Origin of the sequence: Gardnerella washingtoni, assembly GCF_049262705.1 — a bacterium.
Classification (GTDB): Bacteria; Actinomycetota; Actinomycetes; order Actinomycetales; family Bifidobacteriaceae; genus Bifidobacterium; species Bifidobacterium vaginale_D.
Window position 1 is genome coordinate 1,382,522 of the sequence record NZ_CP058398.1, and the last position, 115,343, is coordinate 1,497,864.

The window sequence follows — 115,343 nt, forward strand, 5'->3', positions numbered from 1 at the left end:
GAATTCGTTTTGCTGTCGGCACAATACGCGGATCTGCTGTAAAAACGCCATCAACATCTGTATAAATTTCACATATATCAGCATGCAGCGCCACCGCAAGCGCCACTGCAGAAGTGTCTGAACCACCACGACCAAGCGTAGTGTCGTCACCAATTTCACTAATCCCCTGAAAACCTGCCACAATTGCCACGCTACCCTTATTGAGCGCACGACGAACACGATCTGGCTTAACTGCACGAATGTGCGCTGCACCAAACTGTGTATCTGTCATAAAACCGGCTTGAGAACCGGTAAAAGAGTAAGCGTGAGAGCCTTGAGCATGAATTGCCATTGCAAGTAAACTCATGGAGATACGCTCACCTGCAGTCATGAGCATGTCCATTTCACGAGCAGGAGGATGAGCATTGACACTCATCGCTTGATCGATCAAATCGTCGGTAGTGTCTCCCATTGCGGAAACAACCACTGCTACATCATGACCAGCTGCTTTTGTAGCAAGAATACGTTTAGCAACTCGCTGTATGGAATCGGTATCAGCTACAGAAGAGCCACCGTATTTCTGTACGATAAGCGCCAATTTTTACCCCTTGCTTATGTGATACAGATAAACGTATATATATCTGATTGAAGCCAAGATTACCAGTTATACTCTATTTTTTGTATTTTATATTTTGTATTCTCTATTTCACGATTTTTTATTAATACCACTGCACAAGATTTACACAGCTTGACGACCAGTAAAAGCACGCCCAAGTGTAATTTCATCAGCGTATTCCAGATCACCACCAACAGGTAAACCACTTGCCAAACGTGTAACTTTAATACCAAGAGGATCCAATAAGCGAGCTAAATACGTAACTGTTGCTTCACCCTCAATATTAGGATCAAGTGCAAGAATAATCTCTTTTACTTGAGGATCTTTAAGACGTTCAAGTAATTGCGTAATCGCTAAATCCCCTGGCCCTACGTTTGCCATTGGATTAATTGCTCCACCAAGCACATGATAAACACCCGTATACTCGTGAGTTCGTTCAATACTCATAATATCTTTAGGTTCTTCAACTACACAAATTTTGCTATGATCACGACGCGGATCAGCACAAACAGCACAAGGAGTTTGCTCACAAACATTGCCGCAAATATCACAGAAACGCACATTCGCTTTCATATCGCTAATAGCATCTATTAAGGATTGCGCTTCTAATTCAGGCGCCGAAAGTATGTAAAAAGCAATTCGTTGAGCACCTTTAGGCCCAATACCCGGAAGCTTTGAAAACGCCTCAATTAAGCGACCAATAGCGCCATCGTATGACGATGTATTATGCACGGTTTATTACTCCTCTTGCTTCCTTTTTGCACTAGCAGCTACATTCTTAGGATTTTTAGGATCAGTAGCTGCAAATTCTTCGACTACTTTAACTTCAAATATTTGCTTAAGCTCATCCATGTTCACTGAAGTAGTAGCTTCCAGCGAATCGTCATCCATCGAACATTCATCAACACAAGCTCCACTAGTTGGCGTTGCCGGTACTTGCATTGGAACAAAAGCAGGATTAGAAGATAATGTCTGATTCTGCTGACTCTGCTGTACTTGCGATTGAGCTGGATGTTCTAAAGAAACATTAGATTGAGAAACTGTAGAGTCAACATCTTGTTCTGTTTTAGTTCCTGCTCCCAGTTCTATTCCGGCTCTCGATTCAGTTCCCTGTTCAGTTTTATTGGCAACTTGAGAAGGCTGATTGGCAGACGCTTGACTGACAGATAAGTTAGGTACTGTAACAACATCTGCAATAGGCACAGCAGACATATCAGCCCAAGCATCATCATCAACACTCGTTGCAGCAGCTAAATGAGCAGTAGAAGATGTACTTTGTTGCGCTGACAAGACATTTTTTTGCATTGTTGTACGTAACGTTGTACTTTCCGCAGTATGCTCGGCAACTACTGACGCTGCAGAACCATCAGTGTTGTAAAAATCCGAGGACTCTTTTTTCTCAGAACTATCAGTCGTAACACCACTACTACCGGCAGTAATCTTATTGTTAAAACCAGCAACTGCACCAGTTTTACGTAATAGAATGTCACGCTTAACTTGGGCAAGTTGTTGCGGCTGCATGCGCGCAACAGACTCTACTTGTTCACCATTAGCAGCCACAGGTGCTGGCGCAATCATCACTTGTGCACCAAATACCTCATGAACTACACTCATAACTACTTTTGGAACTTTTTGCCCATCATACGGAGCAGTAGTACACACTGCGAGCGCGAATGCATGTTGACTCATAGGTTCATTAAAAGTCAACACTAAATGTTGTCGTCCTGGTTTAACTGAAGTTAGCTGTACTTGCGGCACATATTTATTCGTTACGTATTCGCGCACGTCTTCCGGCAATTTTAGAACTACTTCATTCCACATTTCGTTTACGTCTCTGGAATCATTGCTTTGCGCGCTGGAAGCCGAAGTTATTGTCAGCGCTTCAGCAGATACTTGCGCAGGTTTTGCATGTTCTATAGTTGCTGAAGATTGCGTTGCTGAAACTGTTGCCGTATTGGCGCTATTTGTATTATTCGTGTTACTTGCACTATTGGTAGCCTGCACAGCAACAACATTATTATTGTTATTGCGTTGCGAACCCACGAAATGACTTCCAGAAAATGCCCTATTACCTTGATTAGGCTGACGTTGCGCAGTAACAGTATCTTGTCGCACTGGAGATTGATTAACACTACTGCTAGGCATATGAACAGCAACTTCAGTTGCACTTTCACTGTCTGCAAGCAAGCGTGCCATCAAAATTTCCAAATTCATACGCGGAGAAACAGCACTAGCCATGCCGCTTAACGCATCGTTAACAGTTTGAGCCATACGTGTTAAATTCGACAATGTTAATTGAGAAGATTGCCGCTGCAAAGCCACTAAATCCTCTGGAGCAATATCGTTTAATAATTCCGAAGCAGCTTGTTCGCCTGCAGCAACCATAAGTAGTAGATCACGTATCCGTCCCAATAAATCTTCCACAAATTTACGAGTATCATACCCTCCTATAACCACTCGGCGAACCACATCATACAGCGCAGCACCATTATGCGCAATAATTGCATCAATAGCTTCTTCAATTAATGCACTCGGCGTAAATCCGAGCAATGCAACAGCTGAATCTAACGAAATAGTGCCATCAACAGCACCAACCATAAGCTGGTCAAGAACTGAAAGAGTATCACGCATCGAACCAGCTCCAGCACGCATAGCTAGACGCAACACTCCAGGAGCTGGAACAATATTTTCTTTTTTACAAATGTCTTCGAGATACGGACTCATCACTTCCGGAGGAACAAGGCGGAATGGATAATGATGAGTACGAGAACGAATAGTGCCTATTACTTTATCTGGCTCAGTGGTAGCAAAAATAAACATTACATGCTCGGGAGGCTCTTCCACAATTTTTAACAATGCGTTAAAACCTTGCGGAGTAACCATATGAGCTTCGTCAAGAATGAAAATTTTATAACGATCTCGAGCAGGAGCAAAACCAGCACGCTCACGCAACTCACGAGCATCATCGACACCGTTATGACTTGCCGCATCGATTTCCACTACATCAATCGAACCAGGACCGCCCGTAGCTAAATCCTTACAACTTTGGCATTTACCACACGGGTGAGAAGTTGGTCCTTTTTCGCAATTAATACACCGCGCTAAAATGCGAGCAGAGCTAGTCTTACCGCAGCCACGAGGTCCCGAAAATAAATAAGCATGCGTAATTTTACCTTGGTCTAATGCTTGAGACAAAGGTACAGTAACCTGATCCTGCCCAATAACACCATCAAATGTGTCAGGACGATATCTACGATACAAAGCAAGTGCCATTTTAATCTACCGCCACCTAATTATTTCCCCAATATATCTTATTTCAGACTAGCAGAAACTGCCACCCACCTGGTATTGAATACAAATTTAAGCACATCCTTATTTTTATTTATGCGATGTACCACAATCTTCCAGTCCTGCACGAGCTACAACTTCCACACTAGGCGCAAAAGGAATCTGCAGCGGCACGGCAACACGAACAGTTACATCATCATGAGTTGAAGCACATGACTTCAAAATAGCATGACTTGAAGTAACTGTACGCGCTGCAGCATTACACACATGAGTTTCCATACGTTGCAATGCTGAAGCACCCGACAATGCTGAGGCAGTAGCAACAGCATACGCTTGATGCTTAGAACTCAACACATGACCTAGAATAGTGGAAAAAACGAGCATTAAGCAGACTGCGATTACCAGCATAATGCCTAGCATTGTGCCAGAACCGCAGTCTACTGCACCGCATCGCTTACGCGCGAAATATATCACATGTTTCAAACAATAATGGTACCAATTCATGCTAAAACCTGACTAACACGACTCTCCACCAATGGTGGCAATATGTGAAAAGGATCTGGAATAAGAGGACATTTTACAACGATATTTGCCATATCACTGCCTCGACTTATTCGCACAGAAGCTCCCGGCCCTGCAACTTTTTGTGCAATACTTGCAGCAGCTTTATCATCATGATGAGTCACCATATAATATGCAACTTGTGCTGCAGCATCATGGCAATTCATAGCGCATACTACTGCCCTACCAACACCCAATAACACCAATATAAGCATCAATGCACAAGGCAGAACGATAGCAAATTCAGCAGTAACTGCACCGCAATCATGCACACTATTAGTACGCAATAAACGCTCACATGCTATATTTTTCCGCATCATAAGCTCATTTCATTTGCTTCATTACACAATACGTCAACTAATCTTCAATGCTTTTTGCACCAATTGCGTCAATGCTGTTCGTATAGCGCCTGATTTCAAAATAGCAATAAGCACTGCAGCAAAACCAGTAGCAGCGATAAGAACAACAGCATATTCAGCAGTAACTGCACCCGAATCTCGTTGTTGAAGATTACCGGCATATTGCTCACTTTTCTGCCGTAAACGCGTTGCTATTACTGATAATTGCTCATTCATTTGCAATATCGATACCGAACAACGCACGGCAAGATTCTGCATTATCCCAACCATAATCTTGTACCTTTCCCTTCAAAATATCCGAAATTTTCGGATGCTACCATTGTGACAAGTTACCTCATCGTCCCCAATAAAAAATCCTTAATGTGGATAAAAGCTCACTCAACCATCACAACATGTTATTGAAAACAATCAATCTGTTAGTCTTACCCACAACTAGCGCATAAGCGACATCACCGTTGGAACAATGCCAATACATATAAAAGACGGCAAAAAACATAAACCTACAGGAAGTAGCAGGCGCACAGACAATCTCGAAGTTTCTTGACGGGCAGCATTCGCCATAGTGCGCTCATAATGGCTCGAAAGAGCCAATAATACTGGCACTGGCGATGATCCATAACACCAAGACTCACACAATGCTGACATTAACCATTTTGCCAATATTGATGAAGAAGCTATTTGTTCACCTTCAACTAATTTCATACCACTTTTAGCAACAGAATCAATTTGAGTAGTATGCACATAAACAGGAGACCAAGCTTCATGCCACGTATCACCAGCTAATAACGCATCTGAAACTGCACAGAGCCATAGACCACAGCCCCCCGGCAATACTTCGCCAACAGCAGTAAGAGCTCTCGGAATAGATGCCCCACTACGCAGCGCAACAATAATCATATGCAAACCTAGCAGCGGATCAATGTCTGATATGCGTGCATTTCGCCATTCATATTTCATTCTTGCATTACCATATAAAAATTGCGCACCTTCACCCAACACATGCGCACCTACAGACACATTGCAACACTGCCAAACCATTACAACGAATATTGGAACAATAATCCAAAGCTGCCACCACATGTTAGCCTCCCACGATGGCGCTATCCATAGCATGTTGTGATATTCGAAGCATAGAACGCACCCAAGCTAAACCCAAACTATAACACACTGCACCAAGAGCTAAGAGAATCCACCCATGCACAGTAGTGCTTAACATAAGGAGAGGATGTCCACCGAGTAATTCTCCAGCTAGAAGTGCCAAAAAAGGCAATGCAGTCAGTAATTTTATAGTGGCTTGAGGCATTGCAGCAACATCAGCACGCAAATCTTCAGCACGACGCTGAGCATGATACGACGCAGCGGTAGCCTCTACGCAAGTTGCCATAGCACACCCAAGCGTATTACTTAATTGGTACGCAGTCATAAGATTTTCAGCAACATGATGCATATGCCGTTCAAGACGACGACGCTGACTGTCAGTTATTTCGCGATTACGAGTTAAACATCGCGTAGCAAGCCACTGATAAATAAGCTCAGTATTCATTACAGAAGCACTACTATAATGCTCTATTTTAGTATCAGCTTGTATGATCATAACAAATGTCGATCCCGCTCGCAGAGCTGCAAGTAACCCTGCGAGCGCCTCTTCAATATCCATCTTCATTCCCCCCAATCTCTCAAACCAAGTTACGATGTCAATTGACTTAGAGCACACGTATGAATACTGGTAATATCTTCAGGAAGCTGCCAGCGTTGAGCAAATTTAGCCCAAGCTGGCAGAACTTCCATATTCAAACGATTATCTGCACGACGTATCAACTGCAAAACAGCAATGCCTCGCAACACTGACCCCTGAGATGATGACTCTAAAACACCAAGTTCTCGAACCATACGACGCCCATCTGCTGTACGCTCCACGTGAATAACCACATCAAAAGCACCCGCTGCCAAAGCGCATAAAGCAGCTGGCTCTAATCCAGCAAGTAGACCCAACGCCATAAGGCGAGCAGGAACCTTTTCTACTTCATCAGCGTGCAACGTCGTCATTCCACCTTTATGACCTGAAGTGAATACGCGTAACAAATCCGCAATTTCTTCACCTCTACATTCACCTAGAATGATGCGATCTGGACGCATTCTTAACGTTGCTTTTACTAGTTGAGATAAACTAATTTCACCTGCACCTTCTACATTTGCTTCTCGCACACTTAATGAAACATGATTAGCTGTCAATGCACCAAGCTCTCGAGTCTCTTCAACTGACACAATTCGATCATGTGAATCAGCCACTGCAAGTAAAGCTTTCATAAGAGTAGTTTTCCCAGAACCAGTACTTCCAGTAATAACTATATTGGCTCTTAACTGCACTAATACGCTCAACATATATGCTAATTCTTGAGGGAACATACCTTGATTACTTAAAGATAACAAATCACAACGTTTGATCGAAGGGAAACGAATAGACAATGCCGCACCTTGCGCAACGACTGGCGCCAATACTGCATGAATACGAATACCAGATTTACTTGAAGCGTCAGCTATAGGACAAGCATCATCAAGTCTTTTACCAAGCTGAGCGCAAAGCCATACCGCATATTCTCGTAGCAATGTAGGATTTCGTAAAGGCACACGAGGCACACACTCACGTAAACCTTGTCCTCGATCCACCCAAACACGACCTTCTTCACTTATAACCATATCAGTAACATGCAAATCAGCAGCAAATTCCTGTAAGATACCAAAATCTATGTCACGAGTATTACTCTTACTCACTACCATACCTGCCCCCAGTATGCTGTAAATGACGATATTGCACTCTTCGATATTGAGCTACTGCATCTTTTGTACGCGCAATAACATCTCCCAAAAGCCAACGTTCAATCTGTTTCATAGTCGCTTTCATTGGCGCTGAAATACCTCGGATACCATACCCACCAACAATGCTCGCATACATACGCGCATCATAAGATAACGAACCCAATATTGGAATTGTTAAATATTCAGCAGCTTCATCAATATGTAAAACATACGATTTTTGTGTTAATCCACGCGGCGCTAAACCTATCGCCCCAAATTTATTGCAAGAACCATCACCATCACTGTATACACTATTAAACCTTTGAAAGAAAGCACGAAAACGAGCTAAATCAAGTACAGATAATTCAACAGCAGCCAATGTTGCTAAATTAGCAAGCTGAGGAATACTCTTGTAAGCCTGCATCGCAACTTCACCAGCACCAATATCTACAATAACTACATCACAGGCTTCAGCTAAAGCGCGAATAGCAGCCTCAACTACCCACGGTTCCGGCCGCTTACCTTGCCACGGAGCAAACGCTAAAACATCAACTCCATCCCAGTGCACTAGCTCATTACACAATACATAGCCATCACAGTGACCTAACGGTGCCTCAACTTCTTGTAAACGACGACCTTCATCAGATTCTAAGCCGAGTAGCACATCTAAACCGCCATGCACCAAATCAGCATCAACAAGTGCAACATGATGTCCACGCATAGTTAAATGACGAGCAAGTAACGATAATGACGTACTCAATCCAATGCCATCAGTTGCAGCAGTCCCCACTAGGATATTTGAGGGCAACGGAGACAACGTCCCACACACCATTTGCTCCTGTGCATATTCTTGCGTCGAACGAACAGTACTACTGGTTGTGCTACGAGAATATTGAGGCAATACAGTCATTATCGTATGATCTTCCGAAGCTGCTTTTACAGACTCTGCAATACCAGGCACTCCACTATTGTGCGATTGCGCTGATGCCTGGGGAGGATAAACATAACGCTGCGTGTTTTGCAGTTCCCCTACACGCACACTACTACTGCCAGAAACGTTACCAATAGCAGCATCAGCCAGTTTATTATTTGCATTCATATTCATACTCATGCGCCTATTGAAACGCATAAGCAAGCTGGTATGCAATGGAATCGCAGCAATGTGGTTAAAACATTGAAAGCTGATTTAGACCAATCTAACTCAAAAACTGTGTTTAAAACTCGCGTTAATACTATGAAATTATTTCAATAAAAAATTAAATAATCCTCACTTATTCCAAAGTCAGTGCGTGATTAAGCACAAGATCTCCATGAGACTGCATATAACGCTCAAGAAGTTCCCCATAAATTGGCTTAGTTTTTAGAATATCCGAAATAAGCAGCGCAATAAACGCGGAAGCTGCAACTGGAAGTGTATGAATCATAGTTCCAGACATTTCAACTGTTAGCAAAATCGAAGTCAAAGGAGCTTTTACAGAAGCAGACAACGTACCAGCCATCACACAGACTGCGAACACAGATACGAATTTTGCATCAATACCAAATGCTGAAACACTAGTAATACCACGAGCTGCTACCCCGCCTGCGAGCGCACCCACAGCAAGAATCGGCATAAAAATACCCCCAGGAGCACCGCAACCAAAACTTGTAGAAGTAAACAGCATTTTTGCAACAAAAAGCAAACAGAGCATTGCAATACTTATTTTCCCATACTCTGAAAGACGAACAAGATTAGAGCCGCCGCCAAGTACTTCAGGAAGGAACAAGCCGACTGGAATCGCAATTAAGCAGGCTACCGCAACCGGCATCCACTGAGGCAAATAACCATACAACGTTTGTAAGCCAAGAAGTGAACGATTCATTAAAGAGCCCACAAATCCAGCAAAAATACCAAGTGGAATAAGCCAAATATGCAATCCCATTGGCAAGTCTGGAATTTGCCCGAAATCTAAAACCGGTCGCAAACCGAAACATGTCTGCGAAACAAAATCAGCACACAAAGAAGCAACAGCAGCACCCATAAGAACAGTTGAAGTTAAGCCACGCTGCACTTCTTCCATCGCAAACATAACGCCAGAAAGAGGAGCAGAAAATGCTGCCGATAAACCAGCAGCAGCGCCAGCAGTTACAATATAATGTTCTTGTATGTCGTCACGCTTGCCTTTGCGGAAAATTCGTGACAACATCTGTGCGCCACACGCGCCAATTTGAATTGACGGGCCTTCACGCCCAAGCGACAATCCAAATAAAGAACCTAACAAACCACCAACAAAACGTACCGGTAAAATAGTGTTCCAGCGCATATTTAATCCGCGCCGAACGTAGCCCACAACTTGCGGAATACCGCTTCCGGAAGCCATACTTTCTTTAATACTCATCCATCCAATAATGAGACCGGCAATTATAGCAAAAACTACACATGGCACAATCCACCACGCATTATGCCACATTTGCAAATACATCCAGCGCGCAAAATCTGTACCATACTCAATACCAAGTCTGTAGGAAGCTACAAGCGAACCGGAAACTGCGCCAACGAATACGCCCGCTAATATTACTTTCCAGCGAAGCTGACAAAAAGTTTCTGATATTTGCTTTGACCACTTACTTAAAAAGCTCGCTACATTCTTAAAATTCACTACAACTCGATTCTGCACACAATGCTTAACTTTTAAATACTAAAATATGTACAATAACAATATCTGCGAAACAATATAACCAACAGAAGCAGCCAAAAATGGCGCAATCAACTCCGCGCAAAGCAGAAAAATGCCATCTTTTATGCGCTTTCTTTGAATAAGCTCCACACCTTCAAAAATTGCAGTAGAAAAAGTTGAGAATCCACCCAAAAATCCTAAAATCATCAAATAAACAACATTAGCACCAAAAATCGCTACTGCAACCATGAAAACATTAGAAACAACTCCTAAAGCAAACGAAGCTAAACAATTAATAAACAGAGTTGCAACAGGAACTCTACTATTATGGCTTGCAGCAATTTTTTTAGTCATGGCGCATCTTAAAACAGCGCCTAAACCGCCAAAAAAGCAAGGCAAAACAAATATAGTAAAAACGTACAATGAATTCATTGTTTCACCGCCTTAGTATTAGCTTCTACAACAGTTTGTTCCCGCTTTCTATTGATACATTTTGCAATTCTTGTTCCAACCCAACTTCCAAAGAATGCCATGAGAACGCCAAAAATCAAAGAAAAAATCATACCCAAAATAGCAAACGTCATGCGCGGAGCAATAAGCGACATAGCACCTTCAAATGCGAAAGTAGACATAGTTGACAATCCGCCGCAAAAGCCTGTTCCAAGAGCATATTTAAACAAAGCTTGCTTTTCCGCCGGTAACGCCTTAACTGCTATTGCAGTAACAAAAGCAAAAATAAAGCAAGCAATCATATTAGATAGGAAAGTACCTAAAGTAAGCTGACCGAATATAGAAGACTGACCATCTACTGGCTGAATTATGTGCGCATAGGAAGAAATTATTCCACGCACAAATGCTCCTAAAGTACCGCCAATAAAAACTAAAAGGTATAAGCGGCGATTATTTTTCTGATTTTTTTTGCTTACTCTCTTCATTTTCACTCTTTTCAAAACTCTTGTCATAAACCAAAACGACACTCTCGATTGAGAAGTGCCGTTTTGTTAAGTTAATCATCAGCTAATAAACAATTTCAGTCAGTGAGTGAGTGAACGCTAATAATGTGATCACGTTGCGGACCAGTGCCAATAGCAGAAATACGGCAATGTGAGAGCTCTTCTAATCGCTTCACATAATTCTGAGTATTCTGAGGTAGATCCTCAAACTTGTGAATTTGCGAAATATCCTCATTCCAACCTGGAATCATTTCATATACCGGCTTTGCAGAAGCAAACAGCGCTTGATCTACCGGCATTTCTTCCACGCGCTTAACAGTTCCGTCTGTCAAAGTCACATCATATGCAACGCAAACTGGAATTTCCTTCAAACCAGTCAAAACATCAAGTTTAGTAAGCACAATATCCGTCAAACCGTTCACACGCGTAGCGTAACGACTCACTACAGAATCAAACCAACCACAACGACGAGGACGACCAGTAGTAACACCGTACTCATGACCCTGCTCACGCAACCAGTCACCTTGTTCATCCAAAAGCTCAGTTGGGAATGGACCCTCACCAACGCGAGTGATATACGCCTTAGCAACACCAATTACACGAGTAATACGCGTAGGTCCAACACCTGTACCAGTGCAAGCACCACCTGCAGTAGGATTAGAGGAAGTGACGAATGGATAAGTACCATGATCAACATCAAGCATTGTAGCTTGACCGCCTTCAAACAGTACGGTCTTACCTTCATCTATTGCTTTATTTAACACTAATGAAGTGTCAGCAACATAGGGCTTCAAACGTTTACCAAGTTCTACAAGCTGAGCAGTTACAGTATCAATATCAATAGGGTGCTGATTATAAAGCTTCACAAGCATTTGATTTTTTTGATGCAAACTTGCTTCAACTTTATCGCGTAAATGTTCAGCATTAAATAAATCGTGCACACGAATACCAACGCGGTTGATTTTATCCGCGTAAGTAGGTCCAATACCACGACCAGTTGTACCAATCTTATGCTTACCAAGGAAACGCTCAGTTACTTTATCAATAACTCGATGATACGGAGTAATAATATGTGCAGCTTCACTCACCAACAAACGCGAACAATCAACACCGCGAGATTCCAAGGCATCAATTTCTTCAAATAAAACTTCTGGATCAACAACAACGCCATTACCAATTACAGGCGTCACATTAGGGCTAATAATGCCGCTTGGAAGCAAATGCAGTGCGTAAGATTTATCTCCGACTACTACCGTGTGGCCAGCATTATTACCGCCATTAAAACGCGCGACAATATCAACCTTTGAGCCGATTAAATCTGTTGCTTTGCCTTTACCTTCATCACCCCATTGAGCACCAATAAGCACAATTCCAGGCATGCCGCACCTCCATTTTTTGAGCTAGCGCCGCTCAAATAAGCATAATTCCTACCTGACCAGACTAGCGCTACGCCCCTACCGAATCATCAAGATAACAACGCAAGTCAAACGCAAAAATCTACTGTAACGCTTTTCCGGCAGAGCCTAACTGCACGCACGCTTCTACGACACGTTGTGCCATAGCTTTTTCAGCTTCACGCCCCCATGAACGAGGATCGTATAATTTCTTTTCGCCAACTTCACCATCTATTTTCAGCACAGCATCATAATTACTAAACATATGTCCTGCGATAGCCCGAGTAAAAGCGTATTGCGTATCCGTATCAATGTTCATTTTGACTACGCCGTAACGCACAGCTTCAGCAATCTCTTGAGGAGTTGAACCAGATCCGCCGTGAAATACCAACAAGAAAGGCTTTCTCGACGCGCCAAACGTACGAGTATCGCAAATATCTTTATATCGTTCATACACTGCTTGCTGAATTTCTTGCAGCAAGTGCGGATGCAATTTCACAACACCTGGCTTATACGCACCATGAACATTGCCAAAAGTAAACGCTGCCATATATCTGCCACGCTCACCTAAGCCAAGTTTTTCTACTACTTGCATAGCATCTTCAGGTGTTGAATATAGGCGCTCATCAATATCGGCACGATGACCATCTTCTTCACCGCCAACTACACCGATTTCAATTTCGAGAATAGTACGCGCCTTTTGTGAAACATCAAGTAACTCCTGCGCTACATCCAAATTATGTTGCAAAGGCACAGTCGAACCATCCCACATATGCGATTGGAACAGAGGCTCGGCACCATGCTTAACCTGCTCCGCTTCCTTAGCTAAAAGCGGACGAATCCAATCATCTAAATAAGATTCAGCGCAATGATCTGTGTGAAGAGCAATAGTTATATTTGGATATTGTGCTGCAACTTCATGCGCAAAAGCAGCAAAAGCAAGAGAGCCTATTACGCGATTATTCACAGATTGCCCAGAAAAATAAGCAGAACCACCAACAGATACTTGAATAATGCCGTCAGACTCAGCCTCTGCAAATCCCTGTAGAGCTGCATTCAGCGTTTGGGTGCTCGTAACATTAATAGCTGGGTATGCGTAGCCGCCTCGACTTGCGGCATCAAGCATATGCGCATAACGTTCAACAGTTGCAATAGTCATACTTGTATTATCCGCCTTTATGCTCCACAGTGCCAATATATGCACAAAAACGTTACATATACGTAGCGCACACGCACAGCGCATGCACAAATATACGACACAACATAAGCTACAGCGATATGCGCGCCACAGTAAGTCTAATCTTGATTCAACATTTGCTTATGACGTTTTTTGGCTTCTGTAACGACAAATTCGTGATATTGCACGGCAATCGAAGCATCTAATCCGGCTGTTTTTGCAAGTTCTAGCAGCCGATTCACCTGCGTATGCTCACGGCGAGTATCCGCAGGAGCAAAACCAGCTTGAGCTTTAATCTCACCAATGCGTTGGGTAATTTTAAAGCGCTCAGCTAACAGTGCAACAACAGCACCATCAATATTATCAATCGATTGACGCAACGCAATAATCTTTTCTGCAGCATCTTTGCAGCATGTATTTGACGAATTATCGCGAGCGTCAATCGTTGTTTCAGAAAAATCACACATATTATAATTAATCGAAATACGTTTGCAAAACCATAGTAGTTTCGGTACTCACTGGCACAATACGATGAATTGTGTTAATAAGTTCTTCTAGCTTACTTGGAGTTGCTACACGCACTACCAACATAAAACTTGGACTACCAGTAATCGAATAACATGCTTCAATCCCCGGTATGTCACGCAGTTTTGTAGGAATCGTTGCCTCTTGACCAAAATCAAGCGGCGTAACTGACACAAAAGCACTTACCGGTAAACCACGACGCTCGTAATCAATCAATGCACGATAACCAGTGATAATACCTTTACGCTCAAGCTTCTGCACACGCGATTGTACCGCGGAAACAGACAGACCTGATGCTTTTGCTAAACGCGTTAATGTTGCACGACCATCATGTTCGAGAATATCTACGATAATTCCGTCAGTTGAATCCATCACCATGTTAACTTCAGATTTATGAGGATTTCCGGTCATACGTCCTCCATTCTCCCATCGACGCTGAATTGAGAATCTATAAATGAATCTAAGCTAGCGCCACCTTGCAGTCACTCCCATAGTACCGTATTTTTTACAGAAAAAGAACAAAGTTATACAAAAAATAAAGTTTCTACGACAAATAACGAACACATGAAACAATAAATTTGTGAAGATTTTACCCTATTTTTCCAGGTTTGCACAGGAAATATAGTTTCTTCATAAGAAAGATTGAGAAAAATTGTGCGATATACAAGAAAATTTTCACATTCTATTTTATTAAGATTTTTGCAAAAATAATCACTATTGAAACTTCGTATACAGAAAATATTGTTCCTTAATGCTTGATTGCTTGACTCTTGTTGCCTACCTAGTATTTGCAAACAATCATTTTTAATTATGTATGATTAGCATATGAGCATACTCTTGTAAGCAGTACTGGTATTATATTTCATAATCAACATAAAAGATGCAAACAAAGCCTATAATACCAACAATTAACTGTAATCATCTTCATAAAAATCAACAATTAACTATTACAGAAGGAGCACAATATGGTTGCTGTAGCAAAACACGCAACCTCGATACCTCGCTCAGGTATTCGAGACGTATTTGACCGCGTAGAACAAATACCTGATGCCATTTCGTTATGTCTAGGCGAACCAGGGGAAACTGCTTCTTCACACATTGTTGACGCAGCATGCGAATCTCTGCATGCAGGCAAAACAAAATATACAGACGTGTTAGGAATACCGGAATTTCGTAATGCTGCTGCCTGCTATACACAACGCGTAAAAGGTTTAACGTATGACGCAAATTCTGAAATCCAAGCCGTTGATGGCGCAACCATTGGTTTATATTTAGCTATTAAAGCTGTAGTGGATCCAGGCGATGAAGTTATTATTCCATCACCATATTTCACTTCTTACGACGCAGAAGTATTAATGTGCGACGCTACACCTGTCACAGTTGCCTTACAACCAGAGCATGGCATGCATATTAATGCAAACGAAATTCGCAAGGCAATTACCCCACATACTCGCGCAATCATTATCAACTCACCATGCAACCCAACAGGCGCTGTTACTAGTGCAGAAGAACTCGCAGAAGTAGCAAAAGTATGCCAAGAATTTGATTTGTGGGTAATTTCCGACGAAGTTTATCATCCGTTTGTATTCGCAAGCAGCCCCGAATCCGAACCAATTGGCGAAGCGGTAGCACCCTCTATTGCAGCTGTCGAAGGTATGAAAGATCGCACTATTATTGTAGAGAGTTTATCAAAAACTTATGCAATGACTGGTTGGCGCATTGGCTATCTGCTAGCACCAAGCAATATTATTGAGCAAACCAGCAAAATTGCAGAAATGATGCACTCATCTGTAAACTCCACTGCACAATACGGCGCAATTGCAGCGCTCACTGGACCGCAAAATCATGTGCGCGAAATGCGCGAAGAATATCGTACAAAGCGCAGTTTAGTTTTGGAAGTACTGGCAGATTGTAAAGCTGTGCGCCTTATTGAACCACAAGGAGCATTTTATGTTTTTGTTGACATACGACCTACTGGATTAACTTCTGAAGAATTTAGTAGAAAACTTTTGAAAGAAGAAAAAGTTGCTGTTGTTCCTGGTGAAGCATTCGGCGCAGAAGGAAGCGGATTTGTGCGACTCTCTTACGCAGGCAAAGCAGAAGAATTACGCGAAGGAGTAGAAAGAATGCGGCGTTTTGCTGAAGTGCACCAAGCAGCCCAAGCCGCAAATAGTAATTAGTAACTCAATAATTTGTATTACGTTGTATTACACAAATAATTGCCCCCAACGCACGCACTGGGGGCAATTATTTACTCATTCACTAAGCAATAGTTGATGATGAAGTATTAGCAGCACCATTAGTTTGTTGAATTATTGCAGCTAAGAAATCACGATTTGAAGCAGTTTTCTTCAATCGCGGAATCAAAGTCTGATATGCTTGCTCTGCTTCAAGACCACCAAAGAGGCGACGCAAACGATAAATAACCGGCAAATCAGCAGCTGGCGTAATTAATTCTTCACGACGAGTACCCGAAGCATTAATATCCACCGCTGGGAAGAGACGCTTATCAGCCAAATCACGACTCAAACGCAGTTCCATATTGCCAGTGCCCTTAAATTCTTCAAAGATTACTTCATCCATCTTGGAACCAGTTTCTACCAATGCTGAAGAAATAATCGTCAAAGAACCACCATCTTCAATATTTCGAGCAGCTCCGAAGAACTTCTTCGGAGGATACAATGCTTGAGCATCCACACCACCAGAAAGAATACGGCCGGAAGTAGGCGCAGCAATGTTATAGGCACGCGCCAAACGGGTCATCGAATCCAGTAAGACAACAACATCCTGTCCAAGTTCTACCAAACGCTTGGCACGCTCTATAGCAAGCTCAGCAACCGTAGTATGGTCAGAAGCTGGGCGATCAAAGGTAGAAGAAATAACTTCACCCTGCACAGTACGTTCCATATCAGTAACTTCTTCTGGACGCTCGTCTACCAGAACTACCATAAGATGCACTTCAGGATTGTTAGTTGTAATAGCGTTAGCAATATTTTGCAGTGTAATCGTCTTACCGGCTTTCGGCGGCGACACAATCAAACCACGCTGACCCTTACCGATTGGAGCAATCAAATCAATCACACGGCCTAACATGCGATTAGCAGTAGTTTCTTGCTTCAATCGTTCTTGCGGATATAGTGGCGTCAATTTTGCAAATTGAGGGCGAGACTGCGATTCCTCTACGCTCATGCCATTAATGCTGTCAATTGCTTGCAAAGGCACGAATTTTTGACGCTGATTTCTACGATCCCCCTCACGAGGAGCACGAATGGAACCTTGTACAGCATCACCTTTACGCAAGCCATATTTTTTAATTTGACTCATTGAAACATAGACATCATTAGGACCAGGCAAGTAGCCGGACGTGCGAATAAATGCATATGATTCTAATACGTCAACAATACCTGCTACTGGAACTAATTCTTCCTGAATTTCTTCACGTCGTGATTCTCTCGAATCGCGTTCTTCGCGACTCATACGCTCATTACGCTCACTACGATCTGTACGACGTTCATCTCGCTCGTCACGTTCATCTCGCTCGTCACGGCTCATACGGTCAGTACGCTCAGCATAATCTGCACGCGTATCATCATAATCACGAGAACGACCACGCATACGACGTTGGAAACGATCTGCGCGATTGGCTTGATCTTCGTGATCATAATCACGGGAAGAGCCACGTTGACGACGCGACTCAGTATCAGCACGAGCCTCATCACCTGGCAAAGTTGCTAAAATCTGATCTAAATTACGCGAATCCATGCTTTCTTGTCGACGATCACGATTATCACGTTCATCTGCATTATGACGACGCTGGAATGTATTGCCGCGATTGTTGTCACGTCTATAATTTTTTGCACCAAAATCTGCTTCATCACGATAGCGACGCTCCGAAGTAGCATTTGGAACTAACGTCTCCAAAGCTTCTAAGTCATCATCATTCGATGCCTGAACGTCTTCATTTTCCACAAGCACATCTGTAGCTTTATTAGTATTCGCGCTATTGCGAGGAATACGAACACTCACTCCAGCAGGCGCTTCTCCCCCATTGCGCGCAGCTGTTAATGTAGCTAACAATTCAGGTTTGCGCATCGTCGACGTACCGCGCAAACCCATTTGCTTTGCAAGATCCTTCAATTCTGAAAGCTTCATTTTTTCAAGATTCTGGCCTGTTGCCACAATTTTACCTTTCCTTAACTCGCGCGGAATAGAATACCGGCAAGCCTTTGCATGGAAGATTACGGAAAAATCCGTCACGAACTCGTCATTATTACATAACAATGTACATAACAACAAACAGTATGTATGCTACTACAGCTCAACGACGCTATACGACACGACGCGCCATAAGTTTAATATTTTTTAGATTATAAGTTAAATATTTAAATAAATAGCGTCAATAATGATGAACAATGCCACCATTATTGACGCCTTCTTACTTAATGCTACAAATTATGCGCTCATTTATACAAAAGTTAGCGCATATAAATACTTACTATTTCTTTTCGTGATAAGACTTTTCAGTATTCACAGACCACACATTATCTTTAGAAGTTTCACCAGTACGAATGTCTTCCACCGCTTCGATTGCGGTTGCCATGGAATGATCTTGATTATTGTAACGATGCTGACCATTACGACCAACACAATACAAATTACCAAAACTATCTAAATACTTAATAAGTTCAGGCATTTGTGCATATGTATCAAAGTACGCTGGATAGGCTTTTGGCACTCGTTCACGATGCGCATCCAAAACATCGGACTCACCATCGATAACTTGCATACGAGTCAATTCATCAATTGCCATCTTGCGGGCTTCTTCATCACTCATATTCCAGAAGTCGTCGCCCTCTTCGCAGAAGTACTCAAGACCAATCCAAACAGTGTTGTCAACATCCTTAACAAGATATGGGCTCCAGTTGTTGAAAATTTGTAAACGACCAACCTTATAGCCCGGATCTTGCACATAAATCCAACAATCTGGAACGATTGGTGGATTACCAAGTGTTGGAATAGTTGTAGTATTACGCAAACGCATACGTTTAACGAGCAAACCGACTGTAACAAAGTCACGATAAGGCAAACCTTGAGCCACACGCTGCATTTCAGCTGGAACCTCAACATTTGCGTCACCATCAGCACCTTGTTCAAGAGCAGCAACTAAATCCTTAATTGGCATAGAAGATATGAATTGATCAGCATGCAACTCAGAACGTTCACCATGAACATCCTCGATAATAACGCTGGCAATTTTACCCTCAGCTTGCTTAATAGCAACTACTTTAGTTCCCACGCACACAGTTGCACCATTTTCACGGCAGCGACGTTCAACCGTTTCCCACAACTGTCCTGGACCAAGTTTTGGATACCAGAATTCCTCAATTAAAGAAGTCTCTACTTCCTTCTTCTTACCATTCTTCTTAGGCATCAACTTAGAAAATGCATTCTTCAGCACTTCTACAATGCTTAAACCTTTAACACGTTGAGCACCCCAATCAGCAGAAATCTGGCTTGGATGGCGACCCCAAAGCTTTTCAGTGTACCCCTCAAAGAACATAGAATACAATTTCTTGCCGAAACGATTAATATAGAAGTTTTCAAGATTCGTTTCTGGAAGCTTATGAATCATTGACCATAAATAACTAAAGCCAACTTTCATGGTCAACATAAAGCCCATAGATTGCAAGGTTGCTGCAGAAAGAGAAATCGGGTAATCAAAGAAATGATGATTCCAGAAAATACGCGAGACACGGTGACGCTTCAACATCACCTCGTCTTCAACTTCAGGATCAGGACCGCCAGCTTCTAAATCGTGATGACGCCCAAGCTTTTTGTCATCATAAGAAGGCGCACCTTGCAATGGGAGCATATCTCGCCACCACTGCATAATACGATCATTTTTCGAGAAGAAGCGGTGACCGCCAATATCCATACGATTACCGTTATACCTCACTGTACGTGAGATTCCACCAAATTCACGTGTAGCCTCAAGCACTGTTACGTCATAGTGCTCAGATCCGCCATTTTTAACGAGTTCCCAGGCCGCCGTCAACCCTGCCGGACCGCCACCAATAATTACCACAGATTCCTTTGGGGATTGTGTATCCGTCACTTGTCCTCCATATTTTCATACATCAATTTTTACTAAAACACTTTGCAATGTTAAGTAAAATCTCTATATATCCTTACTAAGCATACGCGCATCACGCGATAGACTCAGGAATATCAATATCTGTTTTCTGCACTTCTTCAACATTGACATCCTTAAAAGTTACAATGCGAACATTTTTAACAAAACGCGAAGGTCTATACACATCCCAGACCCAAGCGTCAGTAAGCTGCACATCAAAATATACATCTTGACCTGCAGAACGAACATTAAAATCAACTTTATTAGCTAGATAAAATCGTCGTTCTGTTTCTACAACGTACGTAAAAAGTTTAATAACATCACGATATTCTTTATATAACGCAAGTTCGGCATCAGTTTCATAGTTGTCGAGATCTTCGGCGCTCATTGCTTCCCTTCCGTATTAACATTACGTTTGCGACCGCGTCCTATAATACGCCACCACGCTCGCTTTGAAGAAGTTCCTTCCGCAGTACTCGTATTATATGGCCACGCATCATCAAGATTATCACGGCGCACAGGTATAGCCACCGAATGTTCATGAGCACTCAATGCTTCAACAACACCAGGATTTTCTTCAATCACGTGTAATCCAAAAGCATCGAGTGAACGGATGGCATCATACTCATCGACAAGCGTATCCATAACTACAAAATCTTGGTATTTCTGGTTTTGAGCATCCCATAAAGCATCGCGCGCAGTGCCAGTTTTCATAAAACCAAGAGACTGGTATACAGAAAGTGAACGCGTATTAGTCGCAGGAACACCAACCCAAATACGATGTAATCCAAGACCTGCTGGCTCTGATGCAAAGCCATAAGTCATTACTCTAGGCATAGCGTCCCTAGAATATCCACGTCCTCGATAATCCTTACCAAGCACAACTTGAATACGCGCAGAACGCGACCATCCATCAATATCAATCAAAAAAATCATGCCAATAATGGCACCAAAAGTATTCTCAACATCATCTAACATGTCTGGCACAATTGCCCAGGCAATGGTAGGACGAGATTGCACATCACCAGCAAAACGACATAATTCAGATAATTTACTGTCGCTAAAACCATCATGAGACCATTGAACTGAACGCTCAACCCAAGCATGCACCATTGCTCGCTCTGACTGAGAATCTTTACCGGTAATAACCGATGCTTTATCGAAGGCACACAGTTCATCCATTCGTTGCAAATCATCGCAAGTTGCAGGACGCAGCTTTGCCATTTCACCACGAATTGGAGGAATTATTATCGATTTTGGTAACTCACGAGAGTTGTTCACACCGTCACTGGTTTGTTGCATACTCACCTACTTGCATTGCGCCTTTGGGCACCAAACCCACTCGCATAATATATGGTAATCTACAAAGGAGAAGGCACACAGAAGTGCCATTCAAAAGTAAATTCTGCGCACCTGCCGCATAACAAACTCAATTTGCTCTTGCAGCAAGCACGCAGCACTTACTTTTATGCATCAATCGCATCTTTTGTGCATAGCAACAACACTTTTGATGCTATTGTTTTCAGTTTTTAATTTTTGCCATTACGATCTTGGTAACAGCCTTAGCATCAGCCTGACCTCTAGTTGCGCGCATAACAGCACCAATAATTGCACCCATCGGCTTCATATTGCCTGCCTTAAGCTTTTCTGCAACTTCAGGATCAGCTGCAAGAGCAGCGTCAACAGCGGCTTCCAAAGCGCCATCGTCGTTCATAACCTTGAATCCGTGCTTATTAACAACTTCATCAGGCTTGCCCTCACCAGCCAAAACGCAAGCAACAGTTTGCTTAGCAAGTTTATCGTTAAGCTTACCGTCTGCAATGAGCTTTTCAACTTCAGCCACGTCTTGCGGAGTAATAGGCAGTTCTTCCAAAGTCACACCACGAGTGTTTGCTTCGCGAGCAAGCTCACCAAGCCACCACTTCTTAGCACCAGCAGCACTTGCACCAGCCTTAACGGTTTCTTCAACTAAATCGAGAGCATCCGCGTTCAAAATATCACGCATTTCAAGATCGCTAATACCCCATTCGCTTTGCAAACGGTTACGACGCTCGCGAGGCATTTCTGGCATCTCTGCCTTCATGCGCTCAATATGCTCTTTCGTGATATGGAGCATAACCAAATCTGGATCTGGGAAGTAGCGGTAATCGTCAGCATCCGACTTCACACGACCGCCAGCAGTGGTTTGAGTTGCTTCATCCCAGTGACGAGTTTCCTGCAAAATCTCGCCGCCTTCGCTCAAAATAGCAGCCTGACGACGAATCTCATATTGCAGCGTCTTTTCAATACCGCGGAATGTGTTCACATTCTTAGTTTCGGAACGCGTACCAAATGGATCGGTTGGCTTGCGACGAAGCGAAACGTTTACGTCAGCGCGCATATTGCCCTGCTCCATGCGAGCGTGGGAAATATTAAGAGCGCGAACAATATCGCGAATAGCACGCATATAAGCACCAGCAATTTCTGGAGCACGCGAACCTGCACCTTCGATTGGCTTAGTTACAATCTCAATAAGCGGCACACCTGCACGATTGTAATCAACCAAAGAATGGTTCGCACCCTCAATACGACCGTCAGCACCGCCAACGTGCGTATTCTTACCAGCATCATCCTCAATATGAGCGCGCTCAATCGGCACACGGAACACGGTGCCATCTTCGAGCTCAACATCCAAGTAACCATTGCCATTAGTAGGCTTATCGTACTGGGAAATCTGGTAATCGCGAGGCATATCCGGGTAGAAGTAGTTCTTACGAGCGAACTGGCTCCACTCGGCAATCTCGCAATGTAATGCCAAACCGAGCTTAATAGCGTAATCAACTGCAGTCTTATTCACAACTGGCAAAGAGCCTGGCAAACCAAGACTTACAGGAGTTAGCTGAGTATTTGGCTCGCCACCAAACGACACTTCTGCTGGGCAGAACAGCTTAGTGCGAGTGCAAAGCTCAACGTGAGTTTCCAAACCGAATACTGGATCAAACTGCTCCACAGCATCGGCATATTTCATAAGTTTTTCAGCCATGAGAATCCTTCTTACTTAAGCTTTACTTAACCTTACTTAGCCAATGAATCGAGCCAGCCGGCTTTAAGTGACTTCCAAATTGGACCGCCCCACTGCTCTTCGAGCGCTGCTTCCAACGCTGCTGCAGGCTTGTACATCTTTTCATCATGGCATTGCGGAGCAATAATCTGAATACCAACAGGCAGGCCATCGTCGCTTAAGCCAGCTGGAAGGCTCAAAGCTGGAACGCCAGCCATGTTTGCAGGAATCGTAGCAATATCATTCATGTACATGGAAAGCGGATCGTTCATCTTTTCGCCAAACTTAAATGCTGTTGTAGGGCTTGTTGGAGAAACAAGAACATCTACCTTCTTAAACGCTTCTTCGAAATCGCGAATAATAAGCGTACGAACCTTTTGAGCAGAACCATACCAGGCATCGTAATAGCCAGCGGAAAGAGCATAAGTGCCGAGAATAATACGACGCTTTACTTCGTCGCCGAAGCCAGCTTCACGAGTTGCAGCCATCATGTTCGCAGCCGTCTGAGGCTTATCAGCTGGCGGCATTACGCGCAAACCGTAACGCATACCATCATAACGAGCCAAATTGGAACTTACTTCTGAAGGCATAATAATGTAGTATGCAGCCAAAGAGTAAGGGAAATGAGGGCAGGAAACTTCTGTTACTTCTGCACCCATATTCTTCAGTAATTGCACAGCCTCGTTAAAACGTGCTTCAACACCAGGCTGGAATCCGTCGCCGCTAAGCTCCTTAACTAAACCAACTTTCAGGCCCTTCAAATCACGGCGAGATCCTTCGCGAGCCGCTTGAGCCATTGGAGGAACTGGAGCTGGAATAGAAGTGGAATCGCGCTCATCATGACCACCAATAATCTCCTGCAATAAAGCAGAATCAAGAACAGTGCGAGAAACAGGACCAATCTGATCTAAAGAACTTGCCATAGCGATTGCGCCAAAACGGCTAACTCCGCCGTAAGTTGGTTTTGCACCAACCGTACCAGTTAGAGCACCTGGCTGGCGAATAGAACCGCCCGTATCTGTACCCAAAGCAATAGGAGCCTCAAACGCAGCAACTGCAGCAGCTGAACCGCCACCAGAACCACCTGGAACTCGTTCAGTATCCCAAGGGTTGCAAGTGGTTTGGTAAGCAGAATGTTCAGTGGAAGAGCCCTGAGCAAACTCATCCAAATTAGTCTTGCCAAGAATTGGCATACCAGCTGACTTAAGTTTTTCAATAACAGTAGCATCGTAAGGAGGCACCCAGCCTTCAAGAATTTTAGACGCTGCAGTAGTAGGAATACCCTTAGTAACAATCATATCTTTGATTGCAATTGGCACACCAGCTAACTCAGGCAAACCTTCAGTTTCACCCTTAGCGTTCTTGGCATCAAACGCATCTGCCTGCTCAAGAGCCTGATCTGCGGACACCTGCAAGAACGCCTTAATTTCTGGTTCTGCAGACTCAATGACCGACAAGTGAGCTTCAACAAGTTCGCGACTAGAAACTTCTTTAGCTTTGACTGCTGCAGCCATTTGAGCAGCAGAAAGCTTTACTAAATCTTGAGTATTAGTCATATTATTTTATTCCTCCCCCAAAATGCGAGGCGCTACAAACATGCCAGACTCGCTCTTAGGAGCACCGGAAAGCGCTTCCTCCTGAGTTAATGGCGTAGCAGGCACATCAGGGCGCAAATACGCTTCAAGAGGCACAGGATTTGCAGTAGGTGGCACATCTTCGCCAGCAACTTCCTGTACTTTATTAATAGATTCTGCAATGACGTTCAATTCGCCCTGCAAGCGACTAATTTCTTCGTCGCTAAGCGCAATCTGGGAAAGAACTCCCAGATGCTCAATTTCTTCGCGTGTGAATGTAGGCATAACCTCAACTATATGTGTGATGCGTGACCTTCGTATAACAGAAAAAGTAATGTGGATAAAAGCTTTACACACATTATTGCAACAATATTTTCCTAAAATGCGCACTAGATTATTAATCCATCTTTTCAAGAGAACATTGTATGACGATATTTAAAAAGAGAGTCGGCTATCACGCAGATATTGATTATTGCATACATTTACATATATTTTCACAAAATTATCACGTATAAAAATGGCGAAATTTGCAGTTCATTCTATCCCAACACGCCGTAAGCTCAAAAATGGCGTAATAGAAAAATGTTGGTATTTCAGCAATATTTAAGCATTTGTTTAAAGTATGAAAATTTATTTTAGCCCTCTATCGCATAAATAAAAAAGTATGTAATAATCAGGTGATGTGAGATGCTGAAACTAATGCAGAGAAGCATATCATGCACAGAAGCAAATGAATTACAGCCTCTCACAAGAACAATAATCTAAAAGATAATAATCGAAAATATTTTAAAAAATAGAAGGAAATATATGAAGAAGATAAAGTTCTACCGTAATGCAGCAATGTTGTTGCTTGCCGGCGCAACTATTCTCCCACAAGGTTTGGCAGCACCAGCAATGGCTGCTCCTGCACCAAAAGCCCCAGAACCATCCCCATCCTGCGCAGCTAACAAGGATGCTCTGAACAATTATTTGTGGGATTTGCAATACGATAAAACAAATATTCTCGCACGTCATGGCGAAACCATCGACAACAAATTCTCAAGCGACAGCTTCAACAATGGCAGCGAATTCGTTGTTGTTGAGCATCAGAAGAAGAACATCACAAACACAACTTCAAACTTGTCGGTTACTTCCGCCAACGACGATCGCGTATATCCAGGTGCCTTGTTCCGCGCTGATAAAAATTTGATGGACAATATGCCAAGCCTAATTTCTGCAAACCGTGCTCCAATCACGTTGAGCGTTGATTTGCCAGGCTTCCACGGCGGCGAAAGTGCTGTAACTGTTCAGCGCCCAACCAAGAGCTCTGTAACTTCCGCAGTGAACGGCTTAGTTTCCAAGTGGAATGCACAATATGCTGCAAGCCATCATGTGGCTGCTCGCATGCAGTATGATTCTGCAAGCGCACAAAGCATGAATCAGCTCAAGGCTAAGTTCGGTGCTGATTTTGCTAAGATTGGCGTACCGCTGAAGATTGATTTCGACGCTGTACACAAGGGTGAGAAGCAGACGCAAGTTGTAAACTTCAAACAAACTTACTACACCGTAAGTGTTGACGCCCCAGATAGCCCAGCTGACTTCTTCGCACCATGCACTACAGCAGAAAACTTGAAGAGCCGCGGCATTGATAGCAAGCGCCCTCCAGTATATGTTTCAAACGTATCCTACGGCCGCTCTATGTATGTGAAGTTTGATACCCGCAGCAAGAGCACTGATTTCCAGGCTGCTGTGGAAGCCGCTATTAAGGGTGTTGAAATTAAGCCAAATACCGAGTTCCACCGCATTTTGCAGAATACTTCTGTAACCGCTGTAATCCTCGGCGGTAGCGCTAACGGTGCAGCTAAAGTTATTACTGGCGACATCAATACGCTGAAGTCTTTGATTCAGGAAGGTGCTAACTTGAGCACCTCCAGCCCAGCTGTGCCAATTGCTTACACTACTTCTTTCGTTAAGGATAACGAAGTAGCTACATTGCAATCCAATAGCGACTATATTGAAACCAAGGTTTCTTCTTATCGCGATGGTTACTTGACTTTGGATCACCGTGGAGCTTACGTAGCTCGTTACTACATCTACTGGGATGAGTACGGCACTGAGATTGATGGCACTCCTTATGTGCGTTCTCGCGCTTGGGAAGGCAACGGCAAGTACCGCACATCTCACTTCAATACAACTATCCAGTTCAAGGGTAATGTACGCAATCTTCGCATCAAGTTGCAAGAAAAGACCGGCTTAGTTTGGGAACCATGGCGCACTGTGTACGATCGCTCCGATTTGCCACTCGTTCGCCAGCGCACCATTACCAACTGGGGTACGACCTTATGGCCACATGTATCTGAAACTGTGAAAAATGACTGAACTCATAACACATAATTAAATATAGAAAAAATAAATATAGAAAAATAGAAAAGTAAATAAAACAAGGGCTTTATCTTGTAGCCAGTTACGAGATAAAGCCCTTGTTTTATTTGTCTTCTTTATTTTATTTGCGAAATATTATTTAGATATTTTAGATATCGCGATGCTTTTCAACAACGTGGCCAATTGCATACATGACTACGCCCCAAGCGAGAACCACCAAGCCTGATTGCCACCATGTGAAAATATATGCATTTGGTGGAAGCTGCGCACCCGAGTTAGGGGAGCTGCCCAAGAATTTCTCCACCGCTGCGGCTGGCAAAATCTGAATAAGTATTGAATTCCACTTCGCGAAATTGCTCGCAAACATAATAATGCTAACAACACTAGGCAAAATCATCACGGCTCCAATAACGCACATAATTCCGCCAGCAGTTGACTTGCAAATCATGCCAAAACCGTACGCCATTGCTGCTACAACAACCATAATTGCAGGAGAGCCAAGGAACAGCGTAAGAGGCAATTTCCACGCGTTGCTTCCAGATAATCCAGAAGTGCTATCTCCTATAAAGGCTAATTCTGCAGCGCCTAGCGAAACTGCCATTGCAATAAGTTGCACTACAAAAACGTAGATTGCAACCGCAATAAACTTAGCCGTAAAGAACATACCCCTTCGAGGTACGGCAGTAAGAGAAGCCTGAATTGAAGTCGTAGAATGTTCCGCGGTTACAGCGAGCACTGCAAAAATCGACAAAACAATCAAAGATACAGAAGCAAAACTAATAACTAAGTGGAAAATGCTATCTTGAGATGCAATAAGGCTGCCTTTATTGCTCGGCCCAACAGTAATTGCAGCGCTTGATCTACCTTGATTTGCTCCATTCTTAATGTCAACTTTAGACATTGCTTTTTGCACAATCGCGATAATAAAGCTAAAGATTACTGGCAAAACAATAGCTAATGCCATGCACCACCAGGTGGATGAAAGTCCGCGCAACTTAACAATCTCAGATTTAAGCGTGTGCATGAATGTAAGGCGTAAGTGCTGAGCGTTCATACTGCGACCTGTTTTGTAAGAATTGCTCGCCGGATATTCAACAGCTTGTTCAATTTGCCCACTCATTTTGCGCTCCTTCCATCTACATATTGCGTTCCAGTCGCAGCAGTAGTATTTGGCAATGCTTTTGTTACGTACTGCTCTTGACCGTGCGTAAGAGCCAAATATGCTTCCTCAAGCGAAGCATGCTCTTGATTCAGCTGATATACCAAAATCTGATTATCCGCAATTTCGCGCGCAATCTGGTTGAGCTCGCAACCTGTTATTCTGAGTAGCTCGCCTTCTTGAACGTCTTGAGGCGTGCGATTATCTGGCAAAATCTTGCATTCAGGATGATTCTGAACAAGCACAGACTTTAGCTTTTCACCTTCTGGCGTTACTAAACGTATAGCATGCTGAGAATGTGCGTCAACAAAATCTTTTACTGTTGTGCGCTCCAAAATTTCGCCATGCGCAATAATCACAAGGTTATCTGCAGTAAGAGCAACTTCGCTCATTAAGTGCGAACTAAGTAGTATTGCTCGACCTTGACTTGCGTAATACTTGCACAATTCGCGAACCCACTTAACACCTTCTGGATCCAAGCCGTTAATTGGCTCGTCCAAAATAAGATTATGCGGATCTGCTAAAAGCGCCGCCGCAATCGAAAGACGCTGGCTCATACCGAGGGAGAAGGATCCCGCTTTGCGGGTTTTTACACTAGTTAAACCAGTAATATCAATCACTTCGTCAACGCGCTTTTTTGATATTCCGTGAGTTAGAGCAAGCGAGTACAAGTGATTGTACGCCGTTCGACCTCTATGAGCAGACTTTGCGTCAAGAACTGCGCCAACTTCTGTCATTGGGGATGCAATTTTTGCGTAAGGTTTGCCGTCAATAAGAGAAGTGCCGCTATTGGCATGAATAAGGTTTAATGCGCAACGCATGGTAGTAGATTTACCAGCGCCATTAGGGCCTAAAAAGCCCGTGACTTTACCGTCTTCAGCGACGAAAGAAACGTCGTTAAGCGCTGTTTTTGCGCCGAAACGCTTTGTAATATGTTGGAATTCTAACATAAATTAACAGTATCACAAATAAAAAAAATATACATTAAATGTAAGCGTTTATGAGTACAGGCTGCTGCGTTTTGTAATGCGATTGTTTGTTTGCGGTTGTTTGTTTATATTCGCCTGTTTGTAGCTTGTATCAGCAATTTGGTGCTGCATGCTGCGCAATCCACGCGTGCATGGAAACAGCCGCAGCTGCTCCTGCGTTTAGCGAGCGAACAGAGCCGAATTGCGAAATATAAACAACGTCATCCGCCATTTCTAGCGCTTTTTTAGAAAGACCCGGACCTTCTGCACCAAAAAGCATAAGGCAACGTTTAGGGAACTTGTAGTTTTCCATAGCAACAGCGCCTGGAATAATATCGAGCGCTATAACGCGAGCGTTTTTAGCGTCTTGTTCCTGCGTATTTGCGATTTTTTCGTCTTCTTTATTGCCTTCTGCTTGCGCTTTCAGCAAAAGTTGATGCGCTTCTTCTGCTTCTTTAAGCATATTTTCGCGCCAATTAGTCACTAGAGTTTCAATCGTTGGGCAGCACTCAACGTATTGGTAAAGCTCAGTCATTAACGAGCCTTTGCGATTCCATTTATGAGGCCCTACGATATACACTTTTTTCGCAGTAAACGCGTTTGCAGTGCGAACCATAGAGCCTATGTTGAAATCGTGAGTCCAATTTTCTACAGCTACTTCAAACTCATGACGGCCTTTAGAATCGAGATCCGCTTTTATAGCTTCTACTTTCCAGTATCGGTAGCGGTCTAGGACGTTACGCTGGTCGCCTTCGTCTAGTAATTCAGTGCTAAACCGCGCATCATAATTTAGCGATTCTGGATTATCTGGACGAGGCTCACCTGGGTGTTCTTCTTCCCACGGGCCAACTCCTATAGGTCGAAATTCTGGCTCATCGGAAGCTTTTGCAGCCAAAGTAATTGGATTCGGTTCGTGCATGTATAAGTTTTGCTCCGTTAATACTTTTGCTTAGTATTGGCATCTAGTCTTTGCAACTAGTCTTGGCAGCCGTCAGTTGCGCAATCTCCTGTGCAACCTGACTTGCAGTGACCGCCACAGCAGTTATCCTCGCAGCAAGGCTCAGTGCAACCATCATGAGCACAATCACCAGTGCACTCTACCTTGCAATGGCCACCGCAGCAGTTATCTTCACAGCACGGCTCAGTGCAACCATCGTTAGCGCAATCACCCGTGCATTTAACCTCACAATGACCACCACAGCAATGATCGTTGCAGCAATCTTCGTGATCTGCATCTGCACGTAATTCTTCTTCACCGAAAGCTTGAACAAATGCCATTTTAGTACTCTCCTCACTTATTGGATTTACTAATTGAAGATGCCTTGTGCCTTGTTCGTCGGCGTCAACACCACCAATTAATGCAACTATAGCAAGAATTTGCGCGCCTTGCTGATGAACAATACCAAAATCAAGACTTAATTCATTTCCGTGTCGTAAAGTCACAAGCGAAGAAGTTTGAACATACGATTTTTCAGAAAGCCAAGAATCAAGCAACAGCACTCGCTTGCCTTTAACAGATGGACCTTTTGTTGCAGGGAAAACAAAATCCATAACAAAGCCGTCGAGTGCAATTCCTTTACGTTCTGCAGCATGAATAAGCGCAAAAACCATCGGCACAGCAGCAGCAGTTAACGCACCAACAGCGTCAACATCGCGCTCTAACGAATACCCAGCTTTCTCAATTGCATCAAAAAGAACATCACCAACTAGCTTAGAGCCGCGCTGAGCAAATGTAACAGAAAACAGTTCGCTAAATGGTTTCGCACTCATATCCGAACAAAGCATGCGTTTAAGTTCCGCGCGTTCCTCTTGTAATTCTGCCATTTTTGCACTCCTTAGCGTTTAGAGTTGTTCAATTTTTGATGCTTTAATGTTTTTATGCTTAACGATCTTCTACTGATACTTCTGGAGCGCTCAGCTCTTTAACATCAGCTTTATCAGAGTCAATAAGATCTATTGAAGCAATAACTTTACTTTGGTCTAACTTCTGAAGTTTACGCGCTGTTACCAACACTCTAGACTCAAGCGAAGAAGCAAACTTATTGTAAGCTGCAACTGTTCTTGCCAAAGATACGCCAAGTTTTGAAGCATTTTCTCCAAGAACCGCAAAGCGATCGTACAATTCTCTAGATAAATCGAAAAGTTCTTTTGCATCATCTGTAAGACTTTGCTGCTGCCATGCGTACGCAACAGACTTAAGCACAGCCCACAAAGTAACTGGTGAAGTAAGTGCTACTTTTTGCGCAAAAGCATCATCCATAAGCGTTGGATCCGCTTCAAGAGCCGCCTGAAGCAACGCTTCGTTTGGAATAAATGCAACTACAAAGTCTGGTGCTGTTTCAAAAGCCTGCCAATACGCTTTAGCTCCTAATACTCGCACGTGTTCTCGCAAAGCCTTAGCATGCGCTTTGAGAAGCTCGCTCCTTCTAGCTAATTCTTCGTCACTTGCATTATCTGGGATTTCGCAAGCTCGCTGATAATCCGCATACGGAACTTTTGCATCAACTGGAATTGTTTTGCCTCCTGGCAGATGCACAACCATATCTGGCCTCTGCTGCTCGCCATTTACTCCAGTTACAACAACCTGCGTATCAAAATCAACATGCTCAAGCAAGCCTGCAGATTCCACAATATTCTTTAGTTGAGCCTCACCCCAAGCTCCGCGAACCTTATTATTTCGCAATGCTGCAGAAAGCGAACTTGTTTCGCGGTCAAGCCTTGTTTGCTGCTCACTTAAGCCTTTAAGCTGAGTGCTCAGCACGCCCATTTCTTGCTTACGCCCTTCTTCAATCTGCGAAACTTTATTCTTCAATGCTTCGAGATTGTCTTTTACTGGAGCAAGCGCTTCCAAGACTTTACCTTGCTCTTTCAAAGTTTTTTCACGATTTAACCGTTCGCGTTCTTCTCGCTCTGCGCGCAATTGTTCTTCGCGATTCACTCGCAATTGCTCTGCTTGCTGCGCTTTAACAAGTTCTGCTTCAACAAACTTTAATCGCTCAGCAAGCTGCTCTGCTTGCGTGCGATACCGTATAGCCTGATTGCCATTTTCTTGAGCTTGAGCGCGCGCTTGTTCATACTGCGAGCGCAATTCGTTAAATTCGCGCTGGTTTACGCCATTAGCGCCTTGCGTTCCAGAGTTGTGCTTAACAATAGCCAGCACAATAACAGCGGTTATTGCTACAGCAACCACCATTAAAACAAGCATCACAATATTATCGAACATACGTTCTATTAAACACTATTGAGTTGACTTTTAAAACATAATTAAACACGTCTTTTAAGCGCGTTCAAAATAAAGCAATCCACGTCCACACGTGCCGCTCCACAGGCAAACTGCAATTACAGTAAGCACAACAATGACGTATAACAATATGGATTGTCCAGGAATTACAGGCAAAGTTCCAGAAGGATACCATCGCAAAATCAACCCAATTTTACTTTGCAAACCTTGTGTGGCAATGTTCATCACCGCTAAAAAGACGCCAAATGCAAGGCCGTAAAACCTTCCAAAACATGCTAATCCAATCATTATTAGCACAATATCAATCCACGCATTACCTAAAATCATCTGCAATGTACTCAATAACTGCAAGTCAATTATACGAACAATTAACACTGAAGCGCCGAATGAAACGAACAAACACAATAAAGCAGCACTCAATGCATATATTCGCAGCCTTTTCATCACGAAACGTTCCCACGATACCATAATCGGAGCAAGGCAAACGAATGCCGCGGTAATAAACCCAACTACAATAACTTCATACAGAGGAACAACAAAATTAACAACACTACTACCAGATTGACATTGGAACGTTATACCTTCTACCGCATTATGCACATTAGCAGAATCTGGCAAACAAATATAACCAACATAAACTGGCAACTGCGTTACAAATGATCTGAATATAACAAGCATTAAAGAGGGAAGGACTACGGACAATAAGATTGCAACGATTGCAACAATATAATGCCTACCTTCAAGCCAAGCGCGAAAATTATTTTTCATGCTTATCACCAAGTTCCGATAAGACTTGTTGTGGAGTTATGAGGCATTGATTAAGTTCTTTAACATGATTTTTTACAAATTGTTTCAGCTTAGCATCATCAGCATTATTAATACTCATAGCCACTTTATCGTTTGCTTCACCTGGAATAAATCCATATGACCCATACACATCATTACTTATACGAGAAGGAAGCTGAGCAAGCAAAAATGCTGTAACAGAAGCGTTTGAATCAAGATTCTTTTTTACATATACTTCTTTCATAGCACTTGATGCACATTTTGCAGGCACAAATCTTTGTAACACTTCTTGAGCGATACCAGTCATATCACCATATTTCTCAGAACGCCTAACAAATGTATCTGTTTGTTGTTGAATAACAGTAGCTTTAAGATTACGTAACTTTATTAAACCACTATTAGTAAGATTCCAAGATTTTTCAGTATTTGTTGGAGTAAACGCATTTCCAAGCACAAGCACAATTCCTTTGCCTTGCGAATCTCTCTGATTCTTAGGAAACCAAGAAGCAACAGTTTTCAAATGTTTAACAGCACGAAGTTTACGAATATAAGCTTCTTCAGGATGTACACAAACAGAAAAAGCAGTATCTTTAAACGTCGTACACTGAGGCACAAAAGGTCCAGAGCGAATCCAAGGTTTTGGACCCCACATAGCTATACAACAAGCACATACTATTGGCATAATTAAAGAAATACTTATTGCTTTTATGCGCCAATAAGATCCCTTTTGCCAAAAATATCTAATATGCGCGCAACAAAGAATGCATGAAACGATAACAACACACACAAAGAATATGCGCAAAGTCACCAACCATGGGTTCATACGCAAACCAGGCTCAGCACCAATACCAGCATCCGACACTGGAAGTATTGCGTATAAACTACTACCCCAATATCTAGGAAAAATATCTCCCTGAGGTATGGCGCCATTACGCATTATAATGACGCCATAAATACAGCACCAAATTATTGCAAAAGATAATAAAGCTGAGAATACAATTGCCCAACGATTGCCAATAATTACTCCTAAAGTAAAACCAATTGCAAAAAATGCACTTGGCGTCACGCCTCCACATAATAGTGGAAAATACGGGAAATTTGTAATATTTACATCACTCTGAATTACTGTTGGCAATATACTTACGCAATATAACAAACTGCACAGTATAGCGCCTTTTAGTATAGGAATAGCGTAACGACTGGCTGATTTTCCTGCACACCACGCAGGATTAACCAAACATCTGGGCGAGCAAGCTTTACATGAACACCATGCGCCAAAAATGCAAGCAACAATATCAGACAAACAATGCATCCACGTGACATCAATTCTTAACCAAAGCGCATAATTATTATTATGCGCTAAAAAATTTGCCACACCCAAAAAAATAGGATATGCAATCAAAAATAAGCTAAAAACACAACTGCTTATTAGAGATAATGGGGACATAATATGTGAAACAATTGTGCACTTCTTATGATTTTTCGTAAAAAATCTGAATTCAGTTAAAAAGTTAGAATATTGACGCATATTTAATCACATCCCTACTTGCTACCACATTAACAAAATAAGAAACCATACATATCTAGTTACTGCTACTACTAATTTTTATGAAATTTAGATAGCAAATGTCTATACCCTGATTCCCATGGAGTTACCATAAGATCTTCACGATTAGCATATTGAAGAAGATTATCCATTTTCCCATCAAGCAATATAATTCCTTCATTAAGAACTATAACCCGATCCGCAATTACTGCTAAATCTTCTACTAAATGTGTACTGACAATAACAGTATGCTTTTGCGAATAAGACTTAAGAAAATTACGAATATCAATACGCTGCTCAGGATCTAAACCAACAGTAGGCTCATCAAGTATTAGTACTGCAGGCTGACTAGCAATCACACAAGCAATACCAGCACGCTGACGCTGACCTCCTGATATTTTAGCAACGATGCGATGTGCTTGTTTTTCCAAGCCAACCTGTTTGAGAGCATTCCAAGCAGCTTGATACGCAGCGCTCCACGATAAACCTCGCGCCCATGCGGCATATTGAACATTTTTTAACACACTCGATGCATTCATAAGTTCAAATGATTGTGGCAAATAACCAATATTTGACCGAGCTTTAGCCCTTTCCGCACGACAAGTTACATCAAAGCCATGAACAAAAAGTTTTCCACTAGAGGGAGCATAAATAGTCGCTATAACGTTAAGCAGAGTAGTTTTCCCAGCACCATTTGGCCCCAAAAGACCACATATGCCAAAAGATAAATCTATAGAAAGATTATGCAAAATTTGTTTTTTCCCATACGAAAAATTCACATTAACAAGTTGCACACCTGAGCCCGTATATGATTCTTGCATATCTCCCCACTTAACGTTATAGCAATTTGATATTTATATCAACTAGACTAATTACTTCCAACTTCCATGGTGACAGGGTTGCCACTAGGAGTATCACTAAACCCAAAAATACAGCCACCAGAATATTCAACGCCATCTTTTATCCAATTGGTATCTCCATTTTCAATCTGCTTCATAACGTATTCAGCCCTGAATACGTACGCTTATTCTATAATAATTCAATATAAAAAAAAAATAGATTTTTACAAAAACCAATTAAAATTTTAAAAGATAGGCATATCCTATAATGCCAATTATCAGCAATAACTCGAAAAATTAAGTGGGAAATCCACCTTTTCATTACAACTTCATTCTACAAATATTTTTTATTCAGATACAAAAATAGCGTGCCGTCTACTGGAAAATAATCCAATAAACAGCACGCTTTGTTTTATTTGACTACATTAAATCAACACTGCGCAATGTGCGATATTAATTGCAATATTAATGTGCAAGATTACGCAATCTTGAGAGTTACATGGTCGTCGCTCTCTGCACAATCCGCAACTACGCGAGCACCATCATGCACCTTTCCAGAAAGCAGCAATCGCGCAAGTTGATCGCCAATTTCTGTCTGAACCAATCTACGCAACGGACGAGCACCATAAACTGGATCATAGCCATGCTCTGCAAGCCAAGCGCGAGCAGAATCACTCACATCCAAGCTAATACGGCGGTCGCTCAAGCGTGCAGCCACTTGACGAACTTGAATATCCACAATTCCACCAAGCTCTTCGCGGCTCAACGGATGGAACATAACAAGCTCATCCAAACGGTTGATGAACTCTGGCTTAAACTCAGCGTGAACAGCATTCATAACAGCCTTGCGTTTAGCAGCATCGTCCAAGCCTTCTTGCACAAGGAATTGCGAACCCAAGTTTGATGTCATAATCAAAATCGTATTCGTAAAATCAACCGTTCTACCTTGTCCGTCAGTCAAACGACCATCATCTAAAACCTGCAACAAAACGTCGAATACTTCTGGATGTGCCTTCTCAACTTCGTCAAAAAGCACTACAGAATACGGACGTCTACGCACAGCTTCAGTAAGCTGGCCGCCTTCCTCATAGCCAATGTAACCAGGAGCAGCACCGATAAGCCGCGAAACGGAAGCCTTTTCCATGTACTCGCTCATATCAATGCGAACCATTGCACGCTCGTCATCAAACAAAAAGTCAGCAAGAGCCTTAGCAAGCTCCGTCTTACCAACGCCAGTAGGACCCAAGAACAAGAAGGAACCAGTCGGGCGATTCGGGTCTGCAATTCCAGCGCGGCTCCTGCGCACAGCATCCGCTATAGCCTGAATTGCTTCGCTTTGGCCAACAACGCGCTTAGAAAGCTCCTTTTCCATGTTGAGCAGCTTCTCATTTTCGCCTTGCATCAAGCGACCAACAGGAATGCCCGTCCATTCGCTAACGACTCCTGCAATAGAATCAGCATCAACCTGGTCTGGGACCATTGGCTCTTTTGCTTCACTCTTAGCGTTAGAGGCCTCGGATTCTGCTTCTTCCAAAGCTTTTTGAATGCTTGGAATTTCGCCATACAAAATACGGCTTGCTTGTTCCAAGTTGCCTTCACGCGTGAATTTGTCGGCTTCTACGCGCTTAGCGTCGAGTTGCGCTCGCAAATCACCAACCTTGTTATGGCCAGCCTTTTCCGCATCCCAACGCGCTTTCAATCCAGTAAGCTTTTCGCGCGAGTTTGCCAATTCTTCCTGCAACTTTTCTAAGCGTTCGCGCGCAGCAGCATCTTCCGCTTTCTTCAATTGCATTTCTTCCATTTCAAGACGCGTAACTTTGCGCTGTAATTCGTCGATCTCTTCTGGCTGTGAATCAAGCTCCATACGCAAGTGAGCTGCCGCTTCATCTACCAAATCAATCGCCTTATCTGGAAGCTGTCTGCCAGTAATATAGCGGTTTGAAAGCGTTGCCGCAGCTACGATTGCATCGTCACTAATCGTCACCTTGTGGTGCGCTTCGTAACGTTGCTTAAGTCCGCGCAAAATCGTCACCGTGTCTTCAACAGACGGTTCGCCAACAAACACTTGCTGGAATCTGCGTTCAAGCGCCGAATCCTTTTCAATATGCTCGCGATACTCGTTAAGCGTAGTTGCACCAACCAAACGCAGCTCACCGCGCGCAAGCATTGGCTTAAGCATATTGCCAGCATCCATTGAACCTTCTGCAGATCCTGCGCCAACAACAGTGTGAATTTCGTCAATAAACGTAATAATTTGACCGTCTGATTGTTGAATTTCCTTCAACACTGCCTTTAAGCGTTCCTCAAACTCGCCGCGATACTTCGAACCTGCAACCATCGAAGCCAAATCGAGACTGATAAGACGCTTGTTTTGCAAAGTCGTAGGCACATCTCCTGCAACGATTCGCTGAGCTAATCCTTCTACAACTGCCGTTTTTCCAACGCCCGGCTCGCCAATTAGCACAGGATTGTTCTTCGTGCGGCGAGAAAGAATTTGAATCACGCGGCGAATCTCCTGGTCGCGGCCAATTACTGGGTCGAGCTTTCCTTCGCGAGCGCGCGCAGTCATATCAACAGAATACTTTTCGAGCGCTTTGTAGTTGCCTTCAGCATCCGGACTCGTCACTTTCGCACCTCCGCGCACAGTTGGCACAGCTTTTCGCAGCGCGCCTGCAGAAACATTATGCTTTTTGAAAATATCCGCAACTGCATTCGGCGCGCTTGCAACTATGCCAATAAGCATGTGCTCCGTAGAAACGTATTCGTCTGCCATTGCGCGCATTTCTTTTTCTGCCTGGCTTAGCGCAGCCAAAAGCTGACGGCTTGCGTCTGGCTTAGTTGTAGTTGAGCCAGTAGATGAAGGCAATGCCACTAATGCGTTGCGAATTTCAGCGCCGATTTGTTGCGCATCTGCCCCCGTCTGCGCAATAAGCGCGCGCACTACGCCCTGCTCTTGGCGAAGTAAAGCATCCGCCAAATGCAAGGTGTCAACTTGCGCATTGCCAGCAGCCGCTGCACTTTGCACAGCGTCGCTTAATGCGTCTTGCGCTAAGGTTGTAAACTTTTGTTCCATATCTACCTCATTTCCACGAAAGCTCTAAAACACATTTCAGTTAAGTCAAATCGCTGCAACTTTTATTGCAATTTCAAGCTTTTTGACGATACTTTCGAGTTCTAACGAGCTTTCACTTTCATGTATCTGATACGTATAACAGATTTTCCTATAACTTTATTCCTAAAACTTGAGTGTACTAGACTCAAGTTTTGTTTTCAAGAACTTTCAATCGCAAATAATTTACGCAAATAATTTAATTAAGCAGCAAGCAAAGTTTAGTTAAGTATCGAGCAATGCTTAATTAAGTAGCAAATATGTCGTAATCTTAAAAGCATGAGAATTGCACGTTTTTCCTATAATGAAGTTCCTCAATACGCTTTCGTTCAAAAAGACGAAACAGACGGTAAAGATTATTTAGTAGCGCTTGAAGGGCATCCTTTAAGCCCGCAAGGAGTTAAGCCAACTGGTAAACGTTACGCGTTGGATGCGGATGGCGTGCGCTTGCTTGTGCCTGTAATTCCTTCAAAAGTGTACGGATTGGCGAAAAATTACGATACGCGTTCCGATGATGAGCGCGCTGCTTCTTCTGCGGCATCTTCGCATACTGCTGCAGATATGGTGATTTTTACAAAGCCAAGCACTTCTGTAATTGGTCCGGACGATCCAATTGTGATTCCTGCTTGCTCAAACGACATGAATTTTGAGCCAGAAGTGGCAGTTGTTATGGGCAAAATCGCCAAAAATGTGACGGCAGATACCGCAATGAATTACGTTTTTGGCTTTACTTGCGTAAACGACGTAACTTTACGAGATTGCGCAGGTAGCGACCCAATGTGGACGCGCGCAAAAGGTTTCGACACTTCTTGCCCACTTGGACCTTGGATTACAACCGAGCTAAATTGGCGCGATGCACATATTTCATTTACGCTTAATGGTGAAAATGTGCCAGAAGCCGACGGCACTACAGCTCGACTTATTCACAGTATTCCTGAACAAATTGCTGCAATTTCAAGCTTCTCAACGCTTCTTCCAGGAGATGTGATTTTGACAGGAACTCCATACCCAGCTGGAACTTTACGCGCTGGTGACGAAGCGATTGTGCACGTAGATGGTATTGGCTCGCTGCGCAATGTGATTGTGCATGCGTAACGGCAATAAAAGTAAAAGATAGCAATGAGAAACTAGGCAAAACTTAAGACTACACAAATGCGCGTGGGCCAAAGATTGCCGAACCGATTCGGACCATCGTTGAGCCTTCGGCAATCGCCCACGCAAAATCGCCGGACATTCCCATCGAAAGCTCTAATTTTGCAGAGTTTCCATCATGATCTTGCGCGAGTTGTTCACTCACACAATCTCTAATTTCTCGCAATTTTGCGAAACCACTTCTCACTATTTTTTCATCATCCACGCGCGCTCCGAGCGTCATAAATCCGTGCAAATGAAGCGCCGGAAGACTAGATATAGCGAGCGCTTCGTCAATCGCACGTTCTGGCGCACATCCGGATTTTGTAGCTTCTCCCGAAACGTTCACTTCCAACATAACGTCTACACCAAGTCCCAGATTTTGCGCGCGAGCAGATATTTTTTGCGCAAGATCAATGCCGTCAACCGACTGAATACCATTTGCAAGCGGCAAGACTTTGTTTATTTTATTGCTTTGCAACTGACCAATTAAATAGAGCGGAATTTCGCCGTTTACACCAACGCTTAAACGTTCTCTAGCAGCTTCCGCGCGTAAAATTTCGGCTTTTGCAACGATTTCTTGCGGGCGATTTTCCCCAATTACACGCACTCCGGCTTTAAGCGCTGCCATAATTTCGCCAACATCTCGCGTTTTAGTCGCGGCAAGTAGCGTAACAGATCCAGCTTTGCGCCCATAATGCGATTCGGCTTGAGCAATGACGTCTTGCATGCTGTGCACACCGTCGGCAATTTGACGCGCACGAACACAATCGACCCCAGTATTCGCTAAATCTTTTTGCGTCATATATGCCATTTATTGCCCCCAATCTAATCTCATAAAAAATAGTCACACTAATTGAGGAATTTTATCACTATATTTACGACGTGCAGCTTCTGCAGTAACTCCAAGTGCGCGACCTATTGTATTCCAAGACTGACCATTTTTGCGGCTTTTGTACACAGCCTCATTTATCTCTTTTTCAATTGCGTGACGGCGATAATTCAATCTGCTCAATTCACGAGATGGATCCCAGCGAGAATCCAAAGTTGGATCTCCTGGATCTGGTTCCGATTTTGCTTCCATTTCTCTTGAAATAATCTCGCCATATTCCGCAAGATCTTTTTGCTCTTCTTTACTCAATTCACTAAATTTCATTTCAACCCTTCCTTTTCCCATTTTAAATACATAGTTTAGTCAAGGAAGGGCACGGATTTGTCGGCTAGGTTTGTGCGAACAGAATCCCACGGCGTTTCGTCGCTTTCAAATAACGCGAGAGCATCGGCAGCATTCATATCTACAGGCTGATTTTGCTCAGGATTCTTGTATCCCAAAAGATACATGCAATAGCCAATCATGCGCTCGGCACTCCAGCCAGCTTCACGAAGCGTACCGACGTCTAACGAGTGCTTACTTTTTGCAAGTCGCTCGCCTTGTGCGTTGTCAATAAGCGGCAAATGCGCAAATTGCGGACGCACATAATGCGTACCGTGAGCCGCAAAAAATCCCGATTTTTCAAGCAGCTCACCAATCCAAATCTGCAACGCTGCCGAACGCAACAAATCACGTCCGCGCACAATGTCATTTACTCCGCTCAAAACATCGTCAACAACAACCGCAAGCTGGTACGAAAAAACGCCATCAGCGCGGCGAATCACCATGTCCCCCAAATCGCGATTAATATTAAAAGATTGCGCACCAAAAATCGCATCTTCAAAATCAATATTTGCTTGCCTCGAATCAGTCGAGGGAACAGCAAGCCTTAAAGAATGTTGCTGATTATTTTGCAAACGCTTTTTGATTTGCGCCAAACCTTGCGCGTTTTTACGAAGATTTCTGCACGTACCCGGGTAACGTATAAAACCGTCGCCTTCCTGCGGAGCTGCGATTGCGCGAATATCGGAACGCGAGCAAAAACATGGGTAGATTAGCGAATTTCCGTCGTCGTCTTGCAAAGATTCTAGGGATTCAAGAGCTTCTTGGTAGATTGCAGTGCGCTCATGCTGATAAGTTGGCTCGCCAACCCAATCAAGCCCAACCCAATGCAAGTCGTCAATCACTCGCGCGCTAGCATCCTTTGGCATGCGCGCAATATCAAGATCTTCCAAACGCAAAATCATGTGGCCGCCTTGCGATTTTGCAGAAAGCCAAGCCGCAAGCATAGCAACCATGTTTCCAATATGCATACGCCCGGAAGGAGTAGGCGCAAAACGCCCAATTGCAATAGTTGACTTAGAAAACATGATTTCGTCTTTCTTAAAATCTTTCTTAATATCTTTTCCAATATCTTTCTTAATAAGCACAAGTTTGCAAAGTATAAACTTGCAAAACAAAAAGCGCGTAACGCATTCATACTAGCATTACGCGCTTCTTACAATCGCAATAAACCGCAATCAATCATAATCAATCACAGTTACAAGCAAATGGTTTTATGCAAATAACGACTTATACATAACCACACCCAAGATTGCGCCGGCAATAGGAGCAATAACCGGAATCCACGCTTCACCCCAGCGAGAAGATCCCTTATGCGGAATTGGCAAAATTTCGTGAAGCAAACGCGGCATAAGATCACGAGCAGGATTCAAAGCAGGACCAGTTGGGCCGCCCATAGAAGTCACCAAACCCCAAACAACGAAGCCAACAACGATTGAAGCACCGGCCAAATTCTTCTCACCCCAAGGAGAAGTAAGGCAGCAAAGTGCAGCTAGAACAAGCACAAGCGTGCCGAAGAATTCGTTAAGGAAGTAGTTAAGTTTGTTGTTATAAGCATCCGTAGTGCAGAAAGTGCCAAGAATAGCTCCTGGCTCCTCAGTTTCGTTGTAGTGCGGTAAATAAGTTACGTACACAATAAGCTGGCCAACCAATGCACCCAAAAGCTGTGCAACAATATATGGAAGTACGTTTGCCCAAGGGAACATTCCGCAAACTGCTTGCGCAATTGTCATAGCAGGATTGATATGCGCGCCGGAAATTCCGCCAAACATGAGCACTGGGAACATAACACCAAAACCGTAGCCCATAGCAATATTTAACCAACCAGCATGGTGTCCTTTAGTATTTTTTAATTCAACGTTTGCAACAGCACCGTTTCCGAAAATCATAAGAATAGCAGTGCCAATAAATTCTGCAGCCAACGTTGCCATAAACGAATGTTGCATGGTCTTTCGATCCTTCTTACCTGTTTCAAACTCCACACACGTAATCACGCGTATAAATAACGACTCGTCGCTTAACAATCGTCCAACAACTCGCAATTGCGATTAGCACAGCATGGAACACAATATATTCTCATTTTCAAAGAAGCTAAGAAAATGAATTCCAACAATTATTCTTTGATAGTTTCCCTTATGCGTGCGACAGCCTGCATGAGCAGTAAAATCGCCCCCACATCAAAAGAGGCTCGCCACTTTGACGAGCCTCTTATCTACAAAAACAATATCTGCGGTTTCATCTGCACAACATCCTCGTTGCAACGGTTCAAGTCTTAAATATCCCGTCCAACGTCCACGGATTCTATATCCATACACTTTTGTGGGTTACCGCTATCTCTTTTTTGTTTTTGTAATTATTATTATCATCGTTTTTCGCCTAATAGTAAAGAGCAAATTAGCCTTTGTTAACATATTGTCACTACTGTTCAATTGCACACGAAAAATCGCAACTCTTGCGGCATTTTGTGAACATGCAAAGGTTGTCATGTGAATTTACGTTCACATCGCACAGCCATCGGCGTGTTGCGATACGATCTAAGAGCGGCGGCGCAAAGGTCGGTTTATCCTTTGCCGTCCTCTTGACAATGACGCGCCGTCGCACTCAACTAGCAATACTCCTCAAAAATCAGTCTTATTAAAAATCAATCTCAACTCGACTTCAAATTGTAACGACATTGCAATTAAATACCCTCTCACAACATCGACACTCAGTCGCGCACTTCTCTTACAGCGCATACAATTACAGAGTATGGTACAAATTTTTGACGCTCCCTCAAAGGCGATTCTGCGCGGTCAAATTGCAGAGCACATCGCCGAAGACGAAAAGGCAGAAAAACGTGAAGCTCGTGAGGGCGAGTTACCGTTGCCAAAAGATCGGTTCTTTGATCGAGAATTAAGCTGGTTGAAATTTAATCGCCGCGTGCTTGAGTTGGCACAAAATACCGATTTACCACTACTTGAACGCGCTAATTTTGCTGCTATCTTTGCGTCAAATCTCGACGAATTCTTTATGGTTCGAGTCGCAGGCTTAAAGCGTCGCATCGATTCCGGCATAGCAGTAACTGCAGCATCTGGATTAAGCCCTCGTCAGCAGTTGCGCGCTATTAGCGAGGTTACTCACCGCCGCCAAGATGAACATGCACATTATGTGATTGATCATATTCTCCCTGAGCTTGCGAAACAGCGCATTGTTTTGCTCAGCTGGGATAAGCTTACGGACTCAGAAAAGGCTCGCTTGTCTGATTACTACAAAAAGCAAGTTTTCCCTGTTCTTACGCCTCTTGCAGTGGATCCTGCTCACCCATTCCCATACATTTCCGGCAAGTCTATTAACTTGGCTGTTATCGTCGAAAATCCAAATTCTGGAAAGTCGCATTTTGCGCGTGTAAAAATTCCAGATAATTTGAACCGTCTTGTACCAGTTGACGATTTAACAGACGAAGAAGGTCGCGAAGAGCGCTACGGCTTCATCACTATGGAAAAGCTGATTGCAGCACACTTGGAATCGCTTTTCCCAGGCATGATTATTAAGGAAGCTCGTTCCTTCCGCGTTACACGCAACGAGGATATTGACGTTGAGGAAGATGACGCAGAAAATCTGCTCAACGCTATGGAGAAGGAACTTCTTCGCCGCCGCTTTGGACCGCCAATTCGTTTGGAAATTTCTAACGAGGCCAGCCCATTCCTTTCTCAGCTTCTTGCAAATCAGCTTCGCGTAAGCCCTGAGGAAGTCTATCGCTTGCCTTCGCCGCTTGATATGACGGTATTGTTTGAATTGCAGGCGCTTGATCGCCCAGATTTGAAGTATCGTCCGTTCATTCCTACTACGAACCGTCAGATTGCGGAAGTTGAAACTAGCCACGCGCAAGATATTTTCGCTTCTATTCGCGAGCATGACATTTTGTTGCATCATCCTTACGATTCGTTCTCTACTTCTGTGCAGGCATTCCTCGCGCAGGCTGCTGCGGATCCAAAAGTACTTGCAATTAAGCAGACTTTGTACCGTACGTCTAGCAATTCGCCAATTATTGACGCTCTTGTTGACGCAGCCCACGCCGGAAAGCAGGTACTCGCGCTGGTTGAGATTAAGGCACGATTTGACGAGGACGCAAATATTGCTTGGGCTCGTAAGCTTGAGCGCGCAGGCGTTCACGTTGTGTACGGCATTGTTGGTTTGAAGACTCACTGCAAGCTTTCACTCGTGGTACGCCAAGAAGCAGAAGGGTTGCGTCGCTACTGCCACGTTGGCACAGGTAATTACAATCCTAAGACTGCTCGCCTTTACACGGATTTGGGATTGCTTACTTGCGATCCTGTAGTCGGACAGGATTTGACTCGCTTGTTTAACCAGCTTTCCGGTTATGCTCCAAAGTCAAGCTTCCATCGCTTGCTTGTAGCTCCACGAACAGTTCGCACTGGCATTATTCAGCGTATTCACCGTGAGGAAGCCGCAGCACTTGCTGGCAAGGAAGCATGGATTAAGATTAAAGTCAATTCCGTAGTTGATGAGCAAACTATTGACGCTTTATACCGTGCTTCTCAAGCTGGCGTGAAGATTGATATTGTTGAGCGTGGAATTTGCTCACTGAAGCCTGGCATTGAGGGATTGAGTGAGAATATTCGCGTTCGCTCTATTCTTGGTCGATTCCTTGAGCACAGCCGTATTTACGCATTCGCTAATTCTTGTGGCCCGCAGATTGGTGACGGTCCTGCAAGTGGTCCAGAAGTGTGGATTGGCTCTGCAGATTTGATGCACCGCAATCTTGATCGTCGAGTTGAAACCCTAGTTCGCATTACTGCGCCTGATCAAGTTGAAGCATTAATTCAGTATGTTGATTTGCAAATGGCTAATTCTACAGTTTCCTGGTGGATGGATGGCGACGGCACGTATACCTTGCATTCTCGCGATAAGGAAGGCCGTCCGCTCGTTGACAGCCAGGCTTACTTGATTCATACTCACACGCGTAAGCCTCGCGGTGCGAACTAATCGCAAGTAATTAACAAACAATAAACAAGAGTCAGATTCAGTAACATGTTTCTGGCTCTTGTTGTGTTTATTATTCCTTCTAAACCGCCTAAATCTCAAGCGTTCCAGCGGCCAAATTGCCAGCCACAAACGGCATGAAATAAAATGGCATGGTCGCAATTTTCTGATTTGCGTCATAACCATAATTATTTTTAGAAACTTTTATTGCGAACTCAAACTTGTTATGCATTGCAAACTTATTTAGAGAATTAAGTGTTCCTCTGCCTTTTTTAACATCAATCGGGAAAAGTTTGTTATTTGATTCAACTATAAATTCCAATTCTGAATCTGATTTTCCGCGCCAATAAAACAGTTTTAAACCATTTGCGCTAAGTTCGTTTGCAACGTAATTTTCGAAGAAAATGCCAGATAGTGTATTGTCTCTTTCGTTTGAAATAAAAGATGCTGCATTCACTCCGCTTTGATACGAGAACATGCCAATATCGCACAAAAATAGTCGGAAATTGCTTTCGTTTTCTTGCATAAGTGGCATAGTTATATGCTCTTTGAGTTGGAACGACTGATTAACAATATGAGTCATAAGCAGCCACTGAATAGACGTTGCAAAATCTCTAGTCCTACCGTCTTTTTTAATAAGACCGGCTGAAAAGTTTTTTGACTCCTTATTAAGCTCCCTAAAAATATTTTCAAATAGAAGCCGAGATCTTAAAATTGACTCACTGCTTGCCTGATACAATTCCATGTCCGCAAGATAATTGTCATACAGCGAGCGCAAAATCTCACGCGTTTCCAGTAAATCTTTGCGCTCAATATATGCTTCTACCGCTTCTGGCATGCCTCCAATTAGCAGATATTTATACACTTCATTTAACGCAAGATTGTGAATTTCTGTAGGCAGCGCCTGCTTAGAATCATATGCTTCGCGCACCTTTGTGTAGAGAAGACTGTTGTTATTTAGTAGGAATTCACCAAAAGTCATTGGATAGATTGTTATCTGGTCGATTTTTCCTACAGGAAAAAGGAATTGGTCTTTTGCTGTTTTTTCAGCATTCTGCTTGCGAGATTCGCGATGCAATTTAATACGCACCATTGAGCCCGTTGCAATTACGTGAATTTTTCTAAAATCTTGGCAAAAATATTTAAGCGACGAAATAATGTTTGGACATTCTTGAATCTCGTCAAAAATCAGCAACGTGCTTTCATTTATAGGCTTTGAAAATCGCAAAGACAAGTATTCGATAATTTTTTCTGCGTTTGCTGTGCTTTCGCAAAAGTTACGAACCTCATCTTCTTTTTTAAGATCGATGTAAATATAACTATTTTTATAATATTTTTCCGCAAAAAGTTCTTTTACTAGATATGTTTTACCAACCTGGCGCGCACCCCATATAATTAGCGGCTTACGATTCGGTTTTATGTTCCAGGCGATTAATTTTTGTAATGCTAGTCGTTCCATGGCTTACTCTTTTTATTGTTGCTATTACAGCGATTATACCATTATTTGCCAGTTTTAGGATGTTTTTTGAGCAATTATTTGCCAGTTTTGGCATGTTTTTTACAACACCATTTGCCAGTTTTGGGAATTTTGGGTTACATAACAAAATATCTGATTTATTCAGCACATCTGCATCACAGTCATAAATGGGGTATCACAGTCACGGAAGTCAAAATGACTGTCATAAGTCTACGCATCTCGGTCAAAATACGTAAGCTCACTGTCAAAATATAGTAAATCATGTTCAAAATCGAAAAAATGACAGTCATGCATATGAAATCACTGCCATAGACGAGAAAAATGACAGTCACAGCACTTTCGTCACAGTCATAACCGTAATAAACGTAAGCAGCGCAAATATACGAAAATCAGCAACTAAATTGACTCTAACCAAATGGGCAAATAATCGAATTGCAATAAATAACCAAGCGCAACTAAAATTCGCGAAAGAAAAACGCTAAAATAGTGAATATGAGTGCAGTAACGACGCAATACGTTGAAGCAGCTGGCGGGATTATTTATCGCAAGCGCAATAGTACAAACAGCTCAAACGCAGGCGAAGATGCAAAAACAGGCAGCAGTGCAATAAAGCCTAGCGACGACGACTTTGAACTTTGCCTTGTTTACCGTCCTAAATATGACGATTGGAGCTGGCCAAAAGGAAAGAACGAGCCGAACGAATCGCATCGCCACACAGCTGTGCGCGAAGTTGGAGAAGAAACAGGATATTCAGTCGCGCTCGGCCCACACATCGCCAAAATAGAGTATCCACTTGAGCATGAAGGCAAAAAACAAGCCTCTAAAAACGGCAACGCATCACGCAATTCTCAGCCGGAAGTAATAAAGCGAATCCACTACTGGATGATGCGCCTAATCGATAAGCCAACTGCAGCGAAGCGTCTTCCTGCTTTCGGACCAATTAAGCCAGCTAAGCCTACTGAAATTGGCAATGTTTTATGGCTTACTCCTTCTCAAGCGCGCAAAAAACTTACTCACGATAGCGACCGCGAAGTGCTGGATGCTTTCTTAGAAAAGCTCCACGCAGGTCAAGCAGAATATAGCACGCTGCTTCTGGTGCGTCACGGAAAAGCTGAGTCTCGAAAAACTTGGCAAGGAAGCGAAGCCACTCGACCAATCACACCTCTTGGAGCAGCCACCTCCTACGCTCTAGGTCGCGAACTTGCCTGCTACGCGCCGAATAAAATCATATCGTCACCTTGGAAGCGTTGCGTTGAAACGGTTGCGGCTTTTGCGCACGACTCTTCACTTCCAATAGAACAAGTTGCGGAACTTACTGAAGATCATCACGAGAAACAACCAAAATCTACGCTATCTGTGCTTATAAAAGAAATACAAAATCTTGAGTGCAACGCACAAAATACAAGCGAAACTAGCAATGTAAGCACAGCCAACAGCACAAGCTTAGCCAACAGCGCAACAGTCATATGCTTGCACCGACCGGTTATTGGCACTTTCTTCGATTATTTGCGCGAAATAACAAAACCTAGAGCTCACAAGCGCATACTCAGTCAAAAATCTCCATACATGCCTACAGGAAGCGCAATAGTTTTGCACATAATTAATACCCCTAAAGGTGCTCGCATTATTGATATTGAAAAGGTTCTGCCAAGTGTCTACTAGTTTAAATTCACAATCGAGTTCTATTCATTCAAGCAGATCTGCTTTTATGCCAAGCCCTACTGGAGCTGCCCGTCCAAGCCGGCCTGCACAAATGGATCCTGCAATGCTAGCACAGATTGAAGGCGGCACAGACCCGCAGGTTGTAAACGAAATTAGCCACACCTCCGCCGCCGTTTTGCTTAACCGCGTTCATAAAACGCAGTCACCGGAAATCGTTGAACGCGTGCTGAATTTGGTTGAGAATGAAGGCATTGAAGTTATTGCAGATTTGTGGAGTAGCGCTGAAGCGGAATCTATTCCTGGAATGTTGTGGCGACTGTATTTACTGCGCATGTCGCTACGAAAACAGCGCGAAGCTTACGCTGAGTACTGGAGTCTTGGCGAGCCTGAAACAACAAGCGCTTCAGCTATTACAGGAATTGACGACGCTCCTACTGGAGAAGACATTGCACGACTTGCGGATTCTATTCTTTCTGGCGCTTTTACAGGCGATTTTGCTGTAGCGCTTTACCGATCTTCAGCTTTTACTTCGATTATTGCACGCGGAATGCGAGTTTACGCAAAAAAGTTAGACGAGCAAGCAAATACAATACACACGCAGAAAATTGCAAAGATTTTGCACACTTCCGCGAATATGAACGCACTTTCGTTATCTTTTGCTCATGGAGCGAAATTGTGGCGCGCAGGAAAGTTGGAATAAATTATTTTCGATTAAAATTGTGCGGCGCGTGAAAACAGAAAACAAGGTATACTCAAAATGATGCTGGCTTGTGTTTAAGCCCCGGGCTCCATTTTTTGCCGCTGCGAGCGGCGTTTGCGCCGACAGGCGCTTTCGCAAGTCAGTATCGTTTCTGTTCTGAGCCTTGAATTTTAAGTTTCAAATTTCAGATTTTGCTAAATAAGTTTAAATAAAATATATTTTTACTCAACATTTGTTTATATTTCGTGCAAAAATAACGGCACGCCGATAGCTTAACATGCCATGCTTGCATTACCCTAGAAGGTATGGATCTTCATGTTTTACATCATCCGCTGGTGGACCACAAGCTCACCGTTTTGCGTGATAAGAATACACCTTCTAACATTTTCCGCGAGTTGGTTTCCGAATTGGTAACCCTCGAAGCATACGAAGCAACCCGCAATTTGGAAGTTAGCGATCGCGAGATTGAAACTCCTATTTGCAAGATGACTGGCAAGCATTTGAACCGCCCACGCCCAATGGTTGTGCCGGTTTTGCGTGCTGGCCTCGGCATGCTCGACGGCATGACTCGCCTTCTTCCAACCGCTGAGGTTGGATTCCTTGGCATGAAGCGCGACGAGCAGACACTCGATATTGTCACTTATGCCAACCGTTTGCCAGAAGATTTGACCGGTCGTCAATGCTTCCTTCTTGACCCAATGCTTGCCACTGGTGGCACTCTTATTGCTGCTACGCATTATTTGGCGGAGCGCGGCGCTAAGGACGTTACTGCTATTAACATTTTGGCAGCTCCAGAAGGCTTAGAGCGCTTGGAGAAGGAGATTGATCCTTCTATTGACTTTAAGGTTGTTGTTTGCGCTGTTGACGAGCATTTGAACGACAAAGCTTATATCGTTCCAGGTCTTGGCGATGCTGGCGATCGCTTGTATGGCTTAATCGACTAATAGTCACTAGCTAAATCAAACGAAAACTAGAATCAAAAACTAAAATTCAAAACTACAAAACAGCCTGCTGATTTGCAACACTTTGCAAGTTCAGCAGGCTTTTGTGTTTATCAATCAATAAAAAAACCTGTTTGTTGTCAGGTTAAAAGGTAACTCACACGTTATTACAGGTTTTTTCTTTCAGAGCAAGTTCTATAAGCTTATCCGTGTAATCAGCCATAAATAACGGAATATTCAACATGTCATCATCTAGTTTTAGATTATTCAGCGAGAATCGTATACGTAATTTCGTTTGATTAGGAAATAATTCTTTAAACTTTTTCAAACTTCTACTATTAATATTTGCTTCAGATTTAACCTCAACAGGGAAAATATCATTTTCTCGTTGAATAAGAAAATCCACTTCATACGGCGGATTTGTTTGAGACCAGTATCTAGGCGTCACTTCAAATTGAGTAAGTAGCGCTTGCAAAACATAATTTTCTGTTAAAGCACCCTTAAACTCAGTAAACAGCCTATTGCCTTCCGCAAATGCAGTAGGAGCAAGTTGTGCTAATCGCCTTAACAAACCAACATCTGCCAAATAAATCTTAAAAGCAGATACATCATCATAAGCAGCAATAGGTAAATTCGGCGTAGTATTTCTATAAATTTTATACACCAATTGTGCCGACACAAGCCACTGCAAAGCGTCTTCATATTCTCTTGCCCGTGCACCATTTTTAACAACTTTATACAAGAATTTTTTGTTTTCACGCGCAAGTTGAGATGGAATAGAATTCCAAATCATTGATATTTTTGGAAATTCACTAACCTTAGGATGTTTTGCAAAATCTCGTTCATAAGCTGTTATAATCTCAAACAATGTCTCTTGCATTGCGTTCACATCTCGCGCTTTAGCCCACATCAAAACTGACTCAGGCATGCCTCCTGTAACATAATACATTTTTAATTTCTCGTATAACGGGTTAAAAAATGCGTCTGGAATCGGCTCTATTTTATCGATTTGTTCAATAAACTTCGCTAGATTTTCATCTCCATTAGCAAGTAAAAACTCCGTGAAATTCATTGGGTTTATTTGCATAAAATTAACTTTTCCAACTGGGAATGAAGATGGTTTTGCAAGCGTTATTCCAAGCAACGATCCAGCGCAAGCAACATGATATTGCGGAGCATTTTCACAAAAATATTTCATCGAGTTTATTACTTCTGGACAGTCTTGAACCTCGTCAAATATAATAAGCGTGTTTTCTGGTTCGATTTTTTGACCACTTGCAAGCATTAGGTTTTGTAAAATTCGCTCCACATTTTTAGTGGTTTCAAAGAATTGCTTATATTCTTTGTTTTCGTCGAAGTTAAAATAAGCAATATTTTTGTAGTAAAGCTTACCAAATTCTTTTAGTACCCAAGTTTTACCAACTTGACGCACGCCTTTTAATATCAATGGTTTACGATATGGTGAGTTCTTCCATGCTAAAAGTTTGCTCATAATCAGCCTTTTCATGATTACTCACCTTTCATCTTGCGTTACGCTATTAGATATTGCAGCCGTATTAACGCTTGGCTGTTTCTACGCTTAGCTTCACTGATGTTCCGTTATATTTTGCGTTATCTTTTATCGTGTATCACATTATTATATATGTTTTGGTGCATTTAATCACATAATTATACATATTTTAGTGTTTTTTATCACATAACTATACGCATTGAGTAACACTCAGCATAAAATAAAATAAAATAATCAATCAAATTTCTACTAAATCATGCATACACCTATGTTCATTCACCGCGGACGAGTTACAGCCACTTCGCGAGCACGCTCGGCTAATTCGTCTAGTTTAGCGAGCTCCGCGCGTTGAGCATCAGTTTGCTTGGGCGAAAATTCGCCGTAACGATTTTGCACAGCAGTACGGATTAAAAAGTCAGCCAGACGCGGATTTTTCGGCAAAACTGAGCCGTGCATATACGTCCCAATAACGTTGTATTTGCGCGCTCCTTCCGTGTGATCTTTGCCATTATTACCGCAATTTTCACTATCAACCAAGCCAAGTGGCTGCGTTCCATCTTCCAAGCTTGTGCGCCCAGAATGGTTCTCGTAGCCCACAATATCGCCAAAATCGGCGCTATGCTCCACAAGATTTCCAATCATGCGCACATCTTGACCAACCGTATGCTCTCCAAGTATGCCAATTCCTTGAAGTTTTTGTCCTTCAACGGTTTCAAAATACTCTCCAAAAAGCTGGTAAAGACCGCAAATCATAAGCATTGGAACACCATCTTCTGCAAGCCCACGAATCGCGTCCGCGCGTGCAAATAGATCTTCCGTGACTCTGCTCTGACCATGATCTTGACCACCTCCGCCAAGAATCATATCCACGCGCTCTGGCCATAAATCACCAACGTTGTACTCGTGTAGCACAGGCTTGTAACCGTACAATTCCGCTCGGCGCATAATCGTAAGCACATTGCCATAGTCGCCGTAAATATTCATGTCTTTTGGATATAGCGACACAATATCTAGCACGCGATTTTCGTTTTCAAAAGTAGCATTTGCTTTACTAATATCACTGGAACCATTCATGACTATTACTTTCCAACTCCAACGTCTTTAACTTCCGCAAGTTGCGCTAAAGCCGCGCGCACGCGAAGCATTGCAGTATATGTGCAATATATACGCTTAGCGTTTTTAGCATTGCCACTAAAATCGCCATTTACAAAAGCTTTAGTATCTTCTTCTAAATCCGTATTCACATTGCGAGCCGAGACTTTATCGTATTGCAGCCTCAAAGCCATATCCCATGCGCGAGTACCAGAAACACACGCAACTCCAGTACCACTAAAGCTTGCAAAATCAACGTCCCACAGCCAGCTCATGTCTCTACCGTCAGCGTATTCGTCACAAATTGCAATCATGGTATCGTGATTTTTCGGATGATCCGAAGCAATCGCAAGTCTAAAACCAATAGGATTCTTCACTAAAACAAGCTCAACAGGAGCGCCATTAACTTCAATTACTTCGCCTCTACCAAAAGCAGGAGTTACGTGAGAAATCGCTTCCATAAGCGCATCGTCGTCGAATTTTTGCAGCGTAGAATTTTGTTTTGCAGCGTCCGCCAAGATAGCACGAACTACCGTTGCTGCAGCAGCAGCGTTGAAAATATTGTAAGCGCCGTCGAGTTTTACAGATGTGGTTTTACGCTTGCCATCAAGTATAAACTCAGCCTCATGATCTCCAACTTTTGAAAGCACAACGTCTGCTTTAGGAAGATTGTTAGCCTTGCTTTCTGCAACATCTTCGCAATTTTCGCTTTTTTCAGAACTATTGTGCAAATCATCATCCGTCGGGAACATGCTTTTTACAGCGTCATCCAAACCAAAATATTGCACGCGAGTGCCGGAAGGAACAAAGCTTGCGAGCGCGCGAATACGCGGATCTTCACGATTTAGCACTACTGTTCCTTCGGTTGCAGCAGCTACGTTGCTTAATAGTTTTGCAGTTGTATCAATTTCGCCAAATCGGTCGAGTTGATCTCGCATAACGTTTAGCAATAAAGAGTAACGAGGTTTGACTTGATTTACAAAATGCACTGCGTACGCTTCGTCGAGCTCTAAAACTGCAATATCCGCATTTAGTTTTGTGCCAAAAGCCGGCATTGTTTTTGCAAGAGCTGCCACTACTCCTCTAGTAAAGTTTGAACCGGTTGGATTAGTAAATACGTTAAGTCCTGCGTCTCGCAGCATAGAAGTTACCATACGCGTTGTAGTAGTTTTGCCATTGGTACCAGAAATCAACACTATTCCGCACGGCAATGCTGCAAGAGTGCGCGCTAAAAAGCCAGAATCAAGACTCTCAATAACTTTACCCGGCAATGCGCTTCCACCATGGTGAAGCAGCCTAGAAAGCGCGCAAACAAGTTTCCCAACAGCAGGCATGGCAAAACTGTACCAATGCTTACGTAAATCTTTGCGAAACTTTTTATGCGATTTGCAATCACCGCTTAACATACTCAATCACACTCCCGCCTGCTGGTAGTCTTGCGGCATATCCATAAACTTGGAAGTTGCACCAAGGAACGCAAGATTAAACGTGTCTGTAGGGCCGTTACGATGCTTTGCCATAATAATATCGGCTTCGCCTGGGCGATCTTCCTTATTGTAAAAATCAGGGCGATGTACTAGGAACACCACATCGGCATCTTGCTCGATAGAACCAGATTCACGCAAATCCGAAAGCTGCGGCTTCTTATCGTTTCGCATTTCTGGCCCACGGTTAAGCTGACTTAGAGCAACAACCGGCACTTCAAGCTCTTTAGCAAGCAACTTCAGCGCACGCGAGAATTCCGAAACTTCTTGCTGACGGCTTTCCACACGCTTGCCAGAACTCATAAGCTGAAGATAATCAATAACTACCAGTTTCAAATCATTCGTCTGTTTGAGCCTACGACATTTTGCACGAATTTCCATCAAGCTCATATTGGGACTGTCGTCAATAAAAAGCGGAGCGTTCTGCATTTTTGTCCAGAAATTATTGAGAGTATTCCAACGATCTGGAGTAATATCTTCTGCTCTTCGCATGGCAGCGAGTGGAATATTAGTTTCTGCAGCAATAATACGTTGAGCTAATTCTACTTTGCTCATTTCTAGAGAGAACACAATAGATGTCATATTGTGGTGAAGAGCAGCTGAACGAGCGAAATCAATGCCAAGTGTTGACTTACCCATAGCTGGGCGACCAGCAACAACAATCATTTGACCCGGCTGCAAACCCTGCGTAACTTCGTCAATATCACGAAATCCTGTTGGCACACCCTGCTCAAGCTCATGATTTTGTAATTTATCGAGTTGATCAAGAGTATTTTGTAAAATTGGGCCGATAGCAACATAATCTTGACGCACTTTGCCAGCGCTCATTTCATACACTTCTGATTGCGCAAGATTCACAATATCTTCCGCTTGAACACCAGAAGCAGAATAGCCCATTTGTGCAATTTTAGTGCCAGCAGTAATAACATTACGTAATATGGCATTTTGGTGCACAATATCCGCATAATACATTGCGTTTGCAGCTGTTGGCACGGAAGCTACTAAGCTGTGCAAATAGTCAGCTCCACCAACTTTATCGAGATTTCCATCCTTCATTAATTCGTTGGCTACCAGCACAACATCAACAGGTTGGGATCCTGCAAAAAGCGTAAGAATAGCATCGTAAATTGTTTGATGCTGCGGTTGGTAAAAATCCGCTGTTTCTAGTACCTGCGATACTTCGCCAATAGCATCTTTGCTCATCAGCATTCCACCAAGCACTGCCATCTCCGCATCAGCATCGTGTGGAGGAACTCGATCAAACAAGGTAGCACCACTTGTTTCATCAGCATTACGAGACGCACCAGAACCATATATTGGGGCGCCAACATTGCCACCGCGATTACTTCCAGAGTGACTTACATTGCCCTTAGTAGACTGCCACATATCATTATCTGCCATAAAAACGAGTATAAGCGCGCGCACGTATTACAATACAAAACTATAAGCCACCCACGAATACTCTTAATAAAAATATTGTTGGTTGCCATAGAAATTTTCTTTATAATTTTAGCGCAGAATCCATCCACGCATCATTTCTAATACGCAAACTATTCCCCACTGCACGACCACCAATATAAGCGATATTCAACACAACCCATAATGCAGTAGTTCGTATTACGTCGTTCGTATGAAAAACAATGTTACTAACGCTTGCAAGCAGCAATGCAGATAAATATACAACAGCCATTGCCGAACATGCCTTTGCCAAATAGGGGTGGTCTCCAGCGCCAATTAATACACCATCCAATGCCCACATCCACCCCGCAAGAGGTAAAAATAAACCCAGAATTGTCATACCAATGGAAACAAGGAGTTGAATATCTGCGCGTGGGCTGAACAGCGAAGGACAACTCCAACCCACGATAATCATGAATAAACCGACTGCCACACTACTTAAAGCACCAACTTGTGCACAAATACGCGTAATCATCCCTGCTTGCTTACGAAGACCTGCTCCAAGTGCCGCTGCAACAATAGTTTGCGCTGCAATACCAATAGCATCTAAAATATTCATAACAAAATTCCAACAGGAATTAGTAACCTGATACGCAGCAAGAGTATTGGTACCGAGTCTTGCTGCCGTAACTACCGTAGCCACCATGCACGTACGCAACGCGAGCGTACGAATAAAAAGCGGCACACCACTTCCAGCAGAATGCAAAATTTGTCGAAAATGCGGTCGAAGTCGCGCACCACTCTGCACAGCCCACATAACTGCTGGAACAGTAAGCACAAAACCCATATACCATTGCGCAAGCATAGTGGCAATACCAGAACCAGCAATACCCATCTTGAGGTAAAAAACTGCGATTATATCAAGAATAGTATTAAGTATGGCACCACTTATTGCTGCGAATAATGTAATACTTACCTTACGTAAACCACGAAATATGCCATTTGCAGCATATACAAGCAGCATCGCAGGCAATCCAGGCATAACCATTTGTGTATACACAATAGCATTTTGCAATGTAGATCCGCGCGCGCCTATTGCGTAGCATAACGGTTCAGCGGCAAAAATAAGTATGACTGTAAGAATTACACCAAGAAATAATGCAAGCCACAAGCCATCCATCCCAACACTAAAACCTTCTCGACGTTTACCTGCGCCTAAAAGACGCGCAACTTGCGAAGTCGTATTATATGCCAAGAATAAACAAAGACCGGTGGTTGTAAGCAATACTGTTGAGCCAATAGAAAGCCCTGCGAGTGCACTTCGTCCAATATGGCCAATAATAGCAGTGTCAATAAGAACGAATGCCGGTTCAGCAACAAGCTGACCAAAAGTAGGCAGTGCAAGTAACCAAATATTGCGAAGTACCTCTCCTCTAGAAGATGCAATATCACTCATTGCAGGAGACATGTGCGAATGAATAGTCGATAAATGCGTATCTTGAGTATGCGCATGCAGCGCAGATTGCGATGATTTTGGAATATTGCAAGATATTGTGTCAATATCTTGATTATTTAACTCCCGATTAGTCATAATGCTTTCATTCTACAGGCATGTTTCTTCAAGAAGTTGCCCCCACTTGTATAATCAATTTCTCAATTATCTAACATAAATATTATGAAATCGCAAGTTGAAATACCAATTCAGAGAAGTTATCCGCAGGATATCCACATTGTTATCCCCAATATGTGGACAATTTTGCAAAATATCCACTTAGACACGCCTAGAATGTGGACAACTCCTCTTTTTATGCACATCACCTACTTCGTGCGTGTCAAAAATTCTTTTTACCCACCAAAAAGATTCTGTGACAAATCTCAACACACAAAAACCGCATATCTTAAATAAGACATGCGGTTTATCATCTGTACGTATTCTTGTGAAATATTCTGATACGCACTATGGATTGGTTTAATGGCTAATTTGTTGCATTGTTACGAGACTTATGAGATTTTTTCTTAGCTTGTTTAGCTTCATCTTCTCCCGCAACTTTCTTATCTGCCGCGACTGCAGATTCTTCTTTGATATCAGAATCACCATTATCTGATTTTTCATCATCAGAATCATCATTATCCGCTTCCGCATGATTATTCTCGACATCACACTCTTCATCTTCCGCGGTATCTGCACCTGTAGTATCGGATTCTTCAAACTCAGGAGCACTATCAGGAGCACTATCATCCATCGTAATATCCACTGAAGTAAGAACAGCCATCTGCGTTTTACTTGAATCATCATCAGTAAGCGCAACAACAGCGCCTTCATGGCTTTGCGCGATTGTCGAGAAATCATAAGCACGTTCGCCTTGATCTGCTAAATCGACGCCATTACGTTCCTTATCTTCAGAAATACGCCATCCGAAAAGTTTTTCAAGAGCAAAAGCAACAACAGCTGTTACAGCACCCGAGTAAAGCACTGTAATACCAATTAAGCAAAGCTGCGCAACAAGCTGATGCCAATCGCCAACTGCAAGCAAGCCAGAACCGTCCGCGAAGAAGCCTACTGCAAGCACGCCAATAAGAGCTGCCACACCATTCACGCTCATTACGTGCAAAGCTCCGTCATAACGCATAAAAGTACGAGAATGCGTTACCAAAGAAGTAATAACACCAACAAGAATACCCAATACTAAAGCCCATAGCGGCGCAATAACATCTGCTGCAGCTGCACTAGCAGACAAACCCGCCATAACTCCAGACGCAGCACCCACAGCTGAGAAGCAACCAGAACGCAAACGCTCAGTTACACCCCAGGCCAGCATTGATGCAGATGCAGTAATCGTAGAACTTATCCAAGCATAACCAGCAACACCTGGCACACCAGCAGAAGAACCAATCATTAAACCGAGCCAGCCAAACCAAATTAAGAAGATTCCTAGCATAACAAAAGGCACATTATGCGGCTGACGAACAGCATCATTTTCAACGGATGTCTGAGCAGAGGAAGATTCAGCAACTTCAGCTACAGTAGCAACTGGGGAAACAACGGATTCCGCATCAGAATTATCCTGTGCTTTAGCAACATCAGCCCACAATGCTCGGGATAGGCGACTTTTAGCATTACGGGAATTAGTTTTAGCAGATACCAAACCTGCTCCCGTTCCAACATGCGCCACATTCTTAATATGCAACACTAAACGCCCCAACGGGAAATGAGCGTGACCACCGATAATCATAACAATTGCGAAAGCAGAAACAGCAGCAGCAATATGCAGTAAAGATCCGCCAGCAAAATCATGCACCTGAATACCTAATGCCTGCGAAATAGCACCATTAGGAGATAGCAATCCTCCACCGCAAACCATATGCGCAAGCGGAGCAAATACTAACGTAACCCATACAGCAACAAAAATAAGCCAAATAGCGTAACGTACACGTCCAGCTAATGCTCCAGTAATCAAAGCAACTGCAACAACTGCACAAGCCAAACGAAATGCAGCAGGAATTCCACCCGCCAAGCCAGAATTAGCATCCATAGATGTAAATACACCATGATCTGCAACCATAGAGTCGCGGAACAGCAACCCACTTAATGGATCGCCAACAATACCGCCAACCATATCTTTACCAGCAAAAGCTAGTGACCACCCCCACAAAGTCCATACAAGCGTTGTAACAGCGATAGCGCCAGCAGATAACATCATCATATTTACCATGGAAGTAGCGCGTTCACGACCGCCATAAAATAGGGCAATACCCGGCGTGATGATAAACACCAATGCGCCAGCCAACAACGCCCACTGCGGATCCATTGTGGTCATTTTTCACCTCAATTATTTTAAGCATCGCAACAATATATCGTCGCAACTGAAGTATTATGTTTAATAACTATTGTACCGAGAAATTCATATTGCAAAAATCACGAAATTCAGCAAATATGACATCCCCACTTCTGCAGAAAAACCGCTACATAATAGGTAGTCATTCTCTGCTGATTAGTTTATGCCAATAAACCATCTACGAAACTTTGTGCATCAAATGGCATTAAATCATCTGGGCCTTCTCCCAAACCCACTAGCTTCACTGGCACACCTAGTTCACGCTGCACAGCAACAACAATGCCGCCTTTGGCAGAACCATCAAGCTTAGTAAGAGCTACACCAGTAATACCAATAGCCTCAGCAAATACTTTGGCTTGAGATAAACCATTTTGACCAGTCGTAGCATCCAGCACCAGCAATACTTCGTCAACAGGGATAGTTTTTTCTACAACTCTACGAATTTTGCCAAGTTCATCCATCAAATTTGCTTTATTTTGCAGACGACCAGCGGTATCTATAATCAGCACATCTGCTTGTTGTTCTGTTGCTTTACTTGCTGCAACAAAAGCAACAGATGCAGGATCAGCACCGTCTTTATCTGCACGCACAACTGGCACATGCACTGCAGAAGCCCAAGTTTCAAGTTGATCCGCTGCAGCAGCGCGGAATGTATCTGCTGCAGCACACATTACTGAACGATGCTGAGCCACAAATAATCGTGCTAATTTACCAGCCGTAGTGGTTTTCCCGGTTCCATTAACACCAACCATCATAATAACACTTGGATGATTCGCTTCCGGCTTGTCTGCGTTCAGACGACGATCCGTATCCTCACCTACTACTTCTAGAAGTTTTGTACGCAATGTCAAACGTACATCTTCAGCACTAGCAGTACCGGAAATACGTGCATCTTTACGCAGTTCTTCTACTAATTCTTCACTAGCTTGGGTGCCAACATCAGCCATAAGTAACGTATCTTCTACATCTTCCCAATCTTCTTCTGAAAGATGGTCTTTGCTGATGATATTAAAAAGCACGCGTCCAAACGGATTCCTGCTACGAGATAAATGTTCACGGAGACGCTTCAAACGAGACGGTGCGCTTTCTGGCAGAAGTTCAGTTTCGGTTTCTCTTGCAGTCTCTAGTTGCTGCTTACATTCTTGTCCTGACTCTGTTACAGCCTTTGATTTCAGTTCCGACTTAGATTTATTGGCTTCAACGTTATTGGTTTCATCCAAATTACCAACACTTTTAGGAATTGACGGTCCATGATTATTGCCAAAAATACGCAAAATCACCGCAGCAGTCACCAACAAGATAGCAACAATTACAGCCGCAACTACAAACCAAACTACCATGTTCATATCCATAACCATGTTCATGACATTAAGCCTATGAAAGTCAAGGGACAGTGGCAATACATTTCACTATTTTTTCTCATCTTTATTACATTGCATAATAAACTATCGCAGCATCGAAGAATCTATTACACTAATAAAAGCAATTGATACTGCACTAAGCAAGTGAATTTCACATTCGCGATTTACACTAAGGAGCACTATGTCAGATCAAATAACCGTGGAAGTATATGGCGCAGATTGGTGTGGTGACTGCAAAAGAGCTAAGTCTGCATTGAATCAATATGGCGTGGCATTTACTTGGCATGATATTGAAACAGAAGCAGGAGCTGCAGATAAAGCAGTTGAGATTAGCGGTCAAAAGCATATTCCAGTAGTTACTTTTGCAGACAATACTTTTATGGTGGAACCATCCGCAACACAAATCAAAACAAAACTGGAATCACTTGGAATACTGAAATAATTTGTTTATAACACGCCAAATATCCATGAGATTCACTTCGTCTCTTCAATGTAGTATACTTGGCGATTGTTGCCCCTTTAGCTCAATTGGCAGAGCAGAGTCCTTTTAAGTCTTGGGTTGTGGGTTCGAGTCCCACAGGGGGCACTTTGTGGTGTCTCAGCAGATATGTCCTCGCATTCCGCTGAGATTTTTTATTTTCTATCATATGTCTCAGCGCATATCTCCGCTTTTGCGTTTATTTCAAATGGTAAACTAAGTTCGTTTTTAATAGTTTGAAATAATGGGTTATAGGCCAAAAAGTGTGTAAAACTATGATGATGAATATTATGTGTCTATAATCCATAATCTAAACAGCATTAAAAACTTAGCTAACAAACTGAGAAAGAACAGTCATATGTTACTGGTGCAGTACGTAATCTGCATTAGTAACGAATAATTGCGATTTAGCGTTATTCGCGCAGTACGTAATCTGCATTAGTAACGAATAATTGCGATTTAGCGTTATTCGCGCAGTACGTAATCTGCATTAGTAACGAATAATTGCGATTTAGCGTTATTCGCGCAGTACGTAATCTGCATTAGTAACAAAGTTTGACGATTTATTGTTAAATATTCAGCTAATACCTACTTTGAACGCCGCTTAGCATAAGAAATAACCCACATTCGATATACATTGAGCCTTACTGCTATAAGGGTTATGAGCTTATTTTTTACACACTTTTTGTCCGGGTGGCGAATGTGCAGCAAACAGATTCGATTACCGCAAAACACTTGTATTACAATGCGTGAGACATGATTTCTTACACACTTTTTGGCCTATAACCCGAAATAATAGAAAAAACGAGGGAGCCGAAGCTCCCTCTGCAAAATCTGCTTAAAAATCGAAGACGACGACATGCGTCGACCTTATTGAGAATTAGCTTTTAATTATATAACATTCATTATTTAACTCGCCCAAACGCTAGCATCTTGATCGTATTCATCAGCAGTAACTTCGGCATTATTTGATTGTGAATATGTATATTCATCATCAATAACACCAGAATCAGCATCAGCATTAATAGCAGCAAGGACACGCTTATCCATTTTGTACTGCGGAAGAACATTTTTAATGTAACTCGTCACAGCATCTTGCATAGCAACATCATGACCAACTTTTTCTGCCATAAACCAGCGATGATCAAGTACCTCGTGGAAGAACTGAGCTGGCTCAATTTGCGAACGAAATTCAGGAGGAATCATACGAACTGTTGGCTCAAAAATTTCACGCATCCAATCGGTTGCAACAATTTCTAATTCTTCGCCTTGTCTCCACGTTGAAGTGCGATACGCATCCAAATCGTTTAACAACCTTCGAGCCTGATTCTCTTGAACATCCAATCCAGTAAGACGAAGAAGTTTGCGGGAAGCATAGCCAGCATCCACAACTCGAGGTCGAACCAAAACCCTTCGACCATCTTCTGAAGTCTTCATCTCCAACTCATCAACATCGAAACCAAGCTCATTGAGACGATTAACACGACGTTCAATTCGCCACATCTCATCAGGACTGAACTTATCAACGTCAGTAAGCGTACTCCAAAGCGAGTGATAACGATCTACTAGACGATTGCCTATGCTGATCTCATCTACTTCTGTCGGCAAGAGCTGACCAGAGCTCAAATCCATAAGCTCACCAATAATATTGGTTCGAGCTAGATCAATATCGTATTCTCGTTGACCCTCTGTTAAGCTCCCGTGCAAATCACCAGTTTCCGCGTCAACTAGGAACGCAGAAAAAGCATCTGCATCTCGCAAAAACAGCACGTTAGAAAGCGACACATCACCCCAATAGAAGCCAGAAAGATGCAAACGTACCATAAGAACAGCGAGCGCATCGATAAGACGCTCTGCAGTATCAGGACGTAATGTGCGAGCAAATAACGCTCGATAAGGCAGTGAGAATTTTAAATGCCTTGTTACTAACATTGCCTCAAGCTTTTCACCATTAGCATCATGGCGTCCTGCAACAACAGCTATAGGAGTAACCGTAGGCAATTCAAGTTTACGGAGTCTACGCAAAAGCTCATATTCTCGTTCAGCAACTTGCCGAGTAATTTCCTTCATTGCATACACTTCGTCACCAACATGAACGAAGCGCACAACGTGACGCGAAATACCGCGTGGCAAATTCACAAACAAATCAGCAGGCCATTGGGATAATGGTAATTCCCAAGGAAGCATAAACATTTTTGGGTTTGAACTAGCCGCAGTAATCTTAAGCGTCTGCGGTTCTTGAGACGACGCACTCTCGTCCTGTGCAGAAACCGAAGTCGCCTGCACAGCGCGCGGGTCTAGCTGAGGAGCGTCATTCCATTCCATAAAGTTCATGTACCAATCAAGCTCATGTCAACAATGCCTCTTGCATTCCATATGTAACGCAGATTCATTGCTGGCGAATTATTGATAACAACTATACATAATAGGCTATGCATTGTAACGATACGTTGATGTACAACCTTTGTGTCACTTTTTGCTGGCAAAAACGGGGTTCGCGTTACGTTGCGAACCCCGCTATACCTTTATACCAAAACTTCGCTTACTATGCCTTTATAGAAAGCAAGCAAACTTCGCTTTTAATTCAAACGCAACTCGGTAGAAGGTGCGAATAGATGCATCTTGGATGGATCAATCTTAATCTTTACTGTGTCACCAACCTTTGGCAAAGCACGTGGATTCACGCGGATTGTCGTAAGTTTATTCTGATCAGACATCATAGTTGATGCTTCTTCAGGCGAACCATCAGTAATGATATTGCCATAAATATAGCCGTCAGAACCAAGATCCTCTACGTTCATCACCTTCAAGGAGAATGCATTTGGATCATCTGAAGTTGCCAAGCTTGCGTCTTCTGGACGGAAGCCAACGATAATCTGTCCATGATCTTCTTCAGTAAGCATGTCAACCGCTTCAGAAGGAAGAACAATAGAATCCTCACCAATCTGAGCACGACCATCAACCACTGGATGCTGGTTGATATTCATAGATGGGGAGCCAATGAAGCCTGCCACGAACACGTTCGCCGGGCGATCATAAAGCTCAGTTGGAGCACCAACCTGCTGCAAAACACCGAGCTTAATGACGGCGATGCGATCACCCATGGTCAAAGCTTCGGTCTGATCGTGGGTCACGTACAGGGTAGTAACACCCAATTGACGCTGCAAAGCAGCAATCTGCGTACGAGTCTGGACACGGAGCTTAGCGTCAAGGTTTGAAAGAGGCTCATCCATAAGGAAGACCTTTGGTTCACGAACAATAGCGCGACCCATAGCAACACGCTGACGCTGACCACCAGACAAAGCCTTTGGCTTACGATCCAAATACTCAGTCAAATCCAAAACTTCTGCAGCTTTTTCAACGCGCCTACGAATTTCTTCCTTAGGAACACCTGCAATCTTCAAAGCGAAGCCCATGTTGTCCGCAACAGTCATATGAGGATACAACGCGTAGTTCTGGAATACCATTGCAATATCGCGATCTTTTGGCTGCATAGTAGTAACATCTTGACCGCCGATGAGGATACGTCCTTTGTTAACCTCTTCAAGGCCTGCCAACATACGCAAAGTAGTTGACTTACCGCAACCAGATGGACCGACGAGTACGAGGAACTCACCATCTTTAATAGTCATGTTTAAATCGTCAACCGAAGGCTTATCGTTGCCTGGGTAAATACGAGTCACATGATCAAATACAACTTCTGCCATGATATGTCCTTTCATCGGCAGGTACGTGCCGAACGATCCGTAGTGAAGGGTGTGCACTCATGACCCCAATTCCTACATCGGCGGGAATCAATCGTCCACAGTTTACTTACCTGGTCCATTGAAGGTTCTCTTCGTTGAGCCATGCCTTAATATATCATGTTTAGCTTAGAAAAACAGCAAAAAATCAGCATTTTGCATAAACTCGGCGTGTCGAGCAAGGCACACAAAAGGAGAATAACTATGGATCAACAACAAGAAACAACAAACAATAAAATGCAAAAATCAAATGCCTCTTATAATAAAAACTTAATTGGCATCGTAATAGCATTAATTATTCTTGCATTTGCTGCAGGAGCTGGATTTATGTCTTATTACAATTCAATCAATAAATCGCAAGTAAAAACTGAGAATATAGCCGACTCCCAAACAGCCAAAAAATTGTCTTCTTCTGAAATTCCAACAGCATCTAATTTACAAGGCGGAATCCTTCTTAGTAAGAGTGGATATGGCAAGAAAGCTTCGGGCGCTCCTACAGTCGCTACTTATTTTGATCCTTTATGCCCTGGCTGTGGATCCTTTAATCGTAATGTTGATGAAACTTTAATTAAAATGGTTGAAGCAGGTCAAATTAACCTAGAACTTCACCCTATGTCATTCTTGAATCGTTTTAGCTCAGATCAATATTCTTATCGCGTCTCAGGCGGTATTGCTTATATCGCTTCGCATGACAATGATCCAAAGCATTTGCTCAAGTTCATCAATAGTATTTTTAGCGAAAGATTCCAGCCGGAAGAAGGCGATGGATACCAAGCAACACCAAATAAAGCTCTTATTGATTTAGCTGAAGATGCTGGAGTTGCAAATAAGATTGCAAATAAAGCCTTTAACCTACAGTATGTTAAGTGGCAAGAAGTTATTAATGCGAGCATTCCAGAAGAAAAAGCTTTATGGAATGTTTCTGGCTCTAATAAAGGCACTATGACAACTCCAACAGTAACAATTAACGGTAAGCTAGTAGATCTACACGCAGCTTCTGAAAAGCAGATGGATTATTTGGAAGCTATATTAAAGTCTTTGGGAATCGATAAAAAACATGTTGGCGAATCTGGTTATATGCCGCAAGTTACGCATAAGAGTAAGCCACTTGATTTATAAATAAAATTAAGTAATTTCTATACAAAAACGGACGTTAAGAATACACTCAACGTCCGTTTTTATGTAATAATTTAGATTTCTATAATTTAGCTTATTTACAATGCAATAGGGGAACTAGTGTCAGACACTTTAGGCATTTGACCTGCAACGCCAACTTGGTTTTTATTCAAACCGATGCAATGCAAAATTGCATCAAGAATGCTCATATTCTTGCTACTAGCAGCATTAATATCAAGCAACTTTCCATTGATAGTTACAGTTGGCGTTGTCATCGAACCCTTACTAGAACCAGAAACATTCAACAACTCCACGAAATCAGGAGTGTATTTGTTAATCAAATTCTGCCACTCTAAGTATTGGCGATCAAAAGCCTTACTAGCAACAGAATCATCTACCCCAGCTTTCTTAGCTTGTTCAATCAACTTTTCATTGCTTACAGGCTTATAGCCATCACCCTCTTCTGGCTGGAAGTCTTTTGCAAAGATGTTATTAATAAATTGCAGTAAATGCTCTGGATTCCTGTCATTATTAGCAATATAAGCAATAGCGCCAGCTACACGAGTTGAATAATTATCACTAGAAATCCTATCCAAGAATGACATTGGGTGTATTTCCAAATTAATTTGACCTGCACGAACCATTGAAATCAGCACCCCATCTGCTTCACGATTAAAGTTTCCACATCCTGGGCATAGCGGATCAAAATAAGTTGCAACCGTTGGAGCTTTAGCAACAGGCTTATTGTAGCCAAGCTTGCTAATAAAAATTCCACCCCTAGCATTTACAACTTCCGGCTTGTATTTAGCACCAAGTTTCTTTAGTTGCCTTTTAGCCTTATCAGAGCGTTCAATTTGCGTTTGTTCAGCATTATTTTGCTGCGGTGCATAAAAAGCTTGATAAGCAGTAACACCAACTGCAATGAGCATAGCCATAACAATAATCACTACAACAATTCCAACAATGGTTTGCTGACGACGCTCACGAGCTTCGCGCGCAAGACGTTCACGATTTTCTATGGTTCTTTGTAGGCGAGTAGCAGATGAATCTCCCTGCTTATTATCACGCATCTGAATTTTAGGCATTGTTATCCTTCAACATATTGTGCGCTAAGACTTATTCCCAGCAGCATACTTGTTAATGAAATAGTAACCTCACCATAGTTTAATAGGTGGTATCAACGGAAAATGCACATCAGTCATTGTATTATTTTTTTATTTTTCAGATGATTTTCCAGCACCCAGTAAGGCACCTAGTCCCAAGCAGAATTTATCAGTATTCTTAGTAATTGCCAGAATAACCCACGCGGCAATACAACCAATTGCATAGCCGATAGCAGTTTGCGACAAAATACTAGGCGAATAAGTTGGGAAAGGGATATGCAAAGAGCCAAGTTTCAAAATTTGTAATTCTGGGCTACTTCCCAACAATAATGGATATGCCGCAGCCCCCATTAAGCTAGCAATCGCAATAACAACAACACGCGGCAACGCATACAACAAACCACAAATCGCATGCCACGGTAACGCCGCAATGCGCATAACTGCGTCATGCTGAGGAATAATACCGCCATTAAGCTGTTGTCTATATAAACATGCCGCAATATTATACCCTGCTGTCGCACTAATCCACATAATAGCAATAATCAAACCAGCAGCATCGAGCACATTGATACAAGCAGTAACAGCACAAACCGCAACACAGCATATTAGCGCCCACATGCCTCGATATTTATACGCATATTGACTACTTGTATGCGATGATTCAGATGCTTTACCAATATTATTTTGTTCTAAATCTTGCTGATTGAATGGTTCCGTTTCTTCTGAAAATGGTTCAGCAATATGCGTATCATATTCCTGCTCTCCACATTGTTGAGGCAATTGTGGCATAACGGTAGTAGAACGCATAGGCACAGTTGATAGCATAGTTTCATTGTTCATATCTACTGTGCGTTTTACATCGGAAGAAGCATTCTGCTTCAGAATAACTGTCTGTCCCTGCAGAGTTTCACGATTTGTTTCACATGCCGTTTCACACGCTGTTTCACGCCACATCGTGCGCGTAGCCACGCACGAAATTTGATCAAAAGGGCGGCTCGCCTCCGGCCATGACAGTGGATTCATAGCATCATCACTGATTGCATTTGCTAATACGGATAAAGAGCAGCGTTGCTGACGAATCGGATGTAAAGCACTGCGAAAAGCAGCCATAGTTTTGGGAGGCAAACCACTCAAATCAGCATTCCCGGATGCTGCACGTTCCAACACCGCCATCAATGGTTTGGTACCAAAAACAGGTTTGCCGGTTGCAGCAAACGCCAACACAGCTGCAAGTGACCACCAATCAGTCAACTCATCGGAATCTCCACCTTCAATAATTTCCGGAGCAATAAATCCAGGAGTTCCCATAACTAAACCAGTACGCGTAACATGACTCTCGTCTGTTCCCATAGCAATACCAAAATCCACTAACACTGGTCCTGTAGCAGCAATCATAACATTTGTTGGTTTAATATCACGATGAATAATACCAGCTTGATGCACTGCTTTTACAGCCTCAATGAGTTTATACGTAAGCCGTTCTAAATCATCAGCAACATAAGGACCATTCTCTGCAACATCCTCTCGTAGATTACGCCCCTCAATCAGCTCTGTGACGATAAACGCAATTGATGCATCAAGTTCCATATCTACTATGCCGCACACGCCAGCGTGATGAATACGTTGCAACGCTAGAGCTTCACGTTTAAGTCGCAATCTCGCACACGCTTGATCAGCATCTTCCTCATCGTTTGGATTAACACTGACGCAAGAACGTAATATTTTCATTGCATATTGATTACCACCGTCATCACGAACTCGCCAAACGGATCCCATTGCACCGCCGCCAAGCCTGTCAATAAGCGTATATCCACCCACATTATTGCCAGATTGTAGATCGAACATGCTCATATCACTCATACTGCATTATGGTAATGCCTTATATTGCCAAATGTTGCCGTACGCGATACATAAGCACAATACGATACATGCAACGACACCACAATTTTGTAATGACGTGGGATATGGTACACTAATCAAGGTCTGCATAATGCATACAGATGGCACGTGCAGCGTAACCAACGCCTCCTTAGCTCAGATGGCCAGAGCGGCCGCCTTGTAAGCGGCAGGTCGCCGGTTCGATCCCGGCAGGAGGCTCCACATTGGATAATCTTTTTGTATGATTCTGCTTCATATTTGCAAAATGTTCGCAAAACGATAATTTTTGTTATCTTTCGTATCGAATATAATGACGTGCAATGGTTAGAGCAGGGAGATTAGATAGTGCTGAATGGCTTACATAGTTTCGTTTTGTACTATCTTATATTTCTGAAGGGAATTCATTCTGCAATACGATAATATTGCGTTTTTGGGTTACCTAGAATAGAAAAGATTGTTGATTTCACATCTAACGCCAACATTATGACGTATGATGAAAGTAAGACATGATTTTCTTCTGTACAATCATTGTAGAACAAGACTTGTCGCGAGTAAGAACTCGGGAACCTTCCCCCAACTCAGGGTTTCCGAGGTGAGAGTGGAGCGTCCCCCAACCAGCTCCACCTCATAAGGGGGCGGGAATATCCCCTTCTCTCCCGCCCCCATTTTTTTTGTTAGCTCGCGTAGCCAATGCAGCATAGAAGGTATAATAAAAGCCAGTCTTACAGTGAAGGGAGTGATTATATGGCACGTCGATGGACACCTCGACGCTTAATCGTAATGCGACGCACTCGTATTCTTGCCTGCATTCTGTCTCTATCACTTGCAGCATCATGCATGTTCGCATTCACAGCCCAAAAATCAATAGCATTAGTAGTAAATGGCAAAACTCGAGTTGTTCATACTTACGCAACTACGTCCGCGCGTCTTCTAGAAGAACAGCACATACCAGTAAAAACTCACGATCAGGTTATATCTTCTTCAGGCGATATTCTCACTAATCATGCTACCGTTACTGTACGCAGCGCTTATCAAACTTCTATTACTGTAGACGGCGTTACTATACCATTTTGGACAGTTGCAACCAGTGTCGATCAACTTATTGGATTTTTCCGAGCTAACGCGCAAAAAGCCTCGCGCATTACAGTAAATTTGCAAAACATTTACGATAAACTCACTTGCGGATTATCAATTAATAAAAAAGGGCCAATTACTGTTATTGCCGATGGTAAAACACGTATCGCTCCAGATGGCAGTTTGCCAGCAAGCGCTATCCTCGACGCGCAGGGCATTGTGCTCGGCAAAGAAGATCGCGTTAGCGTAGAAGAAAATGATGGTAAAACTATTTTACGCATTTCACGAGTTACTCACGGCAAAGAAACTCGCATGGTTTCACTTCCTTTTGCTACGCAAACTGTCGTCGATCCTCATCTTCCTGCAAATGCGCGAGTAGTGCAGCAAGTCGGCGTTAATGGCGAACGAGAAGATGTATATAACGTGACATACGTGGACGGCAAAGCTGAAAGCGCTACTCTTGTTTCACAAAATTTAATAAAACCTGCCATTAATCAGGTTATTGCCATAGGAAAATCAGCTCCTGCTTCTGTTCACCCAAATCGCGTGAATAAACAAAAACAGCAGCAGAACAAACAAACAAAATCACAAGTGGCACAACAAGTTTCTCCAACACCTGTTGCTAAACCAGCACCACAATCAGAGCAAAAGCCTGCCAAAACAGAGAATCAGGAACAACAAAAACCACAACAATCCCCACAAACCTCTACACAAAAACAGCAGCAGACTCAGCAGACTCAACAGACTCAACAAGACACGACGCAAAGTAAAGTACAGGAGCAAAATAATCAAAACCAAGCCCAGCAAGGTAACAGTACACAACAAAAACCTGCACAAGACGCTACAGCTCAAGCGACACAAAATCAGCAACAGGCTCCAGCACCTGCACCCAACCCTCCAGCTCCAGCACCTGCACCCAACCCAGATAGTCTTGTTCATGCTACACCAGAACAGGCCAAACTTTTTGCACAAGGAGCAGCAGCACAAATGGGCTGGACTGGCAAAGAATGGGAAGACCTTGTGTGGCTGTGGAATAGGGAATCCGGGTGGCGCTGGAATGCAGAAAATCCAAGCTCACATGCATATGGAATTCCTCAAGCACTTCCTGGAAATAAAATGAAAAGCGCCGGAGCCAATTGGCATGAAGATGCTGCCGTACAAATCAGTTGGGGTTTGACTTATATCAAATCAAACTATAAATCTCCTAGCGGAGCTGTAAAACATTCGCGCACTATTGGCTGGTATTAAATTACACAATATACGAACACTACTTATTGGATGGTACACATTGACGGAAATCAATACTGAAACTCATGGCCAACTTTTAGGTGCGGCTGATATTCGACGTATTGCTGCAGAAGAAGGCATTACACCAACAAAAAAGTTCGGTCAAAATTTCGTTATTGACCCTGGTACCGTACGAAAAATAGTTGCAGCTGCTGAAGTTGGCAATGGCGACAATGTTATGGAAGTAGGACCTGGCCTTGGTTCACTTTCTCTTGCAATACTGCAAGCAGGAGCATACCTTACAGCTATAGAAATCGATCCTCCACTCGCAAAACGCTTGCCTTACACAGTAGAAGAATTTATGCCATGCGCAAAGCCGCGCTGCAGCGTTATTTTAAAGGATGCTTTAACAGTGAACGCTGAAGATGTGCCACAACTAGCTCAAGCTACACAATTTACACTTGTTGCGAATCTTCCGTATAATGTTGCAACGCCTATTGTGCTTACACTACTTGAAAAATTTAATAATTTACAACGCTTTTTGGTTATGGTTCAAAAAGAGGTGGCAGATCGTTTATGCGCTCAGCCAGGAAATAAAGTATATGGGACACCGAGTGTAAAACTAGCTTGGTATGGCAAGGCGCAACGTGCAGGACTTATTGGACGCAATGTGTTCTGGCCAGCACCAAATGTTGATTCTGCGTTAGTTTCTTTTACTCGTAACACTACCAGCAAAGGCGATAGTAATGAGCGCGAAGGAGTGTTTACACTCATTGATGCGGCATTCCAACAGCGTCGTAAAACATTGCATGCAGCACTTAAACATCAAGTACCTGAGGAAGCTTACCAAAAAGCTAAAATTGACCCCACTAGACGTGGAGAAACACTTACATGCGATGAATTTGTTGCATTGTATCGTGCATGCAAAACTTGCAGTGAGCAATAATTACCGTTAGTTTGAAACAAAATCACTAGTTAGCATATATATTTATTCGTAATATCATAAATCTGCTGTTATATTTTGAAACCCGTCATACATGACCAGTAATATACAGCGTATATCAAGCTTTACAGCTTGCAAAAATTTATCATGAACAAGTGGACACATAGTCGCAGATCGGAAGTGAACATGGCGCAAGAATACGATGAACGTATTGCTCGTAAAGCTTTCATGAATCAGAAGAAACGATCTGTACTCACTAGTGTAGGAATCGCTTTAGCTGTTATTTTTGTTATTGCACTCCTTGTACAGTTTCACGTCTTTGGCATTAACTCCACAGCCACACCGAAAGATAATCCCAATTATGGCGTAACTGCACCATGCGCAACAAAAGATAAGGGGAGCGCTAAAATTCCTTATGTCGACAACCGCGCTGTAGCTATAAGAGTACTTAATGGCACAAAATTCCGCGGCTTTGCACGCGCTGTAGGTGAAGCATTGAATGCTCGAGGGTTTAATCTCACCGAAGTCAATAATAATAAAACCAACAATATTAAGCGGACAACTATTTATTTTGGAAGAAATGCCATTAACGAAGCGTACACAGTGAACGCTAATTTCACAGACGCTGTTATGCGCATGGATGACCGCCAAGATAAACTTGTTGACATTGTACTTGGGTCAACTTTCACTAATCTCCGTCCAAAAGTCGACGTTCCAGCAGCAGGTGCTGCAATACAAGAAATACCGGGCTGCTTAAAAGCTGATAGTATGCAACATCTTCCTAAAGCAGAACAACATAAAGAAGTTAAATAAAAAGAATTAGAAATAAGGGCAGTTGATATCACAACTACCCATTTTCTATCCTTCAAGTTTTGTAATAGACTATGCTAGTCTTTATGCATTTCTTGGTACCAACGAAGTAATTCTGCCACTGCAACCTCATGCTGTACTGGACCATTATCGAGACGATAGTCCAGCATATGTTTGTAAGCCTCACCAACTATTGGACCAGGTTGTAAATGCAATAATTGCATAATTTCATTACCATCGACGTCTGGACGAATAGCATTAAAATCTTCCTGTTTTTTAAGTTCTTTGACACGATGTTCCATCTCATCCATAGCATGTTCAAACATCAATGCTTTACGACGATTTTGTGTGGTGGCATCTGCGCGCGTAAGGCGATTCAAACGTTCATATAAATGCCCTGAATCTTTTACATAACGGCGTACAGCAGAATCAGTCCACGGCTCATCAACATAACCATGAAAACGCAAGTGTAAATTAACCAATTCACTTACATCTTCAATAAGATGATGATCAAAATGCAACGCCTTTAACCGCTTGTGGGCCATTTTTGCACCAACTACGTCATGATGATGAAAGCTTACTTTTCCTCCATCTTCAAACTTTCGCGTGCGTGGCTTACCAATATCGTGGAGTAAAGCAGCTAATCGCAAAGTCAAATCTGGAGCAGGCACTGGACCTTCCTGATCCGTTTCTAAGGCGATGGCACGCTCAAGAACCATCATAGTGTGCTCAAAAACGTCTTTATGCCTATGATGCTCATCAATTTCAAGCTGCAAAGCAGGAATTTCTGGTAGTACACGCTGAGCAATACCAGATTCGACAAGTGCCTCCAAACCTTTACGTGGTCTATCAGAAAGCAACAGTTTAGTAATTTCGTCACGAATACGTTCGGCTGAAACAATATCGAGCCGATCTGTCATATCCACAATTGCTTCAGCCGTATTTGTTTCAATACTAAAACCTAGTTGTGCCACAAAACGCACAGCACGCATCATACGCAAAGGATCATCATCAAAAGATTGACGAGGATCAACGGGAGTACGCAATACACCTTTAGCAAGATCATTCGCACCACCAAAAGGATCCACAAATTCCAAATCCGGTACGCGCAATGCCATAGCATTAACAGTGAAATCGCGTCTAGAAAGATCGCCTTCCAAAGTATCACCATACTGTACTTCCGGTTTACGAGAATCCGGATCATAAAGGTCAGAACGATAAGTTGTAATTTCAACTTTTACTTCTGTGCCATCTGGACGTCGACGCATAGCACCCAAAGTACCGAATTTACGACCCATATCCCAAAAACCATCGTGTCCCCAACGACGCAAAATAGATTCAAATTCTTCCGGGCGAGCCGACGTACAGAAATCAAGATCATGCGACACGCGATGCAATAACATATCACGAACAGGACCACCAACTAATGCAAGTTCATAATGATGTTCAGCAAAAAGCTGCCCCAACTCTATAGCTTCAGGCCAAACTTTAAAATTCTCAGTCACCCTTACCGACACCCTTTCAGCAAAAATCAATCTATAATCCAGCATACCGTTACCCCAATGCACAGCGGATTGAGTAAGGTGGGGAGTATGGTTACTCCCGCAGATTTACGACACATGCTTGCCAAGCTTGCGGATAACCATACCCAAAATCAGTCTAAGCTTGCTGTAACACCACTTGACTTAGCCAATATGTATCGTAAAAAAAATCACATACAAGAAGAGGCTGAGCAGCAAGTTTTCGTTGATATTCCAGTATTTTCCACAGACGAGCAGAGCACACAAGGCATAGAATTATCTACGGAAATACTACAGAAAACATCGTCAATTTCTGGTATCTCTCCAGCGCTCATGCCACAGCGTAGATTATTAGATACTCCTACAACTTTTGCCTCTTTAGACGCTCAAGATTTACCAATTATTCGCGAATATTCTGCAGGAGGGCTTGTATTTGACACACTCGGGCGTGTCGCAATTATTGCTCGTCATTCCAGAAGCGGACATCTCGAATGGTGTTTACCAAAAGGACATATTGAAAAAGGGGAAACGCCCCAAGAAACTGCTGTTCGTGAAATTCATGAGGAGACTGGCATTGTAGGTGAAGTAGTGGATTCAATCGCAACCATAGACTATTGGTTCACAGGCACATCTCATCGTGTACATAAACTAGTACATCATTTTGCATTACGCTATGTGAGCGGCAATCTTTCAGTATTAGGGGATCCTGATCATGAAGCAGAAGATGCAATATGGGTTAATTTTAAAGAATTAAATAGTGTATTAAGCTATCCAAATGAACGAAAGATTGCATGGCTCTATGCAAAAAAAGCACATAGGCGGTCTCACAGTGACAAATCTCGCGAGTAAGCACTACACCACGCACTCAGCGCATAATTCTTCGCATACATCACTAGAACGTACCTTAGTTTCTTCATTGCAAGTTTTAAAACACACTTGCAAAGTAACTACTTGCTTTACATTAGCTTCTCTTATAGTGCTCACATTGGCGATTGCTACGATTGGCATACGAAATATTCCATACTACGGCTTAGTGCGCACAGCGTACGCAGAAACTACGCCTGCAGATTCAAAAAATACCAATAACTCGAAAGTCAATAATAAACAATTCTTAGATACCAATCCACATAGTAGAAACATTGAGCTCAGCATAGTGCAAGCCACGCCCGTTGTAACTGACAAAAGTGGGTATCATCTTACTGCAACATTAAAAGCAAATACGGTACCCCTGCCAGAAGGCACAGTACAGCTTGCTATTAATTCCAGCTACACTTTTGTATCTCGTACTGATGTGCAAAATTGGGCGCAGGGTGAATCACTTATACCTACACCACAAATTTTAGGATCTGCAAAAATCACGAAATTACCTGCTGGTAGTACTACCACAATCCGCTTTGACATACCATCGAATAAACAAGAACTACAATCTATTTGGCATTGGGGTCCTAAGCCGCTGAAAATTACGTATTTTTCACAAGATTATTCACGCTATAAATCAATATATTCTTTTTTAACACGATCGAATGCCGGAATGCACGCAACATCTTCACCGGCAATGAATCTTACTGCTGTTATGCCAATACTGGCAGCAACACAGCGAATCGTAAAAGATGGCACCGTACAACCTAATTTTCACGCTGACGCAACATTACAGGCTCATAAAAATGACGTCCAACGTATTCTTGAAAAAGCTGATTTAATTAGCAAACATACAAAGTTGCAAACTATTGCAGATGCAAACACATTGCAAGCAGCACATTCACTAATGTCACCAAGCGCCTACATGCAACGAAATGGATTCGACATTAGCGCATATGCAGACGACTACAATGATAGTATCTACCGTTTTGCAGGCATTGATAAAGCAGATTGGTCAGCTCGTAGTTCACTATTCAATCAAACTAATCCAACTGCAAAAAATTCCTCTAACCTACATAAAACGCAGCACCCTAACGAAACTACTCATACTTTTCCACAATCCTACGCATGGCAAACTCATGGCAACTGGACACTTGCAGCTCTAATGCAAGCAAAACGTAACGGATACAACACTGTTATTGCAACGAATGAATTTGACGCCAGCGCATCACAATTTGCCGTTAGTAATGGAGTTTACGATATTAATACTCCTGCTGGAAACGTACGCGTACTAGCACCACAATTAGTGCTTACCACACTGGCAAATGGTAAACCTACTAGCACTCATGCTGTAAGCGAACGCACTCAAGCTGGGCGCATTAATCGTCTCATAGCACAAAGCGCGTTTTATCAAATGGAACAGCCGTATATCAGCCGCAATATTCTTATCACTTTTTCCAATAACACGTCTGTATCCAGTATCGATGCTGTTATGAACGCATTAGAACAATCGCCATGGCTTTCACTCAGCAGCCTCAATACCATGGCACGCCTTGAACAAAACACATTGCCTTATTGGAAACAAAATAGCATTATGCGCGCTATTCCTCACAGTAGCGGCATATCCGCAAAATCAGCCTCTTTAAGACGTACCACTCTCAAGAATTTAGCTCATCGTCGACAAGACGTTATACGACTTACCAAACATATTCTTGATTACAATGCTGCTAATCAATCACACAACACTGAAGGCGATGCCCAAGCACTTGCTAAACAAACGGCAAAAACAAAGAAAACTATGAACGCAAAAACTTGGGGGGAGCATGTACTACAGCTCTATGACGATATCGCATTCCACGAGCTAGCTAATAATACGACGGTACAGTCTCATACAATAACACTTAAGAAAAGCAATACCCAAAATAAACAATTCAACAAATCAGATTTACGTAACGATACCGCCCAATATTTCACCAGCGCACTACTTAACAAAATCCGTATTATTCCACCACGCGGAATCACAGCAGTAAGCGAAACTGCCAGTATGCCAGTTACCATTAGCAATGCACACCCTTACCCTGTGCGAGTATATTTATCCGCCGATACGCATGCTATGGAAATCGTTACACGCCGTAAAACTTTGGTAAATATTCCAGCAAATAGCGAAACCCAAGTTACTTTACCGCTGCGCATTACGACTTCAATTCACACTCAAGCCACTTTTGTACTGGAAGATAGACAACATCGCATATTTTCACAACAGCAACGCACACTCATTACTAGCACACTGCAAATTAGCGATAAAAGCGGTACGATTATCATAATATTTGCCTTCATGCTTGGTGCACTTGGTCTTTGGAGGCAATTCCACCGTAAGAAGGATCCAGACGAATGAGTTCAGTAGGTCGCAATTCTGTTATTATGGCTAGCGGAACAGCAGCATCACGCATTACTGGTCAAATACGCACTATTTTGCTAGCTGCAGCTCTTGGAACAACGGGCTTAGCTGCAAACGCATATCAAGCTGGATCCATGATTCCACAGCTCATCTATACGCTTGTTTCTGGTGGTATTTTTAATGCTGTGTTAGTGCCGCAAATTGTGCGTACACTAGAGAAGAAAAATGCGGAAGAACGCCTCAATAAGCTTATTACTTTTGCTATCGTTCTACTTCTTGGTGTTACTATTCTTATGTCTGTAGCAACACCTTTACTCACTATGCTCTATGCCGGCGGAAATGCCGAAATGCAGACTCTCACCTGTGCTTTTACCTTATGGTGTATGCCACAAATCTTTTTCTATGGATTGTACACGGTTCTTGGTCAGATACTTGCCGCTAAAGGTCGTTTCGCAATGTACGCGTGGAGTTCAGTTGCAGCTAATATTATTAGTTGCTGCGGTTTTGGTGTTTTCATTCTACTTTTTGGAAAAGTAAATCAAGCACCACTCAGTTTCTGGAATGGCTCTACTTTACTACTCACCGCTGGTTTCTGGACTTTTGGCGTTGCCGCGCAAGCTTTAGTACTCTTTTGGCCACTGATGAAAAGCGGCATCCAATATCATCCAAGCTGGGGAATACGAGATATCGGTCTACGTTCTATGGGTCCTGTTGCCGCATGGAGTATGGGTATTGTGATTGTTACGCAAATTGTTGTAATGATTACTACACATATCACTACTAGCGTTCCATTTATTGCAGAACAACGTTTAGGTTTAAATCAATTTGAAGTAGCTGGCAATGCTACTTATCAAAACGCTTACACCATGTTCTTGCTACCATACTCATTGGTCGCAGTATCGGTAGCAACTGCTATTTTCCCTAAAATTTCGCGAGCTATTGCTGCGCACGATTTGCATATCGCACGTAATGATTTGAGTGAAGCTCTTCGCCACGTAAGTTTAATTATGTGCTTCTTTACCGTTGTCTTTATTGTTATTCCAACGCCTATTTCACTGGCTCTGATTCCTTCAATCAGCATGCAAGAAGCTAATCTTATGGCAGCACCATTAATGATGTTGGCATTTGGCTTGCCTCTTACTAGTAGCTATTTAATTATTCAACGAACATTTTTTGCATTTGAAGATGGTAAAAGTCCGTTCATTTTTGCTTTCGCTCAACTTTTTACTGAACTTATCATTTTTGTTTCTTGCATTAATTTTTTGCCACCTACTTACTGGGTTACAGCTTTAGGAGCTGCAGTATCGATAAGCTACATTCTTACTTTTCCATCATTAGTTCATATGCTACGTAATCGTTTTGAACATAATCTAGATGATCGTAGACTCGTAATATCTCATATAAAAATTGTTGTTGCATCTGTAGTATCTATTGCAATTGGTTTTGTAGTGCGCGAACCATTATTACACGCTTTCAATCTTAATGCACCAAATTTGCATGGTGTATTACGTTGGATGAACGCTATTCTCATCTGCGCAATAATGACTATTCTTATTGCCTTAATTTACCTCGCAATACTTTTGTTGCTCAAAGCTAATGAACTTATAGATTTATCTCGTCCAATAATCAGTAAACTTGCGCAAAAAATTCCTGCCCTTGCACCACTTGCCAAAGTTTTTAACGATACCGAGCATCAACAATCGCAACAACATCAAGAAAAACACACCGTTGCGCGCAGAGTTCAGTCTCATACGCAGTCCCATCAATGATGAAATGAGGAATTTTAATAACTAGTATTCATATTTTCTTATGATAATCTGTGATGATTTTGGAAATTATTACAATATCAACAAAATTACTGTACATAACATGACGTTTCATCAGTACAATGAGATGGTAGTAAAAAATATTATTAATATATTGTGTATGCGTAGGAAGATGAGGAACACATGGAACCTCGGTTGGGAGATATTGTACTGAATCGATACGTTTTAGTATCGCTTCTGCGCAATGAAGCAGGCTTGCAAGTTTGGCAGGCTAATGACCATATACTTACGCAAGATTGTCAGCTTTTTATCGTACGAAATTCGCATTTCTTGCCAGAAGTAAATGCTATCGCTTCTACTTTGGCCTTATCACACAATCGTCGTTTTACACAAGTGCTGCAATTACAACATCATGACGCTGTGGCGATTATTATTACAGCGCTTGATCGCGGTGTTACTATTAATGATTATTTAGCTCGCAAAGATGCTCCATTAAGCTATGAAGCTATACGAACAATCGTTGCAGAAACCGCACAAGCGCTCAGTAAATTGCTCGCAAATAATATTACTCATCACGCTGTTTCTAGCGATACAGTTCGCATCAGCTCGTCTGGAATTGAGCTTGCAGACACCCCAGTAAGTCCTCTTCTAGAAGATATAACGCAACTGCGAGACGATAATCATCCTATCGCAAAACAAAGCATAGAACATACTGCCACACGTCAACTTGCATCATTACTGTACACTCTTCTTACAAGAACGTCGTCACGCGTGCAAGCTCATTTTGATGCCTCACTGCTGCCAGATAATACGCCTTCCGAGTTCCGAATGATTTGTACAAGAAGCCTGGCTGCTCATGAGAATAGCAACATCGTTCCTATGGCTTCTATTGCAGAATTAATGGCATTGTTAGGATCTTATACACCGTTGTCTCAGCTTACTCAACAGGATATTGAGTTTAATGGTAAAACTAGTGTTGCTTCTATTAGTAATGTCCATCTAAAGAGTGCAGAAGATAGCGAAATACTTCCATTGCCAGAAGATTTTACACAAACTGAAGAGCAATTTAATGAGCAACTTCTGCAACGCGCTGAACAAAATGTTAATAATCTGTCTTCAGCATCATCGCTCAATACACTTGCTCGCGAAAGTAACAAATCTACAAAATTCGGCAAGGGTTTTAAAAATGCCGGAAGGACACTCGGATCGTTATTAAAGCATGGCAATGCTCGTGCAGATGCACAGAATAGCGATGCCGACAGCCTTAATGATGATGGCAACACTAGCACGGACATAGATTTTCATGATATTGCAGCAGCAGAAATGGCTAATATTTTAGCTCCTACTGAGCTTGATACCGACGATGTTATTTTCCCAACATTATCGGCATCATATAAGCATTTTCCTGATTCTGCTACGTCACGTAATGTTTTTGAACAAACTGTTAATAAACAGAATAAAGAAATAAAAAATGCTACAAACAAAGCAAGCGTAATTGGCAGTTTTGATTTTGAGAATTTGCTTGCAGAAAATACGCAGCATACTGAGTTGATGACTCGACCAAAGAATTTGATTTCTGAAGGCGAGTCTACCGGTCGCGTTCCAGTTGTAGATACCCACGGGAGGTTTATTGCGCCGGGCGAAGAATCAGCTCGAGCACTCCGCGACGAAATCAACAGCAGACAGAGTGAAGATCAGCCAGTGAACAATACGCCGTCTTTGCCACCAAGTTTCCAACCTATCGAACAAGCTGCAGCCCTACATAAGCAAAAGCAGAATAATCAGAGCAATAATGGCACTATTGCAGACGCTAAGATTTGGTGGGGTTTGTCGACTAAAGTAATTGCGATTGGCGCAGTTTCTTTGCTTCTTATTGCCGGATTAGCTCTAGCATTACACGGTTTATTCGGCACACATGAAAGCGCAGACAACTTTGGTAATAATGGTTCATGGGACAGCACTAATCTTGAGAATGTGCCGTTTGGCAGTCAAGGCATTTTACCGCAAGAAAAGCAGCCTGCCAAAAAACATATAGGTCGCAAACAAGTTCGTGCTGTACCAAAGCCTAAAGTTCCTACAAACACTGTTGCATATCAGGCAGACCGGTATCAATTCCTTAGTTTCCCTGCTCAACAGCCTGGTTATGGATATTATATTCATCTGACTGAGCCACAAGCAGTATACCGTTTTGTTATCTCAATCCGTACTTCTGGTGGACATGCTTATTTATTGGCGAATACCAAAAACGATCCAACCAAGGGCACACAAGTTGCAGAATTTACGTTTGATGAGAGTGGAACCACAGACGTGAAACTTACGAAGATTGTGAAGTCACAAGATTTTATGTTGTGGGTTCCAAAAGATAGTATGCCTAAGAATAGTCTCTACATTAATTCCGTAAAACTGTATTGATTATTGGCGATAATACTGCTAGCTATTACATAGTAATGCATAAAAATTATGTACTGCTTTATAGTTAGCAGTAGCTTCATCATTGTTGGTTTCTTAACTTCCGTTCCGCAACAATAAACTATTATTTTAAAAAATATTACAAAAGGATAATACTCGCATGAAAAATGATATTCGTAAAGTAATTATTATTGGTTCAGGCCCTGCAGGATACACTGCAGCAATTTACTTAGGTCGTGCCGGATATAAGCCGCTTATTATTGCTGGCGCACTTACCCCTGGAGGTCAACTTATGAATACCACTGAGGTGGAAAATTACCCAGGTTTTCCAAATGGTGTTCTAGGTCCTGATCTTATGGAAAGCATGCAACAACAAGCAGAGAAGTTCGGAGCAGAGATTCTTCTCAACGATGTCACTTCCGTAGACTTTAGCAGCCCTATAAAGCGCGTAACTGTAGATGATGGTGTAACTTACGAAGCTGAAGCTGTTATCGTTTCTACGGGCTCACAGGTGCGTAAATTAGACGTTCCTGGCGAACAGGAGTATTCCGGACGAGGCGTATCGTATTGTGCAACATGCGATGGGTTCTTCTTCCGAGGAAAGCCAATTACTGTTGTGGGCGGCGGAGATTCTGCTTTTGAAGAAGCACAATTCCTTACACGCTTTGGATCTTCTGTTACTTTAATTCATAGACGTAGCGAATTTCGCGCTTCAAAAATTATGGTTGATCGTGCGAAAGAAAATGAAAAAATTAAGTTCATACTTAATAGTGTTGTAGAAGAAGTTCACGGAAATGATACAGAAGCTACGTCACTTACCGTTCGCAATGTCATGACGGGAGAAACTCAAGAAGTTGAGTCAGCTGGCTTGTTTGTAGCAATTGGCCATACTCCAGCAACGAAATTCTTAGGAAATGCACTAGCTCTCAATGAAGATGGTACTATCGCAGTAGAAGGTGCTTCAACGCGCACATCTATTAAGGGCGTGTTTGCATGCGGCGATGTAGTTGATAATGTATATCGTCAAGCTATTTCTGCAGCTGGCATGGGGTGCCGAGCAGCTCTTGACGCCCAAGCTTATCTCAATGAAAAGGATGCTTAAAACTTACTCAAGTAAATGCAAACCGTCAGTAAATCTCATACCATATTTGAAAAGTTTTACACTCATTCACTACCATTGAGCATTTAAGCATATATAGCAATCGGCTGGACCTGTTCCACGTGAAACAGAGGAGCATCCTATGCCTTACCCTGCACTCTCACACACAACTTGCCCAGCCGAAATACTACAATATTAACTTTTAAAATTATCAACTAACTATGAGCCAGCTGATAGTACCGCGCTCAATCCGCATTTACATAGCAGCAGAATCTGCAACTGGCTCAGCAACTGGCTCAGCGCTAGAATCTACATCCATAGTTTCTATGTCGACATCACCTAAGTCAGCAGAAGCATCGAGGTCACCCAAATCAACATCATCGAGGTCGCCCAAATCGCCTAGGTCATCGAGGTCACCAAGATCATCTAATTCACCAAGGCCATCGAGGTCACCCAAATCGCCAAAACCGTCTAAACTGTCAGCAGCATCCTCAAAATCAGGCAACTCACCACTCTCACCAGTTGGCGTAACTTCAGGCTCTTGAACATCTTCAACGACTACACCTTCATCAGGATTACCCTTCGGATAATTATCATAAAAATGCCCACCATCTGGAAGTGTCTTAAACGAAGGAACTAACTTCTCTTGGGAATGCCTTAACAAACCATTTTTATCGCGCCATTCAAGCCACACGGTAAAGCCCTTAGCACCGGCCTGTGGAATAAGCGAATCCTCAGGCACTCTGTTAGTCAACAGATTGTTAACACTCGTCTGAGTTCGAGAAATATCGTCACTTATCACTTTACCGTCAGGAGATTCTACAGTAGACATAGGGCCAAACTGAGCGTAGAAAGGCAACACCTGCTTAGTCGTATTACCATATACGGCACCTGGAAGTAACTCAGCAAAGGTCACCGTAGTATTGTTCTTGCCAACGTTGGCCTGCAAATTTTCCTTAACAGCAGTACCCTCGAAGCAATAAGAACGCTCAACAGCATCTTCTGTAGTAGCCTCTTCCTGAGCAGCCTCTTTTGCATTATCTTCAGAAATTGCGTATTTTTTCAGAGTGCCTTTTTCATATGGAACTTCATCCATGCGAATGTTCGTAACATAAGCCTTTTCTTCGGCATTTAACGGGAAAAATGACCAATCTACGTCAACAGCAAATCCAGTAGGTTCCATATTCTTGTACCAGTACGATAACACCTTCAGATCTTTTACCGAATTATCTGAGCGCACATTGTATTCGACATCTACGTTTGCAGAATACTTTCCAATCTTGCTGACGGATACTTTGTTGATATCAACATCACTTCCGTCGCGCCACGTGGAACAATTAGCGTAAGGAGTTCCCGTCAGTCCTGCACAAAAATCGCCTTTGGTTGGAATGACAAATAATGGAGACTTGCGAGGTGTGCCACCAGAAATTACAGCAGCGAAACCCGAATTGACATCTTCTGGATAAGTACTTAACGATTTTATAAATTCGTCGCTTAACGCAAAAGTTTCAGTAGGATTGGCTTCATCCACAGTCCAAGCATTGTTAACGACATTAACAGGTGCAATGTAGAATGTGCCTGCGTTATTATCACCGTGAACAACGGTATAACCTTTTGGAATTTCTATATTATGATCATTTCGATAAAATATAGCTTGAACTTTGCCGGTTTCTTCAGCTTTTTCATGAGCAGCATGAATAGCCTGTAAATACAGTTTTTTATTCTCTGCGTTTAAGTTTTCAGCAGCAAGCCAAGATTCAGGAGAATACTGCGGCTCATCAGCATATGCAGGACCAGCAAGCGCCATTCCTCCGGCTAATGTTGCTACTGCAACCATAGCAGCGCACCACTTTTTATTCATTAGCATTTCCTCTCTTTCGATGCGTAGCATATGAATTTTGCACAAAAATAGTCACCCAACCTGCAAATACAACATGACAAGCAGCATAACTACTATTGAAAATAATACTCCCCTATTCGGTTGAGGAAAACTCCAAAACTTGAGAATACAATCATTTACAGTCTATTGAACAGTTTAATATGGCTAGTTTGTTGCGTTATTGGTACGTTTGTCAGCGATACTTTTGCGTGTCTTCTATAAACTTTGACTCATATTTCAAGTAGTTGTTCTGGGAGTTTAAGTAAATTTCAGCATCGTACTTCTCATTACTATTTTCCTTTTTAGTAATCACTCGAAATGTACTCAAAATTGAGTTTGCATATTTTGAACATAACACTCATAGATTCACAGCGCTCTTATACACATACACACGGTTGACTTCACTGCCAACAAAACACAATTGCTAAGCTTTATGAATCAACAAGTATTCACACATACAAACTTCTAAACTTATTGCTGTTGCTTTACTACCAATAAATCAACTATACGCTGCATTTCTTCGGGAGAAGAAAATACAATCTCAATGCGACCATGATTCTCTGTGCCTTTAATAGCAACTTTGGTTGCAAAATGTTCCTCCAATTGTTTACGAATTGGCGAACCTGCCCATTTATTATTACGACGATTACGAGTACGAGTTATACCATTAGGTGAATGCTCTGTTTTAATGGAAACAATTTCTTCAGTACTTCGGACAGACAAACCTTCAGAAATAATTCGATTAGCTAAATCTTCCATCTCTTCTGGAGTTTCTAAACCAAGCAAAGCACGAGCGTGACCTGCAGATAGCACACCAGATGCTACATGCTTCTGCACGCTAGCTGGAAGATTTAAGAGTCGCAGGGTATTTGCAATTTGTGGACGAGATTTCGATACAGATTGTGAAAGCTGTATCTGTGTTAAACCGAAATCATCAATCATTTGCGAATATGCAGCAGCTTCTTCCAGAGGATTCAATGCCACGCGATGAAGATTTTCGAGTAACGCATCACGTAACATATTTTCATCAGAAGTCGTGCGCACAATTGCTGGCACAGTATCTAATCCAGCAATCTGTGAAGCACGCCACCTACGTTCTCCCATAATAAGCTCATAGTGTGCAATTTGCTTGTCACTCTTATCGGCATCTTCAATTGGTCTTACAACTATAGGCTGTAATACGCCAACTTCTTTGATTGAAGAAGCAAGTTCCCGCAACTCATCTTCGTCAAAAATGGTACGAGGCTGATGAGCATTAGGTTTAATATCAAGCGGCTTAAGATGATCTAAATAACCACCTTTAATTGGTTGCAAAGATTGATTTTCTACAGTTTCCTCTGTTGCTGTAGATGCGGATTGTTCAGTGACAATTTCATCTTTTTTGCTTTCTTTTTTTATCCTTGATGTGAAAGCTGTTGAAGCAGAGTCACCAAAAAAGAAATCCATCGGACGTGCAACATCATCAAGAGATGGCATTGTAGAACGCTTTCGAGCATGTTTATTAGACTGCGCTAACAATTTGTTTTCACGTGAAACATCACCAACCTCATCTTCATGTTTTTTATCAGCATGAGGAGCAATTGAATTAAGCATGCTAGGCACTTTTGTTTCATGTGAAACATGATTCAAGTTAACAAAATCTTGTTGTACTGTTTCATGTGAAACATTGTTCTCACTTTTTTGTTGTACTGTTTCATGTGAAACATTCTCTTGTAAATTCGGCACTGAATCAACAAGAGTGTCTTCGCCTGGTAAGGCTGGAAATAGGGCGCCCAAGCCTTTTCCTAAACGAGATTTATTTCCACTCATCATTCATTCTCCCCTTGTTATTTCTGCTGATTAGCATCTTTCTTTGCAGCAATAACTGACAATACAGTTTTTGAACGTTTCGCTATTTCTAACGCAGCTTCGCGGTATGATATAGCGCCAGCGCCACGTGGATCATAGGTAATAACACTTTGATTAAAGCTAGGAGCTTCAGGTATTTTCACAGTACGAGGAATGGTAGTTTCTAATACGATATTAGGATAATGATTCTTAACTTCCTGAAAAACTTCTCGTCCTAATAGAGTGCGCTTATCAAACATTGTCACTAGCATGGTTGAAACAACCAAAATTGGATTGTAATGCTCCTGAACCAGCCCAATGGTTCGTATAAGTTGCCCTAATCCCTCTAGTGCATAATATTCAGCTTGGATTGGAATAAGCATCTCTTGCGCTGCGCACATAGCATTAATTACTAGCAAGCCCAAAGAAGGAGGGCAATCAATAAAAACATAGTCGTAATGGTCAGCGCAATTATCAAGATATGACTCTATAGCATCCTTCAAAAGATTATTGCGATTATCTATATCAGCAAGTTCCAATTCAGCACCACTCAAATCTATAGATGCTGGAACTACATCAAGACCGTTAATATCTGGGCACGCACATTTTACTTCCGCTATACTTTTTCGCCCTTCAATAACATCATATACAGAGGAATCTCCAGAAGCATGTGGCACGTTAAAAGCTGTAGAAGCATTACCTTGCGGATCCATGTCAATAACAAGTACACGTGAACCACTGATTGCCATGGCTGCAGCAAGATTAACGGCGGAACTCGTTTTACCAACACCACCTTTTTGATTGGCAACTGCAATAAAACGCGTCTTTTCTGGTTTAGGATACGTTGCTTGCTCAAGAGCATGAAAACGGGACGTCAAATCTGCTAATTCAATACCTAGCGACGACTTTGAATCTCCAAAAATACGTTGAATGGTTTCTGCAGCTGACTCCACAACATATCACCCCCCACACATAATGATGAAGATGCAAAAAGAATTCTGTGCTTCAAGTTTCCTTGTTTCTATGGACATAAAAAGTGCAAAATTGTTTCATGTTTCATGTGAAACATGAAACATATTGACAAGCTAACACATAAGTTACAAAACTTTAAAATTAAGCTTTGTCGACGATTACGACAGTAGTCGGCTGTAAGCCAGGCGCAACCTGTGCTTCAAGAATACGAGGATTTATGCCGCCAGCTTTACGAATCATCTTTGCAGCTTTTTCTACTTCTGTTTGGGCAGATTTTCCCTTTAAAGCAATCAAACTTCCATGAGTCTTTAACAAAGGAATCGTCCATCCAGCCAATTTTGTCATAGGAGCTACAGCTCTGCATGTTACTACGTCAAAAGGTGGAATAGTATGTGATTTAATTTTTTCAATAACTTCATCTGATCTACCATGAAAGATAGTAACATTATTTAAACCCATAAGCGCAACACACTCGCGCAACCAATCAACTCGACGCTCCATTGGTTCGATGAGAGTAACATCATAATCAGGCAAACAAGCTGCTACAACTAACCCTGGAAAACCTCCGCCACTGCCTACATCAGCAACTCTTTTTTGCTTACTTTTTTCTACAGCTGCACGAATAAAAGGCACAACAGCCGCAGAATTTAATATGTGACGTTCCCACAAAATCCCCATATCTCGTGGTCCAACCAGACCTCGCAATAAACCTTCTTTTTGCAGTTTCACGTGAAACAACACACATTGAGACAATGCTTCACCTAAAATTTCAGCTAACAGCGAAGAACCATCAAGCTCATCAACTATACCCTGAGAGTTCTCTTCTGCTTGAATACTAATACTCTGACTAACTTGAGCATCGTGAGCAGATTCAATATCTTCCATCATTCTCCGTATTTGCCTTCTAGTATTTTGCAATAGTTTCCAATATTACACAATTTTTAATATCTCATAAAAAGCAATAAAAGTAACACAATCAAACATTATTGTTCAATCATGTTACTTTTACCTATTTTGCTTGTTCTTGTAATTCAAGGAATTCAAAATGCTAAGATTTCTTATTCTTCCACATATTCCTCATCATCAAGAACATCGTCATCAACTTCATCACTCATATGAGCTGGAAGATACACTGTCACATACCGATGAGGCTCCTCTCCATGTGAACGTGACCGTAATCCCTCATCACGCACCGTATCGTGTATCACCTTGCGCTCAAACGAATTCATCGGTTTCAAATCCACAGGTTCACCGGTTTCACGCACTTCATCAACTGCATCTAATGCAATATCACGCAAATGCTGACGCTTACGCTTTAAGAAACCATCAACATCAACGATTAAATGCGAACGGTCACCAGTTTTCTGCTGAATAGCAAGACGGCTTAACTGTTGCAAAGCATCAACTACTTCACCTTCGCGACCAATCAAATGCTTGATATCAGTATCATCATCAGCAACAATTTGAATCATTGGTCGATTATTACGTACACCCATCTCAATATCACCCTCATAATCGGCAATATCAAGCAGTCCTTCCAAATAATCCGCAGCAATATCAGCTTCTTCGTTGAGCTGATCAACTGTCCTCTTCTCATCCTGTACCATTACTTACTCCTTATCGTGATTTAAAAACTCACGTTGCAAAATTCTGAAGTCTAGTTTAGCGGATAATAAAGCCAAATAAATAATTTTTTAAGAGTTATTTTATGAACTCTATTAAGCGCTCAACATACTCTATTATTACTTTTTCGATACTTTACGCTTGCGTTGAGGCTGCTTACGCTGGAATCCTTCTGCTTCTCTACGTTCGGCTTCCTCACGAGCTTCTTGAAGCTTTTCTTCTTCAATAGAAGGTAAACCCTCGCGTTGACGACGTGCTGTTTCCTTTTGGTAATCTCGTTTTGTTTTTTCCTCAGCAGCTGGAGAACCTGGAGTTGGGAATGCATAAACTTGCCAAATAGAACGCAACATATTAACGATATTGTTCACTAACCAGTACACTAACATTGCAAATGGCATAGCAAATGCAGAGAATACATAAATCAGTGGGAAGCCCCACATCATCAGCTTCTGCATTGTATATTGACTACCCTGTTTAGCTTCAGGAGGCAGGTTCTTACGAATATTATTAAACTGCATGTACCACATTGCTGCACACATGAGTACAACAAAGATTACAATTGTGACTTTCCCAGTTATTTGAACCGTCATAAAAGTATCTGCTACACCAACACCAAATACATGCGTCTTAACGAACTGCTGTGCTGTAGCAACATCAAAAGCACCAAGAGAAGCATGCTTGCCTCTAGCAATAAATGGAATAACTGAAAGCGTATACCAAATACTCATAAAGGCTGGACCTTGAATCATCATAGGTAAGCACGAACCAGCAGGATTAGCATTATTATCCTGGTACAGTTTCATCATTTCACGCTGCATAGCTTCTTTACTAGCAGCATCAGTTTTGCCTTTATACTTTTGTTGGATTTTTCTAACCTTAGGAGCAATAGCTTGCATTTGACGCATGCCCTTAATGCTTTTGATGAATGCCGGGAAAATGCATGCATGCACAACTAACACCAAGAAAACAATTGACAAAACCCACGAAAAGCCAATCTCATTCATTCCTAGCATAGTTAAGAAGTTATGGAATAAGTGCATAACTTGAGTCATCAGCCACTCAACCGGCGTTAGGATTTTATAAAACCATCCCAAAAATCCTTTATCAAGTAAAAACTCATTTTGATTAAACATTAGTTTTCCTTGTCTTCTTCAGCCAAGGGAGTTAACCGTGGCTCTTCATGTGCTTTAGACCAAGTGTACCTATAAAAAATCGAATATTTACGTGGCACATCATCAATACTGCAGCTGGTCCATGGTCTGCAGCGAAGAAGACGCAGCACTGCAAGAATACCGCCTTTTATCGTTCCATATCGGGAAATTGCCTCGATAGCATAACGAGAACAAGTAGGATAATAACGGCAACAAGCTGGTCTTTGGGCAGAAATAGTACGCTGATACCATTGAATGGCACGAATCACAACTGTAGTACTAAAACTTTTTTTATTATGCATAAAAATAAGTACCACACTTTCAAGAGATAAGTAGCGATAAGCACTAACTTATTGATTATCTTCATGCAATTCACAACCTCGTGCAGACTGCAAAACCACACTAATTTTGCCAAATAGCTTTTCAATTTGCTGATACAAGGAATCAAATGAGGATTGAGCTGCAGTAGGTTTTGCTCGTAATATAACATCACATCCTACCGGCAATAAAGATTCACATTCTCTGGCAATTACTCGCAAACGTCGTTTCACTTTATTGCGAACTACAGCCTTCCCCACTGATTTAGATACAGCAAGACCTAGCCTCTTGGCATCCTCAGATTTTTGAGAGTGCACGTAGGTATCACAAAGAGCCGCGGGATTGTTATTTCCAAAACCCGTGGCAATACATCCTAGACTTGCATTTCTGTCTTCGTTAGGTGAGTAACATACGGACATATCGTCACGCATAACATAATGCGCGACGATATCCCGCGAACTCACTTTGCGCCGTTTTTTGAGAACCGCAACAAAATCACGGTGGCTTTTCAGCCTTTCCATACCTGACGACGCTACCTTAACTCAGGCAGATAACGACTTACGGCCCTTGGCACGACGACGATTGATTACTGCACGACCAGCACGCGTACGCATACGAACGCGGAAGCCGTGCTTCATGTGACGACGACGGTTATTCGGCTGGAATGTCCTCTTCATAACTAATGCTCCTGTATTCAGCCACGCAAAAGCGTGGCCCCGTATGAGTCAAGCTCTACTAAAATACTCTTACCCCTCACCAAGAGTCAAAACTCCACCTTTTATGAGTGCATCTAGTAATGTGTAATCAACCTAACAAAAAATAAATTCTTCACATTTCTATTACATTTTAAATTTGATTAAAACGTTGGAAAATAGCCAAAATTATGCTTTATACTTATCCACAAATTACACACATGTTATTCACAATTAAGTAATTTCAACACGCTAGACTGTGGATAACTTCGTAGGGTTGGAGTAAACATATCTTACTGATACTTATTTACGCACTTACACGCATGAAACACGGGTTAATGTAATCCCATTCATGCACTCTAATAAAGGTTGGGGGTGAAATGGCTGATACTTTAGGCGACACGACATCGCAAGCTGCTTTGGTTTGGTCTAATACGCTTACTGTTTTACAGCATAACGCCCTTTTAACTGCACGTGACAAAGGCTGGTTTGAAGGCGTTCAGCCAGAAGCAATTTTTGGTACAACTATTGTTTTGTGCGTATCAAATGCAGAAACGCAACAAGCACTACAAAATGAGCTTAATGCACCATTGCTCACTGCCTTAAAAATTTGCACTGGCAAAGATATGTTTCCTGCTTTTAGGATTGTTCCACAGTCTGAACATCAAAAAAAGCCTGTACAAAATTCTTCAACCCCGGCATCCCCACAGGTACAACGCACTGATCGTGCGACCGTTGCATCAACAACTGGCTCTATTCCTTCTGCTGACAACACGTCACGACAAGATTCTGGTAATACTTTATCTTCAAACTCATCTTCAGTACCATTTGCAGACAAAAAGACAGTAAAACAAAAAGATCCGGCAATTTCTTCTCCTTCACAACCGGACTTTGATCATGTCACTGGAGTTTCCACATTACAACAAACTCACATGTCTTCATCATCTGTGTTATCTTCACAGCAAAAAATACCTGTTATCTCCCAACGCGATGCTGTTACGCATTTGAATGCTTCTGCAACTTTTGATACGTTTGTTCCTGGAGATTCTAATCGCTTCGCTAGAACTGTTGCATTAGCAGTTGCTGAAGGATCTGGGCGTGATTTTAACCCATTATGTATTTATGGCGGATCTGGTCTTGGTAAAACACATCTACTCAATGCTATTGGTAATTATGCTTTAGTGAAGGATGCTTCTCTTAAAGTTCGTTATGTTACGAGTGAGGAATTTACTAACGAATTTATTGAAGCATTGCAAACGCCAAATCAAAGTCAAGGTCAGATTGCTGCTTTTAATAGGCGTTATCGAGAAGTTGATGTTCTACTCATTGACGATATTCAGTTCTTGGGTGGAAAGGAAGCTACGCTTGAGCAATTCTTCCATACATTTAATTCTTTATATCAAGCAAATAAACGTATAGTTATTGCTTCTGATGTTGCGCCAAAAAACCTTAAAGGCTTTGAAGCACGTCTCATTTCTCGATTTGAATCAGGTCTTACTGTTGATATTAAGCCACCGGATTTAGAAACACGTATTGCAATTCTAAGAATGATGGCCTCGATGAATCATTGCAATGTTCCTAGTGATGTGCTTGATTTAATTGCTGAGAGATTTACGGAAAATATTCGCGAACTTGAAGGTGCTCTTACACGTGTTACAGCTGTTGCGTCTTTAAGTAATCAGCCTGTGAGTAAAGCTCTTGCAGAGCAAGCTTTACAAGATTTCTTTGCTACAGATATTGAAGTTCGACCGACTGATATTATCAGTCAAGTTGCGCAGTATTTCCACATGACATTTGATGAGCTTGTAGGTCGTCAGCGTACAAAAAATGTGGCACTCGCACGCCAAATTGCTATGTATCTCGCTCGTGAAATGACGAGTATGAGTTTAGTTGATATCGGTGAAGTTTTTGGTGGACGCGATCACACGACAGTTATGCATGCCTATACACGTGTAAGTGGTGAGATGCAGGAAAAGCAGGAAATCTATAATTACGTCATGGAATTGACGGTTCGTTTGAAGCAAAATCCGTCCGAAAGATAATAGTAAAATTAATTTTCCACCTTTTTGTGCAGATAGTGTTTATAAAATTCCGCAAAGTTATCCACATAGTTAATAACAAATGTGGGTAAAAGCTGCGGATAACCCGTGGAAAACGCCGTTCCAAAATGTTAACAACCCGTTTATAAAAGAACTTAAAATGTTAATAAGTTTCAAAATAGCTTTTGTTGTGGATAACTTGGCATTTTATCCACATGCCTCCTCAAAGTTTATCCACATTTTTCTTCTGTTCATAAGTCAGTGTTTTTGAGCTTTTTTCAGTTTTTTCCACATATTCACCTTGCTTATTAGTACGACTATCTTATCTACTTACTTATTAACAGTTACAACAATCCAAATTACGCAATAGCAAGAAAAACTTTCATATGTGACTTACTTATAAGATAGAATAAAGAAAGATTTTTTATAGAAACGAGGATGTATGAAAGTAGAAGTTAACTCTGCATCATTTGCTGATGCTGTCGCATGGACTACACGCGTAATAGATATGCGTCCTGCAAACCCTATTCTTGCAGGCCTAAAAATTGATGCAACAAATGGTACTTTGCAACTTTCTGCTTTTAACTATCAAGTTTCTAGTCGTCATCACATTGAAGCCGGTATTGATGAAGAAGGAAGCATACTAGTATTAGGCAAATTAATGGCTGATATTACTAAATCTTTACCTGCAGAAAAAACTTATTTAAGTTCAGAAAATAACACATTAACTATTACTTCTGGAAAATCTACCTTTACTCTTCAACTTATGCCGTTAGGCGAATATCCAGATTTACCTACACTACCTCAAAAATTAGGTCAAGTTGACGCACCTACTTTTATTCAAGCAGTGAATCAAGCTTCAGTATCTATTTCAAAAGAAGAAAATAGACCAGTTCTCACGGGTATCCAAATTCAATTTGATAACGATACTGTTACGATGACTTCTACAGACCGCTTCCGTTTATCAAGATCAACTTTTACATGGACACCCGAACATGATGATATTCATGCAGTCTCTTTAGTACGTGGCTCTTTACTACGAGATATTGCACATTCACTTGATGATCATCAAAATGTTCTTATTCATCTCAACGAAGAAGAACCATCATTATTAGGCTTTGAAAATTCTGGCAGGACAAGCACATCTCAACTCATTGATGGAGAATTTCCTTCAATAGATAGACTTTTTATTGATGAATATCCTATTCATGCAGTAATCAATAGACAGGCTCTTATTAATGCAATTAAACGCGTAGCTTTAGTTGCTGAAAAAAATGCTCCTATTAGAATGATATTTACTCATCAAGAGCTCATTTTAAGTGCTGGTAATGCTGAGGAATCACAAGCAAAAGAGATACTTGACATAGATATGGATGGTGAAGATATCACTGTTGCTTTTAATCCTAATTATTTACTTGAAGGTTTAGGTGCCATTGCAGAACCATTTGTTCATATGAAGATGTCAACGGCAGTAAAACCTGTCGAATTTAATGGTCAACAGGAAGCTGATGGTGATGAATCTATGAATTATCGCTACTTGTTGGTTCCAATGCGCTTTAATAACTAATTATTTTGCGGTATTACATTTGCTGTAGGTATTATATTTGCTATATTTTTCTATGCAATGTAATACCGCAATTTTTAGTAACTTATTAAAAATAAGAAAGGGTGATAAAGCAATGTACATTTCGCAAATTGCCCTTGATATGTTTCGTTCTTGGCATCATATTATTTTTGATTGTAAACCCGGTATTAATATTATTTACGGAAATAATGGATTAGGGAAAACCAATATTATAGAAGCATTAGAAGTAGCTAGTACTGGTTTTAGTCATCGTACTTCTTCAACAGTTCCTCTTATTGCTCGAGGACATGAAAAAGCAGTTATACGAATCAAAATATGTAATAATTATAATAATAAAGTACATATTCAAGCTGATACTAATGAGTCACATAATTCCTTGTCTACAAACGATGACACACAACAAACTATATATGAAATTATTCTTTCAATAAAAAGTGCTAACAGGGCTCGTATTAATGCTGGAAAATCGTTATATATGAGGGATATTATTGGTTCCTTACCAGTAGTTTCTTTTACTCCTCGCGACCAATCACTTATTATTGGTGATCCATCAATTCGACGTACTTTTATAGATCAAGCCGGATCTCTCTTAATTCCAAATTATGCGCAATTTTTACAAGAATTTAAACATGTTGCTCAACAGCGTGCAGCATTATTAAGAAATCTTCGAGATTCTTCATATAATAATCAATCTATTTCTTTGTCTGGATTAGAAATTTGGACTGGTAAATTCATTGAAACTGGAATTAAACTAACAAAAGTTCGTCAAAAAACTGTGCAAATTCTTAATCAATATTTTAAGAATTTTGTTACTCATATTACTAGTAATAAAGCAGTAGCAGAATTACAATATTTTCCTTCCTTTGAAGAAATTCTGCTTGTTAAAAGTACTGAAAATAATGGGATTATAAATCTTCTCAATGAACATTTTCAGCGTATTTATGAAGGTGAATTAGCTCGTGGGTGCAATCTCATAGGACCACATCGCGATGATATAGGTTTTATGCTTGATAATATGCCTGCTAAGGATTTTGCTTCAAACGGAGAATCTTGGACTCTTGCGATAGCAGCGAAAATGGCGCTGTGTGAAGCTTTAAAAAATGAGAATAATAGAGAAAATCCTATTATTATTCTTGATGATGTTTTTGCTCAACTTGATGAACAACGTCGTAAACAAATATTGAACTTTTCTCTTCAACAAAATCAAGTTTTTATTACTACTTCATCTCTTAATGACATACCTCATGAAGTCACAATTCACAATAACAATGTAATAAATATCGAAGATATATTAATCCAACAAAAAAATACTAATAGTATTGATCAAACTCACCAGAATATGTTGGGTGAAGTATTAGAACATCGTCATTATCAGCAAGAGAATAAATCATGATACCTATTAGTGTTACGCTCAAACTTGATACGCGTAAATTACCAGCAATTATTTTTGAATCATTTTCTATTAAGTCTGAACGTGAAGATAATCGTATGAAAAGAGCTGAAAAAGCTTGGGAAAATTTCGGCAAACCTGGTAGAGATCCTAATGCGTTATGTGGGGTATTACAAACTTTTGCTACCAATAATAAGTGGGATAAACAGCTTTCTATAGCAAAATTACGTGCTTCATGGAGTAAAGTCGTAGGTGAAAGTATTGCTCAACATTGCGAAATAAGTCAAGTTGTAAATAATGTGCTTATTATTCGAGCGCAATCTGCAGTATGGGCTACTCAACTTTCCTATTTATTACCTCAATTAAAGAAAAAAATTAATGAAAATCTTGCTCATGTTGACATTCAAGAAATTAAAGTTATTGGTCCAACTGCTGGTGGTTTAGGTCGCTGGAAAAAATAATTTTTATCTCGTTTTTAACTTTATTCCTATCATATTTTATAAAAATAATAAAAAGGGCTCTTATTAGCCAGAGGTCATACTATCTGTGTAGAATGTCGTATATTGTAGTTAAAGCGCTAGAATACCCTTTTATGTGCTTTCTAGCATGTGTTGGCTTTATAAATGCCTTGTAATATGAGGTAAATTGTGAAGGGATCTACGGTGACAAACGCGGAAGATAATTCGATGGCTGATGCCGTCGAAGGGCATAAGCTTGATGATGCTCAACTTGATGATTCGCTTGCTCCTGAACATTATGATGCGAGTGATCTTAGAGTTCTAGAAGGTTTAGAGGCAGTTAGAATCAGACCAGGCATGTACATTGGTTCTACTGGTCCTCGTGGTTTGCACCACTTGGTTTACGAAATTGTCGATAATTCCGTTGATGAGGCGTTGGCAGGTTATGCTTCTCACATTGAAGTGACTATTTTGCCAGATAATGCTATTCGTGTTGTTGATGATGGTCGTGGTATTCCAGTCGATGAAGTACCAGGTGAAGGTGTTTCTGGTGTTGAAACAGTTATGACAAAGCTTCACGCTGGTGGTAAGTTTGGCGGCGGCGGTTACGCTGTTTCTGGTGGTCTTCACGGTGTTGGTATTTCTGTAGTAAATGCTCTTTCTACTCGTGTAGAAATTGAGGTTCGCCGTCAAGGATTCCACTGGACTCAAACTTATGTAGATCAGCATCCTACTGCTCCTTTGGCAAAGGGTAAGCCAATGGAAGATGGTGAATCTACTGGTACTTCCGTAACTTTCTGGCCAGATGCAGCAATTTTTGAAACAACTGTTTATGATTTTGAAACATTGCGATCTCGATTCCAGCAAATGGCATTTCTTAATAAAGGTTTGAAAATCTCTTTAACTGATTTACGTAAGCCAGATGAAGCTGGTGATGAAGTTGCTGGAGATACTGAATCTACTGATGAAAAGAAACATCAAAGTGTAAGTTACCAGTATGAACATGGTATTAAGGATTATGTTGATTACTTGGTAAAGTCTCGTAAAGCTGTTCCAGTAGAGCCAGATGTTATTGATTTTGAGGCTGAAGATCTTGAAATTGGTATTTCTGCAGAAATTGCTATGCAGTGGACTGTTGCTTATTCTGAAGCAGTTCATACTTTTGCTAATACAATTTCAACTACTGAAGGTGGTACTCACGAAGAAGGCTTCCGAGCAGCACTTACTACGTTAGTGAATCGTTATGCTCGTGAAAAGAACATTTTAAAAGAAAAAGATACTAATCTTTCCGGTGACGACGTTCGCGAAGGCTTAACTGCGGTTGTTTCCGTAAAACTTACAACTCCACAGTTTGAAGGTCAGACAAAAACAAAGCTTGGTAATTCTGAAGCTAAAACTTTTGTTCAGAGAGTTATGACTGAAAAGCTTGGTGACTGGTTTGATGCTCATCCTAGTGAAGCTAAAAACATTATTCAAAAAGCCATGGAAGCTTCTCGAGCACGTTTGGCAGCAAAGAAAGCTCGTGAAAATACTAGGCGTAAATCTATTTTTGAAACAGCTGGTATGCCAGATAAGCTGAAGGATTGCCAATCTAGTAATCCTGAAGAGTGCGAATTATTCATCGTCGAGGGTGATTCTGCAGGTGGTTCAGCAATTCAAGGTCGAGATCCTATTACGCAAGCAATCTTGCCATTGCGCGGTAAAATTTTGAATACTGAACGCGCTTCAATCGATAGAATGATGAAGTCTGAAACTATCGAATCCTTAATTACTGCTGTTGGTGGCGGTTATGGTGAAGATTTCGATTTAAGCAAGGTTCGTTATCACAAAGTCATTATTATGGCTGATGCTGATGTCGATGGTGCTCATATTGCTACTTTGAATTTAACACTATTCTTCCGCTACATGCGTCCTATGATTACAGCAGGATACGTTTATGTTGCTATGCCTCCTTTGTATCGTTTGAAGTGGAGTAAGGGAGCACATGACTTTGTTTATACAGATGCCGAGCGTGATCGAGTTTTAGCAGAAGGTAAAGCTGCTGGTCGTCAACTTCCTAAAGGTGAAGGTATTCAGCGATATAAGGGCTTGGGTGAGATGAGCTATCAGGAATTGTGGGAAACCACTATGGATCCTGAACACCGTATTTTGAAGCAGATTCATATTGAAGATGCTGCTCGAGCTGATGAAACCTTCTCCATGCTTATGGGCGATGAAGTAGAGCCGCGTAGACTCTTTATTCAAAGAAATGCTCATGATGCAAGGTTTATTGATGCTTAAAAGTTAGTGATATATCTATGACACTAGAAGACATAAAACGTTAGTAAGCTATAAGAATACAAAGGAATTGCAGTGGTAGACGAAATAAATGCCGCTAATGATGGCGAAGAACGAGATCAACTGCCAGATGGTTCAATGGAACCACAAAGCCCTCAAGAATCAGATAATACTGATTATGGTTTAATGAAGGGTGCTCGCGTAAAGCACATGGATTTGCAGCAGGAAATGCGTGAATCTTACTTGGCTTATGCATTATCCGTTATTATTGAACGTGCTTTACCGGATGTTCGAGATGGTTTGAAGCCTGTTCACCGTCGCGTTATTTATGCAATGTATGACGGTGGTTATAGGCCTGATCGTGGATATAATAAGTGCTCTCGTGTTGTTGGTGATGTTATGGGTAAGTATCACCCTCATGGTGATTCTGCTATCTATGACACGTTGGTGCGTATGGCTCAATCTTGGTCTATGCGCTATATGCTTGTTGATGGACAAGGTAACTTTGGTTCTCCTGGCGATGATCCTGCAGCAGCAATGCGTTATACAGAATGCCGTATGGCACCTTTGGCTATGGAAATGGTACGAGATATTGATAAAGATACCGTTGATTTCCTACCAAATTATGATGGTAAAACGCAAGAGCCTACAGTTCTTCCAGCAAGATTCCCGAATCTTTTAGTGAATGGTTCTGCTGGTATTGCTGTTGGTATGGCAACTAATATTCCACCTCATAATATGCGTGAAGTGGCTGATGGTGTGCACTGGGCTTTGGAACATCCGGATGCAAGCAAAGAAGAGCTACTTGAAGCTTTAATTCAGCGAATTAAAGGACCTGATTTCCCTACTGGAGCAACCATTTTGGGTCACAAGGGAATTGAGCAAGCATACCGTACAGGTCGCGGCTTGATTACCATGCGAGCAGTAGTTAATACTGAGGAAATTAAGGGTCGTATGTGCTTGGTTGTTACTGAGCTTCCATACCAGGTAAATCCTGATCGCTTAGCGGCTTCAATTAGGGAGGCTGTGCGCGATGGCAAGATTCAAGGCATTGCAGATATGCGCGACGAAACTTCTGGTCGTACTGGTCAGCGTTTGGTTCTTGTTCTTAAGCGTGATGCTGTTCCAAAAGTTGTTTTAAATAATTTGTATAAGCATTCACAATTGCAGCAAACTTTTGGCGCAAATATGCTTGCTTTGGTTGATGGTGTTCCACGTACTTTGAGTTTAGATGCGTTTATTCGTCACTGGGTAAATCACCAGCTTGAAGTTATTGATCGTCGTACGCGTTATTTAAAGCGTGAAGCTGAAGAGCGTGATCATATTTTGCAAGGCTATTTGAAGGCTTTGGATATGATTGATGAAGTTGTGGCTTTGATTCGTTCATCTAAAGATGTTGAAACAGCTCGCACTGGTTTGATGAATTTGCTTGATGTTGATGGAGTACAAGCCGATGCTATTCTTGCAATGCAGCTTCGTAGACTTGCAGCTTTAGAACGTCAGAAGATTCTCGACGAGCATGAAGATTTGATGCGCAAGATTGCTGACTATAACGATATTTTGGCAAGTCCAGAACGTCAGCGCAAAATTGTTGGCGATGAGCTTGATGAAATTGTTGCTAAGTATGGTGATGAACGTAGAACGAAGATTCTTCCATTCTCTGGTGAAATGAATGTTGAAGATCTTATTGCTGAAGAAAACGTTGTTGTAACCGTAACTCGCGCAGGTTATATTAAGCGCACGAAAGCAGATGAGTATCGTGCGCAGCATCGTGGTGGTAAAGGCATTAAAGGCGCTAAATTGCGTGAAGATGATGTAGTTGATCACTTCTTCTTAACTTCTACACACAATTGGTTGTTGTTCTTTACTAATCGTGGTCGAGTATATCGTCTGAAAGCGTATGAGCTTCCAGAAGGATCTCGCGATTCTAAAGGTCAACATGTTGCTAATTTGCTTCAGTTTGCTCCTGGAGAAACAATACAAGCAGTGTTATCAATTCCAAATTATGATGTTGCTAAATATTTGGTTTTGGCGACACGCTCTGGAAAAGTTAAGAAAACTGCATTACAAGAGTATGATTCTCCACGTCAAGGTGGTTTGATTGCAGTACGATTGATGGCTAATGAAGAAACAGGTGAACCTGTCGATGAGCTTATTGGTGCAGCTTTATGCAATCCAGAAGATGACATTATTCTCGTTTCTAAGCTTGGAATGAGTTTGAAGTTTAGAGCTGATGATGAGCAGCTTCGACCAATGGGACGTCAAACTGCAGGCGTTCAAGGCATGCGATTTAGAGAAGGCGACGAACTACTCGACATGGATGTTGTTGCCGCTGAAACCAGTAAAGATCTTCTTGTCGTGACGAACGAAGGTTTTGCTAAGCGTACCGCTATTGAAGAGTATCGTTTGCAAGGAAGAAATGGTTATGGTGTGAAAGCTGTACAACTTGCAGAAGGACGTGGTTCTTTAGTGGGTGCTTTGATTGTTGAAGAAACAGATCAAGTTATGGCAATTATGAAGTCCGGTAAGGTAATTCGTTCTGATGTTAATGAAGTGAAGCGTACAGGCAGGACTACTCAAGGCGTGACTTTAGCTAAGCCAGACAAGGGTGATGAAATTATTTCTATTGCTCGTAATGAAGAAACTGAAGATAATGAGAATAAAATAGATGAAAGTGAAGCAACTTCATCGAATGAAGAAGTTCAAGAATTTACGCATAGTGGTGAATAAGAGTAAGAAATAAAAATATTTTTTACTATATTGATGAGAGTACCATGATAAACGTTTATAGTCTGTTTTTATTGGTACTCTCATTGATATAATGACACTGATTATAACGAATATAGTAAGAGAAGGAACACTGAGATGAGCGAAAATTTTGAGCCATCGCAAAATCCAATGAATATGAATGAGAAATCTGCCATGTTTTTACCGCATGAAACAGAAACATATGCAGAAAAGATAGTTCCTTCGGAATCGGCTGATTATTCTTTGAAAGAGAATACTAATGCTGGTGATGAATATCATGTTTCTTCTTTAAATAATATGACTCGAAATACATCATCAGCATCAGGTCGAGTAAGTGGTAATGTTCATACTTCACGTCGAACTATTGGTGGTGTTGCTTCAGCTCCTACCAGTCAATCTCAAAAATCAAACCACATACCTCGTGCTCGTCGTATGAGTCTTTCTTTAGTGCGAGTTGATGCATGGTCGGTTGCAAAAGTTACGTTTTTGCTGAGTGTTGCTGGTGGTATTATTCAAGTTATTGCTGCTGGTTTGGTATGGTTGTTCTTGAATATGGTTGGTGTTTTTGATCAGGTAACACAGATTGTATCGTCTACTGGTTTGGACAGTAATGGATTCAATCTCGCTGACGTATTTTCTTTACCAACTGTACTTAGTGCTGTCACTATTTTTTCTATTGTAGAAATTGTGATTTTAACAATATTATCTGCAATAATTGCTTTACTCTATAATGTTGTTGGTTCATTAGTTGGCGGTATTCATATTACTTTAGGTGATGATTAGAAGAATTAATATCACACGTTATGCATATAAAAATTCCCGTTAATTATTACATATTAACGGGAATTTTTTTTGAAGAAAACTTAGTTATTAACGGCGTTCTACTAGTTCATTGCGAATATCTTGCAAAAGTTGAATAGTTTTTTCTTCACGTTCTTTGCGTTTCTCTTCCTCTGTTTTTTCATGCTCTATTTGTAATAAATCTGCACCAATTTCACGTAATTTATTAATAGGAACAACAATGCAGAAATATACTGCAGTGGCAACAATAAGGAAATTAAGTAAAGCTCCAATTACTGCACCGAAAGAGATAGTGGCACTATTCATGGTTATAGTTAATACGCCATCAAGCTCTGGTTTTCCACAAATCATGGCAATAAGAGGATTAATAATATGTTTTACGATTGCTGTTACTACAGCAGTGACTGCGCTGCCCATTACGACACCGACAGCCATATCAATAACACTGCCGCGTAGAATAAATTTTTTAAATCCTCGAATCATAAAAAACTTCCTTTGCTTCTACTGTTATAAAAGTTTACTTATGAGTTGTTGTAGTACTGCTTTGAGTAGATTTTTTGCCAATATATCCATTGTCTTTTCTGTGATCGATATATAAGTGATGATGTTGGCATGATCGCAATATGCTCATTGAAAGCAATGGATATATAATCGCAGCAGTTAATACGTCTGTAGGAAAATGTGCTGCAACAATAAGACGAGAAATAGCAACAATAACAACCAATATTGCACTAAAAAGTAAACCAAGCTGAATAATAGATGGTTTGACAACATAAATAATGAGCATTGTCATGACACAAATTGCAACTGCGGCTGAAGTATGACCACTAGGAAAACTTGGATCAGATGGTACTTTAATGTGTAAGCCAATATATGGTCGTGGACGATGAACTGCAAATTTTACTGCGAAAATATAAATCATAGGTATTAATGAAATGAAAAGCTGAATACAAGTGAGCTTCCAATTTTTACCTATATACAAGGAAAGAATAGTAAGTAGTGCAAGTATTACTAAACACCCTTTAGTGGAAAAAATAATAGCTAAAATTTTAGAGCAATAAAGTATTGAAACTGGAGCGCTATTATGAAACCAAGCAACAATAGATGCTTCATAAGCGCGTTCTTTACCATCAATAAGGAATGCTTTACCCAAGCAAGGAATAACAACTGCAAGTAATAATATAAAAAATGTAGTGGTATTGCGTGCGAATAGTGATAATACGCTATGATTACTGTTATTTTTCTGCATCATACTTGTTAAGATTACACTTAGCATGATGCAAATGCACGCCAATACTTATGGAATGATATAGATAAATAAGAAAAATATAGCAAGATATAGTGTGTGCAAGTTGAACACAGTACTTGGGGCGAGTACTATGTTGAACAGATAGAAAGGGTTTACCATGAGCGTGTTTGACCGATTTGAGAAGAGCGTGGAAGGTGCAATGAACGGCGTCTTCGCAAAATTCGGCTCCAAAGATTTACAGCCAGTTGATTTTTCGAGTGCTTTGGAACGTGAAATTGATGCTGAAGCGATGCCTATTGGTCGCGATCACACCGTGGCACCGAATGAATATCGTTTTAAATTAAGTACTCCAGATTTTGACCATATTGAGCAGTGGGGTAGTGAAGCATTAGCTAATGAGCTTGCTGATAATCTTACGCAATATGCTAAAAGTCAGCATTATGCTTTTGTTGGTCCGGTAGTTGTTATTTTTGAAGAGGATTTGGAGCTTACAAAAGGCAATTTCCATTTAACTTCCGAATCTGTTCAAGGTAATGCAGTTCCTGTTACTACTGATGATCAGCAGCAGAATCATCCAATGCTTGAAATTAATGGCAATCAGTATTTGCTTACTAAAGATCGCACAATTCTAGGTCGTGGATCTGGTTGCGATATTGTTATTGATGATCCTGGTATTTCTCGTCACCATCTTGGTATTGATATTACGCCTGATGGTGTTATTGCTCGAGATCTTGGATCTACAAATGGTACCTATGTAGAAGGTCACCAAGTGCCTGCAGCAACATTGGTTGATGGTAATACTATCACTATTGGACGTACGCGTATTCTCTATTGGGCATCGTCTCAAGAGCAGGAGTAGTAAGTATTTCTGATTGAGGAGACGATAAAGCGCATGATGTTTACTGAATTAACGTTTGCAATATTGAAGTATAGCTTTTTAGCTTTGCTTTGGTTTTTTGTATGGTGCGCTATTCGCTCATTAAGACGTGATATTGAGGTTTTTAGTCCTAAAAAAAAGCATTTTTGGAAGAAGTCTCGACGTGCGTCTCACGATGTAGCTACTGAACAGTCTTCACAAAAACAAGTATCTCCTGCGCCATTAGAATCTGCAGCAACTGAAAGTTCGGGAGATGAACCAACTTTACTAGTTGTTATTGATGGACCTTTAGCTGGTTCCTCGTTTCCTTTAAATGCTGCTGGTGTTACGTTGGGTCGTTCCGCTTCTAATACGGTAGTATTAAACGACGAGTTTGTGTCTTCTCATCATGCTCGCGTTTATTTTAATCAAGCGGTTCATGCGTGGGTTCTTGAAGATTTAGGTAGCACTAATGGCACTATGATTGGTCATATTCGTGTTACTGAGCCTGTTGTATTAACTCCACGCACTTCAGTGCGAATTGGTGCAACAATGTTTGAATTGAGGTAGCAATATGGTACAGATCAATTCAAATGATGAAGAAAAAGTACGAACTGCTACTAGTAGTATTGAAGAAGTAGTATCTTCTCATGTTCAAGATAATAAGCCAGCAGCTCCTGTAGAATCTGTTGAAAAAGTATTATTTATGTATGCTACTGCAGTGAGTGATGTTGGAACTGTACGCAGTAATAATCAAGATTCTGCATTTGCTGGTGAACATTTAGCTGCTATTTGTGACGGTATGGGTGGTCATGCAGGAGGCGACACAGCTTCCACTATTGCTATCCGATCTCTCGCTCATATTGAGCAAGATTCACGTCCGCATGATGTAAAAGCAGTATCTTCAATGATGGAAACATCGATTATGGCTGCGCATGATGCGATTGTTGGCAAAGCTAAACGTGAGCGCCGTCTTGCTGGAATGGGTACAACTGTTACAGCGGTAACTCTTGTTCGAGGATACTGGGTTTTAGCACATTTAGGAGATTCCCGAGCATATTTACTTCGTGATAATCGTCTCATACGTATGACTACTGATCATAGTTATGTACAACATTTGATTGATACCGGTCATATTACTCCAGAAGAAGCTCGTAACCATCCTCAACGTAATGTTGTTATGCGAGTGTTAGGTGATTTTGATATCGATCCGCGTCCAGATATTGCTGTGAGAGCAGCTCATCCTTCTGACCGCTGGTTGTTATGCTCAGATGGAGTATGTGGAGTACTCGAAGATTCTACTATTCAAGATGTTATGAGTACCGTTTCCAATCAGGAAGAATGTGCTCAAAAGTTAGTAGCTATGGCACTTCGTGCTGGAAGTACTGATAATGCTACGGCAGTTATTGCTGATGCCACACTTGCGTTGGATGCTGATGCGTTTGATTTGCCTCATCAAACGCCACTCATCGGCGGTGCTGCAGGTAAGGATCTTGAATCTATTGCAGATATTGTTAATAAGGCAGTATCTTCAACGCCTGTATTACGTGAAGATAAAAATTCGCCAGCTCAGCGTGCTGCTAAACTCGTACAAGATGAAGATAATGCTTCTACTATTCACGAAGAAGCAATTCCGGCGGCAAGAATAGTGCAACCTTCACATCTTCGCGAAGAATCAGGAGAATTGCACACGGCTGATACAAATGAAATTCCTGTAGTTACCAAAAAGAATGGTCATGTTTCTACAGATCCTCATGATCCAGATGTTGCTCGTGCTATGAAACACGAACAGGATGAAGAACATCGTGCTCATTCTTTAAGGCGTAGGTGGACTCGCATAGGAACTGCTCTGGGAATATTACTTGGATTGATCATTGTTGTTGGTGCAGCTTATGGAGTATACGCTTGGACGCAAACGCAATATTACATTGGCAGGAGTAATAATAGGGTAGTTATTTACCAAGGAGTGCCAACAAATATTTTTGGTGTAGCTTTATCTCATGAAGTAGAAACTACGGATATTAAGGTAAAAAATCTTGATAAATCATGGCAAGAACAATTAAAAGAAGGCATTAGCTTTAGTAATTTAGCAGAAGCTCGTGGTCATGCTGCTCTTATTCGTAGAGAAATGCACGCGAGGGCACAAGAAAAGAGTCGTAGTAAACAAAATAGCGTAGCCAATAAAAATAAAGAAAAGAATAATGCGGAGCAGAAGGGTAAAAAATCATGAATCTTATTGCTACGCGTATTCGACAGATAGCATTACTTCTTTTTGCAACACTACTTTCTGGAATGGCATTTTTGCAAATGTTCTTTCGTATAGATGGATATGTGTCTGCTAGTTACACAGCAATGCTACTTATTGTTATGGCGTTATTCTTAGTGTTTTGGGGTGTTCTTCTCGTTAAACAACCTTATGCAAGTCAAGCCATTTTACCATGTATTATGCTGTTGACTGCAATTGGTACAGTTCTTATTGCGCGAATTGATCGGCAGAATAACACTCATGTTGCTATGAAACAAATGGTATGGGTGTGCATTGCACTCATCTTATCTATTATTTTTGTAATTATTCTTAACGATTATCGTATATTGCGTCGTTTTTCATATGTTAGCATGGTTATAGGTTTAGTATTATTGCTTTCACCTATGATTCCAGGTTTTGGTAAAGAGATTGGTGGAGCAAGAATTTGGGTTGGTTTTGGTAGCCATACTGTTCAACCGGGTGAATTTGCTAAGCTTTTCCTTGCATTTTTCTTTGCGGCATATTTATTTAATCACCGGGATCGACTTGCTGTAGGTGGTAATAAGGTTTTAGGTTTTCATTTACCTCGACTACGAGATACTGGTCCTATTGCGTTAGTGTGGGCTGTGTCAATGGGCGTGCTTGTAGTGCAGCATGATCTTGGTACATCATTGATGTTCTTCGCTATGTTTGTGTCAATGCTGTATGTTGCAACAGGACGCAGAGGTTGGCTAGCTGTTGGTGGTATAGCATTTGTTGTAGGCTGCTTGGTCGCAGTAAAATTATTTGCACATGTGCAGTATCGTGTTGATGCGTGGCTTCACCCATTTGATAATGCTATATATAATCGTTTTCCTGGTGGGTCTGCGCAGATTGTATCTGGTTTATTTGGTTTAGCTGCTGGAGGTACTATAGGAACAGGTTTAGGTCAAGGACATCCTTCACTTACACCATTAGCTAATTCCGATTTTATTTATGCTTCTATTGGTGAAGAGCTTGGTCTTACAGGACTTCTTGCTGTATTAGTTTTGTATTTAATTATTATTACTTCTGGTATGATTACCGCCATGAAAATTAAAGATGGTTTTGGTAAGTTGTTAGCATCAGGTCTTGTTTTTACTATGGCTTTTCAAGTATTTACTGTTGTTGGTGGTATTACTTTAGTAATTCCTCTAACTGGTTTGACTTTGCCATATATGGCTGCCGGTGGATCCTCCTTAGTAGCTAATTATTTGCTTGCTGCTTTGCTGATTGTTATTTCTCATGCTGCAAATAAACCAGAATCATTGCCGGTTTCTGACACTTTCCAATATGAAGCGTTAGCGGCATTGCGTGAACGTGAATTGCAAGAACGTGCTCGCACTGCATCTGTTGATAATAATAATATTGAAAAAGATAGCATTGTTAGTGTTCCAACTGTCAATCCTTTAGTTAATCGAGGTGACAGTGATGAATAAGAGTTTGAGAGAGCTTTTTGTTGCAGTATTAATACTTTTTATTATTCTTGGTATTTCAAGTACTGTTATTACATCTATTAATGCTAATGCTTTAAATGCTGATCCTCGCAATCGTAGAGCTTTGTATCATGAATTTGGTGCTCCTCGTGGTTCAATTCTCACAGCAGATGGAACTGTTATAGCAAAATCTGATCCATCTAAGGATGCGTTTGTTTATCAACGTCACTATGCTAATGGTCCGGTATATGCTCCAATTACTGGTTATTTTTCTATCAGTCAGCGTGCTGATCGTGGTATTGAAGCTTCGCGTAATAGTTTATTAAGTGGAGAATCAGATGCGCTGTTTTGGCAGCGATTTAAATCACTGTTTACTGGTGCAACTAATCGCGGTGCTTCTATTGAAACGTCAATTGATGCGCGTTTACAAAATCTTGCTTATAACTTATTGAAAGATAAAGATGCTGCTTTAGTTGCGATTGAACCAAAAACTGGCAGAATCCGCGCCATGGTAAGTACTCCTAGTTATGATCCTAATGCTTTAGCTCTTCATGATATTAATGCCGTCAATAAGTCTTATGAACAAATAACTTCGGATGCGTCAAATCCAATGCTTAATCGTACTGTTTCTGAACTGTATGCTCCTGGTTCTACGTTTAAGACAGTTGTTGCTGCAGCGGCATTGGAATCTGGGAAATATCAACCGGATACATTGATTCCTGCCGGAGCAAGTTATACACTTCCTGGAACAAGCGTTGCTTTGACTAATGTTGAAGCACAGGCTAATGGTAATAACGGTAAAATCTCATTTGAAGATGCTTTAGCTTATTCGTCTAATACTGCTTTTGCTCAATTAGGCAATACGCTAGGTTCTGATGCAATTATAAAACAAGCAAAAAAGTTTGGTTTCTTTGATTCATTACCGGTTGATGGATCAGATTACACTGGTTTTCCGTTACGTTCTGTAGGTTCTACATTTTCACTGAAACCAACTCCTGATCGACTTGCTTTAGAATCAATCGGTCAAGGTGATGCGAAGGTAACTCCACTGCAAAATGCTATGATTGCTGCGGCTATTGCTAATAATGGTACGCTTATGAAGCCTACACTTGTTGATTGTGTAAGATCAAGTGATTTATCTGTGCTATCGCAGACAAAACCAACGATCCTTAATCAAGTTATGAGTAGTGATAGTGCAACAAAACTATCAGCTATGATGCAAGCTGTAGTAACAAAAGAAAATCCAAATCTCGCTTTACCAAATATTCACGTTGCTGTAAAAACTGGTACTGCGCAGATTGGAACGCATAATCAGGCAGCAAATGGTTGGGTTATTGGATTTGCTCCAGCAGAAGATCCTAAAATAGCTATAGCAGTAGTAGTACACAATACCAGTACATTTGGTAGTTATGCTGCGGGGCCAATTATGCGACAAGTGATGAAGGAGGCGCTTACACAATGAAACTCGTTGAAGGACAATTAGTTCATCACCGTTATCGACTGGATAGTCGCCTTGCTCAAGGTGGTATGGGAGAAGTTTGGAAAGGCTTTGATATTCAACTAGGTCGAATTGTGGCGATTAAAGCTTTGCGCACAGATACAGCGAATGTAGAAGCAAAGTTGCGTCGTCTCCGCGCTGAAGCACACAATTCAGCTAATCTTGCGCACCCTAATATTGCTGCATTATTTGATTATTATGAGCATGATGGCATTGGGTTCCTCATTATGGAATATGTGCCGAGTAAATCATTAGCTGATTTATATCATAAAGAGAAAATTATTGAGCCAACTCGTTTGTTACCTATTCTTATTCAAACAGCGCGAGGACTTTTTGTAGCGCATTCACATGGTGTTATTCATAGAGATGTAAAACCAGCAAATATTATGGTTTCTGAAACCGGGAATGTAAAAATTACAGATTTTGGCGTGTCTTATTCCAATGATCAGGAGCAGATTACACAAGATGGTATGGTAGTCGGCACTGCGCAATACATTTCACCAGAACAAGCACAAGGTGAACAGGCTACTGCACAATCTGATATTTACTCTTTAGGTGTGGTAGCGTATGAAGGATTATGTGGACATAGACCATTCACTGGTGCAACTCCAGTTGATATTGCTGCAGCACATGTGAATGATCCAGTGCCACCTTTGCCGGAGAGTATTGATCTGCAATTGCGACAGTTTGTTATGTCCATGCTTGCGAAAGATCCGAAAGATCGTCCAAGTGACGCGTTAGTAGTATCAAAAGTTCTATCTCGTATTGAGCGTAGATTACTTGATCAAGAAACAACTTTCAATAACACAACAGGAATACTTCCAACTCATTCACGGCATATAAGATGTATTAAAAGTATGCCGCAGAATCAAGTTAATATTATTAGTATCTTTAATATCAATAATCGCAAGGAGCAGCAATGAATACCACGATGCCCACCTCATTAGCGAATGGCAGATACGAATTAGGAGAGCTTATCGGTCGCGGCGGTATGGCTGAAGTGCGCGTTGCAGTTGATAAGCGTTTGGGTCGTACAGTTGCTGTGAAAATTATGCGTTCCGACTTAGCGAATGATGAGATTTTTCTTTCGCGATTCCGTAGGGAAGCGCATGCTATTGCGCAAATGAATAATCCGAACATAGTGAATATTTATGATTCTGGAGAAGAGTCCGTTACGGCAGAAAATGGTATGGAGGAACGACTTCCATATTTAGTAATGGAATATATTAAAGGTAAAACGTTACGTGACATTCTTAAAATGAATGGTGCTTTAAGTCAACGTGATGCTGAACAAGTTATGCTCGGTGTGCTTAATGCTTTGGAATATTCTCATCACATGGGCATTATTCACCGTGATATTAAGCCTGGAAATATTATGATTTCTGAACAAGGCTTGGTAAAAGTGATGGATTTTGGCATTGCTCGTGCTCTTGACGATTCTGCAACAACAATGACGCAATCACAAGGAGTAGTAGGTACTGCGCAATACTTGTCACCAGAACAAGCTCGTGGTGAGCAAGTTGATATGCGTTCTGATTTGTATTCTGCTGGTTGCGTGCTGTATGAAATGTTAACAGGTCGTCCACCGTTTACAGGTGATTCTGCTGTAGCTATTGCATACCAACATGTGTCTGAAGTTGCAACTCCGCTTAGCACATTAGTTCCAGGCATACCTGTGATGTGGGATAAAATTTGTGCTAAAGCAATGGCTAAAGATCGTCAAAATCGTTACTCAACAGCAGCAGAATTTAAAAATGATATTTTAGCATTCATGAATGGTGGAGTGCCTGTTGCTGCGGCTTTTAATCCTCTCACAGATTTAGCTAATATGAAGGCTCGCAAGCAAGCTGAACAGACTGCTGCTACCGCGGCTATGAGTGCAACAGATGTTGCAGCAACGCAATCTTTCAATCCTATTACTGGTCAAGTTGAAACATCGAATGCTGCAGCTTTCGCACCGAGCACACGTGCGGCACAACGAGCAACGATGCAAGCGAAGCGGCGTAAACGTGTAGTGATTAGCTCTATTGTTGGAGTATTAGTGGCACTACTCGTATTATTAGGTGTTCTTTTTATGCTTAATCGCAGTCGTATGGCTGGAGATGTTGTAGTTCCAACATTTATGGAGACAACAACGCAGGATGCTGCTCGTGAGAAATTGCGTGCATTAGGATTAGTTCCTGATATTCGTGAAGATGATAAGTCTTCACAGCCAGAAGGAACTTTCACTAAACAGTCTCCACGTGGAGGTGAACATGTTGCATCTGGATCTAAAGTAACTGTGTGGTTCTCAGTAGGTCCGCAGTCAACGCGTGTTCCGGATGTCAGTGGTAAATCGCAGGATGCTGCTCGCAAAATACTCGAGCATGCTGGATTTAAGATTGCTAACGTTCGAGTTGAAGATAGTGCTAATGTAAAGAAAGATCATGTAACACGTACGGATCCAGACGCAGATTCTTTTGCAGACAAAGGTACATTAATTACGCTGTATATTGCATCTGGCTTAACAAAAATTCCTGATGGTTTAGTCGGCCAGAGTAAGGATATTGTAGTAACTCAACTGCAGAATCTTGGTTTTACTGCGGATATTGTTAAGGAAGATTCAGATAGTGTTCCAGAAGATTCTGTAACGCGTTTAAATCCTGCTTCGGGAACGTCAGTTAAACCTCATAGTTCTATTACCGTATATGTATCTCAAGGCTCTCCAAAGGTAGAAGTTCCAAGTATTGATCTTGGCACGATTACTTTTAAACAAGCAAAGAAGATACTTGAAGCAAAAGGATTCAGAGTAGTTTCTGATTCTATGGCTAAAGATGATGATGTTGTTATGAGCATGTCTGAAGATGCTGGCAATAAGATAGAAAAAGGTGCGACTATTACGCTTATTACACGTTCTAGTAGTAGTTCTACTGATCTGGACAATCAGAAGTAGATAATCTCATCATCATTATACTAATATGCTGCTTACGTTACTTGGTATGCAACGTAAGCAGCATATTGATAAGCAAGCTCATATAGTTTGTTGTAATAATATTCTGTTCAAAACAATATCTGCATCATAAACAATTGCTTATGCGTAATGGTACGTAAAAGAGCGTTTTAAGATATCTTAATAACTGATTGTATAGTTTGTTACTATGCCCAAATGCGTTGATTATGATTCATATCTTCGCAGTGGATTTTACATGTTTTTATAAGACTTCCATATGCAAAGAGGCGATGGTAATTATGCCATCGCCTCTTTATGTGTTCTATTTTGCGAGTTTTCAATTATGAGTATGGACCATAAAACTACATCCTAAATCAGATATCAAATGGTTGTTGTGTAATTGGACATCTGTTGGAGGAATGGAACTGTAGATGCGGCCCATGGGAAAATCCACTGGAATAGTGCTGATACAATGAAGAGATAAATCAGAATCGAAAGAATCCAACGAATCGCTGTGATACCTGGTTGTATGCGTAAAATACCACCAAAAATGCTTGCATCAGGCTTCTTTTTTACTCCAGCATGGATGGCACGAAGTTCTGGCCATTGCCATGCAATTGCTCCTGCAGCAAAAATGGCGACATACAGCACGACGATAACAGCCATAACTGGAACTAATGAAGAAAGATGAGAAGCTAAAGATTGTTGTTCATTATTAATGAACTTTACTTTTCCGTTGTCATCAATAGTAGAAAGTTCTTTTGGAATACCATCGCTAATCTTTGCCCAATATGAAAACTTTGCATAACTAATCCAGCGATGTGTTGCGGTAGTATATTTTGGTTCGCAAGTAGTAAGCGTAAGCATACGTTTCGTTGGTTTCTCGTTTGGATGTTCAGGATTTGGTGCAATCACTTCACCATGATCCGGAGTAACAATCTTATAAGAAGTGTACTTGTAAACATACCAATAATCTTTAGTACGTACCACTACAGCGTCGCCAGGTTTGAGTAAATCAACATCGCCAAGTGGTTGACCGTACCCATTACGGTGACCAGCAACGGCGAAGTTGCCCATCTCT

Annotated in this window: 94 protein-coding genes and 2 tRNA genes (2 of these 96 running past the window's edge); 33 read left to right on the forward strand and 63 right to left on the reverse strand. The window is 41.7% G+C overall.

Annotation, left to right across the window (positions count from 1 at the left end; genetic code table 11):
- The 17 genes from HXT28_RS05440 to HXT28_RS05520 all read right to left on the reverse strand — a co-directional run.
- Positions 1 to 577, reverse strand: partial view of an aspartate kinase gene (locus HXT28_RS05440; RefSeq protein ID WP_016636519.1) — the 5' portion only. 188 nt of this gene lie to the left of the window's left edge; only the first 577 of its 765 coding nucleotides appear in the window; its start codon is at positions 575 to 577; its stop codon lies off the left edge, out of view.
- Between the two features lie 141 nt (positions 578 to 718).
- Positions 719 to 1,327: a recombination mediator RecR gene (gene recR / locus HXT28_RS05445; RefSeq protein ID WP_016636518.1), complete on the reverse strand. Its 609-nt coding sequence runs from the start codon at positions 1,325 to 1,327 to the stop codon at positions 719 to 721.
- Positions 1,328 to 1,333: 6 nt separating this feature from the next.
- Positions 1,334 to 3,868, reverse strand: coding sequence for a DNA polymerase III subunit gamma/tau (dnaX, locus tag HXT28_RS05450; protein ID WP_064346786.1), 2,535 nt, complete (start codon positions 3,866 to 3,868; stop codon positions 1,334 to 1,336).
- Positions 3,869 to 3,973: 105 nt separating this feature from the next.
- Entirely contained in the window at positions 3,974 to 4,387 is a 414-nt protein-coding gene (locus HXT28_RS05455; protein ID WP_016636516.1) for an Rv3654c family TadE-like protein, read from the reverse strand.
- Positions 4,384 to 4,761 (reverse strand): TadE/TadG family type IV pilus assembly protein, encoded by a 378-nt coding sequence (locus HXT28_RS05460; protein WP_196227881.1) that lies wholly within the window; start codon positions 4,759 to 4,761, stop codon positions 4,384 to 4,386. The genes HXT28_RS05455 and HXT28_RS05460 overlap by 4 nt, the downstream gene beginning before the upstream one ends.
- A 36-nt stretch (positions 4,762 to 4,797) precedes the next feature.
- Positions 4,798 to 5,073, reverse strand: coding sequence for a DUF4244 domain-containing protein (locus HXT28_RS05465; protein WP_064346783.1), 276 nt, complete (start codon positions 5,071 to 5,073; stop codon positions 4,798 to 4,800).
- A gap of 162 nt (positions 5,074 to 5,235) precedes the next feature.
- Positions 5,236 to 5,883 (reverse strand): type II secretion system F family protein, encoded by a 648-nt coding sequence (locus HXT28_RS05470; RefSeq protein ID WP_064346782.1) that lies wholly within the window; start codon positions 5,881 to 5,883, stop codon positions 5,236 to 5,238.
- A 1-nt stretch (position 5,884) separates the two neighbouring features.
- Entirely contained in the window at positions 5,885 to 6,460 is a 576-nt protein-coding gene (locus HXT28_RS05475; protein ID WP_032814722.1) for a hypothetical protein, read from the reverse strand.
- Positions 6,461 to 6,489: 29 nt separating this feature from the next.
- Positions 6,490 to 7,581 carry a CpaF family protein gene (locus HXT28_RS05480; protein WP_032814721.1) on the reverse strand — a complete coding sequence of 364 codons (1,092 nt, stop codon included), beginning with the start codon at positions 7,579 to 7,581 and terminating at the stop codon, positions 6,490 to 6,492.
- Positions 7,568 to 8,704, reverse strand: a complete 1,137-nt coding sequence (locus HXT28_RS05485) for an ATPase (RefSeq protein ID WP_422113349.1) — start codon at positions 8,702 to 8,704, stop codon at positions 7,568 to 7,570. Before HXT28_RS05485 ends, HXT28_RS05480 begins: the two co-directional genes overlap by 14 nt.
- 166 nt (positions 8,705 to 8,870) lie before the next feature.
- Positions 8,871 to 10,238 (reverse strand): ClC family H(+)/Cl(-) exchange transporter, encoded by a 1,368-nt coding sequence (locus HXT28_RS05490; protein WP_064346779.1) that lies wholly within the window; start codon positions 10,236 to 10,238, stop codon positions 8,871 to 8,873.
- 39 nt (positions 10,239 to 10,277) lie between these two features.
- Positions 10,278 to 10,688, reverse strand: a complete 411-nt coding sequence (locus HXT28_RS05495) for a fluoride efflux transporter FluC (protein WP_016636508.1) — start codon at positions 10,686 to 10,688, stop codon at positions 10,278 to 10,280.
- A complete protein-coding gene (locus HXT28_RS05500; protein ID WP_032814717.1) occupies positions 10,685 to 11,191 on the reverse strand; it encodes a fluoride efflux transporter FluC in 507 nt (168 codons plus the stop codon). Before HXT28_RS05500 ends, HXT28_RS05495 begins: the two co-directional genes overlap by 4 nt.
- Before the next feature lie 95 nt (positions 11,192 to 11,286).
- Positions 11,287 to 12,588 carry an adenylosuccinate synthase gene (locus HXT28_RS05505; protein WP_016636506.1) on the reverse strand — a complete coding sequence of 434 codons (1,302 nt, stop codon included), beginning with the start codon at positions 12,586 to 12,588 and terminating at the stop codon, positions 11,287 to 11,289.
- 118 nt (positions 12,589 to 12,706) lie between these two features.
- Positions 12,707 to 13,762, reverse strand: coding sequence for a class II fructose-bisphosphate aldolase (gene fbaA / locus HXT28_RS05510; RefSeq protein WP_032814715.1), 1,056 nt, complete (start codon positions 13,760 to 13,762; stop codon positions 12,707 to 12,709).
- 137 nt (positions 13,763 to 13,899) lie between these two features.
- Positions 13,900 to 14,247: a chorismate mutase gene (locus tag HXT28_RS05515; protein WP_422113350.1), complete on the reverse strand. Its 348-nt coding sequence runs from the start codon at positions 14,245 to 14,247 to the stop codon at positions 13,900 to 13,902.
- A gap of 7 nt (positions 14,248 to 14,254) precedes the next feature.
- Complete coding sequence (locus HXT28_RS05520; RefSeq protein WP_016636503.1) at positions 14,255 to 14,716, reverse strand: Lrp/AsnC family transcriptional regulator; 462 nt, start codon at positions 14,714 to 14,716, stop codon at positions 14,255 to 14,257.
- A gap of 554 nt (positions 14,717 to 15,270) precedes the next feature.
- On the opposite strand from HXT28_RS05520, the gene HXT28_RS05525 reads away from it, so the two are divergent.
- Complete coding sequence (locus HXT28_RS05525; protein ID WP_422113351.1) at positions 15,271 to 16,485, forward strand: pyridoxal phosphate-dependent aminotransferase; 1,215 nt, start codon at positions 15,271 to 15,273, stop codon at positions 16,483 to 16,485.
- Between the two features lie 82 nt (positions 16,486 to 16,567).
- Here HXT28_RS05525 and rho read toward each other — a convergent pair whose 3' ends face one another.
- The 7 genes from rho to gatC all read right to left on the reverse strand — a co-directional run bounded on the left by rho (position 16,568) and on the right by gatC (position 25,337).
- Entirely contained in the window at positions 16,568 to 18,484 is a 1,917-nt protein-coding gene (gene rho / locus HXT28_RS05530; RefSeq protein ID WP_032814713.1) for a transcription termination factor Rho, read from the reverse strand.
- A gap of 316 nt (positions 18,485 to 18,800) precedes the next feature.
- Positions 18,801 to 20,420, reverse strand: a complete 1,620-nt coding sequence (locus tag HXT28_RS05535; protein WP_422113352.1) for an NAD(P)/FAD-dependent oxidoreductase — start codon at positions 20,418 to 20,420, stop codon at positions 18,801 to 18,803.
- 91 nt (positions 20,421 to 20,511) lie between these two features.
- Positions 20,512 to 20,826: a DUF2469 domain-containing protein gene (locus tag HXT28_RS05540; protein WP_004105898.1), complete on the reverse strand. Its 315-nt coding sequence runs from the start codon at positions 20,824 to 20,826 to the stop codon at positions 20,512 to 20,514.
- Complete coding sequence (locus HXT28_RS05545) at positions 20,823 to 21,740, reverse strand: GNAT family N-acetyltransferase (RefSeq protein WP_064346774.1); 918 nt, start codon at positions 21,738 to 21,740, stop codon at positions 20,823 to 20,825. The genes HXT28_RS05540 and HXT28_RS05545 overlap by 4 nt, the downstream gene beginning before the upstream one ends.
- 220 nt (positions 21,741 to 21,960) lie before the next feature.
- Positions 21,961 to 23,460: an Asp-tRNA(Asn)/Glu-tRNA(Gln) amidotransferase subunit GatB gene (gene gatB, locus HXT28_RS05550; protein ID WP_064346771.1), complete on the reverse strand. Its 1,500-nt coding sequence runs from the start codon at positions 23,458 to 23,460 to the stop codon at positions 21,961 to 21,963.
- A 32-nt stretch (positions 23,461 to 23,492) separates the two neighbouring features.
- Entirely contained in the window at positions 23,493 to 25,034 is a 1,542-nt protein-coding gene (gene gatA, locus HXT28_RS05555; RefSeq protein ID WP_422113353.1) for an Asp-tRNA(Asn)/Glu-tRNA(Gln) amidotransferase subunit GatA, read from the reverse strand.
- Positions 25,035 to 25,040: 6 nt separating this feature from the next.
- Positions 25,041 to 25,337, reverse strand: coding sequence for an Asp-tRNA(Asn)/Glu-tRNA(Gln) amidotransferase subunit GatC (gene gatC, locus HXT28_RS05560; RefSeq protein WP_004126322.1), 297 nt, complete (start codon positions 25,335 to 25,337; stop codon positions 25,041 to 25,043).
- Between the two features lie 522 nt (positions 25,338 to 25,859).
- On the opposite strand from gatC, the gene HXT28_RS05565 reads away from it, so the two are divergent.
- Positions 25,860 to 27,410, forward strand: coding sequence for a thiol-activated cytolysin family protein (locus HXT28_RS05565; protein ID WP_422113354.1), 1,551 nt, complete (start codon positions 25,860 to 25,862; stop codon positions 27,408 to 27,410).
- 151 nt (positions 27,411 to 27,561) lie between these two features.
- Here HXT28_RS05565 and HXT28_RS05570 read toward each other — a convergent pair whose 3' ends face one another.
- The 10 genes from HXT28_RS05570 to clpB all read right to left on the reverse strand — a co-directional run bounded on the left by HXT28_RS05570 (position 27,562) and on the right by clpB (position 39,025).
- Positions 27,562 to 28,533, reverse strand: coding sequence for an ABC transporter permease subunit (locus HXT28_RS05570; protein ID WP_422113355.1), 972 nt, complete (start codon positions 28,531 to 28,533; stop codon positions 27,562 to 27,564).
- On the reverse strand, positions 28,530 to 29,522 hold the full coding sequence (locus HXT28_RS05575; RefSeq protein ID WP_422113356.1) for an ATP-binding cassette domain-containing protein: 993 nt from the start codon (positions 29,520 to 29,522) through the stop codon (positions 28,530 to 28,532). Before HXT28_RS05575 ends, HXT28_RS05570 begins: the two co-directional genes overlap by 4 nt.
- 130 nt (positions 29,523 to 29,652) lie before the next feature.
- A complete protein-coding gene (locus tag HXT28_RS05580) occupies positions 29,653 to 30,459 on the reverse strand; it encodes a TrmH family RNA methyltransferase (RefSeq protein WP_422113357.1) in 807 nt (268 codons plus the stop codon).
- 56 nt (positions 30,460 to 30,515) lie between these two features.
- A complete protein-coding gene (locus tag HXT28_RS05585) occupies positions 30,516 to 31,364 on the reverse strand; it encodes a hypothetical protein (RefSeq protein WP_422113358.1) in 849 nt (282 codons plus the stop codon).
- Between the two features lie 58 nt (positions 31,365 to 31,422).
- Positions 31,423 to 32,763: a DNA recombination protein RmuC gene (gene rmuC, locus HXT28_RS05590; protein WP_422113359.1), complete on the reverse strand. Its 1,341-nt coding sequence runs from the start codon at positions 32,761 to 32,763 to the stop codon at positions 31,423 to 31,425.
- Between the two features lie 54 nt (positions 32,764 to 32,817).
- Entirely contained in the window at positions 32,818 to 33,549 is a 732-nt protein-coding gene (locus tag HXT28_RS05595; RefSeq protein ID WP_410296343.1) for a hypothetical protein, read from the reverse strand.
- Entirely contained in the window at positions 33,539 to 34,633 is a 1,095-nt protein-coding gene (locus tag HXT28_RS05600) for a hypothetical protein (RefSeq protein WP_422113360.1), read from the reverse strand. The genes HXT28_RS05595 and HXT28_RS05600 overlap by 11 nt, the downstream gene beginning before the upstream one ends.
- 533 nt (positions 34,634 to 35,166) lie before the next feature.
- Positions 35,167 to 35,934, reverse strand: a complete 768-nt coding sequence (locus tag HXT28_RS05605) for an ABC transporter ATP-binding protein (RefSeq protein ID WP_064346759.1) — start codon at positions 35,932 to 35,934, stop codon at positions 35,167 to 35,169.
- A 47-nt stretch (positions 35,935 to 35,981) separates the two neighbouring features.
- A complete protein-coding gene (locus HXT28_RS05610) occupies positions 35,982 to 36,110 on the reverse strand; it encodes a hypothetical protein (protein ID WP_422113361.1) in 129 nt (42 codons plus the stop codon).
- Positions 36,111 to 36,430: 320 nt separating this feature from the next.
- Entirely contained in the window at positions 36,431 to 39,025 is a 2,595-nt protein-coding gene (gene clpB / locus HXT28_RS05615) for an ATP-dependent chaperone ClpB (protein ID WP_422113362.1), read from the reverse strand.
- 315 nt (positions 39,026 to 39,340) lie between these two features.
- Here clpB and HXT28_RS05620 point away from each other — a divergent pair, with 315 nt between their 5' ends.
- Complete coding sequence (locus HXT28_RS05620) at positions 39,341 to 40,156, forward strand: fumarylacetoacetate hydrolase family protein (protein WP_064346757.1); 816 nt, start codon at positions 39,341 to 39,343, stop codon at positions 40,154 to 40,156.
- A gap of 49 nt (positions 40,157 to 40,205) precedes the next feature.
- On the opposite strand, the gene HXT28_RS05625 is transcribed toward HXT28_RS05620, so the two are convergent.
- The 4 genes from HXT28_RS05625 to HXT28_RS05640 all read right to left on the reverse strand — a co-directional run bounded on the left by HXT28_RS05625 (position 40,206) and on the right by HXT28_RS05640 (position 43,351).
- Complete coding sequence (locus HXT28_RS05625) at positions 40,206 to 41,006, reverse strand: YggS family pyridoxal phosphate-dependent enzyme (RefSeq protein ID WP_064346755.1); 801 nt, start codon at positions 41,004 to 41,006, stop codon at positions 40,206 to 40,208.
- A gap of 33 nt (positions 41,007 to 41,039) precedes the next feature.
- On the reverse strand, positions 41,040 to 41,348 hold the full coding sequence (locus HXT28_RS05630) for a hypothetical protein (RefSeq protein ID WP_032814559.1): 309 nt from the start codon (positions 41,346 to 41,348) through the stop codon (positions 41,040 to 41,042).
- A 35-nt stretch (positions 41,349 to 41,383) separates the two neighbouring features.
- A complete protein-coding gene (locus HXT28_RS05635; protein WP_032814563.1) occupies positions 41,384 to 42,433 on the reverse strand; it encodes a glutamyl-Q tRNA(Asp) synthetase in 1,050 nt (349 codons plus the stop codon).
- Positions 42,434 to 42,619: 186 nt separating this feature from the next.
- Positions 42,620 to 43,351 carry an MIP/aquaporin family protein gene (locus HXT28_RS05640; RefSeq protein ID WP_032814561.1) on the reverse strand — a complete coding sequence of 244 codons (732 nt, stop codon included), beginning with the start codon at positions 43,349 to 43,351 and terminating at the stop codon, positions 42,620 to 42,622.
- A gap of 802 nt (positions 43,352 to 44,153) precedes the next feature.
- Between HXT28_RS05640 and HXT28_RS05645 the strand changes: the two genes are divergently transcribed.
- Entirely contained in the window at positions 44,154 to 46,391 is a 2,238-nt protein-coding gene (locus HXT28_RS05645; protein WP_016636786.1) for an RNA degradosome polyphosphate kinase, read from the forward strand.
- 88 nt (positions 46,392 to 46,479) lie between these two features.
- Here HXT28_RS05645 and HXT28_RS05650 read toward each other — a convergent pair whose 3' ends face one another.
- Entirely contained in the window at positions 46,480 to 47,847 is a 1,368-nt protein-coding gene (locus HXT28_RS05650) for an ATP-binding protein (protein ID WP_064346753.1), read from the reverse strand.
- Positions 47,848 to 48,357: 510 nt separating this feature from the next.
- On the opposite strand from HXT28_RS05650, the gene HXT28_RS05655 reads away from it, so the two are divergent.
- The 3 genes from HXT28_RS05655 to upp all read left to right on the forward strand — a co-directional run bounded on the left by HXT28_RS05655 (position 48,358) and on the right by upp (position 51,171).
- The gene (locus HXT28_RS05655) at positions 48,358 to 49,527 is read left to right on the forward strand and encodes an NUDIX hydrolase (protein WP_064346752.1); all 1,170 of its coding nucleotides are present in this window, start codon (positions 48,358 to 48,360) and stop codon (positions 49,525 to 49,527) included.
- 46 nt (positions 49,528 to 49,573) lie between these two features.
- A complete protein-coding gene (locus HXT28_RS05660) occupies positions 49,574 to 50,227 on the forward strand; it encodes a thymidine phosphorylase (protein WP_422113363.1) in 654 nt (217 codons plus the stop codon).
- Between the two features lie 305 nt (positions 50,228 to 50,532).
- Entirely contained in the window at positions 50,533 to 51,171 is a 639-nt protein-coding gene (upp, locus tag HXT28_RS05665) for a uracil phosphoribosyltransferase (RefSeq protein ID WP_004114100.1), read from the forward strand.
- A 154-nt stretch (positions 51,172 to 51,325) separates the two neighbouring features.
- Here the strand turns inward: upp and HXT28_RS05670 are convergent, their stop codons facing one another.
- The 7 genes from HXT28_RS05670 to ftsY form a co-directional block, all read right to left on the reverse strand.
- Positions 51,326 to 52,675, reverse strand: coding sequence for an ATP-binding protein (locus HXT28_RS05670; RefSeq protein WP_422113364.1), 1,350 nt, complete (start codon positions 52,673 to 52,675; stop codon positions 51,326 to 51,328).
- A gap of 279 nt (positions 52,676 to 52,954) precedes the next feature.
- A complete protein-coding gene (locus HXT28_RS05675) occupies positions 52,955 to 53,752 on the reverse strand; it encodes a type 1 glutamine amidotransferase (RefSeq protein WP_064346748.1) in 798 nt (265 codons plus the stop codon).
- Between the two features lie 5 nt (positions 53,753 to 53,757).
- Complete coding sequence (locus HXT28_RS05680; RefSeq protein WP_064346746.1) at positions 53,758 to 55,176, reverse strand: Mur ligase family protein; 1,419 nt, start codon at positions 55,174 to 55,176, stop codon at positions 53,758 to 53,760.
- 6 nt (positions 55,177 to 55,182) lie between these two features.
- Complete coding sequence (gene dnaB, locus HXT28_RS05685) at positions 55,183 to 56,655, reverse strand: replicative DNA helicase (protein ID WP_422113365.1); 1,473 nt, start codon at positions 56,653 to 56,655, stop codon at positions 55,183 to 55,185.
- A 100-nt stretch (positions 56,656 to 56,755) separates the two neighbouring features.
- Positions 56,756 to 58,120: an MATE family efflux transporter gene (locus HXT28_RS05690; protein ID WP_016636795.1), complete on the reverse strand. Its 1,365-nt coding sequence runs from the start codon at positions 58,118 to 58,120 to the stop codon at positions 56,756 to 56,758.
- A 508-nt stretch (positions 58,121 to 58,628) separates the two neighbouring features.
- Positions 58,629 to 60,470: an ammonium transporter gene (locus HXT28_RS05695; RefSeq protein ID WP_016636796.1), complete on the reverse strand. Its 1,842-nt coding sequence runs from the start codon at positions 60,468 to 60,470 to the stop codon at positions 58,629 to 58,631.
- Between the two features lie 179 nt (positions 60,471 to 60,649).
- Positions 60,650 to 61,852: a signal recognition particle-docking protein FtsY gene (gene ftsY / locus HXT28_RS05700; protein ID WP_155639942.1), complete on the reverse strand. Its 1,203-nt coding sequence runs from the start codon at positions 61,850 to 61,852 to the stop codon at positions 60,650 to 60,652.
- A gap of 178 nt (positions 61,853 to 62,030) precedes the next feature.
- Between ftsY and HXT28_RS05705 the strand changes: the two genes are divergently transcribed.
- Positions 62,031 to 62,291, forward strand: a complete 261-nt coding sequence (locus tag HXT28_RS05705; RefSeq protein ID WP_016636798.1) for a mycoredoxin — start codon at positions 62,031 to 62,033, stop codon at positions 62,289 to 62,291.
- A gap of 71 nt (positions 62,292 to 62,362) precedes the next feature.
- A tRNA-Lys gene (locus HXT28_RS05710) sits at positions 62,363 to 62,435 on the forward strand.
- Between the two features lie 801 nt (positions 62,436 to 63,236).
- Here the strand turns inward: HXT28_RS05710 and HXT28_RS05715 are convergent.
- Positions 63,237 to 64,652, reverse strand: coding sequence for a DUF4032 domain-containing protein (locus tag HXT28_RS05715; protein WP_032814303.1), 1,416 nt, complete (start codon positions 64,650 to 64,652; stop codon positions 63,237 to 63,239).
- Between the two features lie 254 nt (positions 64,653 to 64,906).
- Positions 64,907 to 66,034, reverse strand: a complete 1,128-nt coding sequence (locus HXT28_RS05720; RefSeq protein WP_032814294.1) for an ABC transporter ATP-binding protein — start codon at positions 66,032 to 66,034, stop codon at positions 64,907 to 64,909.
- A 240-nt stretch (positions 66,035 to 66,274) separates the two neighbouring features.
- On the opposite strand from HXT28_RS05720, the gene HXT28_RS05725 reads away from it, so the two are divergent.
- On the forward strand, positions 66,275 to 67,189 hold the full coding sequence (locus HXT28_RS05725) for a DsbA family protein (RefSeq protein ID WP_032814291.1): 915 nt from the start codon (positions 66,275 to 66,277) through the stop codon (positions 67,187 to 67,189).
- A 95-nt stretch (positions 67,190 to 67,284) separates the two neighbouring features.
- On the opposite strand, the gene HXT28_RS05730 is transcribed toward HXT28_RS05725, so the two are convergent.
- Both HXT28_RS05730 and HXT28_RS05735 read right to left on the reverse strand, forming a co-directional pair.
- Complete coding sequence (locus HXT28_RS05730; RefSeq protein ID WP_016637551.1) at positions 67,285 to 68,271, reverse strand: DsbA family protein; 987 nt, start codon at positions 68,269 to 68,271, stop codon at positions 67,285 to 67,287.
- Between the two features lie 129 nt (positions 68,272 to 68,400).
- Positions 68,401 to 70,149: a serine/threonine-protein kinase gene (locus tag HXT28_RS05735; protein WP_016637552.1), complete on the reverse strand. Its 1,749-nt coding sequence runs from the start codon at positions 70,147 to 70,149 to the stop codon at positions 68,401 to 68,403.
- A gap of 163 nt (positions 70,150 to 70,312) precedes the next feature.
- On the opposite strand from HXT28_RS05735, the gene HXT28_RS05740 reads away from it, so the two are divergent.
- The 4 genes from HXT28_RS05740 (at position 70,313) to HXT28_RS05755 (ending at position 74,224) form a co-directional block, all read left to right on the forward strand.
- Positions 70,313 to 70,389, forward strand: a tRNA-Thr gene (locus tag HXT28_RS05740).
- Between the two features lie 522 nt (positions 70,390 to 70,911).
- Positions 70,912 to 72,489, forward strand: coding sequence for a G5 domain-containing protein (locus tag HXT28_RS05745; RefSeq protein WP_422113366.1), 1,578 nt, complete (start codon positions 70,912 to 70,914; stop codon positions 72,487 to 72,489).
- A gap of 25 nt (positions 72,490 to 72,514) precedes the next feature.
- Positions 72,515 to 73,414, forward strand: coding sequence for a 16S rRNA (adenine(1518)-N(6)/adenine(1519)-N(6))-dimethyltransferase RsmA (gene rsmA / locus HXT28_RS05750; RefSeq protein WP_032814300.1), 900 nt, complete (start codon positions 72,515 to 72,517; stop codon positions 73,412 to 73,414).
- A gap of 183 nt (positions 73,415 to 73,597) precedes the next feature.
- Positions 73,598 to 74,224, forward strand: a complete 627-nt coding sequence (locus HXT28_RS05755; protein ID WP_016637879.1) for a LytR C-terminal domain-containing protein — start codon at positions 73,598 to 73,600, stop codon at positions 74,222 to 74,224.
- Positions 74,225 to 74,298: 74 nt separating this feature from the next.
- Here the strand turns inward: HXT28_RS05755 and HXT28_RS05760 are convergent, their stop codons facing one another.
- Complete coding sequence (locus HXT28_RS05760; protein ID WP_064346743.1) at positions 74,299 to 75,771, reverse strand: CCA tRNA nucleotidyltransferase; 1,473 nt, start codon at positions 75,769 to 75,771, stop codon at positions 74,299 to 74,301.
- A gap of 42 nt (positions 75,772 to 75,813) precedes the next feature.
- On the opposite strand from HXT28_RS05760, the gene HXT28_RS05765 reads away from it, so the two are divergent.
- From HXT28_RS05765 to trxB, 5 genes are all read left to right on the forward strand, one after another.
- Complete coding sequence (locus HXT28_RS05765; protein WP_064346742.1) at positions 75,814 to 76,590, forward strand: NUDIX hydrolase; 777 nt, start codon at positions 75,814 to 75,816, stop codon at positions 76,588 to 76,590.
- A 127-nt stretch (positions 76,591 to 76,717) separates the two neighbouring features.
- Positions 76,718 to 78,994: a DUF6049 family protein gene (locus tag HXT28_RS05770; RefSeq protein WP_081091139.1), complete on the forward strand. Its 2,277-nt coding sequence runs from the start codon at positions 76,718 to 76,720 to the stop codon at positions 78,992 to 78,994.
- The gene (gene murJ / locus HXT28_RS05775) at positions 78,991 to 80,766 is read left to right on the forward strand and encodes a murein biosynthesis integral membrane protein MurJ (RefSeq protein ID WP_016637561.1); all 1,776 of its coding nucleotides are present in this window, start codon (positions 78,991 to 78,993) and stop codon (positions 80,764 to 80,766) included. Before HXT28_RS05770 ends, murJ begins: the two co-directional genes overlap by 4 nt.
- Positions 80,767 to 80,946: 180 nt before the next feature.
- Positions 80,947 to 83,175 (forward strand): hypothetical protein, encoded by a 2,229-nt coding sequence (locus tag HXT28_RS05780; protein WP_064346740.1) that lies wholly within the window; start codon positions 80,947 to 80,949, stop codon positions 83,173 to 83,175.
- A 157-nt stretch (positions 83,176 to 83,332) separates the two neighbouring features.
- Positions 83,333 to 84,274 (forward strand): thioredoxin-disulfide reductase, encoded by a 942-nt coding sequence (gene trxB, locus HXT28_RS05785; protein WP_064346737.1) that lies wholly within the window; start codon positions 83,333 to 83,335, stop codon positions 84,272 to 84,274.
- A gap of 253 nt (positions 84,275 to 84,527) precedes the next feature.
- On the opposite strand, the gene HXT28_RS05790 is transcribed toward trxB, so the two are convergent.
- The 9 genes from HXT28_RS05790 to rpmH all read right to left on the reverse strand — a co-directional run bounded on the left by HXT28_RS05790 (position 84,528) and on the right by rpmH (position 92,718).
- A complete protein-coding gene (locus HXT28_RS05790) occupies positions 84,528 to 86,138 on the reverse strand; it encodes a hypothetical protein (RefSeq protein ID WP_422113367.1) in 1,611 nt (536 codons plus the stop codon).
- Positions 86,139 to 86,621: 483 nt separating this feature from the next.
- Positions 86,622 to 87,959, reverse strand: a complete 1,338-nt coding sequence (locus HXT28_RS05795) for a ParB/RepB/Spo0J family partition protein (RefSeq protein ID WP_422113707.1) — start codon at positions 87,957 to 87,959, stop codon at positions 86,622 to 86,624.
- A 17-nt stretch (positions 87,960 to 87,976) separates the two neighbouring features.
- Positions 87,977 to 88,930 (reverse strand): ParA family protein, encoded by a 954-nt coding sequence (locus HXT28_RS05800; protein ID WP_016637567.1) that lies wholly within the window; start codon positions 88,928 to 88,930, stop codon positions 87,977 to 87,979.
- Positions 88,931 to 89,090: 160 nt separating this feature from the next.
- Positions 89,091 to 89,837, reverse strand: coding sequence for a 16S rRNA (guanine(527)-N(7))-methyltransferase RsmG (gene rsmG, locus HXT28_RS05805; RefSeq protein ID WP_064346733.1), 747 nt, complete (start codon positions 89,835 to 89,837; stop codon positions 89,091 to 89,093).
- Between the two features lie 170 nt (positions 89,838 to 90,007).
- Positions 90,008 to 90,556, reverse strand: coding sequence for a protein jag (locus tag HXT28_RS05810; protein ID WP_422113368.1), 549 nt, complete (start codon positions 90,554 to 90,556; stop codon positions 90,008 to 90,010).
- A 135-nt stretch (positions 90,557 to 90,691) separates the two neighbouring features.
- Positions 90,692 to 91,705, reverse strand: a complete 1,014-nt coding sequence (gene yidC, locus HXT28_RS05815; RefSeq protein ID WP_422113369.1) for a membrane protein insertase YidC — start codon at positions 91,703 to 91,705, stop codon at positions 90,692 to 90,694.
- Positions 91,705 to 92,025 carry a membrane protein insertion efficiency factor YidD gene (gene yidD, locus HXT28_RS05820; RefSeq protein ID WP_016637571.1) on the reverse strand — a complete coding sequence of 107 codons (321 nt, stop codon included), beginning with the start codon at positions 92,023 to 92,025 and terminating at the stop codon, positions 91,705 to 91,707. The genes yidC and yidD overlap by 1 nt, the downstream gene beginning before the upstream one ends.
- A 48-nt stretch (positions 92,026 to 92,073) precedes the next feature.
- Positions 92,074 to 92,562 carry a ribonuclease P protein component gene (gene rnpA, locus HXT28_RS05825; protein WP_422113370.1) on the reverse strand — a complete coding sequence of 163 codons (489 nt, stop codon included), beginning with the start codon at positions 92,560 to 92,562 and terminating at the stop codon, positions 92,074 to 92,076.
- A 21-nt stretch (positions 92,563 to 92,583) separates the two neighbouring features.
- A complete protein-coding gene (rpmH, locus tag HXT28_RS05830) occupies positions 92,584 to 92,718 on the reverse strand; it encodes a 50S ribosomal protein L34 (RefSeq protein WP_004106067.1) in 135 nt (44 codons plus the stop codon).
- 395 nt (positions 92,719 to 93,113) lie between these two features.
- On the opposite strand from rpmH, the gene dnaA reads away from it, so the two are divergent.
- The 7 genes from dnaA to HXT28_RS05865 all read left to right on the forward strand — a co-directional run bounded on the left by dnaA (position 93,114) and on the right by HXT28_RS05865 (position 104,013).
- On the forward strand, positions 93,114 to 94,775 hold the full coding sequence (gene dnaA / locus HXT28_RS05835; protein ID WP_422113371.1) for a chromosomal replication initiator protein DnaA: 1,662 nt from the start codon (positions 93,114 to 93,116) through the stop codon (positions 94,773 to 94,775).
- Between the two features lie 439 nt (positions 94,776 to 95,214).
- A complete protein-coding gene (dnaN, locus tag HXT28_RS05840; protein WP_016637574.1) occupies positions 95,215 to 96,339 on the forward strand; it encodes a DNA polymerase III subunit beta in 1,125 nt (374 codons plus the stop codon).
- 112 nt (positions 96,340 to 96,451) lie between these two features.
- Complete coding sequence (gene recF, locus HXT28_RS05845; protein WP_422113372.1) at positions 96,452 to 97,750, forward strand: DNA replication/repair protein RecF; 1,299 nt, start codon at positions 96,452 to 96,454, stop codon at positions 97,748 to 97,750.
- Positions 97,747 to 98,208 (forward strand): DUF721 domain-containing protein, encoded by a 462-nt coding sequence (locus tag HXT28_RS05850; RefSeq protein ID WP_016637576.1) that lies wholly within the window; start codon positions 97,747 to 97,749, stop codon positions 98,206 to 98,208. The genes recF and HXT28_RS05850 overlap by 4 nt, the downstream gene beginning before the upstream one ends.
- A 201-nt stretch (positions 98,209 to 98,409) precedes the next feature.
- The gene (gene gyrB, locus HXT28_RS05855) at positions 98,410 to 100,485 is read left to right on the forward strand and encodes a DNA topoisomerase (ATP-hydrolyzing) subunit B (RefSeq protein WP_422113708.1); all 2,076 of its coding nucleotides are present in this window, start codon (positions 98,410 to 98,412) and stop codon (positions 100,483 to 100,485) included.
- 72 nt (positions 100,486 to 100,557) lie between these two features.
- A complete protein-coding gene (gene gyrA, locus HXT28_RS05860; protein ID WP_064346727.1) occupies positions 100,558 to 103,212 on the forward strand; it encodes a DNA gyrase subunit A in 2,655 nt (884 codons plus the stop codon).
- Positions 103,213 to 103,527: 315 nt separating this feature from the next.
- Positions 103,528 to 104,013, forward strand: coding sequence for a DUF3566 domain-containing protein (locus HXT28_RS05865; protein ID WP_032814037.1), 486 nt, complete (start codon positions 103,528 to 103,530; stop codon positions 104,011 to 104,013).
- 87 nt (positions 104,014 to 104,100) lie between these two features.
- On the opposite strand, the gene mscL is transcribed toward HXT28_RS05865, so the two are convergent.
- Positions 104,101 to 104,514, reverse strand: a complete 414-nt coding sequence (gene mscL / locus HXT28_RS05870) for a large conductance mechanosensitive channel protein MscL (protein WP_016637580.1) — start codon at positions 104,512 to 104,514, stop codon at positions 104,101 to 104,103.
- Positions 104,515 to 104,548: 34 nt separating this feature from the next.
- Entirely contained in the window at positions 104,549 to 105,283 is a 735-nt protein-coding gene (locus HXT28_RS05875) for a phosphatase PAP2 family protein (protein ID WP_064346725.1), read from the reverse strand.
- A 154-nt stretch (positions 105,284 to 105,437) separates the two neighbouring features.
- On the opposite strand from HXT28_RS05875, the gene HXT28_RS05880 reads away from it, so the two are divergent.
- From HXT28_RS05880 to pknB, 7 genes are read left to right on the forward strand one after another with little or no spacing between them, the layout of a single operon-like run.
- Positions 105,438 to 106,139 (forward strand): FhaA domain-containing protein, encoded by a 702-nt coding sequence (locus HXT28_RS05880; RefSeq protein WP_016637582.1) that lies wholly within the window; start codon positions 105,438 to 105,440, stop codon positions 106,137 to 106,139.
- 33 nt (positions 106,140 to 106,172) lie between these two features.
- Positions 106,173 to 106,706, forward strand: a complete 534-nt coding sequence (locus tag HXT28_RS05885) for an FHA domain-containing protein FhaB/FipA (protein WP_016637583.1) — start codon at positions 106,173 to 106,175, stop codon at positions 106,704 to 106,706.
- Between the two features lie 4 nt (positions 106,707 to 106,710).
- Positions 106,711 to 108,366, forward strand: a complete 1,656-nt coding sequence (locus tag HXT28_RS05890) for a PP2C family protein-serine/threonine phosphatase (protein WP_016637584.1) — start codon at positions 106,711 to 106,713, stop codon at positions 108,364 to 108,366.
- Positions 108,363 to 109,838: an FtsW/RodA/SpoVE family cell cycle protein gene (locus tag HXT28_RS05895; RefSeq protein WP_064346724.1), complete on the forward strand. Its 1,476-nt coding sequence runs from the start codon at positions 108,363 to 108,365 to the stop codon at positions 109,836 to 109,838. The genes HXT28_RS05890 and HXT28_RS05895 overlap by 4 nt, the downstream gene beginning before the upstream one ends.
- Entirely contained in the window at positions 109,831 to 111,297 is a 1,467-nt protein-coding gene (locus HXT28_RS05900) for a peptidoglycan D,D-transpeptidase FtsI family protein (protein WP_064346721.1), read from the forward strand. The genes HXT28_RS05895 and HXT28_RS05900 overlap by 8 nt, the downstream gene beginning before the upstream one ends.
- A complete protein-coding gene (locus HXT28_RS05905) occupies positions 111,294 to 112,256 on the forward strand; it encodes a serine/threonine-protein kinase (protein WP_016637587.1) in 963 nt (320 codons plus the stop codon). Before HXT28_RS05900 ends, HXT28_RS05905 begins: the two co-directional genes overlap by 4 nt.
- Positions 112,253 to 114,265, forward strand: a complete 2,013-nt coding sequence (gene pknB, locus HXT28_RS05910; protein WP_016637588.1) for a Stk1 family PASTA domain-containing Ser/Thr kinase — start codon at positions 112,253 to 112,255, stop codon at positions 114,263 to 114,265. Before HXT28_RS05905 ends, pknB begins: the two co-directional genes overlap by 4 nt.
- 378 nt (positions 114,266 to 114,643) lie before the next feature.
- Here the strand turns inward: pknB and HXT28_RS05915 are convergent, their stop codons facing one another.
- A protein-coding gene (locus HXT28_RS05915; RefSeq protein WP_016637860.1) for a class E sortase crosses the window boundary here: on the reverse strand, positions 114,644 to 115,343 show its 3' portion. It continues 407 nt past the right edge of the window; the window shows 700 of its 1,107 coding nt (coding positions 408–1,107); its start codon lies off the right edge, out of view — the gene reads right to left on this strand; its stop codon occupies positions 114,644 to 114,646.

Coding starts and splice junctions, on each gene's coding strand:
- dnaX (WP_064346786.1), bottom strand. CDS start 3,868: ATGGCACTTGCTTTGTATCGTAGATATCGTCCTGACACATTTGATGGT.
- HXT28_RS05455 (WP_016636516.1), bottom strand. CDS start 4,387: ATGAATTGGTACCATTATTGTTTGAAACATGTGATATATTTCGCGCGT.
- HXT28_RS05460 (WP_196227881.1), bottom strand. CDS start 4,761: ATGCGGAAAAATATAGCATGTGAGCGTTTATTGCGTACTAATAGTGTG.
- HXT28_RS05465 (WP_064346783.1), bottom strand. CDS start 5,073: ATGGTTGGGATAATGCAGAATCTTGCCGTGCGTTGTTCGGTATCGATA.
- HXT28_RS05470 (WP_064346782.1), bottom strand. CDS start 5,883: ATGTGGTGGCAGCTTTGGATTATTGTTCCAATATTCGTTGTAATGGTT.
- HXT28_RS05475 (WP_032814722.1), bottom strand. CDS start 6,460: ATGGATATTGAAGAGGCGCTCGCAGGGTTACTTGCAGCTCTGCGAGCG.
- HXT28_RS05480 (WP_032814721.1), bottom strand. CDS start 7,581: ATGGTAGTGAGTAAGAGTAATACTCGTGACATAGATTTTGGTATCTTA.
- HXT28_RS05485 (WP_422113349.1), bottom strand. CDS start 8,704: ATGAATATGAATGCAAATAATAAACTGGCTGATGCTGCTATTGGTAAC.
- HXT28_RS05495 (WP_016636508.1), bottom strand. CDS start 10,688: ATGAATTCATTGTACGTTTTTACTATATTTGTTTTGCCTTGCTTTTTT.
- HXT28_RS05500 (WP_032814717.1), bottom strand. CDS start 11,191: ATGAAGAGAGTAAGCAAAAAAAATCAGAAAAATAATCGCCGCTTATAC.
- HXT28_RS05505 (WP_016636506.1), bottom strand. CDS start 12,588: ATGCCTGGAATTGTGCTTATTGGTGCTCAATGGGGTGATGAAGGTAAA.
- fbaA (WP_032814715.1), bottom strand. CDS start 13,762: ATGACTATTGCAACTGTTGAACGTTATGCGCATATGCTTGATGCCGCA.
- HXT28_RS05515 (WP_422113350.1), bottom strand. CDS start 14,247: ATGTGTGATTTTTCTGAAACAACGATTGACGCTCGCGATAATTCGTCA.
- HXT28_RS05520 (WP_016636503.1), bottom strand. CDS start 14,716: ATGACCGGAAATCCTCATAAATCTGAAGTTAACATGGTGATGGATTCA.
- HXT28_RS05525 (WP_422113351.1), top strand. CDS start 15,271: ATGGTTGCTGTAGCAAAACACGCAACCTCGATACCTCGCTCAGGTATT.
- HXT28_RS05540 (WP_004105898.1), bottom strand. CDS start 20,826: ATGAGCGCCGAAGATCTCGACAACTATGAAACTGATGCCGAACTTGCG.
- HXT28_RS05545 (WP_064346774.1), bottom strand. CDS start 21,740: ATGCAACAAACCAGTGACGGTGTGAACAACTCTCGTGAGTTACCAAAA.
- gatB (WP_064346771.1), bottom strand. CDS start 23,460: ATGGCTGAAAAACTTATGAAATATGCCGATGCTGTGGAGCAGTTTGAT.
- gatA (WP_422113353.1), bottom strand. CDS start 25,034: ATGACTAATACTCAAGATTTAGTAAAGCTTTCTGCTGCTCAAATGGCT.
- gatC (WP_004126322.1), bottom strand. CDS start 25,337: ATGCCTACATTCACACGCGAAGAAATTGAGCATCTGGGAGTTCTTTCC.
- HXT28_RS05565 (WP_422113354.1), top strand. CDS start 25,860: ATGAAGAAGATAAAGTTCTACCGTAATGCAGCAATGTTGTTGCTTGCC.
- HXT28_RS05570 (WP_422113355.1), bottom strand. CDS start 28,533: ATGAGTGGGCAAATTGAACAAGCTGTTGAATATCCGGCGAGCAATTCT.
- HXT28_RS05575 (WP_422113356.1), bottom strand. CDS start 29,522: ATGTTAGAATTCCAACATATTACAAAGCGTTTCGGCGCAAAAACAGCG.
- HXT28_RS05580 (WP_422113357.1), bottom strand. CDS start 30,459: ATGCACGAACCGAATCCAATTACTTTGGCTGCAAAAGCTTCCGATGAG.
- HXT28_RS05585 (WP_422113358.1), bottom strand. CDS start 31,364: ATGGCAGAATTACAAGAGGAACGCGCGGAACTTAAACGCATGCTTTGT.
- rmuC (WP_422113359.1), bottom strand. CDS start 32,763: ATGTTCGATAATATTGTGATGCTTGTTTTAATGGTGGTTGCTGTAGCA.
- HXT28_RS05595 (WP_410296343.1), bottom strand. CDS start 33,549: ATGAAAAATAATTTTCGCGCTTGGCTTGAAGGTAGGCATTATATTGTT.
- HXT28_RS05605 (WP_064346759.1), bottom strand. CDS start 35,934: ATGCAAGAATCATATACGGGCTCAGGTGTGCAACTTGTTAATGTGAAT.
- HXT28_RS05610 (WP_422113361.1), bottom strand. CDS start 36,110: ATGAAGCAGATTGAAAATGGAGATACCAATTGGATAAAAGATGGCGTT.
- clpB (WP_422113362.1), bottom strand. CDS start 39,025: ATGGAACAAAAGTTTACAACCTTAGCGCAAGACGCATTAAGCGACGCT.
- HXT28_RS05620 (WP_064346757.1), top strand. CDS start 39,341: ATGAGAATTGCACGTTTTTCCTATAATGAAGTTCCTCAATACGCTTTC.
- HXT28_RS05625 (WP_064346755.1), bottom strand. CDS start 41,006: ATGGCATATATGACGCAAAAAGATTTAGCGAATACTGGGGTCGATTGT.
- HXT28_RS05630 (WP_032814559.1), bottom strand. CDS start 41,348: ATGAAATTTAGTGAATTGAGTAAAGAAGAGCAAAAAGATCTTGCGGAA.
- HXT28_RS05635 (WP_032814563.1), bottom strand. CDS start 42,433: ATGTTTTCTAAGTCAACTATTGCAATTGGGCGTTTTGCGCCTACTCCT.
- HXT28_RS05640 (WP_032814561.1), bottom strand. CDS start 43,351: ATGCAACATTCGTTTATGGCAACGTTGGCTGCAGAATTTATTGGCACT.
- HXT28_RS05645 (WP_016636786.1), top strand. CDS start 44,154: ATGGTACAAATTTTTGACGCTCCCTCAAAGGCGATTCTGCGCGGTCAA.
- HXT28_RS05650 (WP_064346753.1), bottom strand. CDS start 47,847: ATGGAACGACTAGCATTACAAAAATTAATCGCCTGGAACATAAAACCG.
- HXT28_RS05655 (WP_064346752.1), top strand. CDS start 48,358: ATGAGTGCAGTAACGACGCAATACGTTGAAGCAGCTGGCGGGATTATT.
- HXT28_RS05660 (WP_422113363.1), top strand. CDS start 49,574: ATGCCAAGCCCTACTGGAGCTGCCCGTCCAAGCCGGCCTGCACAAATG.
- upp (WP_004114100.1), top strand. CDS start 50,533: ATGGATCTTCATGTTTTACATCATCCGCTGGTGGACCACAAGCTCACC.
- HXT28_RS05670 (WP_422113364.1), bottom strand. CDS start 52,675: ATGAAAAGGCTGATTATGAGCAAACTTTTAGCATGGAAGAACTCACCA.
- HXT28_RS05675 (WP_064346748.1), bottom strand. CDS start 53,752: ATGAATGGTTCCAGTGATATTAGTAAAGCAAATGCTACTTTTGAAAAC.
- HXT28_RS05680 (WP_064346746.1), bottom strand. CDS start 55,176: ATGTTAAGCGGTGATTGCAAATCGCATAAAAAGTTTCGCAAAGATTTA.
- dnaB (WP_422113365.1), bottom strand. CDS start 56,655: ATGGCAGATAATGATATGTGGCAGTCTACTAAGGGCAATGTAAGTCAC.
- HXT28_RS05690 (WP_016636795.1), bottom strand. CDS start 58,120: ATGTCTCCTGCAATGAGTGATATTGCATCTTCTAGAGGAGAGGTACTT.
- HXT28_RS05695 (WP_016636796.1), bottom strand. CDS start 60,470: ATGACCACAATGGATCCGCAGTGGGCGTTGTTGGCTGGCGCATTGGTG.
- ftsY (WP_155639942.1), bottom strand. CDS start 61,852: ATGAACATGGTTATGGATATGAACATGGTAGTTTGGTTTGTAGTTGCG.
- HXT28_RS05705 (WP_016636798.1), top strand. CDS start 62,031: ATGTCAGATCAAATAACCGTGGAAGTATATGGCGCAGATTGGTGTGGT.
- HXT28_RS05715 (WP_032814303.1), bottom strand. CDS start 64,652: ATGGAATGGAATGACGCTCCTCAGCTAGACCCGCGCGCTGTGCAGGCG.
- HXT28_RS05720 (WP_032814294.1), bottom strand. CDS start 66,034: ATGGCAGAAGTTGTATTTGATCATGTGACTCGTATTTACCCAGGCAAC.
- HXT28_RS05725 (WP_032814291.1), top strand. CDS start 66,275: ATGGATCAACAACAAGAAACAACAAACAATAAAATGCAAAAATCAAAT.
- HXT28_RS05730 (WP_016637551.1), bottom strand. CDS start 68,271: ATGCCTAAAATTCAGATGCGTGATAATAAGCAGGGAGATTCATCTGCT.
- HXT28_RS05735 (WP_016637552.1), bottom strand. CDS start 70,149: ATGAGTGATATGAGCATGTTCGATCTACAATCTGGCAATAATGTGGGT.
- HXT28_RS05745 (WP_422113366.1), top strand. CDS start 70,912: ATGGCACGTCGATGGACACCTCGACGCTTAATCGTAATGCGACGCACT.
- HXT28_RS05755 (WP_016637879.1), top strand. CDS start 73,598: ATGGCGCAAGAATACGATGAACGTATTGCTCGTAAAGCTTTCATGAAT.
- HXT28_RS05760 (WP_064346743.1), bottom strand. CDS start 75,771: ATGCTGGATTATAGATTGATTTTTGCTGAAAGGGTGTCGGTAAGGGTG.
- HXT28_RS05765 (WP_064346742.1), top strand. CDS start 75,814: ATGGTTACTCCCGCAGATTTACGACACATGCTTGCCAAGCTTGCGGAT.
- murJ (WP_016637561.1), top strand. CDS start 78,991: ATGAGTTCAGTAGGTCGCAATTCTGTTATTATGGCTAGCGGAACAGCA.
- HXT28_RS05780 (WP_064346740.1), top strand. CDS start 80,947: ATGGAACCTCGGTTGGGAGATATTGTACTGAATCGATACGTTTTAGTA.
- trxB (WP_064346737.1), top strand. CDS start 83,333: ATGAAAAATGATATTCGTAAAGTAATTATTATTGGTTCAGGCCCTGCA.
- HXT28_RS05790 (WP_422113367.1), bottom strand. CDS start 86,138: ATGCTAATGAATAAAAAGTGGTGCGCTGCTATGGTTGCAGTAGCAACA.
- HXT28_RS05795 (WP_422113707.1), bottom strand. CDS start 87,959: ATGAGTGGAAATAAATCTCGTTTAGGAAAAGGCTTGGGCGCCCTATTT.
- rsmG (WP_064346733.1), bottom strand. CDS start 89,837: ATGATGGAAGATATTGAATCTGCTCACGATGCTCAAGTTAGTCAGAGT.
- HXT28_RS05810 (WP_422113368.1), bottom strand. CDS start 90,556: ATGGTACAGGATGAGAAGAGGACAGTTGATCAGCTCAACGAAGAAGCT.
- yidC (WP_422113369.1), bottom strand. CDS start 91,705: ATGTTTAATCAAAATGAGTTTTTACTTGATAAAGGATTTTTGGGATGG.
- yidD (WP_016637571.1), bottom strand. CDS start 92,025: ATGCATAATAAAAAAAGTTTTAGTACTACAGTTGTGATTCGTGCCATT.
- rnpA (WP_422113370.1), bottom strand. CDS start 92,562: ATGGAAAGGCTGAAAAGCCACCGTGATTTTGTTGCGGTTCTCAAAAAA.
- rpmH (WP_004106067.1), bottom strand. CDS start 92,718: ATGAAGAGGACATTCCAGCCGAATAACCGTCGTCGTCACATGAAGCAC.
- dnaA (WP_422113371.1), top strand. CDS start 93,114: ATGGCTGATACTTTAGGCGACACGACATCGCAAGCTGCTTTGGTTTGG.
- dnaN (WP_016637574.1), top strand. CDS start 95,215: ATGAAAGTAGAAGTTAACTCTGCATCATTTGCTGATGCTGTCGCATGG.
- recF (WP_422113372.1), top strand. CDS start 96,452: ATGTACATTTCGCAAATTGCCCTTGATATGTTTCGTTCTTGGCATCAT.
- HXT28_RS05850 (WP_016637576.1), top strand. CDS start 97,747: ATGATACCTATTAGTGTTACGCTCAAACTTGATACGCGTAAATTACCA.
- HXT28_RS05865 (WP_032814037.1), top strand. CDS start 103,528: ATGACTCGAAATACATCATCAGCATCAGGTCGAGTAAGTGGTAATGTT.
- mscL (WP_016637580.1), bottom strand. CDS start 104,514: ATGATTCGAGGATTTAAAAAATTTATTCTACGCGGCAGTGTTATTGAT.
- HXT28_RS05875 (WP_064346725.1), bottom strand. CDS start 105,283: ATGATGCAGAAAAATAACAGTAATCATAGCGTATTATCACTATTCGCA.
- HXT28_RS05880 (WP_016637582.1), top strand. CDS start 105,438: ATGAGCGTGTTTGACCGATTTGAGAAGAGCGTGGAAGGTGCAATGAAC.
- HXT28_RS05885 (WP_016637583.1), top strand. CDS start 106,173: ATGATGTTTACTGAATTAACGTTTGCAATATTGAAGTATAGCTTTTTA.
- HXT28_RS05890 (WP_016637584.1), top strand. CDS start 106,711: ATGGTACAGATCAATTCAAATGATGAAGAAAAAGTACGAACTGCTACT.
- HXT28_RS05895 (WP_064346724.1), top strand. CDS start 108,363: ATGAATCTTATTGCTACGCGTATTCGACAGATAGCATTACTTCTTTTT.
- HXT28_RS05900 (WP_064346721.1), top strand. CDS start 109,831: ATGAATAAGAGTTTGAGAGAGCTTTTTGTTGCAGTATTAATACTTTTT.
- HXT28_RS05905 (WP_016637587.1), top strand. CDS start 111,294: ATGAAACTCGTTGAAGGACAATTAGTTCATCACCGTTATCGACTGGAT.
- pknB (WP_016637588.1), top strand. CDS start 112,253: ATGAATACCACGATGCCCACCTCATTAGCGAATGGCAGATACGAATTA.